Raw genomic sequence first — 110,105 nt, 5'->3', positions numbered from 1 at the left:
CGAAGTCGGCCCCGGCGACATCCTGGTGGGCAAGGTCACGCCCAAGGGCGAGACTCAGCTGACCCCGGAAGAGAAGCTGCTGCGGGCGATCTTCGGCGAGAAGGCCTCGGACGTGAAGGACACCTCGCTGCGCGCCCCGACCGGCATGCGCGGTACCGTCATCGACGTCCAGGTGTTTACCCGTGACGGCGTCGAGAAGGACTCGCGGGCGCTCTCCATCGAGCAGATGCAGCTCGACGAGGTGCGCAAGGATCTCCAGGAGACCTATCGCATCGCCGAGGATGCCACCTTCGAGCGTCTCAAGCGGACCCTCGACGGCCAGGTGGTCAACGGCGGTCCCAAGCTGAAGAAAGGCGATGCGCTCAGCGAGGAGTATCTCGATGAGCTGCCGCGTCAGCAGTGGTTCAAGCTGCGCCTGCAGGATGAGTCGCTCAACGAGCTGCTGGCCCAGGCCGATGAGCAGCTCGAGAATCGCCGCAAGGAGATGGATGAGCGTTTCGAGGACAAGAAGCGCAAGCTCACCCAGGGCGATGACCTGGCGCCGGGCGTACTCAAGATCGTCAAGGTCTACATGGCGGTCAAGCGTCGCATTCAGCCGGGCGACAAGATGGCCGGGCGTCACGGTAACAAGGGTGTCATCTCGGCGATCATGCCGATCGAAGACATGCCTTTCGACGCTGGCGGCGAGCCGGTGGACGTGGTCCTCAACCCGCTCGGCGTGCCGTCGCGCATGAACGTCGGGCAGGTCCTCGAGACCCACCTCGGCATGGCCGCACGGGGCCTGGGCATGAAGATCGAGCGCATGCTGCGCGAGGCCCGCGACCAGCAGGTCGGTGAGATCCGCGAGTTCCTCGGCAAGATCTACAACACCGCGGGCACTCGTCACGAGGATATCGACTCCTTGAGCGACGAGGAGGTCATTGCCCTGGCCAAGAACCTGCAGGGTGGCGTGCCCATGGCGACACCGGTCTTCGATGGCGCCAAGGAGCACGAGATCAAGCACCTGTTGAATCTCGCCGACCTGCCGGATTCCGGTCAGATGACGCTGTTCGACGGGCGTACCGGCGAATCCTTCGACCGGCCGGTGACGGTGGGCTACATGTACATGCTGAAGCTCAACCACCTGGTCGATGACAAGATGCACGCGCGCTCTACCGGCTCCTACTCGCTGGTCACTCAGCAGCCGCTGGGCGGCAAGGCGCAGTTCGGTGGTCAGCGCTTCGGCGAAATGGAGGTGTGGGCGCTGGAAGCCTACGGCGCGGCCTACACCCTTCAGGAAATGCTCACGGTCAAGTCCGACGACGTCGAAGGGCGGACCAAGATGTACAAGAGCATCGTCGACGGCGACCACACCATGCAGGCAGGCATGCCGGAGTCCTTCAATGTGCTGGTGAAGGAAATCCGCTCGCTGGGCATCGATATCGAGTTAGAGAGCTAGGAGCCCCTCAATGAAAGATTTGGTGAAAGTCCTCAAATCGCAGGCTCAGTCCGAAGAGTTTGACGCGATCAAGATCACGCTCGCGTCACCGGAAATGATCCGCTCCTGGTCCTACGGCGAAGTAAAGAAGCCCGAGACCATCAACTACCGCACCTTCAAGCCGGAGCGGGATGGCCTGTTCTGCGCCAAGATCTTCGGCCCGGTGAAGGATTACGAGTGCCTGTGCGGCAAGTACAAGCGCATGAAGCACCGCGGCATCATCTGTGAGAAGTGCGGCGTCGAGGTGACCAAGGCCGCCGTGCGCCGCGAGCGCATGGGCCATATCGAGCTGGCTAGCCCGGTGGCGCACATCTGGTTCCTCAAGTCGCTGCCGTCACGCATCGGCATGTTCCTCGACATGACCCTGCGCGATATCGAGCGGGTGCTCTACTTCGAGAGCTTCGTGGTCATCGACCCGGGCATGACCACGCTGGAGCGCGGTCAGCTGCTCAACGATGAGCAGTACTTCGAGGCCCTCGAAGAGTTCGGTGACGACTTCGACGCCCGCATGGGTGCCGAGGCGGTCCAGGCGCTGCTCAAGGATATCGACCTGGCCGAGGAGATCGATCGCCTGCGCGAGGAGATCCCCCAGACCAACTCCGAGACCAAGATCAAGAAGCTCTCCAAGCGGCTCAAGCTGCTGGAAGCCTTCTACAAGTCGGGCAATGCCCCGGCCTGGATGGTCATGGAAGTGCTGCCGGTGCTGCCCCCGGACTTGCGTCCGCTGGTGCCGCTGGACGGCGGCCGCTTCGCGACCTCGGATCTCAACGATCTGTATCGCCGGGTGATCAACCGCAACAACCGCCTCAAGCGGCTGCTCGATCTCAACGCGCCGGACATCATCGTGCGCAACGAGAAGCGCATGCTGCAGGAGTCGGTGGACGCGCTGCTCGACAACGGTCGTCGTGGCCGCGCCATCACTGGCTCCAACAAGCGCCCGTTGAAGTCGCTGGCCGACATGATCAAGGGCAAGCAGGGGCGCTTCCGTCAGAACCTGCTGGGCAAGCGTGTCGACTATTCCGGCCGCTCGGTGATCACCGTGGGTCCGACCCTGCGTCTGCACCAGTGCGGTCTGCCCAAGAAGATGGCGCTGGAGCTGTTCAAGCCGTTCATCTACTCCAAGCTGCAGTCGCTGGGCTACGCCTCGACGATCAAGGCGGCCAAGAAGATGGTCGAGCGCGAGCTGCCCGAGGTATGGGATATTCTCGCCGACGTCATCCGCGAGCACCCCGTGCTGCTCAACCGCGCTCCGACCCTGCACCGTCTCGGCATCCAGGCCTTCGAGCCGCTGCTGATCGAGGGCAAGGCGATTCAGCTGCACCCGCTGGTGTGTGCCGCCTACAACGCCGACTTCGACGGTGACCAGATGGCGGTCCACGTACCGCTGACGCTGGAAGCCCAGCTCGAAGCCCGTGCGCTGATGATGGCCACCAACAACGTGCTGTCGCCGGCCAACGGCGAGCCGATCATCGTGCCGTCCCAGGACGTGGTGCTGGGTCTCTATTACATGACCCGCGAGAAGATCAACGCCAAGGGCGAGGGGATGGTGTTCGCCAACCTCAAGGAAGTCGAGCGCGCCTTCGGTACCCAGAGCGTCTCCATGCACGCCCGTGTCAAGGTACGTCTGACCGAGCACCTGGCGGAAGAGGATGGCGGCGAGAAGATCAAGCAGACCTCGATCTTCGACACCACCGTGGGCCGTGCACTGCTGTTCCGCATCCTGCCCAAGGGGGCGCCCTTCGAGCTGGTCAACCAGCCGATGAAGAAGAAGGCGATCTCCAAGCTGATCAACGAGGTTTACCGGCGCGCCGGCCTCAAGGAAGCGGTGATCTTTGCCGACCAGCTGATGTACACCGGCTTCCGCATGGCAACCTGGTCAGGGGCGTCGATCGGCGTCAACGACTTCGTCATCCCCGATGCCAAGAAGGGCATCGTGGACGCCGCCGAGGACGAGGTGAAAGAGATCGAGGATCAGTTCTCCTCGGGCCTGGTCACGGCTGGCGAGAAGTACAACAAGGTCATCGATATCTGGTCCAAGGCCAACGACAAGGTGGCCAAGGCGATGATGGCGGTAATCTCCAAGGAGACCGTGGTTGACCGCGACGGCAACGAGGTAGAGCAGGACTCGTTCAATAGCGTGTTCATCATGGCCGACTCCGGGGCGCGCGGTAGCGCCGCTCAGATCCGTCAGTTGGCGGGGATGCGCGGCCTGATGGCCAAGCCCGATGGCTCGATCATCGAGACGCCAATCACCGCCAACTTCCGTGAGGGCCTGAACGTACTGCAGTACTTCATCTCTACCCACGGTGCCCGTAAGGGTCTGGCGGATACGGCACTCAAGACCGCCAACTCCGGTTATCTGACTCGTCGTCTGGTCGACGTGGCCCAGGATCTGGTGATCACCGAGACCGACTGTGGCACCGACCAGGGCCTGACCCTGCACCCGGTGATCGAGGGCGGTGACATCATCGTCTCGCTGGCACAGCGTGTTCTGGGTCGTGTGGTGGCGCAGGATGTCGTCGATCCAGCCACCAACGATGTGCTGATTGCGCGTGGCACGCTGCTCGACGAGAAGTGGTGCGCCGAGCTCGACACCATGGGCGTCGACGAGATCGTGGTGCGCTCGACCATCACCTGTGAGACGGCTCACGGCGTCTGTGCATCCTGCTACGGTCGCGATCTGGCGCGCGGTCATCAGGTCAATATCGGTGAGTCGGTGGGCGTTATCGCCGCTCAGTCGATCGGTGAGCCGGGTACCCAGCTGACCATGCGTACCTTCCACATCGGTGGTGCCGCCTCGCGGGCCTCGGCGGTGGACAGCGTGCAGGTCAAGCACGGTGGCCGCGTGCGTCTGCACAACATCAAGTCGGTGGAGCGCGCCGACGGCAAGCTGGTGGTGGTATCACGCTCCAGCGCCCTGGCCGTCGCCGACGACCACGGTCGTGAGCGCGAGTACTACAAGCTGCCCTACGGCGCCGAGCTGGCGGTCAAGGACGGCGATGCGGTAGACGCCGGCCAAGCGGTGGCCAAGTGGGATCCGCACACCCACCCGATCGTTGCCGAGGTCGAGGGCAAGGTGCAGTACATCGACATGGACGAAGGTATCTCCATCCACCGCAGCGTGGACGAGATGACCGGTCTGTCGTCGATCGAGGTGATCGAGTCGGCGGCACGTCCCGCCGCGGGGCGTGAGAAGCGTCCGATGATCATGCTCAGCGATGATGCCGGTCAGCATATCGCGCTGCCGGGCTCCAACACCCCCGTGCAGTACCTGCTGCCGGGCAAGGCGATCATCTCGGTAGAGAACGGTGCCAAGGTGGGCATCGGTGAAGTCGTCGCGCGTATCCCGGTGGAGGCGTCCGGCAACAAGGACATCACCGGTGGTCTGCCGCGGGTGGCCGACCTGTTCGAAGCACGCAAGCCGAAAGAGCCGGCGATCCTCGCCGAAATCAGTGGCGTGATCAGCTTCGGCAAGGAGACCAAGGGCAAGCGGCGTCTGGCGATCACCCCGGAATCCGGTGATCCGTTCGAGATGCTGATTCCCAAGTGGCGTCAGATCGCGGTGTTCGAGGGCGAGACCGTCGAGCGCGGCGAGGTGATCTCCGATGGTCCCAGCAGCCCCCACGACATCCTGCGTCTGCTGGGTGTGGCGGAGTTGGCCAAGTACATCACCGCCGAGGTGCAGGAGGTCTATCGCCTGCAGGGCGTGGGCATCAACGACAAGCACATCGAAGTGATCGTGCGTCAGATGCTGCGCAAGATCGAGATCACCGATGCCGGTGACTCCAGCTTCATCACCGGTGATCAGGTCGAGCTGGTGCGAGTGCTGGAGGAGAACGCGCGTCTGGTCGCGGAGGAGAAGTTCCCGGCCAAGTACGATCGTCTGCTGCTGGGTATCACCAAGGCCAGCCTGGCCACCGAATCGTTCATCTCCGCGGCCTCCTTCCAGGAGACCACGCGGGTGTTGACCGAGGCGGCGGTAACCGGCAAGCGAGACTACCTGCGCGGCCTCAAGGAAAACGTGGTGGTGGGACGCCTGATCCCGGCCGGTACCGGCCTCACCCACCACGCCGAGCGTAAGCGCAAGCGTGAAGACGTCGAGCGCACGCTCACACCGTCGGCCTTCGACGTCGAGCAGGAGCTGGGCGCTCAGCTTACGGCCCTCGATGCCGACGACGACGATATCTAGGCAGAATCTGCTGCCGCGGCGGCTGAACCGCCGCCGCGGCCGTCGAGCCCAGGCTTGACGGGCATTGCAGCAAAGCAGTAGAATGCGCAGCCTTCAATAGTGGGGTGGGTACGCCCGCACCCGCTAAAAAGGCTAAGGCAACCATTGGAGTCAGCAACAGACCATGGCAACTATCAATCAGCTCGTGCGCAAGCCGCGCAAGCGTCCTGTCGCCAAGAGCGACGTACCGGCGCTGCAGGCCTGCCCGCAAAAGCGCGGCGTTTGCACCCGCGTCTACACCACTACCCCGAAGAAGCCGAACTCGGCGCTGCGTAAGGTCTGCCGTGTGCGCCTGACCAACGGCTACGAAGTCTCTTCGTACATCGGTGGTGAAGGTCACAACCTGCAGGAGCACTCCGTGGTTCTGATTCGCGGCGGTCGCGTCAAGGATTTGCCGGGTGTGCGTTACCACACCGTACGCGGCGCGCTTGACACCTCCGGTGTTCAGAATCGTAAGCAGGGTCGTTCCAAGTACGGCACCAAGCGTCCCAAGTCCTGATTTCGGACGTATTTACTCACAGATTTGCAACGGTCAGATAAGAGTAAGGTCGGGCGGCCTCGCATGAGGCGAGTCCCGGGTTTACCTGAAGGACCCTTTACTGAGGGCTTATCATGCCTAGAAGAAGAGTTGCTGCTAAGCGCGATATCCTGCCGGATCCCAAGTTCGGAAGTGAGCGCCTGGCCAAGTTCATGAACCACCTGATGATCAGCGGCAAGAAGTCTGTTGCTGAGAAGATCGTCTATGGTGCGCTGGATATCGTTATCGAGCGTAGCAAGGAAGAGCCGCTGGAGATCTTCGACAAGGCGCTGGAAACTATCCAGCCGATGGTCGAGGTCAAGTCTCGTCGGGTCGGTGGTGCAACCTACCAGGTGCCCGTGGAAGTCCGTCCCTCTCGCCGTCAGGCTCTGGCCATGCGCTGGCTGGTAGACGCTGCTCGTAACCGTGGTGAAAAGACCATGGTGCAGCGTCTCGCCGGCGAAATGCTGGACGCCGCCGAAGGCAAGGGTGCGGCAGTCAAGAAGCGTGAAGACGTGCACCGCATGGCAGAAGCCAACAAGGCCTTCTCCCACTACCGGTTCTAAGCACGGCGCGTTCGCCGACTTCCATACACGAGGTGCTGCCCGATCGGGCAGCACGTCCAACCAATGGGGAATTCCATCGTGGCACGCAAGACTCCGCTCAAGCGTTACCGCAACATTGGTATCGTCGCCCACGTTGACGCCGGTAAGACCACCACCACCGAGCGTGTCCTGTTCTACACCGGCCTGTCGCACAAGGTCGGCGAGGTCCATGATGGCGCAGCCACCATGGACTGGATGGAGCAGGAGCAGGAGCGTGGTATCACTATCACCTCCGCAGCGACTACCTGCTTCTGGCAGGGCATGAACAAGCAGTTCGATGAGCACCGCATCAACATCATCGACACGCCGGGGCACGTTGACTTCACCATCGAAGTTGAGCGTTCGTTGCGTGTGCTCGATGGAGCGGTAGTGGTGCTGTGTGGCTCGTCCGGCGTCCAGCCGCAGACCGAGACCGTATGGCGCCAGGCCAACAAGTACGAAGTGCCGCGCATGGTGTTCGTCAACAAGATGGACCGCGCCGGCGCCGACTTCTTCATGGTCGTCGACCAGCTCAAGGAGCGGCTTGGCGCTAACGCCGTGCCGATCCAGATCAACTGGGGCACCGAGGAAAATTTCAAGGGCGTCATCGATCTGCTGCAGATGAAGGCGATCCTGTGGAATGAAGACGACCTGGGCATGAGCTATGACCTGGCCGACATTCCTGCCGAGCTCCAGGAAACTGCCGAGAAGTACCGCGAAGAGATGATCGAGGCCGCTGCCGAAGGCTCGGAAGAGCTGATGGACAAGTACCTCGAAGGCGGTGAGCTGTCCCTCGAAGAGATCAAGGCGGGGCTGCGCGCGCGCACCCTGGCCAATGAAATCGTGCTGGTCACCTGCGGCTCGGCGTTCAAGAACAAGGGCGTCCAGGCGGTGCTCGACGGCGTCATCGAGTTCATGCCGTCGCCCACCGAGGTCAAGGCCATCGAGGGCGAGCTGGACGACAAGGATGGCACCATCGCCACCCGTGAAGCCGACGACAGCGCACCCTTCTCGGCACTGGCGTTCAAGATCGCCACCGACCCGTTCGTCGGCACCCTGACCTTTATTCGCGTCTATTCGGGCGTATTGAAGTCGGGCGACAGCGTGTTCAACTCGGTCAAGAGCAAGAAGGAGCGCGTGGGTCGTATCGTGCAGATGCACTCCAACTCGCGCGAAGAGATCAAAGAGCTCTACGCTGGCGATATTGCTGCCTGTATCGGCCTCAAGGACGTCACCACCGGTGACACCCTGTGCGACCTGAACGACAAGATCGTGCTGGAGCGCATGGAGTTCCCGGATCCGGTGATCTCGGTGGCGGTGGAGCCGAAGTCCAAGGCCGACCAGGAAAAGATGGGCGTGGCGCTGGGCAAGCTGGCTCAGGAAGATCCGTCGTTCCGCGTCAAGACCGACGAAGAGACCGGTCAGACCATCATCTCCGGGATGGGTGAGCTGCACCTTGATATCATCGTTGACCGCATGCGTCGCGAGTTCAAGGTCGAAGCCAATATCGGCAAGCCCCAGGTCGCCTACCGCGAAACCATTCGCGGCAGCGTCGAGCAGGAAGGCAAGTTCGTGCGCCAGTCGGGCGGTCGTGGCCAGTTCGGCCATGTCTGGCTGCGCATCGAGCCGCTCACCGAAGCGGACAAGGAGGAGGACGAAGAACTGCACTTCAAGTTCACCTCCGAGATCGTCGGCGGCGCAGTGCCCAAGGAATACGTGGGTGCCGTCGAGAAAGGGGCCTATGAGCAGCTGCAAAACGGTGTCATCGCGGGCTACCCGATGATCGACGTCAAGGTCACGCTGTATGATGGTTCCTACCATGACGTGGACTCCAACGAGACTGCGTTCAAGATCGCCTCTTCGATGGCGGTCAAGGAAGGGGCCAGAAAGGCCAAGGCCGTGCTGCTGGAGCCGATGATGAAGGTCGAAGTCGTGACCCCCGAGGAGTTCATGGGTGACGTCATGGGCGACCTGAACCGTCGTCGCGGTCTGGTGCAGGGCATGGATGACACGTCTTCGGGCAAGGTCATCCGCGCAATGGTGCCGCTGGGCGAGATGTTCGGTTATGCAACCGACCTGCGTTCTCAGACCCAGGGCCGCGCAAGCTACTCCATGGAGTTTGCAAAGTACGACGAGGCGCCCTCCAGCGTCGTTGAAGCCGTCATCAACCAGAACGGTTAACCGTTAGCTAACGTAAAGAGGTTATAGCAGTGGCTAAGGAAAAATTTGAACGTTCCAAACCGCACGTCAACGTCGGCACCATCGGTCACGTCGACCACGGCAAGACCACGCTGACTGCGGCCCTGACCCGCGTTTCTGCCGAGGTGTTCGGCGGCGAATGGCGCCAGTTCGACAGCATCGATAATGCTCCGGAAGAGCGCGAGCGCGGCATCACCATCGCCACCGCTCACGTCGAGTATCAGTCCGAAGAGCGCCACTATGCGCACGTCGACTGCCCGGGGCACGCTGACTACGTCAAGAACATGATCACCGGTGCTGCCCAGATGGACGGCGCTATCCTGGTCTGTTCTGCTGCCGACGGCCCCATGCCGCAGACTCGCGAGCACATCCTGCTGTCGCGTCAGGTCGGCGTGCCGTACATCGTCGTGTTCCTGAACAAGGCCGATATGGTCGACGACGAAGAGCTGCTCGAGCTGGTCGAGATGGAAGTTCGTGAACTCCTGTCCGAGTACGACTTCCCGGGTGACGATACGCCGATCATCATCGGTTCTGCGCTGATGGCGCTGAACGGTGAAGACGACAACGGCATGGGTACTACTGCCGTCGCCAACCTGATCAAGGCCCTGGATGAGTACATCCCGGAGCCGGAGCGTGCCATCGATCAGCCGTTCCTGATGCCGATCGAAGATGTGTTCTCCATCTCCGGCCGCGGCACCGTGGTTACCGGTCGTATCGAGCGCGGTATCGTCAAGGCTGGCGAAGAGATCGAGATCGTCGGTATCAAGGACACCACCAAGACTGTCGTGACCGGTGTCGAGATGTTCCGCAAGCTGCTCGACGAAGGTCGTGCTGGTGAGAACGTCGGCGCCCTGCTGCGCGGCACCAAGCGTGACGACGTCGAGCGTGGTCAGGTACTGGCCAAGCCGGGCACCATCAACCCGCACACCGTCTTCGAAGCCGAAGTCTACGTGCTGTCCAAGGAAGAGGGTGGTCGTCACACGCCGTTCTTCAAGGGCTATCGTCCGCAGTTCTACTTCCGTACCACCGATGTAACCGGTACCTGTGAACTGCCGGAAGGTGTCGAGATGGTCATGCCGGGCGACAACGTCAAGATGGTTGTTACCCTGATCGCACCGATCGCCATGGAAGACGGCCTGCGCTTCGCGATCCGCGAAGGCGGCCGTACCGTTGGCGCCGGTGTTGTCGCCAAGATCATCCAGTAAGCCTTAGGCTCACCCGATGATCGAAGGGGGCTCCTGCGGGGGCCCCCTTTCTGCGCATGTTTTCGCCAGAGTGTTTGACTCCGGCGGTCGCCATGCCTATAATGCGCATCCTTTGAATGCGTGGGTAGACGGCTCGCGCCGTCGACATCCATTGGAGTTTAGGGCTAATGCAGAACCAAAAGATTCGCATTCGGTTGAAAGCGTTCGACCATCGCCTGATCGACCAGTCCGCCGCGGAGATCGTTGAAACCGCCAAGCGTACCGGTGCTCAGGTGCGCGGTCCGATCCCGCTGCCGACCAACCGTGAGCGCTATACCATCCTGATCTCGCCGCACGTCAACAAGGACGCGCGCGACCAGTATGAGATTCGCACTCACAAGCGTGTGCTCGACATTGTCGAACCCACCGAAAAGACCGTTGACGCACTGATGAAGCTCGACCTCGCCGCTGGCGTTGACGTGCAAATCAAACTCGACTGAGACCTCACTAGACACTCGCGGCCCAGCGCCCGGCATACGATACCGCCGAGCAGCAGCCGCCACGCCGGGATGGCGTCATACAACGTGCTAGTGGAATGCTCTGGAAAGGGCAGCCATAGCGGGTGATAGCCCCGTACACTATTAGGAGACTGAACATGACTATCGGTTTAGTCGGTAAGAAGTCCGGTATGACCCGGGTCTTCACCGAAGATGGCGCATCCGTGCCCGTGACCGTTATTGAGGTTGAGCCTAACCGTGTGACTCGCGTCAAGACTGTCGAAGCCGACGGTTACAGCGCAGTCCAGGTTACAACCGGTTCCCGCAAGGCCAAGCACCTGACCAAGGCGCAAGCTGGACAGTTTGCCAAGGCAGGCACCGAGGCCGGTCGTTCACTGATGGAATTTCGTCTCGCCGAAGGCGACGAAGCACCGGAAGTGGGTGGCGAACTCACCGTATCCCTCTTCGAAGCTGGTCAGATCATCGATGTGACCGGTACCTCCAAGGGCAAGGGCTTCCAGGGCGCCGTCAAGCGCTGGAACTTCCGCACCCAGGACATGACCCACGGCAACTCTCTGTCGCATCGCGCGCCGGGCTCCATCGGCATGTGCCAGACCCCGGGTCGCGTCTTCAAAGGCAAGAAGATGGCCGGTCAGATGGGCAATGTCCGCTGCACCGTGCAGAGCCTGGAAGTCGTCCGTGTCGACGCCGAACGCAACCTGCTGTTGATCAAGGGCGCTGTCCCTGGTGCACCGGGTAGCGACGTCGTTGTGCGCTCTTCCGTCAAAGCTCGCTGAGGGGGTTGGAACCGATGAATCTGAATCTAGCAGGTGCTAGCGCCGGCACTATCGAAGTGTCCGAAGCGACCTTTGGCAAAGAATTCAACGAAGCGCTGGTACATCAGGTCGTCACCGCCTATCTGGCCGGTGGTCGTCAGGGTACTCGCGGCCAGAAGAACCGTTCCGAAGTGCGTGGCGGCGGCAAGAAGCCGTGGCGCCAGAAGGGTACTGGTCGTGCCCGTGCCGGTACCATCCGCTCGCCGCTATGGCGTAGCGGCGGTGTGACCTTTGCAGCGCGTCCTCAGGACCACTCGCAGAAGGTCAACCGCAAGATGTACCGCGCGGCGATGCGCTCGATCCTTTCGGAACTGGTGCGTCAGGAGCGTCTGGTGGCGGTCGAAGAGATCACCGTCGACGCGCCCAAGACCAAGCAGCTGGTTGCCAAGCTCGGTGAGCTGGGGCTCGAGAAAGTGCTGATCGTTACCGAAGAACTCGACGAGAAGCTCTACCTGGCTGCCCGCAATATCCCTAACGTGGATGTCGTGGACGTTGCCGCCGCCGACCCGGTGAGCCTGGTCGCCTTCGACAAGGTGTTGGTCACCGTCTCTGCTCTGCGTAAATTCGAGGAGAAGCTGGCATGAACCAGGAACGTGTATTCAAGGTTCTGCTTGGTCCGCACATGACCGAGAAGGCCGCTTTCGCCGCTGAACGCAATCAGTATGTGTTCAAGGTGGCGGACGACGCGACCAAGCCGGAGATCAAGAAGGCCGTCCAGGCTCTGTTCGGCAAGAAGGTCGATCGCGTGCAGGTCCTGAACATGAAGGGCAAGACCAAGCGCACCGCAAATGGCATCGGTCAGCGCAAGGGTTACCGCAAAGCGTATGTGACCCTGGCCGCGGGCGAGACGCTCGAAGACTTCTCTGGCGCCGAATAAGGGCAGGAGTACGGATCATGGCAGTAGTCAAGACTAAACCCACTTCCGCCGGTCGTCGTCACGTCGTCAAGATCGTCAACGACGAGATCTACAAGGGCCGCGCTTACGCGCCGCTACTTGAGAAAAAGTCCAAGTCCGGTGGACGTAATAACAACGGTCGCATCACCACCCGTCACGTGGGCGGTGGCCACCGTCAGCACTATCGTCTGGTCGATTTCAAGCGCACCAAGGATGGCGTTCCTGCCGTCGTTGAGCGTATCGAATACGACCCGAACCGCAGTGCGCACATTGCACTGCTCAAGTACCTGGACGGCGAGCGCCGCTACGTCATCGCGCCCAAGGGCGTGAAGGCTGGCGATACCCTCGAGTCCGGCGTCAACGCAGCGATCAAGCGGGGTAATACCCTGCCGTTGCGTAACATCCCGGTGGGCTCCACCGTGCACTGCATCGAGCTGAAACCCGGCAAGGGCGCACAGATCGCACGCAGCGCCGGTACCAGTGCTCAGCTGGTCGCCCGCGAAGGCAACTACGCTTCGGTTCGTCTGCGCTCCGGCGAGATGCGCAAGATTCTGGCCGAGTGCCGTGCGACCTTGGGTGAAGTGAGCAACTCCGAGCACAGCCTGCGTCAACTTGGCAAGGCCGGTGCGAAGCGCTGGAGAGGTGTGCGTCCGACTGTTCGCGGCGTGGCCATGAACCCGGTGGATCACCCGCACGGTGGCGGTGAAGGCCGCACCAGCGGTGGTCGTCACCCGGTGACTCCGTGGGGCGTTCCCACGAAGGGCCACAAGACCCGTAAGAACAAGCGCACCGACAAGCTTATCGTTCGTCGCCGCAAGGCCAAGTAACACACATTAAGGGGTAACGGCTGTGCCACGTTCACTGAAGAAAGGTCCTTTTATCGACCTTCATCTGCTGAAGAAGGTTGAGGCTGCAGTGGAGAAGAGCGATCGCAAACCGATCAAGACCTGGTCGCGTCGCTCCATGATCCTGCCGAACATGGTGGGCCTCACCATTGCAGTCCATAACGGTCGCCAACACGTCCCGGTGCATGTCTCCGAGGAAATGGTTGGCCACAAGCTGGGCGAATTCGCTGCCACCCGCACTTATCGCGGTCATGCGGCGGACAAGAAAGCCAAACGGTAAGCCAGAGAGGATTGAGAGATGGAAGTCACAGCTAAGCTGCGTGGCGCTCGTTTATCCGCCCAGAAGGCCCGTTTGGTGGCTGACCAGGTGCGCGGTAAACCGGTCGCCGAAGCAATTGACCTGCTGACCTTCTCACCGAAGAAGGCTGCCAAGTTGGTCAAGAAAGTGCTTCAGTCCGCCATCGCGAATGCGGAAGAAAATAACGGCATGGACATCGACGAGCTGCGTGTCTCGACCATCTGCGTCGATGAGGGCATGACGCTCAAGCGTATCAAGCCGCGCGCCAAAGGCCGTGCGGATCGTATCTTGAAGCGCACCTGCCACATCACCGTCAAGGTAGCCGAGAAGTAGGAGTCGACCAGATGGGTCAGAAAGTAAATCCGACAGGTATTCGGCTGGGTATCGTCAAAGACCATACCTCGGTGTGGTACGCCGAGCGCGGTACTTATGCCGACAAGCTGAACAACGATCTCGAAGTGCGTCGCTTCCTCGAGGAGCGGCTGAAGAATGCGTCCGTGAGTCGCATCCACATCGAGCGTCCGGCGAACAATGCCCGCATCACCATTCACACCGCCCGTCCGGGCATCGTGATTGGCAAGAAGGGTGAAGACGTCGACCGTTTGCGTCGCGACGTCACCCAGATGATGGGCGTGCCGGTGCACGTTAACATCGAAGAGATCCGCAAGCCGGAGCTCGACGCCATGCTCGTCGCGCAGAACATTGCCGGCCAGCTCGAGCGTCGCGTGATGTTCCGTCGTGCCATGAAGCGTTCCGTTCAGAACGCCATGCGCCTGGGCGCCGGTGGTATCAAGGTGATGCTGTCAGGTCGCCTTGGTGGTGCGGAAATCGCGCGTACCGAATGGTACCGCGAAGGTCGCGTGCCGCTGCACACTCTGCGTGCGGACATCGACTACGCCGCCTATGAGGCCAAGACCACCTACGGCATCATCGGTGTCAAGGTCTGGGTCTTCAAGGGTGAAATCCTCGGGGGCATCGAAGAGGTTCGCGCCAAGGCTAAGCAGCCGACGAACGCGCCCTCCAAGAAGAAAGGTTCCAGGTAAGGGGAGAGCGAATCGATGTTACAACCCAAGCGTATGAAATTCCGCAAGATGCAGAAAGGCCGTAATCGTGGCCTGGCGCATCGCGGAAGCAAAGTGAGTTTCGGCGAGTATGGCCTCAAGGCCACCGGTCGCGGCCGCGTCACCGCCCGCCAGATCGAGGCAGGTCGTCGTGCCATCAGCCGTCATGTGAAGCGTGGTGGCAAGATCTGGATCCGGGTATTCCCGGACAAGCCGATCTCCAAGAAGCCCCTGGAAGTCCGTATGGGTAAGGGGAAGGGCTCGGTCGAGTATTGGGTCGCGCAGATCCAGCCAGGCCGCGTCCTGTACGAGATCGAGGGTGTTTCTGAAGAGCTGGCACGTGAGGCGTTCAGCCTGGCGGCTCAAAAGTTCCCGGTCTCCACCACCTTTGTGAAACGGACGGTGATGTGATGAAAGCCCAGGAAATTCGTGAAAAGTCAGTAGAAGAGCTTAACGAGCAGCTCTTTGAACTCCTCCGCGAGCAGTTCAACCTGCGCATGCAGAAGGCCACCGGCCAACTGAGCCAGACTCATCTGCTCAAGCAGGTCCGTCGGGATATTGCCCGCGTGAAGACTGTGCTCAACGAGAAGGCAGGTGACTGAGATGGCCGAAGAAAAGAAAGCCCGTACGCTCACCGGCAAGGTGGTGAGCGACAAGATGGACAAGTCCATCGTCGTGATGATCGAGCGCCGTGAGCGTCACCCGATCTACGGTAAGTACATGAAGCGCTCCACCAAGCTGCACGCCCATGACGAGGCGAATCAGGCCAAGGCCGGCGACACGGTTTCCATTCAGGAATCGCGTCCGCTGTCCAAGAAGAAGGCCTGGACGTTGGTCGAGGTGGTCGAGCAAGCCAAGGGCTAAGTTCGGCAAGCGCCTTCGAAACCAGTGCAGTCAGATTAGGTTTGGAGAAAACCGATGATTCAGACTCAGACAATGCTGGATGTCGCCGACAACAGCGGAGCGCGCCGGGTGCAATGCATCAAGGTGCTGGGCGGTTCACACCGTCGCTATGCCCGCGTTGGGGACATCATCAAGGTAACGGTGAAAGAAGCCATTCCGCGGGGTAAGGTCAAGAAGGGCCAGGTCCTCAAGGCAGTGGTCGTTCGCACCCGTAGTGGCGTCCGTCGTCCCGACGGTTCGCTGATCCGCTTCGATGGAAATGCGGCGGTTCTGTTGAACAACACCAACGAGCAGCCGATCGGCACCCGTATTTTTGGTCCGGTCACTCGTGAACTTCGCAACGAGAAGTTCATGAAGATCATTTCCTTGGCGCCTGAAGTGCTGTAAGGAGCGAGGCGGATATGCAAAAGATCAAACGTGATGATGAAGTCATCGTCATCGCCGGCAAGGATAAGGGCAAGCGCGGCACCGTCAAGCGGGTTCTCGAAAACCGCTTCGTGGTGTCCGGTGTGAATATGATCAAGCGTCACACCAAGCCCAATCCCATGGCGGGCAATCAGGGCGGTATCGTCGAGCGCGAGGCTCCGATTCACGCGTCCAACGTAGCCATCTTCAATTCGGAGACCGGTAAGGCGGATCGCGTCGGCTTCCAGGTGAAGGAAGACGGTACCAAGGTACGTATCTACAAGTCGACGCAGACGCAGATCGACGCCTAACGCGAGTCGGGTAGCAAAATGGCGAACTTGAAAGAACGTTATCAAAACGAGGTGGCAGCTCAACTCAAAGAGCAGTTCAGCTACGCCAACGTTATGCAGGTACCCCGGATCACCAAGGTGACCCTCAACATGGGTATCGGCGAAGCGACCAGTGATAAAAAGCTGATCGAAAATGCCGTCGGTGACCTGGAGAAGCTCTCCGGTCAGAAGCCGATGGTGACCAAGGCACGCAAGTCCATCGCGGGCTTCAAGGTGCGTGAAGGCTGGCCCATTGGTATCAAGGTCACACTGCGCAGTGCGCGCATGTGGGACTTCCTGGACCGCCTGGTGAATATCGCGATCCCCCGCGTACGTGACTTCCGTGGTCTCAACCCGAAGTCCTTCGACGGTCGTGGCAACTACTCGATGGGGGTGCGTGAGCAGATCATCTTCCCGGAGATCGAATATGATAAGATCGACCGGATCCGTGGTCTGGACGTCACCATCACCACCACTGCCAACACCGATGAAGAAGGTCGTGCGCTGCTGAGCGCGCTGAACTTCCCGTTCAAGAAATAAGGGTGGGATCATGGCAAAGAAAAGCATGGTAGAGCGTGAGCTCAAGCGTACCAAGCTGGTCGCGAAGTACGCTGCAAAGCGTACCGAGCTCAAGGCTATCATCAACGACGTGAACGCTTCAGACGAAGAGCGCTTCGACGCGCAGCTCAAGCTGCAGCAGCTGCCGCGCGACTCGAGCCCGGTACGTCAGCGTAACCGCTGCCGTATCACCGGCCGTCCGCACGGCTTCTACAACAAGTTCGGCCTCGGTCGCAACAAGCTGCGTGAAGCCGCCATGCGTGGCGACGTCCCTGGGCTCAAGAAGTCCAGCTGGTAACGGCCACGTAGATCATCAGGAGCGCAACGTAATGAGCATGCAAGATACGCTGGCGGATATGTTCACTCGTATCCGCAATGCGCAGATGGCCACCAAGGAGACGGTCACCATGCCGTCCTCCAAGCTGAAGGTCGAGGTGGCCCGCGTATTGAAGGAAGAGGGTTACATCCACGACATCGCCGTCGCAGAAGGTGCCAAGCCCGAGCTGACCCTGACTCTCAAGTATTTTGAGGGCAAGGCGGTTATCGAGCACATTCAGCGGGTGTCCAAGCCGTCTCTGCGCCAGTACAAGGGCAAGGACGGCCTGCCGAAAGTCGCTGATGGCCTGGGTATCGCGATCGTTTCCACCTCTAATGGCGTGATGACCGATCGTGCGGCTCGTCAGGCTGGTGTCGGTGGCGAAGTCATCTGCACCGTATTCTAGGAGTTTGGAATGTCCCGCGTAGCCAAATATCCGGTTAAATTGCCCAGCGGCGTCGAGGTCAAGCTCGATGGCGACCAGCTGTCCGTCAAGGGCTCTCAAGGCACACTCTCCATGACCGTTCATGGAGACGTGGCCCTCGGCCAGGAAGAGGGTCAGTTGACCTTCGCGCCGAGTGAGTCCGCCAAGAGCTGGGCAATGGCCGGCACTACCCGTGCACTGGTCCAGAACATGGTCACCGGTGTAAGCGAGGGCTTCACCAAGTCCCTCGAGATCAATGGCGTCGGCTATCGTGCCCAGGCAAGTGGCAAGACGCTCAACCTGACACTCGGCTTCTCCCACCCGGTCGAATACACGCTGCCGGAAGGTGTCTCTGCGGAAACCCCGAAGAACACCGTGATCGTGCTGAAGAGCGCGAGCAAGCAGCAGCTCGGCCAGGTTGCCGCGGAAATCCGCGCCTTCCGTCCGCCCGAACCCTACAAGGGCAAGGGTATCCGGTACGGCGACGAGCAGGTCCGCCGCAAAGAAGCCAAGAAGAAGTAAGGCAGGGTTATGAACGCGAAGAAAGAATCTCGTCTCCGTCGTGCCCGCCGCGCTCGCGCCAAGATCCGCGAGCTGGGCGTGTTCCGCCTGTGCGTAAACCGTACGCCTCGCCACATCTATGCGCAGATCATCTCGCCGGATGGTGGTAAGGTCCTGGCCAGTGCATCGACGCTGGACAAGGCCCTACGCGAGGGTGCGACAGGTAATTCAGACGCCGCCGCCAAGGTGGGTGCACTGATTGCCGAACGCGCCAAGGTAGCGGGCATCACTCAGGTTGCCTTCGACCGGGCTGGTTTCAAGTACCACGGTCGTGTCAAGGCCCTGGCCGACGCCGCTCGTGAAGGCGGCCTGGAATTCTAAAGGGTTTTACGATGGCGAAGAACGAACAGAACAACGGCGATCTGCAAGAGAAACTCGTGCAGGTCAACCGTGTCGCCAAGGTGGTCAAGGGTGGCCGTATCTTCGGTTTCACCGCATTGACTGTCGTTGGTGATGGCAATGGTCGTGTCGGCTTCGGTCGCGGCAAGGCGCGTGAAGTGCCTGTGGCGATCCAGAAGGCCATGGACCAGGCGCGCCGTAACATGATCAAGGTTAGCCTCAGCGGCCACACGCTGCAGTACCCGGTAAAGGCCCGTCACGGTGCCTCCAAGGTGTACATGCAGCCGGCCTCCGAGGGTACCGGGATCATCGCCGGTGGTGCCATGCGCTCCGTGCTCGAACTGGCTGGCGTCCATGACGTCCTGGCCAAGTGCTACGGATCCACCAACCCGGTGAACGTGGTGCGTGCGACCATCAATGGTCTCTCCTCCATGCAGTCTCCGGACGACATCGCCGCCAAGCGCGGCCTGTCTGTCGAAGCGATCACGGGGTAAGACACCATGGCAGCAACACTCAAGGTTACCCAGATCCGCAGTTCCATCGGCATACTGCCCAAGCACAAGGCTACGATGAAAGGTCTTGGGCTGCGCCGCATTGGTCACTCGGTCGAACTGGAAGACACCCCTGCCGTACGCGGCATGATCCACAAGGTTAATTACCTTGTGCGCGTTGAGGGAGAGTAATCCATGAAACTCAATAGCCTGAGCCCGGCACCGGGTTCCAAGCACGCCGAGAAGCGCGTCGGTCGTGGCATCGGCTCCGGCCTGGGCAAAACCGGTGGCCGCGGCCACAAGGGCCAGAAGTCGCGTAGCGGCGGCTCGGTCAAGCCCGGTTTCGAGGGCGGTCAGATGCCGCTGCAGCGTCGTCTGCCCAAGTTCGGCTTCACCTCCATGAAGTCGCTGGTTTCCGAGGAAGTGCGCCTGGCCGAGCTGGCCAAGGTTGCGGGTGATGAAGTCACCCTGCAGTCCCTCAAGGATGCCAACGTGCTCAAGGACGCCACGCTACACGCGAAGGTGATCCTCTCCGGCGAACTGAACAAGGCGGTCACCGTTCGCGGCATCAAGGTCACCAAGGGTGCCCGTGCTGCGATCGAAGCCGCCGGTGGCAAGGTAGAGGACTAAATGGCTAAGTCAGGAAAAATGCCGGCGACGGGCAGCGGTCTGAGTGAACTGTGGGCGCGTCTGCGCTTCGTGCTCCTCGCCATCGTGGTGTACCGGATCGGTGCCCACATCCCCGTGCCGGGTATCAATCCTGACCAGCTTGCTGCCTTGTTCAGGGAGCAGCAGGGCACCATCCTGGGCATGTTCAACATGTTCTCGGGTGGCGCCCTGGAGCGCATGAGTATCTTCGCCCTCGGCATCATGCCGTACATCTCGGCGTCGATCATCATGCAGCTGCTGACTGCGGTCTCGCCTCATCTTGAGCAGCTCAAGAAGGAAGGCGAGGCCGGCCGTCGCAAGATCAGCCAGTACACGCGCTACGGTACGGTGCTATTAGCCTTCATTCAGGCGGTCGGCATGTCCGTTGGCCTGGCGGGGCAAGGCATCGCCTACACCGCGGACTTCAGCTTCTATTTCACGGCCGTGACGACCTTTGTCGCCGGTGCCGTGTTCATGATGTGGCTGGGGGAGCAGATCACCGAGAAGGGCATCGGCAACGGCATTTCGCTGCTGATCTTTGCCGGGATCGTTGCAGGCCTGCCGGGCGCTGTGGGTCAAGCGTTCGAACTGGCACGCAACGAGGGTGCCTGGAACGTACTGCCCTTGCTGGCGCTGTCCGTACTGGGTATCGCTACTGTGGCGTTCGTGGTGTTCATCGAGCGCGGTCAGCGCCGCATCACGGTGAACTATCCGCGCCGCCAGGTAGGTAACAAGATGTATGCCGGTCAGAGCAGCTATCTGCCGCTGAAGGTCAACATGGCGGGCGTGATCCCGGCCATCTTCGCGTCCAGTATTCTGCTGTTCCCCGCCTCGCTCGGCCAGTGGGTCGGTGCCGGTGAGGGTATGGACTGGTTGCAGACGGCGTCGTTGGCTCTCGGGCCAGGACAGCCGCTGTATATCTTGCTTTTCGGCGCGGCGGTGATATTCTTCTGCTTCTTTTACACAGCGCTGGTCTTCAACCCCAAGGATGTCGCTGACAACCTCAAGAAGTCGGGGGCCTTCCTGCCGGGCATACGCCCTGGTGAGCAGACTGCTCGCTATGTCGACAAGGTCATGACGCGTCTGACCCTGTTCGGTGCCTTGTACATCACTGCGGTTTCCCTGATGCCCCAGTTCCTGATCGTGGCCTGGAACGTGCCGTTTTTCTTCGGCGGTACCTCGTTGCTGATCGTGGTCGTGGTCATCATGGACTTCATGGCCCAGGTGCAGTCGCACCTCATGTCGAACCAGTATGAGTCGGTGATGAAGAAGTCCAACCTGAAAGGCTACGGTAGCGGCGGCATCATGCGCTGAGGCGCGCCGTTGCGATTTGGAGAGAACGATGAAAGTTCGAGCTTCCGTAAAGAAAATGTGCCGTAACTGCAAGATCATTCGACGCAATGGCGCTGTACGCGTTATCTGCATCGAACCGCGGCATAAGCAGCGCCAGGGTTGATCCCTGAGCTGTGATTTAACCGGGTGCCGGCATGCCTCTTGCCCTCTGGGAGGGAAAGGGGTATGCTGTTGCGCCTTTTGTAGATGATTAATCGAGCAAGCCGCTCAAATTTCGGAGTAAGCTGATGGCCCGTATTGCAGGCGTCAATATCCCGGACAACAAGCATGCGGCGATCTCGCTGACCTATATCTTCGGGATTGGCCGCACTCGCGCACAGGCAGTCTGTGCAGCAGCCGGTATTGCGCCGACCACTAAGATCCAGGCCCTGTCCAATGAAGAACTGGACACCCTGCGTTCTGAAGTCGGCAAGTACACCGTAGAAGGTGACCTTCGTCGTGATGTGACGCTGAATATCAAGCGTCTCATGGACTTGGGTTGCTACCGTGGTCTGCGTCATCGTCGTGGTCTTCCGCTGCGTGGTCAGCGTACCAAGACCAATGCGCGTACCCGTAAGGGCCCGCGCAAGCCGATCCGCAAATAACACGCATGTTCTGGCGTTAAGACAGGAAGAAACATCAACATGGCTAACCCGCGTAGTAACCGTAAAAAGGTGAAAAAGCAGGTAGTGGATGCGGTTGCCCACATCCACGCCTCTTTTAACAACACGATCGTGACGATCACAGACCGCCAGGGCAACGCTCTGTCATGGGCGACTGCCGGTGGTTCGGGTTTTCGTGGTTCTCGCAAGAGCACCCCGTTCGCTGCTCAAGTGGCAAGCGAACGTGCAGCGACTGCTGCAGCCGAGTATGGTGTGAAAAACGTCGACGTGCTGGTCAAGGGCCCCGGTCCAGGCCGTGAATCCGCCGTGCGCGCGCTCAACGCCGCCGGCTTCCGCGTGCAAAGCATCACCGACGCGACGCCCGTTCCCCACAACGGCTGCCGTCCGCCGAAGAAACGCCGCGTTTAAGGAGACAGATTCATGGCTCGTTACATTGGACCGAAGTGCAAACTGTCTCGTCGTGAGGGCACCGACCTCTTTCTGAAGAGCGGTGTCACTCCCTTCGAGAAGAAGTGCAAATCCGAGCAGATCCCGGGTGTGCACGGCCAGCGCCGTCAGCGTCTTTCCGACTACGGCTTGCAGCTTCGTGAGAAGCAGAAAGTGCGTCGTATGTATGGCGTACTCGAAAAGCAGTTCCGCAACTACTACAAGGAAGCTGCCCGTATCAAGGGCGCGACCGGCGAAGTGTTGCTGCAGCTGCTCGAATCCCGACTGGACAATGTCGTCTACCGCATGGGCTTCGGCTCGACTCGCTCTGAAGCGCGTCAGCTGGTGAGTCACAAGGCGATCGCCGTCAATGGCAAGACCGTCAACGTGGCGTCCTACAAGGTCAAGCCGGGTGACGTGGTGTCCGTTCGCGAGAAGTCCAAGAACCAGGCACGCATCCAGTCCGCATTGGCGATCTCCGCCAACCGTGGCGATGTGGCTTGGATCGACGTCGACTCCAAGAAGATGGAAGGCACTTTCAAGGCTCTGCCTGAACGTGGCGACTTGTCTGCCGACATCAACGAAAACCTGATCGTCGAGCTGTACTCGAAGTAATCACCCGCTGGGTGATGCCGGGTCCGCAAGGGCCCGGCGTAGAGTACCGAGTATCCGTTTGGCAGCCTGAAAGGTGTTCATATGCAGCGTTCAGTGACAGAGTTTCTCCGTCCTCGCGATATCAAGGTCGAAGAGATCAGCGCGCACCACGCGAAGATCGTGCTCGAACCGTTCGAGCGCGGCTTCGGTCACACCCTGGGGAATGCTCTGCGTCGCATCCTGCTCTCGTCCATGCCCGGCTGTGCCGTGGTGGAAGCCGAGATTGCTGGCGTCGACCATGAGTACAGTGCGATCGAGGGGGTCCAGGAAGACGTCATCGAAATCCTTCTGAACCTCAAGGACGTGGCGATCAAGATGCATAGCCGCGACGAGGCGGTGCTCTCGCTGAACAAGCAGGGCCCGACCGTCGTGACCGCAGGTGACATCGCCATCGACCACGACGTCGAGATCGTCAATCCCGAGCACGTCATCGCCCACGTCAACGAGGGCGCCGAGCTGCAGATGCAGCTCAAGATCGCTCGCGGCCGTGGCTATGAGCCGGCGGATACCCGCCTCGGTGCGGATGACGAATCACGGGCCATTGGTCGCCTGCAGCTGGATGCGACCTTCAGCCCCGTTCGCCGTGTTTCCTACGCCGTTGAAGCGGCGCGTGTCGAGCAGCGTACCGATCTCGACAAGCTGGTCATCGACCTGGAAACCGACGGCACCCTGGATCCGGAAGAGGCGATCCGTCGCAGCGCGACCATCCTGCAAGAGCAGTTGGGTGCGTTCGTCGACCTGGAAGCCGACAAGGAACAGGAAGTGGAGGAGGAAGAGGATCATATCGATCCCATCCTGCTGCGCCCCGTAGACGATCTCGAGTTGACCGTCCGCAGTGCCAACTGCCTGAAAGCCGAGAACATCTATTACATCGGCGATCTGATCCAGCGCACCGAGGTGGAGCTGTTGAAGACCCCGAATCTCGGCAAGAAGTCGTTGAATGAAATCAAGGACGTGTTGGCTGCGCGCGGTCTGTCCCTCGGCATGCGACTGGAGAATTGGCCTCCGGCAAGCCTGAAGGACGACAAGGCCTCAGCGTGAGCGTCGACTCGAGTCCCAGTTTGGTAAGGAATCACAACCATGCGTCATCGTAAGAGTGGTCGCCACTTAAACCGTACCAGCTCGCATCGTCATGCCATGTTCAAGAACATGTGCGTGTCGCTGGTCGAGCATGAAATGATCAAGACTACCCTGCCCAAGGCCAAGGAACTGCGTCGTCATATCGAGCCGCTGATCACCCTGGCCAAGCAGGACAGCGTCGCCAACCGTCGTCTGGCCTTCAGCCGCACCCGCTCCAAAGAAGCGGTCGGCAAGCTCTTCAATGAGCTGGGTCCGCGTTACGTCGAGCGTCCGGGCGGTTACGTCCGTATTCTCAAGTGCGGCTTCCGCACCGGCGACAACGCGCCCATGGCCTATGTCGAACTGGTCGACCGTCCGATCGCCGAAGAGGCTGCTGCCGAGGAGTGATCCCCGGCGTTGCTTTCGGTAGGACAAACAAAACCGGCTCCTTTCGAGGAGCCGGTTTTTTTAGTGCTCATTGCCAGTGATCGCCTTTTCATCGCGGCTTCCCGTCGACAGCTCTTCGCGGGGGCGCTGTGAACCCGTCCATGGGCGCTACCGATTCCCTGCTTCGCTCTCGCATCCTGCTCCGCTTGCAGGTCCGGTGCTGGCCATCCATGGCCAGCCCGTTCGGAGCAGTGCTCCTTACCCCTGGAATCGAACCCCCGCTACGACCTGTCCCCGGCGCCGCTGCCATTGTGGTTGACTCACAAGTCTAGGCCGTCGCTTTCGACTCGGCCTTCAGGGTCTTGGCCCGGGCCAGCAGCGGCTTGAGGAAGTGGCCGGTGTGGGATGCGGCTATCTTGGCGACCTGCTCGGGGGTGCCTTCGGCGATGATATGGCCGCCGCCGGAGCCGCCCTCGGGGCCGAGGTCGATGACCCAGTCAGCGGTCTTGATCACATCCAGGTTGTGCTCGATGACCACGATGGTGTTGCCGTGGTCGCGCAGGCGGTGGAGCACGGTGAGCAGCTGTCGGATATCCTCGAAGTGCAGACCGGTGGTGGGCTCGTCGAGGATATAGAGGGTCTGACCGGTGTCGCGCTTGGCCAGCTCGCGGGCCAGCTTGACGCGCTGCGCCTCGCCGCCGGAGAGGGTGGTGGCGCTCTGGCCCAGGCGGATATAGGAGAGCCCGACGTCGAGCAGGGTCTGCAGGCGGCGGGCAATCGCCGGCACCGGTGAGAAGAACTCCAGCGCCTCTTCCACGGTCATCTCGAGGACTTCGTGGATGCTCTTGCCTTTGTACTTAATCTCCAGCGTCTCGCGGTTGTAGCGGTTGCCCTTGCAGACGTCGCAGGGCACGTAGATATCGGGCAGGAAGTGCATCTCTACCTTGATCATGCCTTCGCCCTGGCACGCCTCGCAGCGCCCGCCCTTGACGTTGAAGCTGAAGCGGCCTGGCTTGTAGCCCCGCGAGCGGGCTTCCTGGGTGCCGGCAAACAGCTCGCGGATCGGCGTGAAGATGCCGGTGTAGGTGGCGGGGTTGGAGCGCGGCGTTCGGCCGATGGGGCTCTGGTCGATATCGATGACCTTGTCGAGCTGCTCGAGCCCTTCGATCTTGGCATGGGGCGCCGCTGTCAGGGTGGTGGCGCGGTTGAGCTCGCGGGCGGCGATCGGCATCAGGGTGCCGTTGATCAGTGTCGATTTGCCCGAACCGGACACGCCGGTCACGCAGATGAACAGCCCCAAGGGCAGCGTCAGGGTGACATCCTGCAGATTGTTGCCGCTGGCGCCGGTGAGGCGTAGCTGTTTCTCGGGGTTGCCGGGAATGCGCCACGGTGGCACCTCGATGCGCCGCGTGCCGGCCAGGTATTGCCCCGTCAGCGACGCCTTGCTTTCGATGATCTGTTGCGGGGTGCCTTGGGCGACGATCTGGCCGCCATGGACGCCGGCGCCGGGGCCGATGTCGAGGACATGGTCGGCGGCGAGGATCGCTTCCTCGTCGTGTTCGACCACGATCACGGTATTGCCCAGGTCGCGGAGGTGGACCAGGGTCTTGAGCAGCCGGTCGTTGTCGCGCTGGTGAAGGCCGATTGAGGGCTCGTCGAGGATATACATCACCCCCACCAGACCGGCGCCGATCTGGCTGGCCAAGCGGATACGCTGGGCCTCGCCGCCGGAGAGCGTATCGGCGCTGCGCTCCAGGTTGAGGTAGTCGAGCCCGACATTGACCAGAAACTCCAGGCGCGCCTGGATCTCATGAATGATCTTGTCGGCGATCTCGCCCTTGCGGCCGGGCAGTGCCAGCTGCTGGAAATAGCGCAGCGCCTCACCGATCGGCATCCGCACCATCTCCGGTAGCGGGCGGTCGTCGATATAGACGTGGCGTGACTCCTGGCGCAGCCGCGTACCGTGGCAGCTGGGGCAGGGCTGTACGGCGAGGTATTTGGCGAGGTCCTCACGGACCATGTTGGATTCGGTTTCGCGGTAGCGGCGCTGCATATTGGGCAGCACGCCCTCGAAGGGGTGTTCACGGGTGACCTTGCGACCGCGATCATTGACGTAGCTGAAGGCGATGTCGTCATGGCCGCTGCCGTGGAGGATTACCTCCTGCTCGTGGCGGGCGAGATCCTGCCAGGGCGTTTCTAGAGCGAAGCGGTAGTGCTCCGCCACTGCCTGCAACTGATTGAAGTAGTAGACGCTGCGCCGGTCCCAGCCCTTGATCACCCCTTCGGCCAGGGAGAGTTCCGGATGACTGATCAGCTTGGCCTGATCGAAGAACTGCTGGACGCCGAGCCCATCGCAGGTCTGGCAGGCGCCGGCGGGGTTGTTGAAGGAGAACATCCGCGGCTCGAGTTCGGCGATGGAGTAGCCGCACACCGGGCAGGCGAAGCGCGCCGAGAAGTTGATGTCCTCATGCTCGCCGTCCATGAAGTGGATCACCGCCACGCCATCGGCCAGCCCCAGCGCGGTCTCGAAGGACTCGGCGAGGCGCTGCTGCAGGCCGTCACGTACCTTGATGCGATCGACCACCACGCTGATATCGTGTTTCTTGTTCTTGTCCAGCGGGGCGATATCGTCGAGCTCGAGAATCTGGCCATCGACCATGGCGCGTACAAAACCCTGGGCGCGCAGCTCGGCGAGTAGCTGCAGGTGTTCGCCCTTGCGGCCGCTGACCACCGGCGCCAGCAGCATCAGCTTGCTGCCCTCGGGCAGTGCGATGACCTGGTCGACCATCTGCGAGATGGTCTGGGCCTCGAGATCCTCACCATGCTCCGGGCAGCGCGGCGTACCGGCGCGGGCGAACAGCAGGCGGAGGTAGTCGTAGATCTCGGTAATGGTGCCGACAGTGGAGCGAGGGTTGTGGGAGGTGGATTTCTGTTCGATGGAGATCGCCGGGGACAGCCCCTCGATATGGTCGACGTCGGGTTTCTCCATCATCGACAGGAACTGGCGCGCATAGGTCGAGAGCGATTCGACGTAGCGGCGCTGGCCTTCGGCGTAGAGCGTATCGAAGGCCAGCGACGATTTGCCCGAGCCGGATAGCCCGGTGACCACGATCAGTTTGTCGCGGGGCAGCTCGACGTCGATCTGCTTGAGGTTGTGGGTGCGCGCACCCCTGACCAGAATCCTGTCCATTACCACCTCGTGCGCAACGCAAAAGCTCGATTATACGGCCCCGCCATGAGCTGCGGCAAAGCCGCATGATATAAAGCGGTAATGCGTGATGGATTCCCTGCACGGCGGTGAGTGGGTAGAATACTCGGTCCATCGCTATCGGGCGCGCGTCGCCCGTTCACATGAGTTCGACACGTTGCACTGCGCATGCTCTCTGGTCTGCTGTTAGCCACCGAACGCCGGGCCATCATTGGCCTGGCCAGCCTGTATGCCTCGCGCATGCTGGGGCTGTTCATGGTGTTGCCGGTACTGGCGCTGTACGCCGACGACCTGGCCGGCGCCACGCCGCTGCTGATCGGTCTGGCGCTGGGCGCCTACGGATTGACTCAGGCGATTCTGCAGATCCCTTTCGGGCTGCTCTCCGACCGCATCGGGCGCAAGACGGTGATCGCCGCGGGGCTGGTGCTGTTCATGCTCGGCAGCGTGGTCGCGGCGCTGGCCGACAGCATCGGCGGGGTGATTCTCGGCCGCTGCCTGCAGGGTAGCGGGGCGGTGGCGGCAGCGATCATGGCGCTGCTCGCCGACCAGACCCGGGAGCAGGTGCGCACTGCAGCGATGGCCACCATCGGCATGTCGATCGGGGTCGCCTTCGCCCTGGCAATGGTGATCGGTCCGTGGTTGGCCAGTGGTTTTGGCCTGGCCGGGGTGTTCTGGTTCACCGCGCTGCTGGCGGCGGTGAGCCTGCTGGTGCTGTGGCGGTTGGTGCCCCAGGCGCCGCGACGACTGCGTCACCGCGACGTGCTGCTCGACCGCGCCCAGCTCAAGGCCACGCTGGGGCGCAGCGACCTGGTCAGGCTGGATGTCTCGATCTTTGCCCTGCATTTGATTCTGATGGCGATCTTCGTCGCCGTGCCGTTTCGCCTGCTGGAGGTGGGTATCGCCATACCGCACCACGGCTGGGTCTATTTTGGCGTCATGGCGCTGGCCTTCGTGGTCATGGTGCCGCTGGTGATCTTCGCCGAGAAGCGTCAGCGCATGCGCGGGGTGTTCTTACTGGCGGTGGGCGGCATGGCGCTATGTTTACTGGGACTGGGCGCGCTGCCGGTGGGCCTGGTGTCACTAGGGCTGCTGCTGCTGGGTTTTTTCACTGCTTTCAATCTGCTCGAGGCGACGCTGCCCTCGATGCTCAGCAAGTTGGCACCGGCCGGGGCCAAGGGCACTGCCATGGGGGTCTATTCCACCAGCCAGTTCCTGGGCGCCTTTCTGGGCGGCGTACTGGGCGGTGGCTTGGCCCAACAGTGGGGCCTCGATGCGGTATTCTATGGCTGTGCGCTGGTCGGGCTGGGCTGGCTGGCGGCGATCTGGGGGATGCCGGCGCCGCGCCATCTGGCCAGTGAAGTGGTAGCGTTGGACGAGCAGGCGCATGGCGATGCCCTGGAGACGCTGATGGAGCGTTTTGCCGACGTGGCCGGGGTGGAGGACGTGCTGGTGGTGCCGGAAGAGCGGCTGGCCTATCTCAAGGTGGACCGCCAGCGGCTCGACAGCGATGCCCTGGCGCGTGTGGTGGGGATCAAGCGAAACCACTAGCCGTTGGCTGGTGGTCAATAAGTCACTGGGGCGTCCAGGCGTCGCCCGGCAATCAAGGAGTGAGACATGGCTCGTGGAGTTAACAAGGTTATCCTGATCGGTAACCTCGGTCAGGACCCGGAGGTGCGCTTCCTGCCTTCCGGCAACCCGGTGGCCAATCTGCGGATCGCCACCACCGACAGCTGGACCGATCGTCAGAGCGGTCAACGTCAGGAGCGCACCGAATGGCATACCGTGGTGCTCTTCAACAAGCTGGCCGAGATCGCCCAGCAGTACGTCAAGAAGGGCTCGCGGATCTACATCGAAGGCCGCCTGCAGACCCGCAAATGGCAAGGTCAGGACGGACAGGATCGCTATAGCACCGAGATCGTCTGCAACGACATGCAGATGCTCGACAGCCGCGCTGGCGGCCAGGGCGGCGACTTCCAGCAGCAGGGCAACATGCCGCAACAGGGCGGCTACGGCCAGCAAGGCGGCTATGGCCAGCAGGGCGGCAACGCCCCGCAGCCGCCGCCCCAGGGCGGCGGTCAGCCGCGCCCACAGCCGGCGCCGCAGCCCGCTCCCCAGCAGCCGCCGGCCCAGGGTGGGCAGCAGGGCGGTCAGCAGCAGGGCAATAACTATGGCGCGCCGGCGCCGGGCAGCTTCGACGATTTCGACGACGAAATTCCGTTCTGATCGTGAAGCTGCTGATACTCGATGCCGGCCACTGTCTGAGCCTGGCGCTAGCGCGTGAGGTCAATCGGCGCAGCGATACTCGACTGATGATCGAGGAGGGGCCAGTGATCAGCGCCGACGCTCTTGCCGAGCGGGCGCCGGACGCGCTGGTGATTCCGCCGCTGGCCAGGCCGATCAGCGCCGAGCCGGCGGCGGTGGTTGCCCACGCCGAGGCGGTTGAAGCGTGTCTGAAGGCCTGTCGGGCGACGCGCACGCCGCTGGTATGGTGTGTTTCCGACCAGCTCTATGAGGATGGTCATGATGCGCCGATCGATGAGCATGTGATTCCGGCACCGCGTGACGAAAGCCTGCGGCGGCTTATCCAGGTCGGTGACCGCATTCGCCAGCAGTATGCCGAGCACCTGATCGTGCGGCTGGGGCCGCTGTTCGCGCTGGACGGCGCCAGCGCCTGGCTCAGCGAGCTGATCGATAGCCTGCTGGCCGGCGATGAGGTGCGGGTAGCCGAGGATGTGATCTTCTGCCCGACCTCTGCGGATGCTGCGGCCATGGCCCTGCTCGGCATGCTGCACCAGCAGCACTGTGGCGCACAGGCCTGGGGGGCCTATCACCTGGCCGGCACTGAGCCGGTCAGCGGCTACACCTTCGCCTCGATGGTGCGCACCCAGCTGGCGACGCGCCTTGAAGGGTTGGGCGAGCAGGTCGAGCTGGGGCCGCTCAAGGCGCTCAGTCATCATCACGACCAGCCGCTGCGCCGAGTGCTCAACTGCCGACGGGTGCTGGAAGCCTTTGGCGTGCACCAGAAGCCCTGGCGCTTGGAGGTGGGGCGGATGCTCGATACCTGGTGCCATGGGCGCAACGGTGGAGCGGCACCATGAATCTGCTGCGCAGCCTGCTGTTCTATGTCGGCTATTTCCTGACCATGCTGGTATGCGGGGTGCTGTTCCTGCCGCTGGCGCCGCTGCTGCCGCTGGCCGGCCGCTACCGACTGCTCAATCTGTATAACCACGCCATTATCGCCTGGTTTCGGATCAGCTGTGGCGTACGCTACGACATCCGCGGCCTCGAAAACCTACCCGACGTGCCCTGTGTGATCCTCGCCAACCACCAGTGCGAGTGGGAGACGCTGTTCCTGCAGGTGCTCAAGGCCCCGGTATGCACGGTACTCAAGCGTGAGCTGCTGAATATCCCGATATTCGGCTGGGGACTGCGTCTGCTGCATCCCATTGCGCTGGATCGCTCCCGGCCGGCGAGGGCCATGCGGCAGGTGCTGACCCAGGGCAAGCAGCGCCTCGAAGCGGGACTGTCGGTGCTGATCTTTCCCGAGGGCACGCGGGTCGCGCCGGGCAATCGGCGGCGCTACAACAAGAGCGGCGTGGTGATCGCCTGTCGTGCCGGCATGCCGGTGTTGCCGGTGGCGCATAACGCCGGTGAGCGCTGGCCGGGGCGCCACTGGGTCAAGAACCCGGGACGCCTCTCGGTACGGGTCGGCGAGCCGATCGACACCCGTGAGCGCAGCCCCGAAGAGGTGCTGGCAGAGGTCGAGGCATGGATCGAGGGCCAGCTGACGGAGATTTCCGAGGTGCCCAGGCCTGCGGCGCCGGTTGGGCGCGGCGAGCCGCTGCCGGGTTGACGTTGCCGTAGGCTTGAACGATAACGGCGCCTATCGAGGCGCCGTTATCGTATGCATATGACGTGAGTCTGGCGGTCAGTCGCTGAATGTCTCCAGCACCAGGCAGGCATTGGTGCCGCCAAACCCGAAGCTGTTGGAGAGCACGCGGTTGACCTGGGTGTCATCGCGACGCTGGGTGACGATATCGAAGCCGGCGGCCTGCTCGTCGAGTTCATCGACGTTGGCGGAGGCGGCGATAAAGTCGTGCTCCATCATCAGCAGCGAGTAGATCGCCTCCTGCACGCCGGTGGCGCCCAGCGAGTGGCCGGTCAGCGACTTGGTGGAGCTCATCGCCGGGGTCTGGTTGCCGAACACTTCGCGTATCGCCTTGAGTTCGGCGACATCGCCCACCGGCGTCGAGGTGCCGTGGGTATTGATATAGTCGATGCTGCCATCGACAGTGGCCAGCGCCTGGCGCATGCAGCGTGCGGCCCCTTCGCCGGAGGGCGCTACCATGTCGTGGCCGTCTGACGTCGCACCGTAGCCGGTGACCTCGGCGTAGATCCTGGCGCCACGCGCCTTGGCGTGTTCGAGTTCCTCGAGCACCAGCATGCCGCCGCCGCCGGCGATGACGAAGCCGTCGCGGGCCTGATCGTAGGGTCGCGACGCCTTTTCCGGGGCGTCGTTGTAGTGGGTCGAGAGCGCGCCCATGGCGTCGAAGAGGCACGACAGGGTCCAGTGCTCCTCCTCACCGCCGCCGGCAAACACCACGTCCTGCTTGCCGAGCTGGATCTGCTCCACGGCGCTACCGATGCAGTGCGCCGAGGTGGCGCAGGCCGAGGAGATCGAGTAGTTGACCCCCTTGATCTTGAACGGCGTGGCCAGGCAGGCCGAAACGGTGCTACCCATGGTGCGGGTGACCCGATAGGGGCCCACTCGTCGCAGGCCCTTCTCGCGCATCACGTCGGCAGCCTCGACCTGGTTGGCGCTGGAAGCGCCACCCGAGCCGGCGATCAGGCCGGTTCGCTCGTGGGAGACCTGTTCAGGTGCCAGGCCGGCATCGTCGATGGCCTGGACCATGGAGACATAGGCGTAGGCCGCGGCATCGCCCATGAAACGACGCAGTTTGCGGTCAATCAGGGCGTCTAGGTCGATATCGACCACGCCGGCGACCTGGCTGCGAAAGCCACGTTCGGCGTATTCATCCTTGAAGCGAATACCCGAGCGCCCTGCCTTGAGCGCATCGAGGACCTGGTGCTGGTCATTGCCGAGGCAAGACACGATGCCGAGCCCAGTGACTACCACTCGTCGCATGGAAGCCTCCTGTCAGAAATTCGCGGTAGAGGTGAACAGGCCGACACGCAGGTCGTTGGCCTGATAGATATCGCGGCCATCGACGGTCACGGTGCCGTCGGCCATGCCCAGTATCAGGCGCCGGGTGATGATGCGCTTGATATTGATATGGTAGGTGACCTTCTTGGCCTCGGGCAGGATCTGGCCACTGAACTTGACGTCACCGCAGCCCAGCGCGCGGCCACGTCCGGGGTGGCCCAGCCAGCCGAGGTAGAAGCCGACCAGCTGCCACATGGCATCCAGGCCCAGGCAGCCTGGCATCACCGGGTCGCCGGGAAAATGGCAGTCGAAAAACCACAGGTCCGGGGTGATATCGAGCTCGGCGATCAGTTCGCCTTTACCGTGATCACCGCCTGCCTCGTTGATGCGCACGATGCGGTCGAGCATCAGCATGTTGGGGGCCGGCAGTTGGGCATTGCCAGGGCCGAACAGTTCGCCTCGGCTGCATGCCAGCAGCTCGTCACGGCAATAGGATTCTTGCTTGGTCACTGAGTCGTTCCGAGTGTCGAATATAGTGTGAACCGCGGCGCACGCGGACTGGCTGCATTCTACTGACAGCGGGCGGCGATTGCACGTGGCCGTCGGCGCTAGCGTTGGCAGGCATAATTTTGCATTGCCCTTCAGCCTGGGGCCATGATGCCGATAACTCAATGATGATGGCAAACCGCCAAGAGGCAGGGTAACGCATTGATTCCTGATTTCACGACATTGTGCCATGTGGCCGCGCTTCTCGCTTAGCCGGCCGCTGGTCTGGCTGGCATTGGCCGGACTAGCGGCGGTGAGCTGGTTGCCGGGCGTATGGCTGCGTCTGGCGGTGGTGGCCTTTATTGCTGTGGGGCTATATGACGCCTGGCGTCAGGTGCGCAACGAGCACCGTCGCGCGCGGCTCGCGGAGGCTGCGCTGATGCTCTCGGAGGATGGCGTGATGATCAGTGACGCGCGCAACCGCATCGTCGCCGTCAATCCCGCCTTCACCAAGATCACCGGCTACGCCATCGAGGACGTCGAGGGCCAGGACCCATCGATGCTCTCCGCCGGTCGTCACGACAAGGTGTTCTATGAGCGCTACTGGCAGTCGTTGACCACCACCGGGCGCTGGGAGGGTGAGATATGGAACCGGCGTAAGCACGGTGATGAGTACCCTGAGTGGCTGCGGGTCCAGGCCTGTCCGGATGCGCGCGGGCGCATCAGCCACTATGTCGGCATGTTTACCGATATCTCTCGCCACAAGGCCCGCGAGCAGGACCTGCGCCGGATCGGCTTCGAGGACCCGCTGACCGGTCTGCCCAACCGTCGTCGCCTGCACGACCTGATGACCTCTCGGCTACGCCACCTGCGTGCCGGCGAGGGCCTGGATATCGCGCTGATCGATATCGATGGCTTCAAGGCGGTCAACGATGCCATGGGCGTCGACCTCGGCGACCGGCTGCTGGCGCGCTTTGGCCAGCGCCTTGCCGGCCATGTGGCTGGAGGCGTGGTTGGGCGACTGGGTGGCGACGAGTTCATGGTGATCCGTACCACGACTTTCGACGATCACGACAAGTGGGTTGCCGGCTTGCGGTCTCATCTCAGCGAGCCGTTTGAACTCAATGGCCACAGCCTGCGGCTGGGTCTGACCATTGGCAGCTGCCGGGCGCCGGAGGATGGTCGCGATTCCGGCGTGCTGTTCCAGCGCCTGGAGTCGGCGCTATACAGCGCCAAGCGCCACGGTCGCAATCACGATCAACGCTTCCGTCCCTCGCTGGACGTGGCCGGCGATCGCCAGCTGGCGCTGGTCAACGATCTGCGCGCGGCGCTTGCCAGTGGCAGCCAGCTTGAACTGCACTATCAGACCCAGCATCGCCTCGACAGTGGCGAGATGGCAGGCATGGAGGCGCTGCTGCGCTGGCACCATCCGCAGCACGGCATGATCTCACCCGCTGACTTCATCCCGCTGGCCGAGCGCCACGGCATGATGAGCGCGCTGGGAAACTGGGTGGTGGAGCGCGCCGTGGCGCAGTTGGCCAGCTGGCGTGCGGCCGGCATGCCGGCGGTACCGCTGTGGATCAATATCTCGGCCATACAGCTGATCCAGGGTGACCTCGAGTCGCGGCTGGCCGCCTGCCTGTCGCAGCACCAGCTACCGGCTAGCCTGCTGGGGCTGGAGCTGACCGAGTCGGTGCTGCTCGATGATCGTGCTGGCGATATCTACCCGCGCATGGAAGCGCTGCGCGCGCTGGGCCATCAGATTGCCATCGACGATTTCGGTACTGGCTACTCGTCGCTGAGCTACCTCAAGCGCCTGCCGGTGGACAAGCTCAAGCTCGACCGCGCCTTCATCCGCGCGCTACCCGACGATCCGGCCGACGCCTCGATCGTCAGTGCCGTGCTGGCCATGGCTCGCGGCCTGGATCTCGTAGTCATCGCCGAGGGCGTAGAGACCGAAGCCCAGCGCCAGTTCCTGCTCCAGCACGGCTGCCCGTTGGTGCAGGGCTTCCTGTTCTCGCGACCACTGCCGGCGGAGGAGCTCGAACTGCATCAGCGGCGCGAACCTCTGTCTGCCTGAGCGCTGTGGCGTCCGATTCTCCGACACAGCCCCAGGCAGAGCAGTGCCCACACCAGACTCTCTGCCGGCAACAGCCACGGCGCCAGCTCGACCCCGGCCAGGTGTGCGCCAGCGAAGTACGACGATGGTCCACTGGTGGCACCGCCCAGTGCGGCCAGCCATGGGCGCTGCCACAGCCAGCGCAGTGAATGCAGCAGCAGGGTGGCGAACAGCGGCCACAGCAGCCACAGCCACAGCGGCATGACCCCCCACTGCTCAGCGCCGAAGTCGAAGCCGCCGGCCAAGCTCAGGCCACCGTCGACCAGCAGGCCGAGGGCGCCGAAGCAGACCAGCCAGCGCCACTCTCCCGGCCGCCCCAGGTAGCGCAGATGCACGCTGATCACGACAGCCGCGACCAGTGCACCGATCAGTGACCCGCCCAGCACGCAGGCGAACCAGCCGACTTGAAAAGCCGCCACGTTATACAGCGCGCGCCGCAGCTGCGGGTCCTGCAGATTCATACCGCGCCGGTCAGCGGCGCCGGGCGAGCGCCGGGCTTGGCCAGCAGCAGGTGGCAGGTGCCGATGGTGCGCTCCAGAAAGCCCCCTTCGCAGTAGCACAGGTAGTAGCGCCACATGCGGATAAAGCGTTCGTCGTAGCCCAGGCGGCGAATGGTGTCGAGGCTCTCCTCGAAGCGCTGGCGCCACTCGCGCAGGGTGCGCGCGTAGTGCAGGCCGATCTCATCCAGCGCCAGCACATTGAGGCTGGTGCGCCGGCTGAGGCTGGCAAGAATGGCGTGATGGGAGGGCAGGAAGCCGCCGGGGAAGATATAACGCTTGATGAAGTCCATCTCGCGCTTGGCCGCCTCGAAGCGCTGATCGCGGATAGTAATGGCCTGCAGCATGGCCTGACCGTCGTCGTTGAGCAGCCGGTCGAGGGTGGCCAGGTAGGTATCCAGGTACTGGTGGCCCACCGCCTCGATCATCTCCACCGAGATCAAGCGGTCATAGCGCCCCTCCAGCTCTCGATAGTCCTGCTGCAACAGGGTGATCTGCTCGCCGAGCCCCTCTGCCTCGATGCGCCGTGCGGTGTGAGCGTACTGCTCGGCGGAGATGGTCGTGGTAGTCACTCGGCAGCCGCGGGTCTTGGCGGCGTGGATCGCCAGGCCGCCCCAGCCAGTGCCGATCTCCAGCAGATGGTGGTGGGGGCGCACATCTAGCTTGTCGAGCATCACGTCGAGCTTGTGGGTCGAGGCCTGCTCCAGGCTGGCGTCGGCGTCCGGGAAGAGCGCGCTGGAATACATCCAGTGCTCGCGGTCGAGAAAGGTCTCGAACAGGTCGTTACCGAGGTCGTAGTGGGCCGAGATATTGCGCCTCGAGCCGTGCAGGGTGTTGCGTTGCAAGCCATAGAGCGCGCTCAGCAGCCAGCGGCCGAGCCGCGCGCTGCCGTTCTCGACCTCGCCGTTGACGCGCTCCAGGTTGGCGGCAAACAGCCGCGTCAGGGCGACCAGATCGTCGCAGTCCCAGTCGCCGTCCATGTAGGCCTCGGCGGCACCCACCGTGCCGCCCAACGCCAGCCGCTTCCAGGCATCATGGCGCTGCACGCGAATGGTGGCCTTGAGCGGCCCCCCGCGACCCAGGCGCCGGCAGTGGTCGCCCTCGATCAAGGTGACCTGGCCGCCCTCCAGGGCGTCCAGCTGGGCCAGCAGGCGCGGTTTGATGAGACGTGTCAGACGGCTACCGTGGCGCGGCAGGTCCGGAGAGGTGGCAGAGCGTGTCGTACTCACGACGGTGTCTCCTCGCGATGGGGGTGGTCATGAACGGGGACGCCCTTGGCCCACAGCCTCAGCGCCTCGAAATGGATGCCGGCCAGGGTCTTGAGACTCATCCACGGTTGGCGAGCCAGGCTGGCCAGCAGCACGCCGCGGGTGGCCGGGCGTGCCTCCAGGGTCAAGGTGGCGTCGAAGTGGCAGCAGTCGTCCTTCCAGTTCTCCATGTGCATCAGCAGCTGCTCTCCCGGGGCGTTGAAGCGCCAGCGATAGGTCATGTCCATGGGGTTGAAGGGCGATACATGCATCGACTTTTCGAACTCGGCGGCGTGGCTGTGGCGCGACGGATCAACCGCGCAGGCGTAGCGGCTGCGTTCGCCCCAGGGGGTGTTGCTGACTTCGCCGAGCATCGCGCGCAGGGCGCCATCACGGTCGTAGGCGTAGTAGAGCGAGATCGGGTTGAAGCCCATGCCGAGGGTGCGCAGCTGGGTCAGCACGCAGATACGGCCGTCTGGGGCACTGCCCAGCTGGCGGGTCAGTTCTTCGCGGACGGCATCGGCCAGCGGTCGGTCGTGAGGCGTCAGATAGTCCTCGCGGCGGAAACGCGCCAGCGCCGGACCACGGGCGCTGAATCCCGGCACGCCATCGAATAGCGTCGGCAGCTCGTCGAGGTCGAGCCAGGCCATCCACAGCTGATAGGTGAAGGCGTGATGGCGCGGCGTGAAGCGTCGATGACGCAGCTGGCCGCGGTAGATCCGTGAGCGCGGCAGGTTCATGCGCTCTGCTCCACGGCTGGCGCGGCGGCCGGCGCGGCGTCGCTGTCCAGCGCCTTGGCCACGCGCAGCGCGCTCCATACGCCGTCTTCGTGGAAACCGCTGCGCCAGTAGGCCCCGCAGTAGTGGGTGCGGTGCGGGTTGCCGGAGATCTCGGCGTGGCGCGACTTGGCAGCCTCCCCGGCCAGGGTGAACTGGGGATGGGCGTAGTCGAAGCGCCCCAGCACTTTCTGCGGGTCGATGGCATCGCTGTCGTTAAGCGTCACGCAGAAGGTATGCGGAGCCTCGAGGCGCTGGAGGATATTCATGTCGTAGGTCACCGAGACCCGGGCGTCGGCGTCGCGGCCGTCGAGGCGGTAGTTCCAGCTGGCCCAGGCGCGCCGCCGACGCGGCAGCAGCCGGGTATCGGTATGCAGCACCACTTCGTTGGACTGGTAGGGCAGCGCGGCGAGAATCTCGCGCTCGGCATCACTCGGGTCGCTGAGCATGGCCAGTGCCTGATCGGCGTGGCAGGCCAGCACCACCTGGTCGAAGCGCTCCTCGCCATGGCGACTGGTGAGGGTGACGCCCTGGGCGTTGCGGCGAATCGCCTGCACCGGGCTGGCCAGCCGAATGTGCTCGCGGTAGGCCGCGGTAAGCGCCGGGATATAGGCGCGGGAGCCGCCCACCAGGGTGTACCACTGAGGGCGGTCGCTGACCGACAGCAAGCCGTGGTGGCGGAAGAAACCGACGAAGAACTGCAGCGGAAAGGCCATCAGGTCGCCGATGCTCGCCGACCAGATGGCGGCGCCCATGGGCAGCAGGTAGCGGGTGCGGAAGTCCTCGCCGTAGCCCCCGGCATCGAGATAGTCGCCCAGGGTCATGGCTGGATCGAGGCGGCCGGCGGCGAGATCGTCGCTGGCCTGACGATTGAAACGCAGGATATCGCGCAGCATGCGATGGAAGCGCGGGCTGAGCAGGTTGCGCCGCTGGGCGAACAGCGTCGACAGGGTATGGCCGTTGTATTCGAAATCGCGTCCCGTCTCATGCACCGAGAAGCTCATCTCGGTGGGCTGGCTGGCCACGCCAAGCTCGCTGAGCAGCTGTTGAAAATGCGGGTAGGTCCAGTCGTTGAAGACGATGAAGCCGGTGTCGATGGCGTAGTCGCGGCCGTCGAGGCTGACATCGATGGTGGCGGTATGGCCGCCGAGGCGGGTGTCGGCCTCGAACAGGGTGACCTCGTGGCGTGGCGCAAGATAGTGGCCCGCGGCCATGCCGCTGATGCCGCTGCCGACGACGGCGATACGCTGGCGCAGCGTCATGCGTCACCTCCGCTGGTCTGGCCGTCGGCCTGGGTGTCTTTGACCATGCGCAGGCCGAGACGCCGTCGTAGCCGCGGCGGCAGGATGCCCATCAACCTCACCAAGTTGGTGAAGCGGCGGGGGAAGTGGATGTCGAGTTGGCGCCGGTTGAGGCCGGCAACGATAGCCTCGGCGGCCTGTTCAGCGCTGATGCGCATCGGCATCGGAAAGTCGTTGCGCTCGGTGAGTGGTGTCTTGACGAAGCCGGGATGAATCACGCTGACGTCGATCCCCTCGGCATCGAGGTCGAGGCGCAGCGATTCGAGGAAGTAGCTGAGGGCCGCCTTGGAGGCGCCGTAGGCCTCGGCGCGCGGCAGCGGCACATAGGCCGAGGCGCTCGAGGTGGCGGCCAGCAGCGGGCGGATGCCATCGTGATCGCGGGCACGGCGCAGTAGTGGCAGTGCCGCTTCCATGGCGTAGAGGGCGCCGAAGAAATTGGGCGCAAAAACACGTTCAACCAGGTCGACATCGAAGTGGCGCGCATCGAGATATTCGCAGGTGCCGGCGTTGAGTATCACCACGTCGAGCCCCCCAAGCTGGGTCTCGAGGCGCTGGCCGGCGGCGCGCACGGCGCCGCGATCACTGACATCGAGAGGCACCACCAGTGCGTGCTCGAAGCCCGCCGCCATGGTGTTCAACTTGTCGACATTGCGCGCGCTCAGTGCCACGCGGTGGCCGTCGGCCAGCAGGCGCTCGGCGAGCGCCAGGCCGATGCCGGATGTCGCCCCAGTCAACCAGATGCGGCAGGGTTGCTGCAGTGTGGTCATGCTTCCTCCTGGCCAGCGATTCGACGGCGCCGGCCGTCCAGATCATATGCACTGCCAGGGCGTGATTGGGTACGCTGCCCGTGTCAGCGCCTAACCCACGCGGCGTTTGACCTGGCGAATCACGCTGCCGAGCAGCGGCAGTCGTTCGTAGAGCAGGTCGCCGGCATCGAAGTAGTCGCGATGCTGGCAGACCCGCTCGCCATGAGGTCCGTCGCTGGCGGCGAAGCGCAGCCGTGAGCAGCCCTCTACGTGGTAGTCCCGGCCGCCGGCGAGCCTGGGGTGACGCAGGGTCATGGTCCAGGTGACGAAGGCCGTGTCCTCCTGGCGCAGGCGCGTCCCGAACTCGAAATGACAGGTCTCGACGTTGGCATAGAGCTGGGCAAAATAGCCGACTAGGGCCTCGATACCCTCGATGCGGTGCAGGGGATCTTGGAATACCACGTCTCTAGTGTATACCTCTGGCAGCATATTTGTAGAGGTTTTGTCGAGCTTATTGTAGAAGTCGCAGAACGCCTCCAGGCTTGGGTCCCGGTGCATGCCGTATCTCCCTTCAGAGGGTGGCGGTGAAAGTTCAGTCTTTCAGGGCTTTGAACGCATCCAGCGCGCGCGCGCGGGCGGCCCTGTGGTCGACGATGGGAGGCGGATAATTGGCCTCGTCGAGGAGATCGCCGACGGGCGCGTGACGCTTCTTGGGCGGCATGTTGGACAACTCCGGTACAAACTCGGTAATGAAGCGTCCATCCGGATCGAAGCGCGTCGACTGGGTGGTGGGGTTGAAGATGCGAAAGTAGGGGGCGGCGTCGGTGCCGGTGGAGGCCGCCCACTGCCAGCCGCCGTTGTTGGCGGCGAACTCGCCGTCGACCAGATGGCGCAGAAAGAAGCGCTCACCGCGGCGCCAATCGATCAACAGGTGTTTGGTCAGGAACATCGCCGTGACCATGCGCAGGCGGTTATGCATCCAGCCGGTCTGCACCAGCTGGCGCATGGCGGCATCGACCAGCGGATAGCCGGTGCGTCCCTCGCACCAGGCGACGAAGCCGGTCTCGTCGTCTCGCCAGGCGAGCGCCTCGGTGTGCTGCTGAAAGGCACGATGTCGGCACACCCGCGGGAAGCCGGCCGCGATATGCTGATAGAACTCCCGCCAGATCAGCTCGCTGACCCAGGCCGTAAGGCCGGCATCACCGTCGGCCAACTGACCGCCGTTTTCACTCATTACCGCCTGCAGGCACTGGCGATGGGAGATCATGCCCAGTGCCAGGTAGGGCGATAGCTCGCTGGTGCCGCTGACGGCCGGGAAGTCGCGCTGGTCGCGGTAGTGCCTGCCCCGGTAGCGCAGGAAGCGCTCCAGGCGGTCCGCAGCGGGGCCCTGGCCGGCGGGCCAGAGGCGACCATCGACCGGGGTATCCTCTAGGCTGGGCAGTGACGGTAGCGGGTCGCTGTCCAGGGCCAGTCGTGGCTGTGGCGCGGGGGCCTCACGCAGCGCCAGGCGTGCGCCGTCGAGCTGACGGTGCCAGGCCTTGGCGAAGGGCGTGAACACGCTGTAATAGTCGCCCTGGCCAGTGAGCAGCTCGCCGGGCGTGAAAGTCACTGCATCGCGATGGGGATGCACCGCCAGGCCGGCGTCGGCAAAGGTGCTGGCCACCGCCGCATCGCGACGCTGCTCATCGAGGGGGTATTCGGCGTTGAAGTGCAGGGCGCCGGCGGCGTGCTCGCGGGCGATCGCCAGCAGGGCCTCGGGGGCGGCATCGAAACGGCCGATATCGCGATGCAACAGCGGGATATTGAGCCCGGCCAGATCATCGCGCAAGGCGGCCACGCCGCGGCCCCAGAAGTCGAGCTTGTTGGCACCATGGCCGTGCTGCTGCCACTGCTCGAGGCAGCGCAGGAACACGGCGATGACAGGGCCGCGGGCGGCGGCTTCACTAAGGGCGGTATGGTCGTGGGTGCGCAGATCGCTGCGAAACCACACCAGTTGAGCGTTCATGGCGGGCGTCCTTGTTCGGCAGGGCGGGCGCGCCGCGGGTCAGGCGCGCAGCAGCGGTGCCAGGCGCGTCATGGCCTGCAGCGGGTCGTCGCCGAGCACAGCGATCTGGCTGTCGGCGAGGTCGCTGGCACGAATCCGGGCGATGGGGCCGCACAGGCCCACCGGCACCTCCAACTGGTCTGCCAGGCGCGGCAGCTGGCGACGAATCAGATCGGCGCGTTCGGACTGGCCGCTGCACAGCAGGAGGGCGCCGGCGCGGAGGCGCTCGACGGCCAAGGGTAGCTCGTTAAGCGGCAGTTGGGCGTCGAACAGCTGGACGCGGTAGCCGGCCTGGCTGGCGGCCAGGGCCACCAGCAGGTCCCATAGGGTGCCGTGGTCGTCGGGCAGGCGGTTGATCAGCACCGTGGTGCCCTGACTGCTGAGATTGGCGTGGTAGAGCCGGGTGCCGATGCGGGTGCGCAGGAATGCCTCCAGCGTGCGCCGCTGCAGAGCAGCGCCGAGCTGGTCGTCCCAGTGCTCCTCGAGCGCCTCGACCACCGGCTTGAACAGCTCGCTGAGGCAGGTGCTGACCGGATAGAGCGCCATGCACTGGTTATAGAGCGTATCAAGGCGGGTCAGGTCGAGGCTCTCGACGGCGGCGATCAGCTGCTGGCGCTGGCTGGGCCAGTCGCCGGCGGCAGGCTCCGGGGCATCAACGGTGCGCGGCTGATCGAGCAGCTCACGTACCTGGCTGACCGGTACCCCGCGATTGAGCCACTGCAGGATGCTCTCGATGCGCTGGATATCATCGCGGGCGTACAGGCGGTGCCCTTTGGGCGTACGCTGAGGACAGATCAGCGCGTAGCGGCGCTCCCAGGCGCGCAGCGTGACCGAGTTCACGCCGGTCAGGCGTGAGACTTCGCGAATAGGGTAAAGCGGCGCATCGGCCGGGTGGGTCGCCTTGTCGCTCATGCGCTCTGCTGCCTCTCGTTCATAGTGGTGATCCATCACGGCGATCACCTTAACGTATCTTATGTACAGGATGGTGCAAAATATTGTACAGAGCAATGGCCCTGTATAAAGCAGGGCTATTCTAGCCTCAGCGCAGGTCGGCGGCGAGGCTTACTGCAGTAGTGTCAGCCGGTGACGGCTTGCTGGTCAGACCCGGGTTGGGTGAGCCAGTGCTGGGCGAGACGCCGGCCGGAGCACCAGGCGTCTTCTACCCGCGGCCCCAGCCAGCCGTCACCGCATAGCGCCAGGCCGTGAGCGCCGAGGCAGAAACCGGGCCCCGGCGCGGCGCTGAGCGGTTGGGCATAGCGCCAGCGGTGTGCTGCCAGCAGCCTTGGAGCAGCCGGCAGCGCGTTGGCGGGCAGTTGCTCCAGAAAAGCCATATAAAGGGCGTCGGCGACCTGTTCAGCGGGCTGTTCCAGCCACGCCTGGCTCCACTCGGCGGTGGCCAGCAGGGTGAGGCTCTCGCCCTGTTTATCGCGCCCCGGCTTAAGGTGGTTGCGTGACACGAAACGCAGCGGACCAGCATTGACGAAGGCTGCCTGCCAGTCGCGGGCGACCCCCGGCAGATCGGGTAGCGGCGCATCGAACAGCGCATAGCCAGCCCAGCAGGGCGACTGCTCTATGCCGCGGCACGCCTCGGCCAGGGTGTCGTCCTGAGTCGCCACCAGGGCCTCGGCCTGAGGTGCCGGTACGCTGATCGCCACGCGTCGGAAGGGGCCGTGGCGACGCTGCTGATCGTCTTCGAGAAACCAGCCGTCGAGCAGCCGCTCCAGGCCAAGGATACGCGCTCCGGCCGTGAGTGTGAGCCCCTCGGCGAGGTGGCGGGTCAGCGCACTCATGCGCGGCGTGGCGCAGTAGCGTGGATGGTCATCGCGGTGCGGCTGCCAGCCCTGGGCGTCAATGCGCCACAGCGAGGTGGGCCAGCGCTTCACCAGGCCGCGGTCGAGCCAGCCGGCAAGCTCGGCCTGAAAGGCCGGGTCGCGGGCGGTGAAGTACTGTGCGCCGAGGTCGACAATGGCGCCTGGCGCACGGCGACTGGAGAGTCGCCCGCCCGGACCGCGGCCCTTGTCGAACAGTGTGACTGCGTGGCCCGCGGCGCGCAGTGTGCGGGCACAGCTCAGGCCGGCGATACCGGCGCCGATCACCGCTATGCTTGAAGAGGGCGGGGGCATGGCGTTATCCATGTCGTTGAGAGAGTGTCCGCTAGATTATCAGGTATAGTACAAGCATTGTATAACTTGTGGTGAACCCATCACTGATTCGGAAACAGGAGCTTGGCCATGCGCATCTTGATCACCGGCGGCAGCGGTTTCGTGGGGCAGCGGCTGTGCCAGCGACTGGCCGAAGCCGGGCACGAGCTGATAGTGGTGTCCCGCGACCCCGCCGCTGCCCGCCAACGCTTGCCGGCGGGTACCGAGGTCATCGGCAATGTACTGGAAGCGCTGGAGTCGGCACCCGAGGCGCTGGTCAATCTGGCCGGCGAACCGATCGCCGCCAAGCGCTGGAGCGACGAGCAGAAGCGCCGGCTGATCGATTCACGGGTCGACGTCACCCAGGAGTTGGTGGTGCTGTGCGCGCAGCTGGCCGCTCGCGACCAGGCCCCGCGGGTGCTGGTGTCGGCGTCGGCGATGGGCTACTACGGCGCCCAGCCCAAGCAGGGCGAGCCCGGGCAGCAGCCGGTCACCGAGGAGACCGCCTTCAATGACGAGTTCGCACATCGGCTATGCGAACGCTGGGAGAGCGTGGCACGCGGGGCCGCGGAGCACGGCACCCGGGTGGCGCTGCTGCGCATCGGCCTGGTACTCGATCAGGGCGGCGGCAGCCTGCAGAAGATGCTGCCGCCGTTCAAGCTGGGCTTGGGCGGGCGCTTTGGCGATGGTCGCCACTTCATGCCTTGGGTGCATCGTGAGGATCTGGTACGCGCCATCGAGTTCCTGCTCGAGCACGATGAGCTGGAAGGGCCCTTTAACGGCTCGGCGCCGCATCCGGTGACCAACGCCGCCTTCAGCCGCACGCTGGCGCGCCAGCTGGGGCGGCCGGCGATCTTCCCGGTGCCGGCGGTGGTGCTCAAGACCGCCTTCGGCGAGATGTCCCGGCTACTGCTGACCGGCGCCGACATGCGACCGGCGCGCCTGGAGGCGGCCGGGTTCACCTTCCACTACCCGACCCTGGATAAAGCGCTGGCCGATATCCTCTCTTAGCCAGGCGTCGGCTCAGCGACTGTCGTTGTCCACGGTGACGATCACGCGCACCGCGTCGAGCCGCAGGCGGGTGCCCTCGATGGCGGCGTCGAGGGCGGTGCGCTCGTCGCGCAGCGCCTGCAACTCGTCGTCGCGTACCGCCGGATTGCGTTCGGCGAGGGCCTGCAGGCGCGTCAGCTCGGCATCGAGGGTCTCGCGCATGCGCGTCTGCGCCGCCTCGACGATACTCGGCAGCTCTCGCTCGGCTTCGGCCTCACCCTGGATCAGTAGCCCGCGCAGCTGATCGTGGCGGCTCTTGATCAAATCGCGGGCCACGGCTTTCTTGACCTTCTGCAGGTTCTTGGAGAGCCCGCTGAACGATACCTTGGCAGAGAGGTTGGCGCCGGACTCGTCGAGCAGCACGCGCACCGCGGTGGCCGGCAGGAAGCGGTTGAGGTGCAGCCGTCGGGGCGCCGGACAGTGGGTGCGGAAGACCAGCTCCGTCATCAGGCGGCCGGCCGGAATCGCCGGATGCTTGAGCAGCGCCAGCGCGGTATTGCCCATCTGGCCATCGAGGATGCGGCCCATCATCTCGCGCAGCAGCGGGTGCTCCCAGGAGAGTCGCTGGACGTCGTCCCGAGTCAGCGCCACCGTGCGCGAGAGGGTCGCCGAGAAGCCCTCCTCACCCTTTACCAGCCCCGGCAGGCCGTCGAGCATATGCTGGCTGGGCTGCAGATGCATGATACGACCGCCAAGCTCCTGGCTGTCGACGCCGAAGATATCCATCGCCTGATCGAGGTAGCGCGGTAGCGCCTTGTCGTGGTCGAGCTCGCGGATGGCATCGATCACCGCATTGGCGCGCGCCGGGCGGCTGGCGCCCCACTCCAGCAGGCGATTGCGGCCGGCGTCGCGTTCGGCGAGGCGCGCCTGGAACAGCGTGCGCGTCTCGTCGATGACCTCGGCGAGGCTCTCCTCGTCGAGCAGGGCGTCGGCCAGGGCATCGCCGAAGGCCTCGAACAGGTCGCTGCCGATACTGTGAGGCGCGCTGAAGGCATCCATGCCGTCGCGGTACCAGCGCAGCAGGCGTTCGCCCGGGCTGGTCTCGAACACCGGCACGTGGAGCTCAATGGCGTGGCGCTGGCCAATCCGGTCGAGGCGGCCGATACGCTGCTCGAGCTGGTCGGGGTGCAGCGGCAGGTCGAACATCACCAGATGGCGGCAGAACTGAAAGTTGCGCCCCTCCGAGCCGATCTCCGAACACACCAGCACCTGGCAGCCATCCTCCTCGTCGTCGGCGAAGGCCGCCGCGGCGCGATCACGCTCGATCAGCGACAGTCCCTCGTGGAACACCGGCGCGTGGATGCCGCCTAGTGCCAGCAGCGCCTTGGCCAGGTCGGTGGCGGTGTCGCGGTCGTGAGCGATCACCAGCACTTTGTCGCGGCCGACCTCGGTGAGCAGTTCGAGCAGCCAGGTGACGCGCGGGTCGATGCGCCACCACGGCTCCTCGTTGAGCGGGTCGTGGGGCAGGGCGCGGTACATGGCGTCGAGGTAGAGCACCACCTCGGGGTGGTCGAGCTCGGTCTCGATCAGCAGCTCGTCGAGATAGTCCTCGTCGCGCTCGAGGCGGCGCAGCACGCGGCGATAGGCCGGGGGCAGCGCCAGGGTAGAGACGTGCAGGTGGCGCGGCGGGAAGCCGCCGACGTGGCGCCGGCTGTTGCGGAACATCACTCGGCCGGTGCCATGGCGATCGAGCAGTTGCTCGCGCAGCTCGCGGTGTGCCACCTGGCGCTGCTCGTCGCTGCTTTCCGCGGAGCTCAGCACCGTCAACAGGGCCTGGCTATCGGCGTCGTCGGTTACCTCGGCGACGCAGGCGCGGTCGGCCTCGCTGGCGGAAGCGGGGTCGGCGAGTCGTTCAAGGGCATCCACCGCCTCGGCGACGCGGGTATAGCCCTGCTCCTCGGCCTTGAACTGCTCGAGGTCCTGATAGCGCTCGGGGTCGAGCAGGCGCAGGCGTGCGAAGTGGCTTTCCAGGCCCATCTGCTCCGGGGTGGCGGTAAGCAGCAGCACGCCCTCGGTGCGCGCCGCCAGCGCCTCGACGCAGGCATAGCCGGGGCCGATCTGGTCGGGCTGCCAGTCGAGGTGGTGGGCCTCGTCGACGATCAGCAGGTCCCAGTCGCAGGACTGTGCCTGGGTCTGGCGTTGCGGGTTGGCGAACAGCCACTGCTGGCTGGCCAGAATCAGCTGCGCCGACTCGAAGGGGTTGCCGTCGAGGTGGGCCAGGCTCTGATGTTCGTCGAGCAGCCGCACGTCGAGGGCGAAGCGGCGCAGCAGCTCGACCAGCCACTGGTGAGTGAGGCTGTCGGGGACCAGGATCAGCGCCCGCTCGGCGCGGCCGGTGAGCAGCAGGCGGTGCAGGATCAGCCCCGCCTCGATGGTCTTGCCGAGACCCACCTCGTCAGCCAGCATCACCCTGGGGGCATGGCGGCGGGCGACCTCATCAGCGATATACAGCTGATGAGGGATCAGATCGATCTTGGGGCCGGCCAGGCCCAGCGCTGGATTCTGCTCGATGCGCTGGTGGTGGTGCAGGGTGCGAAAGCGCAGGTCGAACCAGTCGTTGCGGTCGACCTGGCCGGTGAGCAGACGGTCGCGGGCCTGATCGAACTGCATGCTGTCGGCCAGCCGCGCCTCGGGCAGCTCGCGAAGGTTGCCTTGATCGTCCTCGCCGATATAGACCACCAGGCCGTCGAGCTCCTTGCTGTCGTCGACGGTCATCTGCCAGCCCTCGGCGGACTGCACGCGATCACCGGGGCCGAAGGCTACCCGGGTCAGCGGCGCCTGGCGTGCGCTATAGGTTCTGGTTTCCTGACTGGCGCTGAACAGTACGGTGACGGTGCGGAAATCGACGTTCAGGACAGTGCCCAGACCCAGCTCGGCTTCGCCGTCACTGATCCAGCGCTGACCGGGAGAAAATTCGCTCATGATGCCTCGGATGCTCAACGAAAACGCGCCCGGACGTCACGACGGCAGGTCGTGACGCTGGCGGGGCGCGGTATGGTAACGGAAACGGGCCCGGCACTTAAGCGCCGCACGCACGATCTTTTCGCGTCCCCCACTGGCGGATAGGTTAGTGGCGGTCCAGCCAGCCGTCGAGCTGGGCGCGGGAGAGCTCACCGATGTGCTGCTCGAGCACGCGGCCATCGGCATCAAACAGCAGGGTGGTGGGCAGCCCTGGCGATTCGGTGAGCACGGTCAACTCCTGATGCGGGTCGAGCAGCGGATAGCTGAGCACGAACTCCTGCTCGTCGAGATAGCGCATGGCCTGCATCAGGTCTTCGCCCTGGTTGGCGATCACCACGCTGACGCCGTCGCGCTGATCGGCCTCGACCAGTAGCGGCATCTCACGCAAGCATGGCGGACACCAGGTCGCCCACAGGTTGACGATCACCAGCTCGTCCTGGATCTCACTGAGGGTGACCGGCTCGCCGTCGAGGTTGTCCAGGGTCAGGTCGGGCAGTTCGCGCAGGGCGATTTCGCCGCCCAGCGGCGAGACGGTCACCACCGCAAGCCACAGCGCCGAACTGCCGATCACCAGCGCCATGCCGCCAAGCATCTTGATCAGGTGTTCGCGCAGCGCCCAGGCGGTCCAGATCAGCGCCGCCAGCAGCCCCCACAGGCCGTGGAAGCCGGGTTGCCAGAACTTGACGATGTCCAGCGGCGCCGCGGCGTAGGCCTCGGGGTGAGTAAGCACGTGCCCGAGCCGCGCGCCGATCAGCCACACGATCACCAGGGTGTTGAACCAGCGGGCATGGGTGCCCTTGGGCAGGCCGAGCAGCATCAGGCTCGCCAACAGCAGGATCAGCCCCGCGCCGAAGGCGTAGAGGCGGGGCAGGGAAAGCAGTACTGGGCCAATGGCGATGGCATCCATCCGGCGGGCTCCAACAGGTCAGGACAGCGGCAGGGGGCAGCGACGATGTGCGGCCACTGTTACACTAGGGCCGCGCAGCATCGTGCGCTAGAAGCGTACTGTTGCATCGCTCGACTGTCACCCCCGGAGCTGCACATGGCCAAGCCTGCCTTCGATATCTTGCGCGCCCTGGCGATCGCCAGCCAGGCGCTCGGCTTTATCGTCATCATCACCCTGGAGACGCTGCTGGGCGACACCGCGCGGCCCTGGCAGGGCCTGACCCTGGCACTGATGGTGGCGGTGGCGCTGGGCATTGCGCTGGCGCGACTCTACCGGCGCAACAAGCGACGCAAGCAGCACATGGCGCAGCAGCATGACGAGTGATTGAGGGTGACTGATCGCACCAGCCGCGGCGTTCGCCTGCTACTGCCGCTATTGATCGTCTGCCTGCTGATCGCGGGCTGCGCACCGACACCGGTAGCGCGCAGCCACTCCTGGAGCCTGCCGCTGCACGAGGCCGAGGCGACCACCCTGGGTGGCTGGGTCGCCGACCGCCACGCCGCACAGCAGGTACCCGAGCGCAGCGGTTTCCGGCTGCTGGTCGACGGCGATGAGGCCTTCGCGCTGCGCGCCGCCCTGCTGGCGCGCAGCGAGCGTACCCTCGACGTGCAGACCTATATCGCCGACGACGGCCTCACGTCGCGGGTACTGCTGGTACGCATGCTGGATGCCGCCGAACGCGGGGTCAGGGTGCGGCTGCTGCTCGACGACCTGGCCAGTATCAACAATGAAGCCCTGCTGGCCGCTATCGACAGCCACCCCCAGGTGGAGGTGCGGCTGTTCAATCCGCTGCTGCGGGGGCGCGGCACGCTGCTGAGTCGCGGGGTGATGATGGGTGCCGACCTGCGGCGTCAGCATCGCCGCATGCACAACAAGCTGTGGCTGAGCGACGGTGCGGTGGCGATTACTGGCGGGCGCAATCTCGGCGACGAATACTTCAATGCCGATGAGCAGCGCAATTTCGCCGACCTCGACCTGCTCGCGGTGGGGCCGGTGGCGCGGGATCTGTCGCGCAGCTTCGATGAGTACTGGCGCCATCACCTGGCGCTGCCGCTGGCACGTTTTCGCCAGGCCGAGCCCGGCGCCTGGCGCGAGCTGCGCGACGACCTGGCGACATGGCTCGTGGCGCAGCGTCATGACTCGCCCTACCTGGTGGCGCTGCGTGAACGCTTTGCCGATATGTCTCCTGAGGCGCTGCTGCTGCCCCTCACCTGGGCGCCGGGGGAGGCGCTGTGGGATCCTCCCGCCAAGCTGGCGGGCCGCGGTCGTCCGGCGCTGGACGAAACGCTCTCCGGCGACCTTGTCGAGGTCATCGAGGCGCTCGACCAGCGGCTGCTGATCATCTCGGCCTACTTTATTCCCACACCCCAGGGCGCCGCCCAGCTGCAGCGTCTGGCACGCGACGGTGTCGAGGTGGCGGTGATCACCAACTCGCTGGAGGCCACCGATGTGCCGCCGGTGCACGGCGCCTACTCCGGCTATCGACCTGGCCTGCTGGCCAGCGGAGTGCGGCTCTACGAGCTGCGCGCCGATAATCAGGAAGACGCCAGCCTGGGGGTGCCGGGGGCGTCGTCATCCAGTCTGCATATCAAGGCGCTGGGCTTCGATGACGACCGCTTGTTCGTGGGAAGCTATAACGTCGACCCGCGCTCGATCTGGTGGAACAGCGAGGTGGGGGTGCTGGTGAACAGCGAGGCACTCAATCGCGAGCTGTGGGCGTTGGCCGAATTGGGCATGAGTCCGGCGCTGAGCTATCGCGTGCGGCTTGATCGGGAGGGCGATCTCGAATGGCACACCGACAACGCCGACCGCGCCGAGGTGCTGCGCCGCGAGCCGGGTGGCTGGCTGCGCCACCTGGGCGCTTGGGGCAGTCGGGTGCTACGTCTCGAGGACTGGCTCTAGGGCGCTGCTTGCCCGGCGGCTGCTGGCATTCTTAGGAGGACCGCTTGCGACTCGATTACCGCGGTGCGCTACCCGAACCCGTCGGCTACCTGCTGCTGCCGGATTTCTCGATGATGGCCTTCTTCGCTGCGGTTGAGCCGCTGCGCATCGCCAATCGTATCGCCGGCCGGCCGCTGTTCGACTGGACGCTGATCAGCGTGGATGGCCAGCCGGTCACTGCCTCCAACGGCATGACCCTGCTCGTCGATCGGGCCATGGGGGAGGTCCACGACCTGCCATCGCTGGCGGTATGCAGCGGCTTTGCGCCAGAGCAGCACCTCAACCGTCCGCTACTGGCCTGGTTGAATCATCTCGACCAGGCTGGCTGTACGCTGGGTGGGCTCGACACGGGCTGCTTCGTGCTGGCGGCGGCGGGGCTGCTCAGCGGCGAGCGGGTGACGCTGCACTGGGAGAGCCTGCCGGCGTTTCGCGAGCGGTTCCCCACCATCGCCACCTCCGACGAGCTGTTCGAACTGGGCCAGCGCTGTTTCTCCTGTGCCGGCGGGGCTGCGGCCATGGACATGGCGCTGGAGGTGATCTCGCGGCGCCACGGCACCAAGTTGGCGATCGACGTCTCCGAACAGCTGATTCATGAACGCATGCGTACACGGGATGACCAGCAGCGCATGTCGCTGGTACAGCGTCTGGGCTCCCATCATCCTCGCCTGGTCGGTGCGGTGGCGCTGATGGAGCAGCACCTGGAGGCCCCGCTGTCGCTGGCCGAGGTAGCCCGTCGCAGCGGTGTCTCACCGCGCCAGCTGCAGCGCCTCTTCGAACAGCAGCTCGGGGCCACCCCCCGCCAGTGGTATCTGCAACTGCGCCTGGCACGCGCCCGGCGGCTGCTCAGCGAGACCGACCTGGACGTGCTCTCGGTGGGGCTGGCCTGTGGCTTCACCTCCGGCTCCAGCTTCGCCCGCGCTTTTCGCACATGCTATGGCGTATCACCGCGGGAGGTGCGGCACAGAGCCTAGTCTTGTTCAGCGCATGGGGAGCCAGCGGCGCCGGGTCGGGCGCATACCGGGGAAGTTCAGCTCCACCATGCGCAGCACGAGGGTCAGCACGATGGTGGTGGCCAGGTAGATGCCGGCGATCAGCAGCAGCGGCTCGTAGACCAGGAAGGTCTCGTCGCGAATGATATTGGCCGCCTGCAGCAGGTCCATCAGGGCGATGGTGGAGACCAGCGGCACCGATTTGAGTAGCAGGATCATCTCACCGGTCAGGGTCGGCAGGCAGAGCTGGATGGCCCGTGGCAGCCACAGCCGATAGAGCACCTGGAAGCGGGAGAGGCCGAAGGCGCGTCCGGCCTCAAGCTCGCCGCGGGGCACGCTCTGCATGGCGCCACGGATCACCTCGCCGGAGTAGGCGCCGACGCTGAGGATGAAGGTCAGGGCGCCGAAGAAGAAGGGATCGCGCAGCAGCGGCCAGATGAGGCTATCGCGGATGCCCGGGACTCCCTCCAGCAATCGGCCCACCCCATAGTAGAAGAAGAACAGTTGCACCAGCAGTGGGGTGCCGCGAATCACGGTGGTAAAGGCCCAGGCCAGCCAGGCCAGGGGGCGAGGGCCGCGCAGTCTGGCCAGGGCCACTCCCACTGCGAGGATCAAACCGCACACCGACGAGACCAGCAGCAGCCACAGGGTATTGACGAAGCCCTCCCACAGATAGGCCTGGTAGAAGGGATCGCTCAGCCAGGAAAAGTCCATCTCAGGCCTCCGTGGGTTGGCCGCGGCGCACATGGCGCTCGAGGCGGGCGAACAGCGCCGTGGAGGTCAGGGTCATCAGCAGGTAGATGACGCCGGCGGCGGCATAGAAGAGGAAGTAGGCGCGGCTGCTGGCGGCGGCCTGCTGGATGGTGAAGAACAGCTCATTGAAGCCGATCACGCTGATCAGGGCGGTGTCCTTGATCAGGATCAGCCACAGGTTGGACATGCCCGGCAGGGCGTTGGGCAGCATCCCTGGTAGAACGATGCGGTGAAAGCGCGTCCAGCGCGAGAAGCCGTAGGCATCTGCGGCCTCCAATTGGCCGTGAGGGATGGCCAGGATGGCGCCGCGAAACACCTCGGTCATGTAGGCGCCCTGGACGAAAGCCAGCACGCCCACGGCGGTGGCGAAGCCGGTGATCTGAACGGCGCCGGCTATGCCGAGCTTGGCCAACAGGGCGTCCAGGGCCTGGGCGCCGGCATAGTAGAGCAGGATGATCAGCAGCAGCTCGGGCACGGCACGGATCAGTGTTGAGTAGGCGGTGGCCAGGCCGCGCAGGGGCGCCCACGGACTGAGCTTGGCGCCGGCGCCAAGCAGCCCCAGCAGCAGGCCAATGGCGTAGGCCAGCACGGCGATCTGCAGCGTGGTAAGGGCCCCGGCCAGGATAGGACCGGCCCAGTCGCCAAGCCCCTCCGGTGTCATCGCAGTCATGGTTGAGCCTTTCCTTGGTCACGCAACGAAGTGCCCCGGCGCCGCTGGCGCCGGAGGTATGGCAGCCGTCGAGGGCTCAGTCGTAGACGCAGACGTCGGTGCTCAGGTACTGCTCGGAAAGCTCGCCACAGGTGCCGTCCTCGATGACCGCGGCGATGCCCGCGTTGAGCGCTTCGCGCAGATCGTCGTCCTCCTGACGCAGGCCGATGCCGATGCCCTCGCCGTAGGCCTCGTGGTGGGGGGCAGTGGCCTTGACCTCGAAGTTTGCCGCCTCGTCCCGGTCGAGAAACTGCAGCATGGCGATCTCGTCGGCGAGGACCAGGTCCAGGCGACCGGCCAGCAGGTCATTATTGACCTGTTCCGCCTGATCATAGAGGCGGATATCCACGCCGCTGTCGCGCAGCTCGCGGCGGGCATAGGCGGCGTTGGTGGTGGCGCTCTGCACCCCCATCACCAGGCCATCCAGGTCGTCGGGGATGTCCAGCGTCAGGTCGCTGGCGGCGACATAGGCGCCGGGGGTGAAGTAGTAGGGGCGGGTGAAATCGATGACCCGCTGGCGCTGCTCGGTGATCGACATGGAATTCATGATCATGTCGATGCGCCCGGCATTGAGGGAGGGAATGATACCGCTCCAGCCGGTGGGGGAGATCTCGCAGTCGCGGCCCATGGCGTCGCAGATGGCATGGGCCAGTTCCACCTCGAAGCCGGTCCAGTCGCCGCTGGCGGCCTTGTAGGTGAAGGGCGGGTAGGGCTCGCCGGAGATGCCGACCTTGAGGGGGGAGTCGGCCTGGGCGTTGAGGCCGAGGCTCATGGCGGCAGCGGCGGTAGCGATCATCAGGGGCAATTTCATGGTCTTCTCCTGTCGTTATGGTTGGTGGAGCGTTCAGGCAGCGGGCGCCACAAAGTGGCGGCAGCGGGGATCCTCGAAGACGTCTTGCGGGGTGCCGGAGGCGGCGATGCGGCCCTGGTCGAGATAGACCAACTGGTCGGAGACCTCCCGGGCGAAGTGCATCTCGTGGGTGACCAGCAGCATGGTGCGGCCTTCGTCAGCGAGGCCGCGGATCACCCCCAGCACCTCGTTGACCCGCTCCGGGTCCAGCGCCGAGGTGGGTTCGTCGAAGAGCAGCAGGCGCGGTTCCATGGCCAGAGCCCTGGCGATGGCCACCCGCTGCTGCTGGCCGCCGGAGAGGAAGGCGGGGTAGGCGTCGCGCTTGTCGGCCAGGCCGACCCGTTCTAGGTAGTGCTCGCCGAGGGCAGTGGCGCGTCTGCGAGAGAGCCCCTTGACCCGCATGGGGGCCTCGATGACGTTGCCCAGCACGCTGAGGTGGGGCCAGAGGTTGAACTGCTGGAAGACCATGGCCACCTTGGCGCGCAGCCGCTGCAGCTGGCGTCGATCCAGGCCGGTGATGTCGCCCTGGGGATTGCGGGCGAAGCGAATCGCCTCATCCGCAATCGCCAGGTCGCCGCGGTCGGGGCGTTCCAACAGGTTCATGCAACGCAGCAGGGTGCTCTTGCCGGAGCCGCTGGCGCCGATGATCGAGGTGACGGTGCCTTCGGGGACGCTCAGGGAGACGCCCTTGAGCACCTCCAGATCGCCATAGCGCTTGATCAGATGGTCGGCCACCACCGCATCGGCGGTGGCGGCCCGGGGACGGAGGGGACGCTCGAGTGATGATGTCATAGGCAATCGGCCTCCGGGGCCGGGGTCGGTGACAGGGCGCGCTGCGCACAGGCCGCCAGGCGGCGACTGGCGGTGGCGAGACGCTCGACCTCCACGGTCAGGCTCAGGCGCACGAAGCCCGCTGCCGAGGGGCCGAAGGCTTCGCCGGAGAGCACCGAGATGCCCTCCTCGTCGAGCAGGCGGTCGGCGAAGGCCTGGGAGGAGAGGCCGGTGGCACGAATATCCACCATCAGGAACATCCCCGCCGGCGGGCGGATCGCCGTCACCGCCGGGCTCTCGGCCAGCACCGCGCAGACGGCATCGCGGCGCCCCCGGTAGACATCGCGCATTGCCTGCAGCTCGGCGGGCGGCGTGGTCAGGGCGTCGCAGGCGGCGTCCTGGATAAAGTCGGGGCAGCCGTAGAGCATGCACAGCGCCAGGTGGGTCAGGTGCTGGATCAGCGCCTCGGGCCCCACTACCCAGCCCAGCCGCCAACCGGTCATGGCGTGGGACTTGGAGAGGCTGCTGATCACCACGCAGCGCTCGGCCATCTCCGGCAGGCTCGCGGGGCAGAGGTGCTCGCCCTCGAAGATCAGCTCGGCATAGACCTCGTCGGAGATCAGCCACAGGTCGTGGTGCCGGCACAGCGCGGCGATCGCCGCCCAGGTCTCGGCGTCGATCAGCTGGCCGGTGGGGTTATGGGGGCTGTTGAGCAGGATGGCTCGGGTGCGCGGGGTGATGGCCGCCGCCAGGGCCGCTGGGTCGAGGCGGAAGTCCGCTTCTCCGCTCAGCGGCACCTGCACCAGCTCGGCGCCGGTGGCGCGCAACACCGCCTCGTAGGTGACATAGCTGGGCTCGGGCACCAGCACCTCGTCGCCGGGATCGAGCAGGCACTGGGCGGCGGCGTAGAGACCACACTGGGCGCCGGCCATGACGATGACGTTGTCCGGGCCTGCGGCGATGCCCCGGCGACGGTAGTCATCGGCGATGGCCTGGCGCAGCGCCAGCTTGCCCTGCACGTCCGGGTAGTGGGTGGCGCCGCCGCGCAGGCTGGCCACGGCGCTCTCGACGATCGGTGCCGGGGTGGCGAAATCCGGGTCGCCCACCGAGAGCAAGGTGATCTCCTCGCCGGCGGCCTGGCGGGCCAGGGCGCGGTAGTGGATATCCCAGGCCGCGGCCCCTTCGCCGGCGATGCGGTCGGTCAGTCGGGAATAATGCATAGAGGGTCTCGCTGTCAGAAACGCTGGGGCCGGTGTCACGTCGGCTCGGGATGCCTCATTGCAGGCTATCGCGCACCGCCGCCAGACCGGGCTCGCCGTCGCGCGTGGTGACACCCTCCAGGAAGGTTTCGATCCGCTCGGGGTTGGCCAGCAGCCAGTCCCGGGCGACATCTTCCAGGTCGCGCTCTTCGAGGCTGTAGTGAAGGATGAACTCGCTCTGCTGGTCGGCGGTAAAGGTGAACTGATCGAGCAGCCGGGTCATGTTGGGATTGGCCTCGCTGTAGTGGCGCGAGACGATGGTCTTGACGTCACTGCTGCCGCCGTCTTCGCCATAGACAGCGGCGGGGTCATCGAGAATGTGCATGTCGTATTCGGGCACCATCCAGTGAGGTGTCCAGCCGTAGAACACGATCCAGCGCTGCTCGCGGACGGCGGCTTCCACTTCGCTCAGCATGCCGGGCGTGGAGGACTCGAGGATGTTCCAGTCGCCGAGCCCGTAGGTGTCATCTTCGGCGGCCTGGCGGATCATATCGCTGACCGTGGAGCCGCTCTCGATGGAGTAGAAGGTGGTGTCCAGACGCTCGCGGAACTCGGGGTCGCTGAGCTGCTCGGCGCTGGTCAAGCCGGCCTCATAGACATAGCCGGGCACCGCGAAGCCCATGCGCGCCCCGGTGACGTTATTGCCGAGATCGACGATGGCATCGTTGGCCATGGCGCTGTCGTAGCTCTCCTGCTGGGCGGGCAGCCAGCCCGCCAGGAAGGCGTCGCTGTCATCGGTCTGCATAGTCTGGTAGCCCACGGTGGAGCTCACCGCCTGTCGGGAGGTGCGGTAGCCGAGCGGTGCCACCAGCTGAGTGAGGATCTCCGACTTGACCTCGACCCCCGGCCAGGGCGGCACTATCAGGCGAAGCTCCTCGCTGGCGTCCTGGTTGGCGAGCGCGGTCAGCGGCAGTAGACCCATAAGGGAGAGGCTGGTGAGGAGAGTCATCTTGCGCATGTCAGCGGTCCTTGTTGTCGATTATCGTTGGGAGGGTGAAGGGGTTGCCATCCAGGCTGCGGCGTCGACCTCGATCAGCAGCGGCGACGTTGCCTCGCCGAGCCGGCCCAGGGCCTCGCCCAAGGCGTCCGGGGCCCCTACCCGTTGGTAGCGGCAGGCATAGGCGCTGGCCAGGTCGGCGAAGTCCGGCGGGACCAGGTCGACGCCGAGCTGAGGCACCTGGTGGATGGCCATGTAGCGGCGAATTTCGTCATAGCCATGGTTGTTCCAGATCACCACCGCGACCGCACGGCCCAGGTCGCGGGCGGTCGCCAGCTCGCCGAGTACGAACTGCAGGCCGCCATCACCCACCAGTGCCACCACCGGCTGCTGAGGGCAGGCCAGGGCGGCGCCGAGCGCCGCCGGCAGGCCGTAGCCGAGGGTGCCGTAGCCGGTGGCGGCGTTGAACCAGCGGCGTGGCGCCGGCAGCGAAGCGAGGACGTTGCCGGCATAGACGGGCCCGGTGGAGTCGCCCACGAGAACTGCCTCGGGCAGCGTCGCCCGTAGCGTGGCATAGAGCGGCACATAAGGGGCGAGCTGCGGATCCTCGCTGAGTGCCAGCTCGTGGCGTACCGCCGCGGCGCGGCCGTCATCGGCGCGCGGTGGCAGGGCCTTGGCGAGGTCGTGCATCACCTGGCCCACGTCGGCCAGCAGGGCCAGGTCGGCGGCCTGATTCCGCGCCAGCTGCTGGGGATCGATATCTACCCGGATCAGCCGTCCGTCGATGCCAAAACCGCCATCGAACACCAGGTCGTAGTCGGTCTCGCCGAGCTCGGTGCCCAGCGCCAGCACCACGTCGGCATCGGCGGCCAGGCGGCGCACGGCGTGCAGGCTGGCGGTGGCGCCGAGGTCCTGCGGATGATCCTGACCCAGTACTCCCTTGGCGTTGATGGTGGTCAGCGCCGGGGCCTGGAAGCGTTCGATCAAAGCGCGGGCCGACTGCGGGGCGCTAGCGCAGCCGCCGCCGAGCAGCAGCAGCGGGCGCTCCGCTCCGGCCAGCCAGTCAGCGGCCTGGGCGATGGCCGCCGCCGGGGCTGCTGGCGGGCAGACCTGCAGCGGGCGTGGCGGCAGGGCCTCCACGGGCGCAGCCAGCAGGTCCAGCGGGATCTCGATATGCACCGGCCCTGGCCGAGCCCCATGAAAGATCGCGAAGGCGCGCGCCAGCACTTCCGGCAGTGCCACCGGGTCGAGCAGGGTATGGCTGAACACGCTGACGCCGGCCAGGGTCTGCTGTTGACTGGGCAGCTCGTGCAGCCGTCCCTGGCCGCGGCCCAGGGTGTCGCGGCGGTTGACGCTGGAGATCACCAGCATCGGCACCGAGTCGGCCAGGGCCTGCCCCATGGCCGTGGCGATATTGGTCATTCCTGGGCCGCTGATGATAAAGCAGGCGGCGGGTTTGCCGCTGGCCCGTGCATAGCCGTCGGCCATGAAGCCGGCGCCCTGCTCGTGGCGTGGGGTGACGTGGCGGATGGCGCTGTCGCCCAGGCTGCGGTAGAGCTCGATGGTATGCACGCCGGGAATGCCAAAGGCAGTGTCCACGCCGTAGGCGTCCAGCAGTCCCAGCAGGTAGTTGGCACAGGTCTGAGGCATGTCAGTCTTGCTCCACCCGATGTTCAGGCAGTGGCTCGGGCAGTCCGCCGCGGGGTGTGCGACCCAGTACCCGTTCCACCATCGGCAGGAAGTGCTCCAGGGGCAGGGTATCGTAGTCGGGGTCGAAGCTGGCCTGGTCCCAGTCGTCACAGAAGCGCACGGTACGCGCATAGGCCGGGTGGTCGCGATACTGCTCGCGGGCGTGGCGATCCTGGCCGAAAAAGTGGCGATAGTGGTAGCCCTGGAAGAGTTCGTGGTGGCGAATCATCCAGGTATTGAGGGGGTCGATGAAGGGCTCGAGGATGGCCGCGGCGACCTCGGCGTGGTTGGCCGGGGCCAGGTCGTCACCGATATCGTGGAGCAGGGCGCAGACCACCATCTCGTCATCCGCGCCGTCGCGCAGAGCCCGGGTGGCGGTCTGCAGACAGTGCTGGTAGCGATCCACCGGGTAGCCATGGGTGTCGCCGGCCAGGTTGAGCAGGTGGGCCAGCACCCGACGTGGGGCATCCTCGACATAGTCGCGGAAGCGGGCGTCGATCAGCGCCCAGTCGTCACGTTGGGCCTCGCCGAAGTGGCGAAAATGCGCTTGATTCATGCGGGCTCTCCTCGGGCGTTAATCTCGGCCTGGCGGCGTAGTACCCGCCGGCGGCTGGCGGTGCTGTCGCGGTCGACGTAGCCCTGGCGCATGTGGCGCACGCCGCCGGCCAGCTGATAGGCGCGGCGCCCGTGGAACAGCCGGTAGTTGTCGATGATCAGCATCTGGCCTGGATCGAGCTTGAGGTGCAGCGTCAGCTCCTCGCCGGTGATCAGCTCATGAAAGGCGCGGCGGGCGGTGAAGTAGGCATCTAGCGCGTCGGGGGCCAGCGCCGGCACCCGCTCGGTGCGGTTGGAGTAGCGCACCCGTACCGGCTCGCCGCCGCTATCCAGCTCGATCAGCGGTCCCTCGCTCTCGAGGTGAGTGGTGTCGTCCTGGTAGCGAAAGCTGGGGCGCACCCGGGTCAGGCAGTCGAAGGCCTTGGGGTCGCGCTCGCGCAGCCTGCGCGCCGCCATATAGCCGTCCACCAGGGTACTGTCGCCGCCCTCGGCGGCGTTGGTAAGGCAGTGCAGCCAGATGTAGCCGGGAATGGGATCCCGGTAGGGATTGTCGGTATGCGGCTCCAGGCCGCGCTGGGTCATGGTCAGGTCGTAGGCATTGGCCACCGACTTGACGTCGGCAATGCCGCCCCAGTTGGTGTGCCGCAGCGGGCCGATGCGATCAATCAGCGGGCGCATGCCGTCCTCTTCGGCGGGAACGCCGGAGACCAGCACGAACCCGTCGCGATGCAGCGCTTCCAGCAGCGCCAGCAGGGCGCCGTCGTCTTCCAGCGCCGCTGCGAAATCGGCCCGCGGGCTGGGTGCGCCGGTGGCGTCCCACAGGCGACGGGAGGGATCGCTGGCCTCCTCGAGCAGTTCGCGTAGCGGGAAGTCGCAGCGGTGACCGTCGCTGAAGTGCAGTGCCAGGGCGCCATCGTGGGCGGCGGCGGACTCGAGTCGCAGGTCCAGGGGCAGCTCAGCGGCTTCGATCAGGCGCTGGCCAGTGCGCGGGTCCAGGGTCTGCGGGTCGGGGCTGCGCTCACGCAGCCATAGGGCGGTGAACTCTTGCGATTGGTCCCGGTAGTCGAGTACCAAGCGTTGGCCTCCGGCCTGGAGCCTGACGTGAGTCATGACGGTGTCTCCACAAGATGCGGTCGCTGGCGTTGAGGGTGCCTCTTACCTTATCCGTAGATTCGTCGGCCAACTTGATAAAATTAGCCGCATGCTTGATCTTATTGGCCATGATGGAAACCTACCCCGATAAGTGGCCCTATCCGCGCCCCGACTCACCCCCGCTGCTGACCCCCGATGAGGCCGAGCACACCATGGACGTGTGGCTGGTGCCCAAATTCTCGATGCTGACGCTGTTTTGTCTGCTGGAACCGCTGCGGGTGGCCAATCGTTTCGGACGTAACCTCTTCGCCTGGCGGCTGCGCTCCGCCACCGGTCAGGCGGTGGTCGCCAGCAACGGGGTGCGTATCGACGTGGATGGACCGCTGGAGACGCTGGCCGACGATGCCGGACTGATGGTGGTTTCATCCTATGAGGCGGAGCTGACGGTGGGGGCGGTGGAGCGCGCGGTGCTGCGGCGTATCGCCGCCCATGGCGGCTGGCTGGGCGGACTGGATACGGCGCCCTTCATTCTTGCCCGAGCGGGGGTGTTGGAAGGCTATCGCGTGGCCCTGCACTGGGAGAGCGTGCCGGCCTTTCGCCAGGAGTTTCCCCACCTGGCGATCAGCCAGGCCCGCTACGAGTTCGGCAGCGAGCGCCTGACCGGTTCCGGAGGCTCCGCCGGGATCGACATGATGCTGGACTGGGTCGAGCAGGCCTACGGCCCGGCCCTGGCCAATGCGGTGGGTCGCCAGCTGGTCCATCGGCGGGCCAGCGGCGAGGCCTCCCTGGCCCAGCGTCACCTCTATGAGCAGCTGCCGCGCAGTGTGGTGCGGGCCCTGGCGGTGATGGAGGCCAATCTGGCCCAGGCGTTGCCGATTCCTGAGGTATGTCGCCTGGTGGGTCAGTCTCAGCGCCAGCTGACGCGGCTGTTTATCGCCCACTTCGGCGAGAGCCCCAAGCAGTGCTACCTGGGCCTGCGCCTCGATCAGGCGCGGCGTATCCTCGCCGATAGCCGCTGCCGGGTCACCGAGGCGGCCCTGGCCGCCGGCTTCACCCAGCCGGCCCACTTTTCGCGGGCCTATCGGCAGCGCTTCAATGAGGCGCCGAGCACCACCGCCGAGCGCGGCTCGCTTTAGGGCTCCTGCCCCACCTTGAGCCGCCGCTGGCGCCGGGCGCGCTGCATCATGCGATAGCGTGAGCGGATCTCGTCGCGCTCCATGTAGCAGCCCTGCAGCCAGCGGTGGCCGCTGGTGCCCTCGAAGGCGTCGCGGGCATGCAGCAGCCGGCGATTGTCGAAGATCACCAGGTCACCGGGCGCGTAGGTGAAGCGAATGGCGAAGCCCGGTTCGCGCAGCATCGCCTGCAGCGTCATCAGTGCCTCGTAGGCAGATTCCACCGCCTCGAAGGGCGCTTGCAGTGGGCCACGCAGAAAATCGGCGATACGTACCTCGAGCAGCTCGCCGCGGGTATCGAGGCGGATCATCGGCGAGTACCAGACGTAGTCGCTGGTTTTGGCGGTATTGGCGTAGCACCAGTGCACCCGGGTCAGGATGGCAAAGGCCTCGGGATCGCGCTGACGCAGCGCCTCGGCGACAGCGAAGCCGTCGAGCATTACCGCCTGGCCGCCCTCCACGCCGTTCTCCAGGCAGTGCAGCAGCTGCAACCCCGGGTGATATTCGCGGGTCGGCAGGTCGGTGTGCGGCGGCAGGGCGATGGAGGTATAGGCGTTGGAGTCCGGGTTTGGCTTGGCCTTGACGTCAAACAGCAGGCCGAAGTTGGTGGGCCGGACTGGACCGATGCGCCGGGCGATGGCCTCCAGCGAGCCTGGCTCGGTGGGCAGGCCGCGCAGGCGCACCAGCCCCTTGCTCAGCACGCTCTCCAGCGCCGGCGCGAGAATCGCCTCCTCGGTCTCGCTGGCCGGCTCAGCATCGAGCAGGCCGCTGGCATCGAGGCTGTCTGGGCCTGTGCTGGGCCCGCCGTGCCAGAGCCTGACTGGCACCAGCGGCGCCTCGGGATCGTCGGCATTGTCGTAGTCGTGGGCGCGCAGCCAGCCGGGGTGGAAGCGCAGTTTGCGCCCCTCGGGGGCAAAGCTGATGCAGAGGGCGCCAGCGTCATCGATCTCGGCGGCGGCAATGTCCGGCCAGGCGGGCAGAGCGGATAGGTCGAGAATGCGCTCCCGGGTGGCGGGGTTAACGGTGCTCTCGTCGGCGGCGTTCTCGCGCAGCCAGATGCCGTGATAGCGGCTCTGACGGCCGTCGCTCCAGCCCAGAGTCACGACTCGTGCGTCGTGTTCGACCGAGAGTATGTCTGCCTCGATGGGCCAGGCGTCGTAATCCGGGGTCAGCGGCAGAGTCGGGGGCGAAAACGCGTTCATGGTGGCCTCTCCTGGGTGAGTCGAGGGGCTTAGGTTGCCTGCTGCGACGTAGAGAAATGCGGCACCATTCGACGCTGACTATGCACCATTCGACAGCCAGGCGCGGTTCTGTTGTCGGCGCAGCTGGCTTGGCGTGACGGCGTGGCGCTGACGGAAGGCGCGAGTAAAGCTGGAGGCGGAGGCGAACCCGCAGGCCAGGGCGATATCCAGCACCCGGTGGGAGGTCTCTAGCAGCAGGCCGTGGGCGTGGTCGAGGCGCAGCCCCAGATAGTGGTCCCGGGGAGAGCGTTCCAGATAGCGCAGGAAGAGGCGCTCCAGGCCGCGCCAGGAGAGCGACAGTCGCTCGGCGAGATCGGCGATCGCCAGGGGCGACTCGAGGTTGGCCTCCATCAGGCCGATGGCACGGCGCAGCTCGATGGGCAGATGGGGCGGCGCGTCGGGGCGCTGGCGGCTGGCGGGAAGGCGGCCCCGGGCATGCACCAGCTGGGCATTGACCCTGGTCGCCAGGGCCTCGCCGTGGCGGCGGCGGACCAGGTCCAGGGCCATGTCGATGGCAGCGCTGCCGCCGGCGCAGGAGAAGCCCTGAGGCTCCACTTCGTAGAGGGACTCCACGGCGTCGATCTGGGGAAAGCGGCGGCGGAAATCGGGCAGGCTCTCCCAGTGCAGGGTGACGGTCTGGTCGTCCAGCAACCCCGCCGCGGCGAGCGCCACGCAGCCGGTATCCATGCCGCCCAGCACGCAGCCCCGGGCCGCCCTCTCGCGCAGTGAGTCGAGCAGCGCTGGAGTCAGGGCCGCGTCGGGCGCGAAGCTGGCGCAGACCGCCAGGCTGGGAAACGCCGGCGCCCGCTCCAGCGCCATGTCGACGCCCAGGAGCATGCCGTTGCTGGCCGCCACCGGCGCCCCGTCGAGGCTGATCACGTGCCAGCGGAACAGCTCGCGCCCGGCCATGCGATTGGCGATACGCAGCGGCTCGATAGCGGAGAACAGCGCCACCATGGCGAAGCGTGGCAGCAGCAGGATACCGATGGGTTCGGGCTCAGGGCCTGAATAATGGAGTCGCATGATGGGTCACTATTGGCGCGCGCTGGGCGGCCGTTACCAGGGCGCGCAGCTCATGGCCATGTGAGAAAGACGTATAGCGTGGTGATGGTGTCGTGTTGCGTCAAGTTCGTTCTCCTAAACCGGGCAGACTGATAGTACATCATCAAATAAGAGGCAGAGTCCCATGTTCGCTAATGCTGCTCTATCGTCGCGCGCACTGCGCGGTATCGCCGTGCTTGCTCCGCTACTGTTCGCCGCTCAGGCGCAGGCCGATCTCGACGAGGTACGCTTCGGTGTGCCGCCGTGGCCAGGGGTCACCGTCAAGTCGGAGGTGGCGGCCCAGCTGATGCAGGCGATGGGCTACGACACGCGTCAGAGGGAGCTGGCGGTCAGCGTGATTCTCGAAGGGTTGGCCAATGACGACCTGGATGTCTACCTGGGCGGCTGGTATCCGGTACAGGTTGATATGGTCGAACCGCTGGTCGATGCCGGCAAGCTCGAGAAGTTGGTCTCGAATATCGAGGGCGCCAATTCGGGGTTAGTGGTGCCGCGCTACGTGCATGAGGCCGGGGTTGACTCGGTCGCCGACCTGGCGGCACACAGGGAGCGCTTTGGCGGCAATATCCTGGGGATCGAGGCCGGTAGTGGCGTCAACAACGCCATACTGGCGGCGATTGATCAGGATCTGGCAGGGCTGGGCGACTGGAACCTGCGCGAAAGCTCCACCGCGGCGATGCTGGCACAGGCCGGTCAGATGATGGACAACCAGGAGTGGGTAACCTTCGTCGGCTGGGAGCCCCACTGGATGAATGTCAGCTTCGATCTGGTCTATCTGGAGGATGCCGACGACGCCGGCATTGCGGCCATCGAGAGTACGGTGTGGACTATCGTGCCGACTAGTCTGGCCACCGAGGATCCCCAGCTGCACCGCTTTCTGTCGCAGTTTGTGGTGGATATCGAGGTCCAGAATGATTGGGTGCATGGCTACAGCTATGAGGACCATCCCGCCGACGAGGTGGCCCGTGAGTGGATTGGCGCAAACCTCGATATCGTCGCCGAGTGGTTGGATGGCGTCGAGGCACGCGACGGGGAGCCGGCCATCGAGACGGTCAGCGCCGCCTACCCATAATACCCTCGCCACCGCTGCGGCGGTTTAGAGACGAGCCTTCAGCGCCTGGCAGAAGTCCTGCCAGGCGCTGTGCATTGTGGGCAGTAGCGCGTGGGCATGCAGGGCGGCGTGGACCATGCCCGGGGCGCAGCGATAGACGACCTCTGCTCCGGCGTTGCGCCAAGCGTCGACGGCGGCTTCCAGTGGCGCGGTAAGGGGGTCGTGTTCCACCGTCAGCACGTGTAGATGGCGGCTCGGCGGTTCCATTTCGGCGATCATTGGCAGAGCTGCTGGGCAGAGGCGGCGAATCGAGAGGACGTCGTTGCGACTGAGCAGCGGGGCATCGGGGCCCAGCGTCGAGCCATCGAGGCCGCCCAACGGCGGATAGATCAACCCCAGCGGCGGTGTCGGGGCCGGCAGCTCCCTGGCCAGGTCGAGCACCAGCCGCCCGCCGGCGCTGTCGCCCACCAGCGCCAGCGGGGCGATGGCCTCTGCCACTGCACGGCAGTCGGCGAGCATGGTGGCATAGCCCACCTCTGGAGCCAGGCGGTAGTCGACGCTCACTACCTCACGGTTGAGCTGAACGGCGAGGCTCGCCGCCACGCCGTGATGGCTCCTCGGTGAGCCCAGCGTGAAGCCACCACCATGCACGAAAAGCACTCGCCCAGCGTTAGCCGCTGCCGGTATCAAGCGGCGTACCGCCACGCCGGCCAGGCGCTCGTCTGCCACTTCCAGGCCCGCTGGGTCGGGCGGTGAAAAATCGGCGCAGAGTGCGTCGTAGCGGGCTCTCGCCGCCGCTGGCGCCAGCCCTTCGAGCTCGGCCAGGCCGGCGGCGAAGCGTTGGATAAAGGTCTCGATATCCATTCGCTTAGCGCCGGATAGCGATGCTGCGCCCGGCGAGTGTCGGCCAGGCATCTGGTTCGGCCTGGGGCAGGGCGGCAACGACGTCGGCGACCGGCGCCGGGAAGGCGTCGGGGCGGCCGCTCTGCTGGTTGATGCCCATCAGCATCTGCTCGCTAGAGGCTAGCAGGCTGCGCTCCTCGTCGAGCAGTTCGAAGAGGACATGCAGCCGCTTGGCGTCGTGATCCAGCAGGGTCAGCGTCACTTGCAGTGGCTGGCCCTCATGGGCCCCACGGCGGTAGCAGAGGTGGGTCTCCAGGGTGTAGATGGTATAGCCGTGGCGGGCGCGTCCTGCGGCATCCAGGCCGATATGCGCCATCAACGCCTCCACCGCCAGGGAGAAGACCCTGGCGTATTCGGCGTCGTTCATATGACCGTTGTAATCGACCCACGCCGGGGCCACCCGGGTCTCGAGGATCATCATCAGATGCGCCCCTCCAGGCCTTCCGCTTCGGGCCAGTACTTGTGCACCAGGCCGAGCAGTTCCACCAGGAAGTCATCGCGGCGGCGGTCGAGCTCAGCCACCGGGCGGCCGGCGGCCTGGTGCTCGCAGCCTTCGACCACCTTGTCGATCAGCTCGTCGGTGAGCTCGGGAGCCTCGAGCTTGGTCCAGGGCAGCTTCAGGGCGGGGCCGAACTGCTCCAGCATATGGCGCATGCCCGGCTCACCGCCGGCCAGATGGAAGGTCAGGAAGGTGCCCATCAGCGACCAGCGCAGGCCGCAGCCGTAGACCACCGCGGCGTCGATCTCTTCGGTAGTGGCCACGCCGTCGTTGACCAGGTGCAGCGCCTCCCGCCATAGCGCCTCCATCAGGCGGTCGGCGATATGCCCCTCGATCTCGCGACGCACCACCAGCGGGCGCATCTCGAGCGCCTGATAGAGCGACGTGGCGAGCCGGGTCTGCTCGGCGGCAGTGGCCTCGCCCCCCACCAGCTCGACCAGCGGCAGCAGGTAGACCGGGTTGAAGGGGTGGGCGACGATCACCCGCCCCGGCGCCCGGCTGCAGTCGCGCTGCAGGTCGCTGGGCTTGAAGCCGGAGGTGGAGGAACCGATGATCACCTCCGCGTCGGCGGCGGCGTCCAGGGCGGCGAGGATCTCGCGCTTGAGCGCCAGGCGCTCGGGCACGTTCTCCTGGATCAGGTCGGCGCCGACAACGGCCTCCTCGGGGCTAGCCACGAAGCGGAGTCGTGCGGGGCTGGCGCCCTCGGCCAGGCCCAGGCGTTCAAGCGATGGCCAGGCGTTGTCGACGAAGGCGCGGCTGCGCTCGGGGGCGTCCGGCGCCGGGTCGAAGGCCACGACGTCCCAGCCTTGGGCCAGAGCCCGGGCGATCCAGCCGTTGCCGATCACCCCGGTGCCGATCACGGCGAGACGACGACTCATACCGCACCTCCTGCGATCTGACCACTGTGCGGATCGCGCAGCTTGAGATGGGTGCGGGTCTCGGCCGGGGTCATGACCCGGGCGCCGAGGTTATCGATCAGGCTGGCGGCTTTCTCCACCAACTGGCCGTTGCTGGCCAGTACGCCCTTCTTGAGATAGAGATTGTCCTCCAGTCCGACCCGGGCATGGCCGCCGAGCAGCACCGCCTGGGCGACCATGGGCATCTGCTGACGACCGATACCGAAGGCCGCCCAGTGGGCGTTGTGGGGCAGCTTGTTGCGCATGGTCAGCATGGTCTCGGTGTCTGCTTCGGCGCCCCAGGGAATGCCCAGACAGAGCTGGTAGAGGGGATCGCCGTCGATCAGGCCCTCCTGCTGCAGCTGGCGGGCGAACCATACATGGCCCAGATCGAAGCACTCCAGCTCCGGTTTTACCCCGGCGGCCTGCACCAGGCGGGCGTGCTCACGCAGCCAGTCGGCGGGATTCACGTAGACCATGTCGCCGAAGTTGAGGCTGCCGCAGTCGAGGGTGCAGAGCTCCGGCAGCAACTCGCTCACCGGTTCGTGGCGCTGTGCCGGGGTCTGGATATCGGTGCCCGGGCCGCCGCGGGTGGGGTCCTGGGCATCGGGAAACCAGTCGCCGCCGCCGCCGGCGGTGATATTCATGACGATATCCACGTCCGCCTCGCGGACCCGCTCCATCACCTCGCGGAAATGGTCCACGGAGTGGCTGATACCCCCTGTCGCGGGGTCGCGCACATGGATATGCGCGATGCTGGCGCCGGCTTGGGCGGCGGCGATGCAGTCGTCGGCAATCTGCCGGGGGGTGACCGGCACCCTGTCGCTCTTGGCGGTGGTGTCGCCGGCGCCGGTGACGGCGCAGGTCAGAATGACGTTGCGATTCATGGTGGGGCTCCTCCCGCGAGTGAATGCGATGTGGGGAGTGTCGCCCTGACGCGCTGGATCGACGCTACATGATGCGTCGCTTGATTGGCGTATTACGCCATATCCGGCGATCTCGCCTGGCGTTTCGGACCGGCCAAGGGGGATTCAACTTTGGTCTAGAGATGGCGCCGTGCAAGCTTGGTGACAGTTTCGTCGGATAGCGTGCATTTCCACATAGGCACTTGCCTGTGACAATAAATCCTTACAAGAGGGGAAACGCCATGCTCAATATTATCAACAAGAGTGCGCTGCTGGTGGGGGCTGCCGCCATGCTGTCTACGCTCGCGCTGCCGGTGGTGGCAGAAGAGTTTCCCGATCGGCCGGTCAATATGGTGGTCGGTTTCGGTACCGGGGGCAGCGCTGACCGCATGACCCGGACCATGTCGAGCTTTGTCGCCGAGGAGCTCGGAGTGCCGGTGCAGGTCACCAATCGCCCCGGGGCAGGCACCCAGGTATCGGCCAACTACATCCTCAATATGCCGGATGACGGCTATACGCTGTACGCCTCGACGTTTGCTCCCTACCTGACCAACACCATCCTGAGCGGCGGTGCCGACTACAGCGTCGATGACTTCTCCTATCTCAATTTCCAGTGGTTCGACCTCGACCTGATCGCGGCCAACAAGGACAGCGGTTTTGAGGACCTGCCGACGCTGCTGGAAGCCATTCGCGACAACCCCGGCGAGGTGCGTGGTTCGGTGGTGCAGGGCTCTGCCGGTCACCTGATGGTGCGCCTGCTGCTCGATGAGGCCGGCATCCCCCAGGACAACCTCAACCTGGTGACCTACAACAGCGGCGGTGAGGCGCGCTCGGCGGTCGCCGGCCAGCAGGTCGATTTCGTGTCGATCAGCGCCCAGGGCAGCGAAGGCATCCGCGAATTCCTGACGCCGTTGGCGATCGTCAACGACGAGCGTATCGACCAGTGGGATGCTCCGCCCATCAATGAGGCGCTCGCCGACATGGACCTGGAGGTGCCGGTGCTGCAGGGCTCCATGCGCGGTTTCGCGGTGACTAGCGAGTTCGAGCGTCAGCATCCCGAGCGCTTCGAGATCCTGGCCGACGCGATCCAGAACGCCTTGGCGCGCAAGGAGGTCCAGGATCAGCTCGAGAGCCAGGATATCGGCGGCGTTTGGGTCGGTCCCGAGCGTGCCAATGAGCTGATGCGCGAGAACTACGAGACCTTCGAGAAGTACGCCCACCTGCTCAACTGATGCTATCCGTTGCCGCCGCCTCATGCTCCGCATGGGGCGGCTGGGAGTGATGTCATGACCACCCGTGATCGCGACTATGGGGACCTGCTGGTCCTCATGGCCCTGGCTGGCTTTACGCTCTGGTATCTGTTCGATGCCATTCGCGTCTCGTCCGCCGTCCAGAACCTGCTGCTGATTCTCCCCCTGGCCCTGATCGTGCTGACCATCGTGCTGCTGGAGCTGGTAGTGCGGCTGCGCAAGGGCACGCTGCTGGCGCGTCCCGAAGATGAACCGCTGCGCCAGACCCTGCCGGTGGTAGGGCTCTTCGCCGCCTATGTGATCTCGCTGGAAACGCTCGGTTTTGACGTGGCCACGGTGCTCTTCATTGCCGCCTTCCTGGTGCTGAAAGGCGAGCGCAACTGGCTGCTACTCGGCGGCTACAGCCTGGCCTTCGGCTTTGGCGTGGCGTTCTTCTTCGCGCTGATGCTGCCCTATCCCATGCATATGCTGATCCTCCAGGGCTAACGGGGTAACACCATGATCGATTTCACGGCCGTCGAGCAGGGCCTGAATCTGCTGTTTTCCGACTTTAGCCCCTGGCTGGTAGTGGTGCCGGGGATCATTATCGGCCTGATCTTCGGCGCCACGCCGGGGCTGCAGATCTCCATGGCCATGGCGATCTTCCTGCCCATGACGCTGTACATGGATTTCGTCCAGGCGATGCTGTTTCTGACCGCGATCTTTACCGGCGGCTCTTTCGGCAGCGGTATTCCGGCGATCCTGATGAATATCCCCGGCACCTCGTCGGCGATCGCCACTGCCTTCGATGGTTACCCGATGGCCCGCCAGGGGCGCCATAACCAGGCCCTGGGTATCGCGCTGGCCTCGTCGGTGATCGGCGTGCTGATGGGCTATCTGATTCTGTTCGTGATGATCCAGCCGCTCTCGCTGATGGTGCTGAAACTGGGGCCGGCGGAGATGTTCGCGGTGATCCTGTGGGGCATGACGCTGATCGCCAGCCTCAAGGGCGAGCAGGTACTCAAGGGGTTGATCGCAGGTTTCGTCGGCCTGCTGGTAGGCACCATCGGCTTCAACGAGCTGGGCATGGCGCGCGGCACCATGGGCCAGACCTATCTGCTCGACGGGGTGCCGGTGATCCCGGCGATGATGGGCATGTTCGCCGCTTCCGAGCTGTTCAAGCTGGCCAACAAGGGCTTTATCGTCGAGTCCGAAGCGTCGCGCAAGGTGCGTATCGGCGAAATCTTCGAAGGCTTTGGCATGGCCCTCCGCTATCCGTGGGTGATGATCCGCGGCGGCCTGATCGGGGTCTTTGTCGGCGCCGTGCCGGGGGTGGGGTCGTCGGTGTCGAACCTGCTCTCCTACGTCGAGACCCAGCGCCGCGATGCCGACCCCGCCTCCTTCGGCAAGGGCAATCCCAAGGGGGTGGTGGCGTCCGAATCGGCCAACAGCACCTCGGAAGCGGGGTCGATGGCGACGCTGCTGGCCCTGGGCATTCCCGGGGGCGGTGCCACGGCGGTGATGCTGGCCGCCTTCGCCATGCACAATATCACCGGCGGCCCGCAGTTCATTCGTCAGCAGACCGATGTGGTCTACGCCATCATCTTCGCCAATTTCGCCCAGGTGTTCCTGCTGGTGGTGGTCGGGCTGCTGTTCATCCCGCTGCTGGCCAATATCATCAAGGTGCCGATGCGCTATCTGATTCCGTCGGTGCTGGTGCTGGCGGTGATGGGCTCCTTCGGCCTCACCGGCAATATGACCGGGCCGGCGACGGTGCTGATCTTCGCCGTGGTGGGCTGGCTGTTCCGCCACTACGGTTACTCGGTGCCGGCGGCGGTGATCGGCATGCTGCTGGGGGCGATGGCCGAGAAATCGCTGCTGCACTCCCACCAGATCAGCGGCGGTGATATCACCTACCTGTTCGAACGGCCGGTGGCGATGGGCATCGTGGTACTGATGCTGGTGTCGCTGTTCGGGCGGCCGTTGATGGCACGACTGGGCCGCAAGCGGCTAGCATCGACCGATGCATCGAGCTAAGTCGGTACGGCCGTTGACCGGGCGAACCCTGGCCCTGGGCGCCCTGGGCGGCGCTATCGCCACTCTGCTGGCGCTGCCGCTGGCATGGATGCTGGGGGCGCTGTTCATGGTGCTGGCGGTGTCGCTGCTGGGCGTCACCACAGCGGTAGACAAGCGGCTACACTGCCTGGCCATCGCCACGCTGGGGGTATTTATCGGGCAGCGCGTGGATGCCGGCGAATTGGCGCAGTTGGCGGCATGGTATCCCAGCGTGATCGCCATGCTGCTCTATATGGCGCTGCTGCTGGTCGGCGGCGGAGCGCTCTTCATGCGCGGCGGTGTCGCGCCGCTCAACGCGCTGTTCTGCGCCTTCCCGGGCAGCATGAATACGGCGCTGGTGCTGGCCGAGCGTGCCGGCGGTGATGTGCGTTGGATCGCCATTTCCCACTCCATGCGCCTGGCGGTGGTGGTGTCGTCCGCCGCGCTGATGGCGGCGCTGCTGGTCGATGAAGTTGCCATGGCGGATGACGCTGGGCTTCTCACCGTCGATCTACTCTGGTGGCTGCTGGCGCCGGCAAGCTGGTGGCTGGGGCGCCGCCTGCGGCTGCCGTTGGCCGAGTTTCTCGGTCCGCTAGTGGTGAGTGCGCTGCTCACCAGTCTGGGCGTGCCACTGACACTGCCCAGCGTCTGCCTACTGCCGACCTTTCTGATTCTCGGCAGCTCCATCGGCTCGCGCTTCTCGTCCACCTCCTTGCGGCGCGTGGTGAAGGTGGGCCGTGTGGGGCTGCTGTTTGCGCTGTTTGCCGTGGCCCTGGCGGCAGGGGTGGCGCTGCTGGTGGCGTTCATCACCGAGCTTGGCTTCGTCGCGGTGCTGCTCGCGCTACTGCCCGGTGGGGTGGGCGAGATGGCGGTGATCGCCGTGGCCGTCGACGTCGACCCGGTCTATGTGGTGTCGCACCATGTGCTGCGCCTGCTGCTGCTTATCGCGCTGACGCCGTTGATGCTGCGCTGGGTGCGGGCGCGCTATGGGGAAGCAGCACCGGGAAGCTGACGCTGGCCTCGAGGCCGCCCTCCTGGCGGTTGCGCAGGATCAACTCGGCGCCATGGGCCTGGGCGATCTGCTCGGCGATGGCCAGCCCCAGGCCACTGCCCTGGACACGCGTATCGGCACGGTAGAAGCGTTCGGTGAGGCGTGCCAGGCGCGCCTCGTCGACGCCCACCCCAGCATCGCGCACGGCCAGCAGGCAGCGGCCGTCGCGACACTCGACGCTGACCTGGATGCTGCCGCGATAAGGCTGCTCGCCGCCGGCATGGAGGCTGGCGTTGTCGATCAGGTTCTGCACCATCCAGCGCAGCATGATGGGGTCGCCGAGCAGCGCGGGCGTGCGCTCATCGGCTTCCAGGGCCAGCTCCTGGCTGCGCTGATAGATGCTCGTCGCTGCCTGGGCGCAGGCGTCGCGGCAGATCTCCACCAGATCGACCCGCTTGAGGTTGGCGCTGTCGACCAGCTCATGGCGCGTCTTGGCGTATCTGAGCAGCTGCTCGACGGTATGACCGGCGTGTTCGGCGATGCGCTTGATCTCGTCGAGATTGGCGCGGGTCTCGGGCTCGCTGCTGCGCGCCAGGGTCAGTTCGCTCAGGGCACGAATCTCCGAGACCGGCGTACGCAGTTGATGCGAGACGTCGGCATTGAGCTGCTGGGTGTTCTGGATGCTCAGGCGCATGCGCTCCATCAGCTGATTGATGCTTTGAATCAGCGGCGCCACTTCCCGCGGCACCTCGCCAACCAGCGGCTCCAGGTCATGCTGTGAACGGCGGTGCAGGGAGCGGCGGATGGCATTCAGCGGTGCCAGGCCCTTGTGGATGGCCAGCAGGGCGATGGAGATGGCGAGCAGTCCGCCGACCGCCATCAGGCCGCTAAGGGTGAGCATAAAGTCACTGACCAGGGCCTGGCGCGCTTCGGTGGACTCGGCGACGATCACCTCGATCTCGCGAGACTGGTTGGCGCGGGTCAGTGGGAAGGTCAGGGCGACGGCGCGCAGTGAATTACCGGCATAGTCGACGTCGTAGAACAGCGGCTGCTCGGAGACCTCAGGCGGCCCTTCGAGGCCGGCAAAGCCGACCAGCATGCCGCCGTCGACCTCCTGGATGCGATAGAAGATCTTGCCATCGCCACGACTGCCCAGGGTGCTGATGCTGAAATAGTGCATATTGACGCGCAGCTCGCCATCCACCGAGTGGATGCGCCGTTCGACCCGCTCGGCGGCGTTGAGCAGCATGTCATCGAAGGTCTCGTTGATCTGTCGCGACAGCAGGTAGTAGCTGGAGAGCAGCGCCAGCATGGCCAGACCAGTGAAGGGCAGACCGATCCAGATCAGCAGGCGGGACCGAATCGAACGCATCAGCCGCCATCCTGGGGGTCGAGCAGGTAGCCCAGGCCGCGCACCGTCTTGAGGCCGACGTCGACGCCAAGTTTCTTGCGCAGGCGCGACACGTAGGTCTCCACCGCCGTGTGGCTGACCGGTTCGTCGGTGGTGGAAAGACGGTCGGCGATCTGCCCCTTGCTGACCAGGCGCCCTTGATTGATCAGCAGGTACTCCATCACCTCCAGCTCACGGCGGTGCAGCGCGACCGTCTCGCCGTCGAGGCGCAGCTCCATGGCATCCGGGTGGAATTCCAGGCGACCGCTGCGCAGGGTGTCGCCGCCGAACTGTTTGGCGCGGCGCACCAGCGCCTTGGCCCTGGCGGCCACCTCGTCGAGGGAGAAGGGTTTGCAGAGGTAGTCGTCGGCGCCCTCTTCGAGCCCCAGGATGCGCTGGTCGAGGGCATCCCGCGCCGAAATGATCAGTACGGGGATGGTGTCCTGACGCTGGCGCAGCCGCCGCAGCAGGCTGATACCGTCGAGCTCCGGCAGCCCCAGGTCGAGGACCAGCAGATCGAAAGCGCCCACCTCCAGGCAGTGCTCGGCGCTGCGGCCGTCGCGGCTCACCTCGGCCTTGAAGCCGGTGTCTTCGAGTGCCGCCGAGATGGAGCGCGCCAGATTGTCGTTATCCTCCACCACCAACACTTTCATCGCTCCATCCCCGGCCACGCTGCGAGTTCAGCATTCTATCATTGACCGCGGGGCCGACGGCTAACCGAAAGGGCAATTGTCGGGCGCTGGCAAGCCGTTAGGCTGGAGTGGGCCTGCGGCATCGACGCCGCTCGATACAGCAACGAAGAATGGTGCGCCAATGCGGGATGATCTGACAGCGTTCGACTACATCGTGGTGGGCGCCGGTACCGCCGGCTGCCTGCTGGCCAATCGCCTGAGCGCCGATCCGACCAACCGGGTGCTGCTGATCGAGGCGGGCGGGCGCGATAACTACCACTGGATCCATATCCCGGTGGGTTATCTCTACTGCATCAACAACCCGCGGACCGACTGGATGTTTCGCACCGAGCCCGATCCGGGGCTCAACGGCCGTTCGCTGATCTACCCGCGTGGCAAGACGCTGGGCGGCTGCTCGAGCATCAACGGCATGTTGTATATCCGCGGCCAGGCGCGGGACTACGACGGCTGGGCCGACGCCGTGGGCGACGACGCCTGGCGCTGGGAGCACTGTCTGCCCGACTTCATCAAACATGAGGACCACTGTCGGCTGGATCAGGGCGGCGACGCCGATGCCGCTCACCGCGATTTTCATGGCCACGGCGGGGAGTGGCGGGTCGAGAAGCAGCGGCTGAGCTGGGAGGTGCTGGATGATTTCGCCGAAGCGGCGGTCGAGGCGGGCATACCACGCACCGACGATTTCAACCGTGGCGACAACGAGGGCGTCGACTACTTCGAGGTCAACCAGCGCGGCGGCTGGCGCTGGAACGCCTCCAAGGCCTTCCTGCGCGGCGTCGCGAAGCGCGACAACCTGACCCTCTGGCACTCGGCCCAGGTGCTGCGGCTGCTGTTCGAGGAGGGCAGTGGGGGAGCGCCACGTGCCAGCGGCGTCGAACTCCAGCGCAACGGTAGCCTCAGCCGGGTGAAGGCCACCCGCGAAGTGATACTGGCCAGCGGGGCCATCGGCTCGCCGCAGCTGCTGCAGCTCTCCGGTATCGGGCCCGCTGACCTGCTCACCGAGCACGACATTCCGCTTGTGCGCGAGCTGCCGGGGGTGGGGGAGAACCTGCAGGATCATCTGCAGATCCGTTCGGTCTATCGGGTCAGCGGTGCCAAGACCCTCAACACCCTGGCGGCCTCCTGGCTGGGCAAGGCCAAGATCGGCCTGGAGTACCTGCTGCACCGTACCGGGCCGATGAGCATGGCGCCGTCGCAGCTATGCGCCTTCACCCGCAGCAGCGACGACTACCCGCATCCCAATCTCGAGTATCACGTCCAGCCGCTCAGCCTGGAGGCCTTCGGCCAGCCGCTGCACGACTTCCCGGCGATCACCGCCAGCGTCTGCAACCTCAACCCCGCCAGTCGCGGCACGGTGCGCATCAAGAGCGCCGACCCGCGTCAGGCGCCGGCGATCTCGCCCAACTACCTGAGCGCCGAGGAGGATCGCAAGGTGGCGGCGGACTCGCTGCGGGTCACCCGGCGCATCGCCGAGCAGCCGGCCTTTGCCAAGTATCGGCCGGAGGAGGTCAAGCCCGGCGTCGAGTACCAGAGCGACGAGGACCTGGCACGCCTGGCGGGGGACATCGGCACCACCATCTTCCATCCGGTGGGCACGGCGAAAATGGGCCGCGCCGAGGATCCCATGGCGGTGGTCGATGCGCACCTGCGGGTGCATGGGGTAGACGGGCTGCGCGTGGTGGACGCCAGCGTGATGCCGACCATCACCAGCGGCAATACCAATTCACCGACGCTGATGATCGCCGAGAAGGCGGCACGCTGGATCTTGGCCGGGGAGTGATCAGCAAGCTCAGCTCAGTTCGATCAGCCGCCGCGCGAAACTCAGCAAGTCGTCGCTATGTTTGGTGATGATGGCGACAACGATGGGAATCTGTACCTTCTGGTAATCGTGCACCGAGATGTTACGAAAGCCGGTCATGCGTTTCAGCACGTCGGCAAGCGGCGCTTCAAGCAACTGGGCAGCGACCAGCAGATCGAACACCTCGCGGGCGCTCTGCGGTGCTCCCAAGGCCTGGCGACGAACCAGGTGGGAGCCACCGTCGATGGCTGCCTCGCAGGCGCGCTGCAAGTTGAGAATGGCGGCATCCTGGCGGGTAAAGTCCTGCGCAAACCCATCGCCTGCGGCAGCATACTCCTGCTGGGCGCGAGCCACGCAGCGTTCGATCGTGGCTGCCTTGTTGAGCAGCACGTCATCGGTCATAGACGCGGCCTCGCTGGCGAATGTCGGAGAGGATGCCGCTGCGCATGATCTGCAGATCCCAATACTGACTGAGAGAGGTGACCTCGAATTCATCAGCGGCTTGATCGCGCTGCCATAGGCGTGTGCCATGGTTGATGACCTGATGCTGCATCACGGTGCTGGCGTTGCGTAGATCCACCAGATCGACATCCCGGCCCAGCATGCCGGCGAGTTCGTCACCGAGGTGCCAGAGCGCTTCAGCGTCCGCCGGACTGGGTAGCAGGATGGCAAGATCGATGTCGCTGTCCTGCTGGGCCTGACCGCTGGCCTGACTGCCGAACAGGTAGACGGCCTGCAGCGAGGGTAGCGCTTGGCGCAGCAGGTCGAGCAATGTCTGGTGTTGAGCAACCGTCAGCATGTAGTCGCTCCGGAAGCGGCGTGGAGTTGCCAGATTAGCACAACGAAAACGCCCCGCGAGTGAATCGCAGGGCGTTGGGAATTTCTGGTCGGAGCGACAGGATTCGAACCTACGACCTCTGCCTCCCGAAGGCAGCGCTCTACCAAGCTGAGCTACGCTCCGACGCTGTTGGGCTTGCGCCTCAACGGTGGGGAAGTATACGGATTTCGTGCCGTGATGCAAGTGCCGGGGCGGCTCAGGTAGTGCGCTCCACGGCGAGTCGCGCGAGCTCTGCCATGCTGTCGCGATAGCGGCTTGCCGGCAGATATTCGAGCTGTGCGAGGGCCTTGGCGGACATCTCTTCGGCGCGCTGACGGGTGTAGGTCAAAGCGCCGGTCTGGTCGATGATCGCCAGTACCTCATCGAGTTGCTCGAGGCCGCCCTGGCGGATCGCCTGGCGGATCAGCTTGGCCTGCTCCGGAGTCCCTTCACGCATGGCATAGATCAGCGGCAGGGTCGGCTTGCCTTCGGCGAGGTCGTCGCCAACGTTCTTGCCCATCGCCGCGGCGTCGCCCTGGTAGTCGAGCAGATCGTCGACCAGTTGGAAGGCCAGGCCCAGGTAGCGGCCGTAGTGCTGCAGGGCAGCCTCCTGCTCGGGGCTAGCCGCGGCGAGGATCGCACCGCTGTGGCTGGCGGCCTCGAACAGCATCGCGGTCTTGCCCTGGATGGTATCGAAGTAGGCGGCTTCGTCGACGTCGGGGTTGCCGACGTTGGTCAGCTGCAGCACCTCGCCCTCGGCGATGGTGCAGGTCGCTGCCGAGAGCACTTCCATGATCCGCATCGAGCCGACCTCGACCATCATCTGGAAGGAGCGCGAATAGAGGAAGTCGCCGACCAGTACCGAGGGCGCATTGCCCCAGGCGTCGTTGGCGGTGGCCTTGCCGCGACGCATGTGCGACTCGTCGACCACGTCGTCGTGAAGCAGCGTCGAGGTGTGCATGAACTCGATCAGCGTGGCCAGGGTAATGTGCTGGTCGCCACGGTAGTCGAGGCTGCGGGCGGCGAGCAGCACCAGCAGCGGACGCAGCCGCTTGCCGCCGCTTTCGACGATATAGGCGGCAATCGACTCGACCAGCGGCACCCGCGAGGAGAGCTTGGCCAGAATGGTGCGATCAACGGCGGCGAAATCCTCTGCCACCGCCGCATGAAGGGGCGATGCTGTCGGCTGCATGGGCGCGCTGCTTGTAGGAGGTGGGGCCTGTCGCCCGGGGCGGGCCGACCTTGGATTGGGGGTTATGCTATGGGCGGCTCATGGGGGCGTCAAGCGAGGATGGTCGCGGGCATGGGCCTTGTGTCAAGCTGGGAGGGCGGCTATAATCCGCGACCCGACTCATCATGCTCCCTGTCAGATGGCTGCCAAAAGGGGCGCCACTCGCCGCAGGCCGATGAAGAGCACAACCCCGATGAGTGTTTGGAGAGTCTAGACATGTATGCAGTTATCAAGAGCGGTGGCAAGCAGTACCGCGTTCAGGAAGGCCAGACCCTGAAACTCGAGAAGCTGGAAATTGCCACCGGCGAAACGCTGGAATTTGACCAGGTGCTGCTGGTCGGTAGCGACGAAGAAACCAAGGTCGGCGCGCCGCTGGTCGAGGGTGCCAAGGTGTCTGCAGAGGTCGTGTCCCACGGCCGTGGCGACAAGGTGACCATCATCAAGTTCCGCCGTCGCAAGCACCACATGAAGCGTCAGGGCCACCGTCAGTGGTTTACTGAAGTCAAGATCACCGGGATCTCCGCATAAGCGGACATACCCCCTGATAGAGCGAGGTATTTGCAATGGCTCATAAGAAGGCAGCCGGCTCCACGCGCAACGGCCGCGATTCCGAATCCAAACGCCTTGGCGTCAAGCTGTACGGTGGCCAGGTAGTAACCGCTGGCAACATCATCGTGCGCCAGCGTGGCACCAAGTTCCACGCCGGTACCGGCGTCGGCCTCGGCCGTGATCACACCCTGTTCGCCCTGAGCGACGGCGTGATCAAGTTCGAGACCAAGGGTCCGAAAAACCGCAAGTTCGTCAGCGTCGTCTCTGCCTGAGAGCGCTGCGAACCTGTTGTGAAAGGCCCCGCCATGGCGGGGCCTTTTGCGTATCATGACGGCCATGTCCGTCAGGAGAGTGAAACATGCAGTTCGTCGACGAAGCCTCGATCATCGCCGAAGCCGGTAATGGCGGCAATGGCTGCCTGAGCTTCCGCCGTGAGAAGTACGTGCCCAAGGGCGGGCCGGACGGCGGCGATGGCGGCCACGGCGGCAGCGTCTACCTGATCGGTGACGATTCGCTGAATACCTTGATCGATTTCAAGTACCAGCGCTTCTACAAGGCCGAGAACGGCCAGGGTGGCATGGGCCGTCAGATGAGCGGCAAGGCCGGCGAGGATCTGCACGTCAAGGTGCCGGTGGGGACCACGGTGATCGACGAGGACACCCTCGAGGTGATCGCCGACGTCACCGAGATCGGTCAGGTGGTGCTGGTCGCCCAGGGCGGCCGTCGCGGGTTGGGCAATATTCACTTCAAGTCGTCGACCAACCGCGCGCCGCGCCGCACTACCCCGGGGACCGAGGGTGAGCGCCGCAACCTGCGGATGGAGATGAAAGTGATGGCCGACGTCGGTCTGCTGGGCATGCCCAATGCCGGCAAGTCGACGCTGATCCGCGCCGTCTCCGCGGCCAAGCCCAAGGTCGCCAACTACCCCTTCACGACCCTGGTGCCCAACCTCGGGGTGGTCAAGCTCGGCATGCACGAGCACTTTGTGATGGCCGATGTGCCGGGCCTGATCGAGGGCGCCTCAGACGGCGCCGGGCTGGGGCTGCGCTTCCTCAAGCATTTGACCCGTACCCGGCTTCTGTTCCATGTGATCGACGTGGCACCGTTCGACGAGTCGGACCCGGTGGAGGCCGCCGAAGCGATCGTGCATGAGCTCGAGCAGTTCTCGCCAGCGCTGGCCGAGCGGCCGCGCTGGCTGGTGCTCAACAAGTTCGATCTGCTGCCCGAAGAGGAGCGCGAGGCTGCCGCCGAGGCGATCATCGAGCGTCTCGCCTGGGACGGACCGGTGTATCGTATCTCGGCGATCTCCAGCGACGGCACCGAGGCGCTGGTGCAGGCCGCGCACCGCTGGCTGACCGAACAGCGCCGCCTCGAGAACGAGGATGAGGCCGCCGCCGAGCGTGAGCGCGAGATGCGCGCGCGCATGGAGGCCGAGTCGGTGGCACGCACCGAGGCGCGGCTGGGCCGCAAGCGCAAGCGGGTCGATGAGGACGATGACGACTTCGACGACGATGACTACGACGTCGAGGTCGAATACGCTCCTTAGAGGCAACGACTGCCGCGCTTTTCATAGCGGCGCCAGTAGCAGGTCTGACAGCGTGGAGAATCAGGTGGAAGCGAATCAACAGGCGCCCGGCAGAGAGGCGCTGAGCGGCGCCCGCCGGGTGGTGGTCAAGATCGGCAGCGCCCTGTTGACCAACGACGGGCGCGGCCTCGACGAGCCGGCCATCGGCGGCTGGGTCGACCAGATCGCTGAGCTGCACCGCCGCGGCATCGAGGTGGTGCTGGTGTCGTCCGGCGCGGTGGCGGCGGGCATGGTGCGCCTCGGCTGGCAGGTGCGTCCGTCTGCGGTGCATGAGCTGCAGGCCGCCGCTGCGGTGGGCCAGAACGGCCTCACCGAGTGCTACGAGGGCCATTTCGCCCGCCACGGTCTGCTCACCGCGCAGATTCTGCTGACCCATGACGACCTCTCCAACCGCAAGCGCTATCTGAATGCGCGCTCGGCGCTGCGCACCCTGGTCGATCTGCGGGTGGTGCCGGTGGTCAACGAGAACGACACCGTTGTCACCGACGAGATTCGCTTCGGTGACAACGACACCCTGGGCGCATTGGTCGCCAATCTGCTGGAAGCGGATGCGCTGGTGATCCTCACCGACCAGGAGGGGCTGTTCGACGCCGATCCGCGCCACGATCCCGGCGCCCAACTGATCCACGAAGGGCGTGCCGGCGACCCGGCGCTGGCGGCGATGGCCGGCGACGGCGGTGCGCTGGGGCGTGGCGGCATGACCACCAAGGTGCTGGCGGCCAAGCTGGCGGCGCGCTCCGGGGCGGTCACGGCGATTGCCAGCGGCCGCCAGCCGGGTGTGCTGACGCGACTGATCGAGGGCGAGCGGCTGGGCACGCTACTGCGCCCCGAGCAGGCGCCGCTCGCCGCGCGCAAGCGCTGGCTGGCCGGGCAGCTGCAGGTGCGCGGTAGCCTGACCCTGGATGCCGGTGCCGTGCAGGTGCTGCGCGGGCGGGGCTCGAGTCTGCTGCCGGTGGGGGTCACCGCGGTCAGCGGCGATTTCGTGCGCGGTGACATGGTGGTATGCGTCGACGAGCAGGGCGAACGGGTCGCCAAGGGGCTGGTCAACTACGGTGCCGAGGACGCGGCGCGGCTGCTCGGCAAGCCGAGCCATCAGATCGAGGCGCTGCTCGGCTATATGGAGGCCCCGGAGCTGATTCACCGCGACAACCTGGTGGTGCTGTGACGCCCGCCCCATGCGGGTTTCACAGTAGCAAGCGCGCCCACAGCGTGATAGGATATGCCATCCTCTCAGACACGGCCCGGTGGTTGAGTGCAACCCAGTACGGCCAAACCGGTTGGGAGTGGTAGCATAATCCCAGCTTGGTCAACTAGTTACCGAAGTCGGTAAAATAATTCTCCAAGGAGACAGTTAGTGGCTAACAGCAAGCAAGCCCGTAAGCGCGCCCGTCAGGCCGAGAATCGTCGCGTTCTCAAGGCCAGCCAGCGCAGCATGGTCCGCACCTACATCAAGCGCGTGATCAAGGCCATCAACGGCGGTGAACACGCCCAGGCAATGGACGCCTTCAAGCAGGCCCAGCCGGTGATCGACCGCATCGCCGACAAGGACGTGCTGTCCAAGAAGAAGGCCGCTCGCCTCAAGAGCCGCTTGAACAAGCGAATTAAGGCGCTGGCTGCGTAAGCCGGACGCTTTCTGCAAAAAAACCGGCTGCGGCCGGTTTTTTTGTGCCCAATTTGCCTATTCAGCACTGGAAGTGACGCCTCGACGTGGCCAACGACGACCCTGCATCGCACAACGAGCCCCCCGATCCCGCCGCGGCCGGCCGGCCGCCGGTGCGCGCCGGGCTGATGCGCTCGGGGCTGATCGTCAGCGCCATGACCATGCTGTCGCGGGTCATGGGGCTGGCCCGGGACGTGGTGGTGGCGGCGCTGTTCGGCGCCGGCAACGGCGCCGATGCCTTTTTCGTGGCCTTCAAGATCCCCAATTTCATGCGCCGGCTGTTTGCCGAAGGGGCGTTCAACCAGGCCTTTATCCCGGTGCTGTCGGAGTACGCCACCCGCAAGACGCGGGAGGAGGTGCGCGAGCTGCTCGATGCGGTGGCCGGCAGTCTGGCGGTGATCCTGCTGCTGATCACCGCGCTGGCGATGTTTGCCGCACCCTGGCTGGTGTGGGTGTTTGCTCCAGGGTTCGGTCGCGATCCCGACAAGCTGGCGCTGACCGCCGATATGCTGCGCCTCACCTTCCCCTACCTGCTGCTGATCTCGCTGACGGCGTTTTCCGGCAGCGTGCTGAATACCTGGAACCGCTTCGCGATCCCGGCCTTCACACCGGTGCTGCTCAACCTGTCGCTAATCGGCGCGGCGGTGCTGCTGACGCCGCTGATGAGCGAGCCGGCGATGGCGCTGGCCTGGGGGGTGTTGATCGCCGGCATGGCGCAGCTGGCCTTCCAGGTGCCGTTCCTGGTGCGCCTGGGGCTGATGCCGCGGCCCTGGCCCAACTTCGCCCACAGCGGCGTCAAGCGCATCCTGCTGCTGATGGCGCCGGCGCTGTTCGGGGTCTCGGTGTCGCAGATCAACCTGCTGCTGGATACCGTGCTGGCCTCGCTGCTGACCCCGGGCAGCGTCTCCTGGCTCTACTACTCCGACCGCCTGGTGGAGCTGCCGCTGGGGGTGTTCGGCATCGCCATCGGCACGGTGATTCTGCCGGCGCTCTCCAAGCGTCATGCCGAGCAGTCGCCGCAGCACTTCGCCAGGATGCTCGACTGGGCGATCCGCGCGGTGCTGCTGCTGGGGCTGCCGGCGGCGCTGGCGCTGGTGCTGCTAGCCGAGCCGCTGTTGATCTCGCTGTTTCACTATGGCGCCATGACCGAACACGATATCCGTATGGCGGCGATGAGCCTGCGCGCCTACTCGCTGGGGCTGATCGCCTTCATGCTGATCAAGGTGCTGGCGCCGGGGTTCTTCGCCCGTCAGAACACCAAGACCCCGGTCAAGGTGGGGATCATCGCCATGGTCGCCAACATGGTCTTCAACCTGATCCTGATCTGGCCGCTGGCACACGCCGGCCTGGCGCTGGCCACGGCGCTGTCGGCCTTTATGAACGCCGGGCTACTCGGCTATCTGCTGTACCGCGAAGGGGTGCTGACCTTCCAGCCCGGCTGGGGGCGCTTTGCGCTGCAGCTGGGCGGCGGCTGCGCGCTGATGGGCGCGCTGCTGTGGGGGCTGGCGCCGGATTGGCAGGCCTGGCTGGGCTGGGGCGTGTGGACACGGGTCGGCTGGCTGGCGACCCTGGTAGTGGCCGGCGCCGGGGTCTATTTCGGCTGGCTGCTGGCGCTGGGCATGCGCCCAAGCCAGTTTAAGCTGAATGGCTAAGCAACCGACGCCATAGGCGAGGGACGCCGTCGGCAGGTCGAAGAGGAGGTTCTACGCCATGGGTGAGGAGCACTGCTCCGAACGGGCTGGCCATGGATGGCCAGCACCGGCCCTGCAAGCGGAGCAGGATGCGAGAGCGCAGCAGGGCGTAGGTAGCGCCCAGGGATGGGTTCACAGCGCCTCCTCGTAGGCCTGCCGACGGATCAGTCCCGAGCTATATAGGGGGCTATATCGGGAGCTAGCGGCCGGCGCCATAGGCGCCCGTCAAGCAGACCGCTATAATCGTGGGTTTTATTCGCTGAGGTTATCGGCACGGAGTACGCGAGCAACGCATGCAACTGATTCGAGGATTGCACAACCTACGCGACGAGCATCGCGGCTGCGTGGCCACCATCGGCAATTTCGATGGGGTACACCGCGGCCATCAGGCGATTCTCGAGCAGTGCCGCGAGCGCGCTCGGGCGCTGGGCGTGCCGGTCACCGTGGTGGTCTTCGAACCACAGCCGCGGGAGTACTTTGCCGGCGACCAGGCCCCGCCGCGGCTGACCCGGCTGCGCGACAAGGTGGCGCTGCTCGACGAGCATGGGGCCGACTACGTGCTGTGCCTGCCGTTCAACGACGCGCTACGCAGCCTCACCGCGCAGCAGTTCATCGACCGCGTGCTGCTCGACGGCCTCGATGTGAAGCACCTGGTGGTGGGTGATGACTTCCGCTTCGGCTGCGATCGTAGCGGCGATTTTGCGCTACTCGCCGAGGTCGGCGAGCAGCACGGGGTGGGCGTCGAGCACACCCGCACCTTCGTGCTCGACGACGAACGGGTCTCGAGTACCCGGGTGCGCACCCTGCTGGCCAGCGGCAACTTCGCCCAGGCCGAACGCATGCTGGGGCGCCCCTATGCGCTGGGCGGCCGGGTGGTGCGGGACCAGCAGCTGGGGCGCACCATCGGCGTGCCCACCGCCAACCTGCCGCTGCTGCGCCTGCCGCTGGCCCTGCGCGGGGTCTATGCGGTGGCCGTCTCGCTGCCCGACGGGCGCTGCCTGCCCGGGGTGGCTAACGTCGGCTGGCGACCCACCGTGGGCAGCGAGCGAGCGGTACTCGAGGTGCATCTGTTCGACTTCGACGGCGACCTCTATGGCGCGCGGCTAACGGTGTTTCCCTGCGCCCGGCTGCGCGGTGAGATCCGCTTCGACGGCCTCGAGCCGCTCAAGGCGCAGATCGCCACCGATCAGGCTCAAGCGCGGCGCTATTTTGCCCGCCATGCCGACGGGCTAAACAACACGCTTCCTCTAGCATCGGCGCCGCTGGCGCGCGAGGCTGCGACTTCCGAATCCTCGGCCGGCCACACGGCTGCCGGGCGCGACGCTGACGGACACTCATGAGCGACTACAAGCACACCCTGAACCTGCCTGAAACCGATTTCCCGATGCGCGGCATGCTGCCCAAGCGCGAGCCCGACCGGGTCGCACAGTGGCAGCAGCTCGACATCAACCAGCGCCTGCGCGACGAGCGCCGCGGCCGCGAGAGCTTCGTGCTCCACGATGGCCCTCCCTACGCCAACGGCAGCATCCATATCGGCCACGCGGTCAACAAGATCCTCAAGGACATCATCGTCAAGTCGAAGAGCCTGGCCGGTTTCGATGCGCCCTATGTGCCGGGCTGGGACTGTCACGGCCTGCCCATCGAGCACAAGGTCGAGACCACCCACGGCAAGCACCTCGACCCCGAGAAGGCTCGGGGGCTGTGCCGCGAGTATGCCGGCGAGCAGATCCACGGGCAGATGAGCGACTTTATCCGGCTGGGGGTGATCGGCGACTGGCACAAGCCTTACCGGACCATGGACTTCGCCAACGAAGCCGGTGAGATCCGCGCCCTGGCCGAGATGGTCAAGGGTGGCTATGTGTTTAAGGGCCTCAAGCCGGTCAACTGGTGCTTCGACTGCGGCTCGGCGCTGGCCGAGGCCGAGGTCGAGTATCAGGACAAGAAGTCCGACGCCATCGACGTGGCTTTTCCCTGCGCCGATGACGACAAGCTGGCCGCCGCCTTTGGCCTGGGCCAGCTGACCAAGCCGGCGGCGGTGGTGATCTGGACCACCACCCCCTGGACCATCCCCGCCAACCAGGCGCTCAACGTGCATCCCGAGTTCGACTATGCACTGGTCGATACCGGCAGCCGGCTGCTGGTGCTGGCCGCCGACCTGGTCGAGAGCTGCCTGGAGCGCTTCGGCCTCAGCGGCGAGGTGATCGCCACCGCCAAGGGCGCGTCGCTGGACCTGATCGACTTCCGCCACCCTTTCTATGATCGCCTGTCGCCGGTCTATCTGGCCGATTACGTAGAGTCCGAGGTGGGTAGCACCGGTATCGTGCACTCGGCGCCCTCCTATGGCGTGGATGACTTCAATACCTGCCGCGCCCACGGCATGAGCTTCGATGAGATGCTCAACCCGGTGCAGGGCAACGGCGTCTACGCCGACGACCTGCCCTATTTTGGCGGCCAGATGATCTGGAAAGCCAACCCGCAGATCGTCGAGAAGCTCGGCGAAGTGGGCGCGCTGATGGCCCACAAGACCATCACCCACAGCTATATGCACTGCTGGCGCCACAAGACCCCAGTGATCTACCGCGCCACGGCGCAGTGGTTCGTGGGCATGGATCTCGAGGACCGTGACGGCAAGACCCTGCGCCAGCGCGCTCTGGAGGGCATCGAGGCGACCCAGTTCACCCCCGCCTGGGGCAAGGCGCGGCTGCATTCGATGATCGCCAACCGGCCGGACTGGTGTATCTCACGCCAGCGCAACTGGGGCGTGCCGATCCCATTCTTCCTGCACAAGGCCAGCGGCGAGCTGCATCCGCGCACCGTCGAGCTGATGGAGGAGGTCGCACAACGGGTCGAGAAGGAGGGCATCGACGCCTGGTTCCGCCTCGACCCCGCCGAGCTGCTTGGCGACGAAGCCGCCGACTACGACAAGGTCACCGATACTCTCGACGTGTGGTTCGACTCCGGCACCACCCACTGGCACGTGCTGCGTGACTCCCATCAGCTCGGCCACGCTGAGGGGCCCCGCGCCGACCTCTACCTCGAGGGCTCCGACCAGCACCGCGGCTGGTTCCACTCGTCGCTGCTGACCGGCTGCGCCATCGACGGCCATCCGCCGTATCGCGGCCTGCTGACCCACGGTTTCACCGTCGACGCCCAGGGCCGCAAGATGTCCAAGTCGGTGGGCAACGTGGTTGCGCCCCAGGAGGTGATGGACAAGCTTGGCGCCGATATCCTGCGGCTGTGGGTGGCCTCCACCGACTACTCCGGCGAAATGGCGGTCTCCGACGAGATTCTCAAGCGCACCGCCGATGTCTACCGGCGCATTCGCAACACCGCGCGCTTTCTGCTCGCCAACCTCAACGGCTTCGATCCCGCGCGCGATGCGGTGGCCTTCGACGACATGCTGGCGCTGGATCAGTGGGTGGTCGACCGGGCCGCTCAGTTGCAGTCGCGCATCGAAACCGCCTATGCCGAGTACCGCTTCCTCGACGTCTACCAGCAGGTGCACACCTTCTGTTCCCGCGAACTGGGCGGTTTCTATCTCGACGTGATCAAGGATCGCCAGTACACCACCCAGGCCGACTCGCTGGCGCGGCGCAGCTGCCAGACTGCGCTCTATCACGCCGTCGAGGCGCTGGCACGCTGGGTGGCGCCGATCCTGTCGTTCACCGCCGAGGAGATCTACGAGCATATCCCCGGCCCGCGCGCCGATAGCGTGCTGCTCGAGGAGTACTACACTGGGCTTGCCACCCTGGCCGACGATGCCACGCTGGGTCGCGAGGTCTGGGAACAGATCCTCGAGGTCAAGCAGGCGGTCAACAAGTGCCTGGAGGATGCCCGCAACGCCAAGCAGATCAAGAGCGGCTTGGCCGCCGAGGTGACGCTATACGTCGACGACGGTCTGCGTCAGACGCTGGCCAAGCTGGGTGACGAGCTGCGCTTCGTGCTGCTGACCAGCGACGTCCACCTGGCGGCGCTGGCCGACGGCGGCGACGCCGAGCCCACCGAGCTTGAAAACCTCAAGGTAGCGGTGGCCGCCAGCGAGCATAATAAGTGCGACCGCTGCTGGCACCACCGCGAGGACGTGGGCAGCCATCCCGAACATCCTGAGCTGTGCGGGCGCTGTATCAGCAATCTGCCTGATGGCCCGGGTGAAACCCGGCGCTATGCCTAAGTGATGCCTGAGACCGACGATGTCCGAGACTGCCGAGATGACTGACAAGGCTCCCGCTCCTCCGATGCATAAACCGCTGCGCTGGCTGTGGCTGGCCGCGGCGGTGATTGTGCTCGACCTGGCGACCAAATACGCGGCCAGCGCCTGGCTGAGCTATGCCCGCCCGGTTGAGGTGCTGCCGTTCTTCAACCTGACGCTGCTGCATAACACCGGCGCGGCGTTCAGCTTCCTGGCGGGCCATCCGGGCTGGCAGCGCTGGTTCTTCGCGGTGATCGCCATCGGTGCCAGCATCGGCCTGACGATCTGGCTGCGCCGTCTCAAGGCCCACGAGGTGCTGCTGGCACCATCGCTGGCGCTGATCATCGGCGGTGCACTGGGCAACCTCTACGATCGCCTGGTGCACGGCTATGTGGTGGATTTTCTCTCCTTCCACGCTGCCGGCTGGTACTTCCCGGCCTTCAACGTCGCCGATATCGGCATTACCCTTGGTGCTGCGGGCCTGATCATCGAGTCGTTCCGCGACGCCCGGCGCTGAACCCCACGGTGGTCGGCGCGTCCAACCCACTCATGGCCGCGCCCCGCCAACGGCAAGAGAGACATAGATGAGCGATCAACCCTCTACCGTCCATCGCGTCGGTGATGATATGGAAGTGACCCTGCACTTCACCCTCAAGCTCGAGGACGGCACCGTGGTCGACTCGACCCGCGACAAGCAGCCGGCTACCTTTCAGGTCGGCGATGGCAACCTGCCGCCCGGCTTCGAGGCGCCCCTGCAGGGGCTCGCCGAAGGCGATACCGGCAGCTATCAGATCGGTCCGGAGCATGCCTTCGGCCAGCACAATCCGCAGAACGTCCAGCTGCTCAAGCGCGACGACTTCGAGGATGTCGAGCCCGAGGTGGGCACGGTGATGTCGTTTGCCGACGCGGCCGGCGGCGAGCTGCCCGGCGTGATCGCCAGCCTCGACGGCGAGCAGGTGGAAGTCGACTTCAATCATCCGCTGGCGGGGCGTACCCTGACCTTCGAGGTCGAGGTGATCAAGGTTCGCCCGGCCACCACCCATTGATGCCCACGGCAAGAGAGAACGCCATGCACATCAAGCTGGCCAACCCCCGCGGCTTCTGCGCCGGCGTCGACCGCGCCATTGATATCGTCAATCGTGCCCTCGACGTGTTCGGCCCGCCGATCTATGTACGCCACGAGGTGGTCCATAACCGCTTCGTGGTGGACACCCTGCGTAAGCGCGGCGCGGTCTTCGTCGAGGAACTGCATGAGGTGCCCGACGACGTGATCGTGATCTTCTCGGCCCATGGGGTTTCGCGTGCGGTACAGGAAGAGGCTGACCGTCGCGGCCTCAAGGTCTTTGACGCCACCTGCCCGCTGGTGACCAAGGTCCACCTGGAGGTACTGCGCTACGCCAAGCGTGGCCAGGAGTGCGTGCTGATCGGCCACGCTGGGCACCCCGAGGTGGAGGGCACCATGGGCCGCTACGACCCCTCTCAAGGCGGCGCCATCTACCTGGTGGAAGACGAGGCCGACGCTGCCGCGCTCAAGGTCAAGGATCCCAGCCGGCTGGCCTTCGTGACCCAGACGACGCTCTCCATGGACGACACCGCCAAGGTGATCGACGCCCTGCGTGCGACCTTCCCCGAGATCGAAGGGCCGCGCAAGGACGATATCTGCTACGCCACCCAGAACCGTCAGGACGCGGTACGTGTCCTGGCCGCCGAATGCGACCTGGTGCTGGTGGTAGGCAGCCCCAACAGCTCCAACTCTAACCGCCTGCGCGAACTCTCCGAGCGGGTCGGCACACCGGCGTATCTGGTCGACAATGCCAGTCAGATCGATCCTGCCTGGCTTGATGGCGTCACCGCCATTGGTCTAACGGCTGGCGCCAGCGCACCGGAGGTGCTTGTCAACGGCGTTATCGAGCGGCTGCAGGGCCTTGGCGCCACGGCGCCTGAAGAGCTCGACGGCCGCGAGGAGACGATTACCTTCTCCATGCCACGCGAGTTGAGAGAGCGTGTTATCGTTAGTGAATGAGTGCTAGCCCGGCATGGGCTACTCTGACGAGAGAGACTGGTAAGGAAACCGGGCGCTACGCCCGGTTTTTTGCGCCTGGACACTACCAGAGCTGGTACTTATGACGCATATTGAAACGGAAGGTAACCTGAACATGCAGGGTAACCATAAGCGGGGGACACCGCAGTGAGCGCAGGGCAGGCGACCAGCATCGCCTCCCATCGTCAGGGAGGCTTCACCTTGATCGAGCTGATGATCGCCGTGGCGATCATCGCCATCCTGGCGTCGATTGCCTACCCCAGCTATCAGCGCTATGTGCAGCAGTCGCGGGTAACAGATGGGCAAGTAGGACTGATGCAGGCGGCTTCTGAAATGGAACGCTGTTACACAGTATCGAGTACTTACCCAGCTGATGATTGTTTGGTAACGACCTCATCACCGGACGGAGTATATCCAACAATCAGCCTTGAAAACTCTGGTTCGACTTTTCGCTTGGAGGCAACAGGAGGAACGAGGGTGACGAGTGGCTGCGAGACTCTTTGGATTGAGAGTACAGGAGAGCGTGGTCCCGATGCTTGTTGGTAAGCGAAGAAGCCAGCGTGGCTTCACGTTGATAGAACTTCTTATCACCATGGCAGTGGCAATAATATTGGCCACTATCGCTGTGCCTAGCTTTCTTGGCATGATGGCAAATAATCGTTTGGCGAGCGACTATAATGAAATTCTCTCGGGAGTGAATTTTGCAAGGAGTGAGGCGATAAAGCGCCGTGAGGACGTTGCTTTTACCGTTGAGGAGGGGGCGCCGTGGGAGTACAAGGTTACCTTAGAGAGTGATGAAGATATTCGAATTCGAAGCTCTCGCGATGCACGCATGACAGTTACCTCGAGTGGGGATGTCACCTTCAATAGCTTGGGACGGGTTGCATCAGGATCAAATTGTGAAGGCGGCTGCTTGATAGATATAAACCATGATGTGGCCGGTTGCCGAGCGGTATCAATTAGCCGTTTTGGCCGTGTAGGTCGAGCTGATTGTGCCGAGTCGGCTGAGGTGTCGACGCCATGAATAGCGCAGCGTCCAAAGGGTTCACGTTAATCGAGGCGTTGGTTGCTCTGCTGGTGCTCTCTATCGGCATGCTCGGCGTGGCGGCAATGCAGCTTAATGCGCTTCAGGGGGCGCATGCCGCCTACCAACGCTCCATAGCATCGCTTGCTGCACAAGATGCTCAAGAGAGACTGTGGGCTGAAATGGCACGACAGGGAGGGTTGGCCTGTCCTGACGAGGGTGTTGTTAATGGCACCGGTGAAGGATGGGATGCACAATGGTCGCCGTTTCTTCCCGGACTTGGCAGTTCTCCCGTAGGGCCTCCCGATGAGTGTGAGTTTATAATCTCTATAACTTGGGATGAGAAAAGGTTTGAAGAAGGGGGCGGGGAATCTTTCTCCTACATTGTCAGGCTGCCCGGGGAGGTCTCACCATGAAGCGTAACAGAGGCTTCTCCCTTGTGGAGCTGATGGTCGCCATGGTAATCGGGCTAATTATCGTGTTAGGTGCTGGGCAGCTGTTCTTGACGGTGTTTCAGACTAATCGGCAAGTAGAGCTCTTGAGCGAAAAGCAGGCAGCAGTGAATTTTGCCGTCGAATCTATATTAAGGGATGTTCGCCGAGCCAGAAACTGGGATCCGAGTGACTGTTGTGATGACGATGAACAGCTCGTACTTGAGGTGCCTAATCGTGGGGATATGCCAAGCTGTTATGAAGATTACGTTGAGAAAACATATAGACTCTCTGATAGGGTGGCAGTAGTAGGTGGAGAGAATGTACGCTTTCTTGAGTTAGAAACGTCATGCCTAGACGATAACGATGTTTTAGTAGGCTCTCCCGTGTTGGCGGAGTTAGTGGGAGGCTTCGTTGAGGGTGGTTTCTCTGTTGAAGCGCTGAGTGATTATGGGGCTATAGTCGGCTTGATATTACGGATGTCAGACGGTGGCAGCGAAAGCTTGGACTTTTATGCTATAAACCGTACTGCAGCACTGAATACTGAAGCCCCTGAGCCAGAATAAGCTGGTTATTATGTGGAGAGAGGCATGAAAAAACAGAAAGGCGCTGCACTGATAGTGGTCCTGTCGCTGCTGGTGGTAGCATTGATGGTGGGACTATCAAGCATGCAGTCTTCACATATTGATGAGCGGCTGGCGGGAAATTATAGAGCTCAGTCTCTGGCGCAAATGGGGGCCGAGAAAGCTGCCGCTGTTGGGTGGGGAAATTTTAATAATAACGATTCTTGGGAAAAGCTCTCGGACTTAACTTCTTCTGATCTTGCCAGTTTATCATGGGCAGAGCTGGAAGGAGATGATGACCTGTGTGAATCGCCGGTCAGTTGTTACTACCGATATGTCGAAGATGGCAATGGAAAATATATTGTGTCGATAGGTCGTGTTGGTGATGATGCTTCCTTGAGTGAGTCTATATTTATTAAAGTTGACGTTGGAGGACCTTCACCTTTGTTTAATAGCCCCATTGTTGGTTGTGAAGGTGTTGTAATGGCTGGTGGCTCTACTATTGGAAGCTATGATTCTAGGGAAGGTCCGTGGGATGGGACAGTAGGAGGGTTCTCTGCTACTGATGCACCTCTTGTCAGTACTCTGAATGGTGGCGACTCTAATATAGTCCTTGGCGATAATGAAAAAATCCATGGCTCTATATCTTCTTATGGGGGTGTTTCGTTGGATGGGTCATCGACTGTGCATGGTAACATTACGGCAAATAAGTTAATAAGCTTTCCTGCCAATAGCGTAGTAATGGGTGGTGTTGAAACACTTGGAGATATAGGATTTTCCGGAAGCGGAAGAGTTGAGTCGAGCCTGAAGTCTGGTGGTGATATCGTTTTTGGTAATTGGTCATCTTATGTGGGTGAGGCTATATATGCTGGTGGTGAAGTTGTAACAAATACCAGCAGGAATGACCCTTCAGAACATCTCCCTGTTGAAAATAGAGGAAATTATTTCCCCGGGAATAGCGGAAATCCTGTTGGCGTCGCACAGCAATCTTGCGATAATGCAACCTTTGGCGAGAGGAATCTTGTTGATGAGCGAGATAATTTAAAATCTGTCGTTACATCGATAGACAACGATCCAGATATTGCCAATAATGACTTGGCTATTGGCCCGTGGCCTAATGAGAATTGGGAGCTTAATAGTGAGGGGTTGAGAAGGTTCGATAAAAGCTGGAATATAAATGACTGGGTATCGCATGGTCAAACCCAAGCAGTAGAGAATGCTCTTGGTAGAGACGGTGAGGTGAGCGTTATGAGAGTGGGGGATCTTAGTATTAGTCAAAGTGGGAGGCTGAGAGTTTCAGGTGATGTTTTGTTGGTTGTTGAGGGTGATTTTAATATTTCTGGCGGTGGTCAAGGGCTGATAATTGATCCTGGCAGCAGTCTTACGGTGGTTGTGGAGGGGATGACTCAGTTTGGTAGCGCAGCGCGCATGGATAGTGTTAATTCTATAAATAGCAACGGGGATCCATCCTTTTCTTTGTTCTCAACCTATGGCGAAGGTGGTACTGGGGTAGAGTTTAACGGAGGAGGGCGTGTTGTTGCTAATGTTTACGCCCCGTTTTCGGGTGTTTCAGTTAATTCTGGAGCTGATTTCTATGGCTCTGTGAGAGGTAAAACGGTGACTGTAGATGGTGACGGGTTAATAGCTTACGATGAAGCGCTTCAAGACTCAGAATACGCTTCAGGTGGTGAAGGGAATGGTAAAGGCATAATTGAATACTGGAGATGAGCACTGGGCGCTAAGGTTGGGTAGTCACATGTTCCGCATGCAATTACTTGCGTGTATCTTTTAGCCCCCTAACGCCGTGTTTTCTATACTTTACTGCCGCCAGTACTACTAAACGTTACCGTCCTCATTGGCAATACGTAGATCTTTTTCGGTGTCCTCCAGCTCATTTTCTGCGCGAAATCGAACTTCTTTCGTCGCTATAGCATCCATGCGAACATTCCTGCTAATAGTAGAGATGTCCTCACTGCTTGTTAGTGATTGGGAGGTACCCATTGTATTGGGTTCGGCAACAAGGCGGCCATCATAATGCCAGCTTCGTTGGGGGACCCATGAGACGTTCCAAATGCGTTCCTGCCACATGGCTACGTTGTCATCGTGAAGTAGTGTTAGACTCTCAATAGGTACCGCAGCGGCGATTAAGGTGGTATCAATAACGATGCCAGAATCGGACATGCATATATTTCCGCGGTATTGGCCGGCCTGTAACGCGTCCGCTATCTGGCGGCGTGGCTGGCCTGATTTCGGTGAGCCTTGGCCACATAAGTGCAGTACATCATTGTCTATCTGTTTGATTACCCATACTTTTATATACGGTCTGCTAAATAGCCTCCTTAACATCAGAAAGTCCTCATGAAATAAGGGTGTTTGTCCTAGATAATATAGACTAGCATCCCGGTCGCCCAGATACGACTCGCACCCTGCCGGTATTATTCACAACGACTCTTGCGCCTGTATCCAGTCGCCCACAAAGCCTAAAAGTGCCGTTATGCCCCCCCGAGCGGCCCAGCGCTTGATAGCGCACGGGTCTGTCGTCGTTACGATAGGTCAGCGATGGCAGCTTGCTCTCCCCAAAGGTGCGCAGCAGCTCATCCCCCGGCTCGCCCAGGCCCTCGAAGATGGCGAGAGTGGCCAGCCAGGCGTCCCCCCCTGCATTGTTGTCAATCTGACACTGGGCCATATCGATCGTCGGGCACAGCGTCACCTGAGTCCGTCGAGTAATAGCGGCGTTGCGGGTCATGGCCAGCGCTGATTTGAGTCTCATCACCTCCGCCGCCACCTGGTTGCGGGCGGTAAATTGCTGATAGCTGGGAATGGCCCAGGTGGCCATGATCACGGCGACGGCGATCACCACCAGCAACTCGATCAAGGTAAATCCCTGCTGTTGCGGCGTATCGGTGCGTCGCGTTGCCGCAGGCATGGCGGTGGGTGCGTGATAGTCTTGTTGGCTCGGTGGGCGCATGGGGCCTCCCTGGCAGGCGTGGTCCATCCCTGGTAGCGCTTCTGTCACCCTAGCCCAAGCCTATGTAAGCCATATCGGATTCTGCTGTGAGTGATTTCCTAGTCGTAGGCGGTGGCGTCATTGGCATGATGACGACGCTGCAGTTGGCCGACGCTGGCCACGAAGTGACCCTGCTCGAGCGCGGTGAGTGCGGCCGTGAGTCTTCCTGGGCCGGCGGCGGTATCGTCTCGCCGCTCTACCCCTGGCGCTATTCGGCGCCGATCTCGCGGCTCTCGACCTGGTCGGAGGGGTACTATCCAGAGCTGTCACTACGTCTGCTGGAAGAGACCGGCATTGACCCGGAGTATCGCCAGAAGGGCCTGCTCTATCTGCGCGTCGACGATGAGTCGCGCGCCTTGGGGTGGGCGCGCGAGGCGGGCAAGCCGCTGGAGCGGGTCGACGCCGATTTTCTTTACGCCAAGGAGCCGGCAGCGCTGCGCGGCTGCGATGGTGCGCTATGGATGCCGACCCTGGGCAGCATCCGCAACCCGCGGCTGGTCAAGGCGCTGCGTGCGCGTCTGGCGGCGATGCCTAAGGTGCACATACGCGAGGGCGTCGAGGTGACCGGGCTGCAGCGCCAAGGGCCCCGTGTTGTCGCGGTGGAGGCTGGTGTCGAGCGATTCGGCGCGGGAGACGTGGTGGTGTGCGGTGGGGCCTGGGCCGCAGAGCTGCTCGCCTCGGTGGAGGTCACGCTGCCGGTACGCCCGGTCAAGGGGCAGATGATTCTGTTCAAGGCACCGCCGGGACTGGTGCGGCGGGTGGTGCTGATGGATGGCCGCTACGTGATTCCGCGTCGTGACGGTCGCGTGCTAGCCGGCTCGACGCTGGAGGAGGCCGGTTTCGACAAGGGCATTGACGACATCGCCAAACAATCGCTGTGGGATAGCGCCACGCGTATTATTCCGGCGCTGGCCGAATGCGAGGTGGAGCACCACTGGGCGGGGCTTAGACCGGGCTCGCCCAATGGCACCCCCTTTATCGGGGCAGTGCCGGGACTCAGAAACGTGCACGTCAATGCCGGCCACTACCGCAATGGCCTGGTGCTGGCACCGGCCTCGACGCGGCTGCTGGTGGATCAACTGCTAGGGCGCGAACCGATCCTCGATCCTGCCCCGTATCGGCTGGCAGGGCGCCTGGACGCCACCCCCTGAGGGGGCGCTATCCTGAAGCTCGGCGCTACTGGTCGTCGCTCTTCTGCTCCTCGAGATACTTGTCGCGGTGGGCGCTGGAGCAGAACCATTCGCCGCGCTCACGCAGGGCGTCGGTTTCCGGCAGGTGCACTTTGCAGTAGGTGCAGCGCACGATCTGGTTGGCGTCGCTGTCGTCGGTATCGTGGTCCAGCAGTTCCTCGCGGTCGAGTTTCCACTCGCGATACATGCGGTACAGCTTTAGGCCGGCGAAGAACAGCACGGCGAAGATGATCAGACGAATGATCAACAGGTTCATCCTTTTATGACTCCTTGCGGGAGGCGGGCAGTCACCGCGGACTTTGCCAGCAGTGCGGCCATGCGGGACAATGGGCTAACCATGAGTTTCGAGAGATTTTCACGCCCATGCAAGACCTGACGCTGGTGATGGCCCAACTCGACCCGCTGGTCGGTGATATTCCCGGCAATACCGAGCGCGCTATCGAGTCGGTGCGCGAGGCGCGTATCGAGCATGGCGCCGATATTGTCGTAATGCCGGAGCTGTTCCTGACCGGCTATCCCCCAGAAGATCTGCTGCTGCGCCCTTCCATGGAGACGCGCCTGCGCGAGGCGCGTGCCCGAATGGCCGAGAAGATGTCCCGCGAGGTGCTGGTGATCGTCGGTTACCCCGGCATGCGCGAGGGACAGCGCTACAATCTCGCTGGCCTGCTCTACCAGGGCGAGTGGGTGGCCGAGTACGCCAAGCAGGCGCTGCCCAACTACCAGGTCTTCGACGAGCAGCGTTATTTCACTCCCGGCAGTGTGCCACTGGTGTTCGAGCACAAAGGCGCCAAGCTCGGCATCCTGATCTGCGAGGATATGTGGCAGGAGGCGCCGGCGCGCAGGGCCGCGCAGGCCGGTGCAGAGATACTGATCACCCTCAATGCCTCGCCGTACCATCAGGACAAGCCCTCCGAGCGCCGGGGGCTGTTCGCCGAGCGTGCCGCCGAAGTGGGGCTGCCGCTGGTCTACGTCAACCAGATCGGCGGCCAGGACGAGCTGGTATTCGACGGCGGTTCGGCCTGCGTCGATGCTCAGGGCAAGCTGCAGGTGCAGGCGCCGCACTGGCAGGTGGGACTGATGCCGGTGCAGCTGGTCAAGGAGTCGACCGGCTGGGTGCCTCGCGGCGGAGAGATCGAGCCCGAGGTCGAGGCGGAAGAGAGCCTCTACTGTGCGCTGGTGACCGGCGTTCGCGACTACGTCAACAAGAGCGGTTTCAAGGGCGTGGTGCTGGGGCTGTCGGGTGGCATCGATTCGGCGCTGTCGCTGGCCATTGCGGTGGATGCCCTGGGCCCGGAGCGCGTGCATGCAGTGATGATGCCGTATCACTACACCGCTGAGATCTCCCAGCAGGACGCTGCCGAACAGGCCCGCCTGCTCGGCGTCAACTACGAGGTGATGCCGATTGCGCCGATGGTCGAGGCGTTCAGCGAGACCCTGGCCGAGAGCTTCGCCGGCACCGAGCGTGACACCACCGAGGAGAACCTGCAGTCGCGGGTGCGCGGCGTGCTGCTGATGGCGATCTCCAACAAGAAGGGCCTGATGGTGCTGACCACCGGCAACAAGAGCGAGATGGCGGTGGGCTATGCAACCCTGTATGGCGACATGGTCGGCGGCTACAACGCCTTGAAGGACGTCTACAAGACTTGGGTCTATCGCCTGGCCCGCTGGCGCAACACCCAGGAGCCGGCGATCCCCGAGCGGGTCATCACCCGTCCGCCCTCCGCCGAACTGGCCCCGGATCAGCAGGACAGCGACTCGCTACCCGACTACGACACCCTGGACGCGATTTTGGCGCGCTACATCGAGGGTGACATGAGCGCGGAAGCGATCATCGAGGCCGGCTTCACTCGCGAGGATGTCTACCGCGTGGTGCAGCTGGTCGACCGCTGCGAGTACAAGCGCCGCCAGGCACCGGTGGGTGTGCGCGTGACGCCGCGCGGATTTGGCCGCGACCGCCGCTATCCGATCGTCAACGGCTGGCAGCCGGGGGAGTAGCCCTTCGGACAGCGCCGAGCCATCAGCGCCCAGCAGATAAGCTACGGGCAGCCGGTGTCGCAATTAAAACAGCAAAACCCCGTGGATGATGAATCCACGGGGTTTTGCGTATTGCAGCCACTATTGATGGCGGCACCATTCTGCTTGGCGCGACTTACGCCGAAATCGAGTCGGCGTCCACATGCAGCGGGCGGAAGGTGCGCCCGCTCAGGCGCTCGTGGCGCGGGTCGTTCTCGATCAGCACGGTCAGCACCTCGCGGGCGCGGTCACGCATGCCGAGGCCCAGATAGCCCTCGACCATCACCGCCAGCGCATCACGGTTGGCGGTGGACTCCGGGTAGTTCTCGACCACCCAGCGGCCGCGCTGAACGGCGGCCAGGTAGGCGCCCTTACGCAGGTAGAAATCGGCGACGTGGAGCTCCTGGGAGGCCAGCACGTTGCGCAGATAGATAATGCGCTGTCGGGCGTCAGGGGCGTACTCGCTCTCCGGGTAGCGCTGAATCAGCTCGCTGAAGTCGCTATAGGCATCCCGGGAGGCACCGAGGTCGCGGCGCGACAGGTCGACCAGGCGTAGCCGCTCGAGGCTGAAGCGGCCGGCCTGATAGGCCGACAGGCCACGCATATAGTAGGCGTAGTCGACCTGGGGGTGGTCCGGCTGCAGGCGGATAAAGCGTCCCGCTGCGGCGCGTGCCGCCTCCCAGTTGTTGGTCTCGTAGTAGGCGTAGATCAACTCGAGCTGGGCCTGCTCGGCGTAGTCGCCGAACGGGAAGCGGGTATCCACCGCCTCGAGCTCCTCCACGGCAGTGGAGTAGCGTCCTGCTTCCAGCGACGAGCGGGCCTGCTGGTAGAGTTCCTGTTCCGACACCTGGGGCAGGTCGTCGTCGGAATCGTCGTCACTGCCACCACCGAACAGGGCACAGCCGCTGAGCAGGGTCACGGCGAGGGCGAAGGCACCGAACCGGGTGCCGGTAAGCATAACGCGCATCTTGATCCTCGTATCAAACAACCCGGGTGGCCATGCTAGAATCGTTCGCAATCTGCCACAATCGGCCCACTATAACGCACCCGTTTGCAAAACACACAGGCCCCGCCGTTACATCATGTCCGAGACCCTACACCGTGACGCCCGCGTCCCCGACGCCATGGCCGGCCAGCGCCTCGACCAGGCGGCCGCCGAGCTGTTTGATGACTTTTCCCGTGAACGCCTCAAGGGCTGGATCCAGGCGGGCGCGCTTACCGTCGATGGTGGCCTGGCGCGGCCCAAGCACAAGTTGCACGGCGGTGAACAGTTGGTGCTTACCGCGGTGATCGAGGATGACACCCGCTTCGAGCCCCAGGCCATGGCGCTGGATATCGTCTTTGAGGATGCCGACGTGCTGGTGGTCAACAAGCCGGCGGGGCTGGTCGTACACCCGGCCGCGGGAAATCCGGACGGCACCCTGCTCAACGCCGTGCTCTATCATCACCCGGCGGCAGCGAGCATTCCGCGTGCGGGTATCGTGCACCGTCTCGACAAGGACACCACCGGGCTGATGGTGGTGGCCAAGACGCTGGCCGCTCAGGCGGCGCTGGTGGAGCAGCTCCAGGCGCGCAGTATGTCCCGCGAGTACGACGCCATCGTCACCGGGGTGATGACCTCCGGCGGCACCGTGGATGCGCCCATCGGTCGCCACCCCAAGGACCGCAAGCGTCAGGCGGTGACCGGGGGCGGCAAGCCAGCGGTGACACACTACCGGGTGACCGAGCGTTTTCGCCACCATACCCACGTGCGCTGCAAGCTCGAGACCGGTCGAACGCATCAGATCCGCGTGCATCTGGCCCACAAGCGCTTCCCGCTGATCGGCGATGCGCTCTACGGCGGGCGCCTCAAGCTGCCGCCGGGCGCCGATGAGGCACTCAAGGAGTTGCTGCGCGGCTTTCCGCGCCAGGCGCTACACGCTCGCAAGCTGGCCTTCAGGCATCCGGCCAGTGGGGCACGGGTCGAGTACCGTGCCGAGCTGCCCGATGACATGCTGATGCTGCTCGACTACCTGCGTCACGACCATGCCACCATGCGCTGAGGAGTTCGCGATGCATGACGCCGCCGACGACCTTCACCCTCACCCGACGCTGATCCTGCCCGACTGGCCAGCGCCAACCCGGGTCGGGGCCTTCGTCACTACCCGCGAAACCGGTCCCAGCCAGGGGCCTTTCGCGGCGTTCAATACCGCGCTTCACGTCGGCGATGATCCGGCGATGGTCGAGCGCTGCCGCGATCTGCTGCGCGCCCAGCTCGACGATGACCGCCCGCTGCTGTGGCTCGACCAGGTGCACGGTGCGGCGGTCCAGCAGGCCTATGCGACGGACCTGCCGCAGGCTGATGCGTCGGTGGCCGACGACAAGCGCTACGCCTGCGTGATCCAGACCGCCGACTGCCTGCCGGTGTTCTTCTGCGACCGCCTGGGCACCAAGGTCGGACTGGCCCATGCCGGATGGCGCAGTCTCGCCGGGGGCGTGCTCGAGGCCACCGTGGCGGCACTCGATATCGACCCCGACGAGCTGCTGGTGTGGCTCGGCCCAGCGATTTCCAACGCCCAGTTCGAGGTCGGTCCGGAGGTGTTCGATGCCTTCGCAGCGGTGCAGCCGGAGGCCGCTTCGGCCTTCGAGCCCAGCCCCTATCGGCTCGGCCACTACATGGCCGATATCTATAAGCTTGCGCGGTTGCGCCTCGAGCGCCTCGGGGTTCATCAGATCAGCGGCGGACACTTCTGCACCGCCTGCGAACCGCGCTTTTATTCCCACCGCCGCGACGACGGCCAGACCGGCCGCATGGCCAGCGTGATCTGGCTGCGCTGATGGCAATACCCCGCCACTCGCCTTGATCCACATCAAGGCGACGTGAGCTTTCCACGTCGCCGACTTGAAAGCGGCCTCTGCTGACTCCATTGATCATGTCAAGACGTTATTGACTGGGCCAAGCGGTGCGTCCGAACGCACCGCCACCCCAATGGAGGAAGATACGATGCGACCCGATAAATTCACCGGCAAGCTGCAGAGCGCTGTGGCCGATGCCCAATCGCTGGCGGTGGGCCGCGGCCACAACCAGCTCGATCCCGGCCATCTGCTGCTGGCGCTATTAGACGCCCGCGACAGCGGCATCAAGGGACTGGTGCAGCAGGCCGGCGGCGATAGCGGCCGTCTGCGTGCTGGGCTGGTACAGCATGTCGATGACCTGCCCAAGGTCGGCCAGTTCGATGGCGAAGTTCAGCCGTCGCGGGATTTCGTACGGCTATTCAATCTCGCCGACCGTGAAGCGCAGAAGCGTGGTGACCAGTTCGTGGCCAGCGAGCTGGTGCTGTTGGCGGCGCTGGAGATGGGTGGCGCGCTGGCCAAGACGCTGACCCAGGCCGGCCTGACCCGCAAGGCGGTGGAAGCCGCCATCGACAGCCTGCGCGGCGGCCAGCGCGTCGATGACGCCAACGCCGAGGACAATCGCGAGGCGCTCAACAAGTACACCCTCGACCTGACCGCACGGGCCGCCGAGGGCAAGCTCGACCCGGTGATCGGTCGCGACGATGAAATCCGCCGTACCATCCAGGTGCTGCAGCGGCGCACCAAGAATAACCCGGTGCTGATTGGCGAGCCGGGGGTGGGCAAGACAGCCATCGTCGAGGGACTGGCCAATCGTATCGTCGACGGCGAAGTACCCGAAGGCCTCAAGGACAAGCGGGTGCTGTCGCTGGATATGGGCTCGCTGCTGGCCGGGGCCAAGTTCCGCGGCGAGTTCGAAGAGCGCTTGAAAGCGGTGCTCAACGAGTTGGCTCAGGAAGAGGGGCGGGTGATCCTGTTCATTGACGAGCTGCACACCATGGTCGGCGCCGGCAAGGCCGAGGGCGCCATGGACGCCGGCAATATGCTCAAGCCGGCGCTGGCCCGCGGTGAGCTGCACTGCGTGGGTGCTACCACCCTCGACGAGTACCGCAAGTACATCGAGAAGGATGCTGCCCTCGAGCGGCGCTTCCAGAAAGTGCTGGTCGACGAGCCCTCCGAAGAGGACACCATCGCCATCCTGCGTGGCCTCAAGGAGCGTTACGAGGTGCACCACCGCCTCAATATCACCGACTCGGCGATCATCGCCGCGGCGCGGCTCTCGGCGCGCTATATCACCGACCGTCAGCTGCCCGACAAGGCCATCGACCTGATCGACGAGGCGTCGTCGCGGATTCGCATGGAGCTCGACTCCAAGCCCGAGGAGATGGACCGCCTCGACCGCCGGCTGATTCAGCTCAAGATGGAGCGCGAACACCTCAAGAAGGAGACCGACGAGGCGTCCAAGAAGCGTCTCGAGACCCTCGAAGCGCAGATCGATGAGCTGGCGCGGGAGTACGCCGACCTGGAAGAGGTGTGGAAGTCCGAGAAGGCCAGCATCGAGGGCGCGGCGCAGTACAAGGACGCCCTGGACAAGGCGCGGGTCGAGCTCGATGCCGCCAAGCGTCAGGGCGACCTGGGCAAGATGTCCGAGCTGCAGTACGGGGTGATTCCCGATCTCGAACGCAAGATTGCCGAGAGCGAAGCGGGCGGGGCGGATACCTCGACTCACCAACTGCTGCGCTCCAACGTCACCGAGGAGGAGGTCGCCGAGGTGGTGTCGCGCTGGACCGGCATCCCGGTGGCCAAGATGCTCGAGGGTGAGCGCGACAAGCTGCTGCGCATGGAAGAGGCGCTGCACCAGCGGGTGATCGGCCAGGATGAGGCGGTCACCGCGGTGGCCAACGCCGTACGCCGTTCGCGGGCCGGGCTGGCCGACCCCAACCGACCCAACGGCTCCTTCCTGTTCCTCGGCCCCACCGGGGTCGGCAAGACCGAACTGTGCAAGTCGCTGGCCAATTTCCTGTTCGACACCGAAGAGGCGATGGTGCGCATCGACATGTCGGAGTTTATGGAGAAACACTCGGTGGCGCGCTTGATCGGCGCCCCTCCCGGCTATGTCGGCTACGAAGAGGGCGGCTACCTGACCGAGGCGGTGCGTCGCAAGCCCTATTCGGTGCTGCTGCTCGACGAGGTGGAGAAGGCCCACGCCGATGTGTTCAACATCCTGCTGCAGGTGCTCGAGGATGGCCGCCTCACCGATGGCCAGGGGCGCACCGTGGACTTTCGCAACACCGTGATCGTGATGACCTCCAACATGGGCTCGGACATCATCCAGCGCATGGGCGCCAGTGAAGACGACAGCGAGCAGGGCTATGCGCATATGAAGGAGATGGTGATGGCGGTGGTCGCCGACCACTTCCGCCCCGAGCTGATCAACCGCATCGACGAGGTGGTGGTGTTCCATGCCCTTGGCCAGGAGCAGATCCAGGCCATCGCCGGCATCCAGCTCGAGCGGCTGCGCGGCCGACTCGCCGAGCACGAGCTAGGGCTCGAGGTCAGCGACGATGCCATGGCCCAGCTGGCAGTGGTGGGTTTCGATCCGGTCTACGGGGCGCGGCCGCTCAAGCGCGCGATTCAGAGCCGGCTCGAGAATCCGCTGGCCCAGGACCTGCTCAGCGGCAGGTTCGTGCCCGGCGACGTGATCAAGGTCAGCGCCGTCGACGGCCAGCTACACTTCAGTAAATAAGGCGTCTGCCGATAATTGATTAACACGGTCGCGTCCGACCTCGTTCACCCGTCTCGCTGGTCGAGACGGGTTTTTTAATGTCCGCGCCTTGCCGTTTTATCGACCTTGGGCTACCAGAGGCGGTTTCCCGGTTGACAGCGCTGCGGGGCTATTGGACTCTTGCGGTTCCTGATTGCGGGCGCGGACCATACGGGCAACCCCCACTCACCGCGCGAAGGGTAGGCCGAATGGCCTCTACCCGCCGAAGGATTTCCGGCCCGAGCTAACCGCTCGGTCTGGCCAACGCCCCCGACACGGCAAACCGCCGTGAAAAGGAACCGCCGATGCATGTTGCATGCGTTGGTGTTCCTGAATGAGAGTGCAGGCCCCAACAGGGCTCATTAGCCAGGGTTTGGCATCAGGTGCCGGCACTGCCGGCAGCGACGTACCGTCGCACTCGACCCCATGACCCGCACTGGGACATGGATCGCACTCGAGACCTCCAGGGGAGAAATACACGTGGAACTGCTTTCCGGCGCCGACATGATCGCCCGCTTCCTGCAGGATGAGGGCGTTGAATATATCTATGGTTACCCCGGTGGCGCAGCGCTGCATATCTACGATGCGCTGTTCCGCCAGGACAAGGTCAAGCACATCCTGGTTCGCCATGAGCAGGCGGCGACCCACGCCGCCGACGGTTATGCCCGGGCCTCCGGCAAGCCCGGCACCGTGCTGGTGACCTCAGGTCCCGGCGCGACCAATGCTGTGACCGGTATCGCCACCGCCTACATGGACTCGATTCCCATGGTGGTGCTGTGCGGTCAGGTGATGAGCCACCTGATCGGCGATGACGCCTTCCAGGAAACCGACATCATCGGCGTGACCCGCCCGATCGTGAAACATAGCTTCTCGATCAAGCACCCGTCCGAGATTCCGGAAGTCCTCAAGAAGGCCTACTATTTGGCCGCTACTGGCCGGCCCGGCCCGGTGGTGGTGGATATTCCCAAGGACATGACCGCGCCCACCGAGCGCTATGAGTACGTCTACCCGAAAAAGGTCAAGATGCGCTCCTACAACCCGGTGACCCGCGGCCATACCGGTCAGATCAAGAAAGCCGTGGAGCTGATGCTCAAGGCCAAGCGGCCGGTGTTCTACACCGGCGGCGGGGTGATAACCGGCCGCGCCTGCGAGGGATTGACCGATCTGGTCAAGCAGCTCGGTTTCCCGATCACCACCACCCTGATGGGCATCGGCGCCTACCCGCAGAGCGATGCTCAGTGCCTCGGCTGGCTGGGCATGCACGGCTCCTATGAGTCGAACATGGCCATGCACCATGCCGACCTGGTGATCGCCATCGGCGCGCGCTTCGATGACCGGGTCACCAACAACACCTCCAAGTTCTGCCCCACCGCCAAGATCGTGCATGTCGACATCGACCCCAGCTCGGTATCCAAGACGGTGCGTGCCGATGTGCCCATCGTCGGGCCGGCGGCCAGCGTGATCAACGAGATGATCAGCCTGGTTCAGGGCAAGGAGATCGCCCATCCCGATGCTCTCGGCGAGTGGTGGCAGAAGATCGATAGCTGGCGCGATGAACGCCGCGGCAAGCTCTATGAGCCCTCCGAGCCCGGCGAGGCGCTCAAGCCGCAGGAGGTCATCGAGGCGGTGTGCAAGATCACCCGCGGCGAGGCCTTCGTGACCACCGACGTCGGCCAGCATCAGATGTTTGCCGCCCAGTACTACCACTTCGACAAACCCAACCGGTTCATCACCTCGGGTGGGCTCGGCACCATGGGCTTCGGTTTTCCGGCGGCCATGGGCATCAAGAAGAGCTACCCGCAGGACGATGTGGTCTGCATCACCGGGGAGGGCAGCTTCCAGATGATGATGCAGGAGCTGTCGACCTGTAAGCAGTACGGGATTGGCGTCAAGATCGTCAATCTCAACAACGGCTCACTCGGCATGGTGCGCCAGTGGCAGGACCTCAACTACAAGTCGCGCCATGCGCACTCCTACATGGAGTCGCTGCCCGACTTCCAGAAGCTGATCGAAGCCTATGGTTTCACCGCCATCAAGGTAGAGCGTCACGAGGATCTCGAACCCGCTCTCGAGCGGGCCTTCGCCGACAACAACGAGCTGGTGTTCCTCGACATTTATGTCGACCCGCGCGAGCACGTTTATCCGATGCAGGTGCCCTTGGGCGCCATGCGTGACATGCTGCTTTCGAAGACGGAGCGGACCTGATGCGCCATATCATTTCGATCCTGATGGAAAACGAGCCCGGCGCGCTGTCCCGCGTGGTGGGGCTGTTCGCCCAGCGTAACTACAACATCGAGACGCTCAACGTGGCGCCTACCGAAGACCCGACCCTGTCGCGGTTGACGGTGACGACAGTTGGAGATGACCGAGTGATCGAGCAGATCACCAAGCACCTCAACAAGCTGATCGACGTGGTCAAGCTGGTCGATCTGACCGAGGGCAACCACATCGAGCGTGAGCTGATGATGGTCAAGGTCAAGGCGCTGGGCGCAGCGCGGGACGAGGTCAAGCGCACCGCCGACATCTTCCGCGCGCAGATCGTCGACGTGACGCCGAGTCTCTACACCGTGCAGATCACCGGTGACGCCGGCAAGCTGGATGCCTTCCTGCAGGCCATGGCGCCGGTGGGTATTCTCGAGGTGGCGCGCACCGGGGTGTCGGGGATAGCCCGTGGCGATAAGGTGCTCAGCCTTTAACCCAACCTCTGCCAGCCTATCAAGCCGCCCTCCGGGGCGGCTTTTTCGTAGGCCCTCTCTACACCTCCGCCCAAAGCGCGCGGATGAGTGGGCTCTTGAGGCGGCGCTTGGCGACGCACAGGCCAACGTCGTAGTGGGGCAGCTCGGGCTTGACCGGCAGGACCGTGACCCGGTCGTGGAGCGGGCTGTTATCGAGCACGATCTTGGGCACCACGCCGACGCCGAACCCCAGCCCGACCATGCTGACGATGGCCTCGTTACCGGCGACCTGGGCATAAATCTGCGGCGTGACGCCGAGCGCCTTGAACCAGGTGTCGCAGTGCTCGCGGGCCAGCCCCGACTCGGAGAGGATCATCGGGACCCCTGCCCATTGGGCGGCACTCGGCGTCTGCGGTGCACTGGGCATCCAACTGGTGTCTTCACGGGGGGCGATAAACACCAGCGGCGAGGTGGTCATCGGCTTGAAAGCCAGGCCCTCGGGCAGGGTGCGCGGCCGCGGTGTGATCGCCATGTCCTCCTCGCCGGCCAGCACCCGTCCGACCGACTCGGCGGGGTCGCCGGTGTGCAACTTGAGTTCGATGCGTGGATGACGCAGGCGGAACTCGCTGAGCAGCGCGTAGAGGAAGCTGTAGCTGGCGGTCACCGAGCAGTAGATGCTGATCTCGCCGGCCAGTTCGCGGGATTCGCTCATCAGCGAGTGGCGTATTGCTTCCCACTGTTCCAGCGCATCGCGGGCATAGTGCTGAAACAGCTGTCCCTGCCGGGTCAACGCGACGTGGCGGTTGTCGCGTTCGAACAGCGGCGCGCCGAGGTTCTCCTCGAGCTGCTGGATCGAGCGCGACAGGGTCGACGGGCTGATATGGCAGGCATCGCTGGCGCGACCGAAGTGGAGCATGTCGGCCAGGGCCAGGAAGTGCTTGAGCGGGCGCAAGTCCATATGAGCATTTCACTTATTGCAATGTGGTATTGCAAATATAGCGTTTTACGCAACGCCGTGCCTGGCTTATGGTGTCGTCATCGTTTCGACGACTCCCAGCGCCGCGCTAGACGGCGCAGGTGGCCATCAACGCTGAATTCCATATCTGCAATATCTCAGGAGAAGCCCAATGCGCGTCTATTACGATAAGGACTGCGACCTGTCCCTCATCCAGGGCAAGAAGGTCACCATCGTCGGTTACGGTTCTCAGGGCCACGCCCACGCCAACAACCTCAAGGAGTCGGGTGTCGACGTTACCGTGGCGCTGCGTGCCGGGTCGTCCTCTGCGGCCAAGGCCGAGGCCGCTGGCCTCAAGGTCGCCTCCGTGCCGGAAGCCTGCAAGACCGCCGACGTGGTGATGATGCTGGCCCCGGACGAAAACCAGAAGGCGATCTACGAGCAGGAGATCGCGCCCAACCTCAAGGATGGCGCGACCCTGGCCTTTGCCCACGGTTTCAACATCCACTACAACCAGATCGAACCGCGCAAGGACCTGGACGTGATCATGATCGCGCCCAAGGCCCCGGGCCACACCGTGCGCTCCGAGTTCGTCAAGGGCGGTGGTATTCCCGATCTGATCGCTATCCACCAGGATGCCTCGGGGACTGCCAAGGAGCTCGCGCTCTCCTACGCCGCCGGCGTGGGCGGCGGCCGCAGCGGTATCATCGAGACCACCTTCAAGGACGAGACCGAGACCGATCTGTTCGGTGAGCAGGCGGTGCTGTGCGGCGGCGCAGTCGAGCTGGTCAAGGCCGGCTTCGAGACCCTCACCGAGGCCGGTTACGCCCCGGAGATGGCCTACTTCGAGTGTCTCCACGAGCTCAAGCTGATCGTCGACCTGATGTACGAGGGCGGCATCGCCAACATGAACTACTCGATCTCCAATAATGCCGAGTATGGCGAGTATGTGACCGGCCCCGAGATCATCAACGACGAATCCCGTGCTGCCATGCGCAACGCTCTGAAGCGTATCCAGACCGGTGAATACGCCAAGATGTTCATCAACGAGGGCAACAGCAACTACCCGTCGATGACCGCGCGGCGTCGCCTCAACGCCGAGCACGAGATCGAGCAGGTCGGTGCCAAGCTGCGCTCCATGATGCCGTGGATCGCCGCCAACCAACTGGTCGACAAGTCGAAGAACTGATCGAACCGGAGGTTGATGCTGACAAGGGCGCGGATCTCCGCGCCCTTGTCGTTGCTGGGGCCTTGTTCCTGGCGATGCCCCCCCGTCGCTATCGTAATTCAGGCCAGAGTGTAGAATGGCAAAGGCGCCACGGCGCTTTTATGGGCAATGGAAAGAGACTTATGAGTCAAGAGCCGAGCACGCCAAAGCACGATCCAGCCGAACACGCAGCCTCATCGCGGGCCGACGAGGACATCGCCTCGGCCTTCGTGCGCGAGACCGAAGTCATCGAGGAAGCGGTGGAGGATGGGAAGAAGGTACGCCGGCGTGGCATCTATCTGCTGCCCAACCTGTTTACCACCTCGGCACTGTTTTCGGGGTTCTTTGCCGTAGTGGCCGGTATCAACGGCGACTTTACCGCCGCTGCGGTGGCGATCTTCATCGCCATGGTGCTCGACGGCCTCGATGGTCGGGTGGCACGCATGACCAATACCCAGAGTGCCTTCGGCGCCGAATACGACAGCCTCTCCGACATGGTGTCGTTCGGCGTGGCTCCGGCGCTGGTCGCCTTTACCTGGATTCTCCAGGATATCGGCAAGACCGGCTGGGTGGTGGCCTTCCTTTACGTGGCCTGCGCCGCTCTGCGCCTGGCGCGCTTCAACGTGCAGATCGGCAGCACCGACAAGAAGTGGTTTATCGGCTTGCCGAGCCCATCGGCGGCAGCCTTCGTGGCGGCCAGCGTCTGGACCTTCCACAGCTTCGATGCCGACGCCGTGGGGTTCAAGCTGCTGATGCTAGTGGTAGTGGCGGCCGCTGGGGTGCTGATGGTCAGCAATATTCGCTATCACAGCTTCAAGGATATCGATTTCAAGAAACCGGTGCCGTTCGTGGTGCTGCTGGCCGTCGTGCTTGGCTTTGTCATGATCTCGGTACAGCCGTCGGTAATGCTGCTGCTGCTGTTCGGCGCCTATGTGGTCTCGGGGCCGGCCCTGGCAGTCATGCGCAAGATGAGGGGCACGCCTGACGCCTGAGCCCCTTCGGTTCTGCCTGCAACGCCCGCCCTGCGCGGGCGTTGCTGTTTTCGGGCGGTTTATCCACACCCTCTGCTGGCGGGCGGCTGTGGAAGGTTTTGGCTGGCGCACTCTCCTTGCCTTGAACTTTTTCTCTGCTGGGGTCTTGCGGGGCCGGGGTGAAACCCTTAAAGTACGCATCCGCTGCTGCCGACGGGCATACGTTGGTAGCGGTGAAGAGAGATGCAAGCATTTGGTTTTGTTGGGTTTTTCTTGTCGATTCGATAGGAAAAGCGATTGACAGGGCCGCCGGAAACGGTAGAATGCACCTCGCTCGAACGGCGCGTCGCAAGACGCACGAGCGTGGCTCTAGGGAATCGGCGTAATCGGTTCTGCAGTGAGCGCCACGGCTTGACAAACTGCGCCGTTTCAGTAGAATACGCCTTCCTCGCCGGGCGCTGGCCGACACTCAGGGGTTAACCTTGAGGTCACGGCAACAGCGAGACGCTCCCACCCCTAGCCGGG

At 64.2% G+C, this 110,105-nt stretch carries 114 protein-coding genes and 1 tRNA gene (1 of these 115 cut by a window edge); 75 read left to right on the top strand and 40 right to left on the bottom strand.

Going from position 1 to position 110,105, the window contains the following annotated elements:
- The 34 genes from rpoB to rplQ all read left to right on the top strand — a co-directional run.
- A protein-coding gene (rpoB, locus tag IEI94_RS19435) for a DNA-directed RNA polymerase subunit beta (RefSeq protein WP_191168876.1) crosses the window boundary here: on the top strand, positions 1-1,438 show its end. The gene continues 2,639 nt to the left of window position 1, outside the view; 1,438 of the gene's 4,077 nt are visible here — the last part of the coding sequence; its start codon lies off the left edge, out of view; it ends in the stop codon at positions 1,436-1,438.
- A 10-nt stretch (positions 1,439-1,448) separates the two neighbouring features.
- Complete coding sequence (gene rpoC / locus IEI94_RS19430; protein WP_191168875.1) at positions 1,449-5,666, top strand: DNA-directed RNA polymerase subunit beta'; 4,218 nt, start codon at positions 1,449-1,451, stop codon at positions 5,664-5,666.
- A 163-nt stretch (positions 5,667-5,829) separates the two neighbouring features.
- On the top strand, positions 5,830-6,204 hold the full coding sequence (rpsL, locus tag IEI94_RS19425) for a 30S ribosomal protein S12 (RefSeq protein ID WP_089659626.1): 375 nt from the start codon (positions 5,830-5,832) through the stop codon (positions 6,202-6,204).
- Between the two features lie 113 nt (positions 6,205-6,317).
- Positions 6,318-6,788 carry a 30S ribosomal protein S7 gene (gene rpsG / locus IEI94_RS19420; RefSeq protein WP_191168874.1) on the top strand — a complete coding sequence of 157 codons (471 nt, stop codon included), beginning with the start codon at positions 6,318-6,320 and terminating at the stop codon, positions 6,786-6,788.
- A gap of 78 nt (positions 6,789-6,866) precedes the next feature.
- The gene (fusA, locus tag IEI94_RS19415; protein ID WP_191168873.1) at positions 6,867-8,987 is read left to right on the top strand and encodes an elongation factor G; all 2,121 of its coding nucleotides are present in this window, start codon (positions 6,867-6,869) and stop codon (positions 8,985-8,987) included.
- A 29-nt stretch (positions 8,988-9,016) separates the two neighbouring features.
- Entirely contained in the window at positions 9,017-10,210 is a 1,194-nt protein-coding gene (tuf, locus tag IEI94_RS19410; RefSeq protein ID WP_191168872.1) for an elongation factor Tu, read from the top strand.
- Positions 10,211-10,377: 167 nt separating this feature from the next.
- A complete protein-coding gene (gene rpsJ / locus IEI94_RS19405; protein ID WP_016419080.1) occupies positions 10,378-10,689 on the top strand; it encodes a 30S ribosomal protein S10 in 312 nt (103 codons plus the stop codon).
- A gap of 155 nt (positions 10,690-10,844) precedes the next feature.
- Positions 10,845-11,483 carry a 50S ribosomal protein L3 gene (rplC, locus tag IEI94_RS19400; RefSeq protein ID WP_191168871.1) on the top strand — a complete coding sequence of 213 codons (639 nt, stop codon included), beginning with the start codon at positions 10,845-10,847 and terminating at the stop codon, positions 11,481-11,483.
- A 14-nt stretch (positions 11,484-11,497) separates the two neighbouring features.
- A complete protein-coding gene (rplD, locus tag IEI94_RS19395) occupies positions 11,498-12,106 on the top strand; it encodes a 50S ribosomal protein L4 (protein WP_191168870.1) in 609 nt (202 codons plus the stop codon).
- Complete coding sequence (gene rplW / locus IEI94_RS19390) at positions 12,103-12,399, top strand: 50S ribosomal protein L23 (RefSeq protein WP_191168869.1); 297 nt, start codon at positions 12,103-12,105, stop codon at positions 12,397-12,399. The genes rplD and rplW overlap by 4 nt, the downstream gene beginning before the upstream one ends.
- 17 nt (positions 12,400-12,416) lie before the next feature.
- Positions 12,417-13,244: a 50S ribosomal protein L2 gene (gene rplB / locus IEI94_RS19385; protein ID WP_191168868.1), complete on the top strand. Its 828-nt coding sequence runs from the start codon at positions 12,417-12,419 to the stop codon at positions 13,242-13,244.
- Between the two features lie 22 nt (positions 13,245-13,266).
- Positions 13,267-13,542: a 30S ribosomal protein S19 gene (rpsS, locus tag IEI94_RS19380; RefSeq protein ID WP_008959165.1), complete on the top strand. Its 276-nt coding sequence runs from the start codon at positions 13,267-13,269 to the stop codon at positions 13,540-13,542.
- 18 nt (positions 13,543-13,560) lie between these two features.
- On the top strand, positions 13,561-13,893 hold the full coding sequence (gene rplV, locus IEI94_RS19375; RefSeq protein WP_018917732.1) for a 50S ribosomal protein L22: 333 nt from the start codon (positions 13,561-13,563) through the stop codon (positions 13,891-13,893).
- Positions 13,894-13,904: 11 nt separating this feature from the next.
- Positions 13,905-14,603 carry a 30S ribosomal protein S3 gene (rpsC, locus tag IEI94_RS19370; RefSeq protein ID WP_191168867.1) on the top strand — a complete coding sequence of 233 codons (699 nt, stop codon included), beginning with the start codon at positions 13,905-13,907 and terminating at the stop codon, positions 14,601-14,603.
- 15 nt (positions 14,604-14,618) lie between these two features.
- Positions 14,619-15,032 carry a 50S ribosomal protein L16 gene (gene rplP, locus IEI94_RS19365; RefSeq protein ID WP_076749606.1) on the top strand — a complete coding sequence of 138 codons (414 nt, stop codon included), beginning with the start codon at positions 14,619-14,621 and terminating at the stop codon, positions 15,030-15,032.
- Complete coding sequence (gene rpmC / locus IEI94_RS19360) at positions 15,032-15,223, top strand: 50S ribosomal protein L29 (protein WP_076749605.1); 192 nt, start codon at positions 15,032-15,034, stop codon at positions 15,221-15,223. The genes rplP and rpmC overlap by 1 nt, the downstream gene beginning before the upstream one ends.
- Before the next feature lies 1 nt (position 15,224).
- Positions 15,225-15,485: a 30S ribosomal protein S17 gene (gene rpsQ, locus IEI94_RS19355; protein ID WP_089659633.1), complete on the top strand. Its 261-nt coding sequence runs from the start codon at positions 15,225-15,227 to the stop codon at positions 15,483-15,485.
- A 54-nt stretch (positions 15,486-15,539) separates the two neighbouring features.
- Positions 15,540-15,911 carry a 50S ribosomal protein L14 gene (gene rplN, locus IEI94_RS19350; protein ID WP_008959163.1) on the top strand — a complete coding sequence of 124 codons (372 nt, stop codon included), beginning with the start codon at positions 15,540-15,542 and terminating at the stop codon, positions 15,909-15,911.
- Positions 15,912-15,925: 14 nt separating this feature from the next.
- A complete protein-coding gene (gene rplX, locus IEI94_RS19345; protein WP_009723895.1) occupies positions 15,926-16,240 on the top strand; it encodes a 50S ribosomal protein L24 in 315 nt (104 codons plus the stop codon).
- Between the two features lie 18 nt (positions 16,241-16,258).
- Positions 16,259-16,798, top strand: a complete 540-nt coding sequence (gene rplE / locus IEI94_RS19340) for a 50S ribosomal protein L5 (RefSeq protein ID WP_095623209.1) — start codon at positions 16,259-16,261, stop codon at positions 16,796-16,798.
- A 10-nt stretch (positions 16,799-16,808) separates the two neighbouring features.
- A complete protein-coding gene (gene rpsN / locus IEI94_RS19335; RefSeq protein ID WP_191168866.1) occupies positions 16,809-17,114 on the top strand; it encodes a 30S ribosomal protein S14 in 306 nt (101 codons plus the stop codon).
- 31 nt (positions 17,115-17,145) lie between these two features.
- Positions 17,146-17,538, top strand: coding sequence for a 30S ribosomal protein S8 (gene rpsH / locus IEI94_RS19330; RefSeq protein ID WP_191168865.1), 393 nt, complete (start codon positions 17,146-17,148; stop codon positions 17,536-17,538).
- Between the two features lie 9 nt (positions 17,539-17,547).
- Positions 17,548-18,078, top strand: a complete 531-nt coding sequence (rplF, locus tag IEI94_RS19325; protein ID WP_191168864.1) for a 50S ribosomal protein L6 — start codon at positions 17,548-17,550, stop codon at positions 18,076-18,078.
- A gap of 9 nt (positions 18,079-18,087) precedes the next feature.
- On the top strand, positions 18,088-18,438 hold the full coding sequence (gene rplR, locus IEI94_RS19320) for a 50S ribosomal protein L18 (RefSeq protein ID WP_191168863.1): 351 nt from the start codon (positions 18,088-18,090) through the stop codon (positions 18,436-18,438).
- An 11-nt stretch (positions 18,439-18,449) separates the two neighbouring features.
- Positions 18,450-18,950 carry a 30S ribosomal protein S5 gene (rpsE, locus tag IEI94_RS19315; RefSeq protein WP_191168862.1) on the top strand — a complete coding sequence of 167 codons (501 nt, stop codon included), beginning with the start codon at positions 18,450-18,452 and terminating at the stop codon, positions 18,948-18,950.
- 6 nt (positions 18,951-18,956) lie between these two features.
- Complete coding sequence (gene rpmD, locus IEI94_RS19310) at positions 18,957-19,139, top strand: 50S ribosomal protein L30 (RefSeq protein WP_076749592.1); 183 nt, start codon at positions 18,957-18,959, stop codon at positions 19,137-19,139.
- 3 nt (positions 19,140-19,142) lie between these two features.
- On the top strand, positions 19,143-19,577 hold the full coding sequence (rplO, locus tag IEI94_RS19305; protein WP_191168861.1) for a 50S ribosomal protein L15: 435 nt from the start codon (positions 19,143-19,145) through the stop codon (positions 19,575-19,577).
- Positions 19,578-20,909, top strand: a complete 1,332-nt coding sequence (gene secY, locus IEI94_RS19300; RefSeq protein ID WP_191168860.1) for a preprotein translocase subunit SecY — start codon at positions 19,578-19,580, stop codon at positions 20,907-20,909. It begins immediately after the preceding gene.
- Positions 20,910-20,937: 28 nt separating this feature from the next.
- Positions 20,938-21,051 (top strand): 50S ribosomal protein L36, encoded by a 114-nt coding sequence (rpmJ, locus tag IEI94_RS19295; protein ID WP_009099023.1) that lies wholly within the window; start codon positions 20,938-20,940, stop codon positions 21,049-21,051.
- A gap of 124 nt (positions 21,052-21,175) precedes the next feature.
- Positions 21,176-21,532 (top strand): 30S ribosomal protein S13, encoded by a 357-nt coding sequence (gene rpsM / locus IEI94_RS19290; RefSeq protein ID WP_076749588.1) that lies wholly within the window; start codon positions 21,176-21,178, stop codon positions 21,530-21,532.
- 39 nt (positions 21,533-21,571) lie between these two features.
- Complete coding sequence (gene rpsK, locus IEI94_RS19285) at positions 21,572-21,958, top strand: 30S ribosomal protein S11 (protein WP_011505752.1); 387 nt, start codon at positions 21,572-21,574, stop codon at positions 21,956-21,958.
- A 12-nt stretch (positions 21,959-21,970) separates the two neighbouring features.
- The gene (rpsD, locus tag IEI94_RS19280; protein WP_191168859.1) at positions 21,971-22,591 is read left to right on the top strand and encodes a 30S ribosomal protein S4; all 621 of its coding nucleotides are present in this window, start codon (positions 21,971-21,973) and stop codon (positions 22,589-22,591) included.
- A gap of 81 nt (positions 22,592-22,672) precedes the next feature.
- Positions 22,673-23,671, top strand: a complete 999-nt coding sequence (locus tag IEI94_RS19275; RefSeq protein ID WP_191168858.1) for a DNA-directed RNA polymerase subunit alpha — start codon at positions 22,673-22,675, stop codon at positions 23,669-23,671.
- Positions 23,672-23,710: 39 nt separating this feature from the next.
- A complete protein-coding gene (gene rplQ, locus IEI94_RS19270; protein ID WP_191168857.1) occupies positions 23,711-24,097 on the top strand; it encodes a 50S ribosomal protein L17 in 387 nt (128 codons plus the stop codon).
- A 307-nt stretch (positions 24,098-24,404) separates the two neighbouring features.
- Here the strand turns inward: rplQ and uvrA are convergent, their stop codons facing one another.
- Positions 24,405-27,266, bottom strand: a complete 2,862-nt coding sequence (gene uvrA, locus IEI94_RS19265) for an excinuclease ABC subunit UvrA (RefSeq protein WP_191168856.1) — start codon at positions 27,264-27,266, stop codon at positions 24,405-24,407.
- A gap of 180 nt (positions 27,267-27,446) precedes the next feature.
- On the opposite strand from uvrA, the gene IEI94_RS19260 reads away from it, so the two are divergent.
- The 4 genes from IEI94_RS19260 to IEI94_RS19245 all read left to right on the top strand — a co-directional run bounded on the left by IEI94_RS19260 (position 27,447) and on the right by IEI94_RS19245 (position 31,137).
- Positions 27,447-28,832 (top strand): MFS transporter, encoded by a 1,386-nt coding sequence (locus tag IEI94_RS19260; protein WP_191169675.1) that lies wholly within the window; start codon positions 27,447-27,449, stop codon positions 28,830-28,832.
- Between the two features lie 66 nt (positions 28,833-28,898).
- Positions 28,899-29,507 carry a single-stranded DNA-binding protein gene (gene ssb, locus IEI94_RS19255; RefSeq protein ID WP_191168855.1) on the top strand — a complete coding sequence of 203 codons (609 nt, stop codon included), beginning with the start codon at positions 28,899-28,901 and terminating at the stop codon, positions 29,505-29,507.
- A gap of 2 nt (positions 29,508-29,509) precedes the next feature.
- Positions 29,510-30,382, top strand: a complete 873-nt coding sequence (locus IEI94_RS19250) for a sugar nucleotide-binding protein (RefSeq protein WP_191168854.1) — start codon at positions 29,510-29,512, stop codon at positions 30,380-30,382.
- Positions 30,379-31,137, top strand: a complete 759-nt coding sequence (locus IEI94_RS19245) for a lysophospholipid acyltransferase family protein (RefSeq protein ID WP_191168853.1) — start codon at positions 30,379-30,381, stop codon at positions 31,135-31,137. The genes IEI94_RS19250 and IEI94_RS19245 overlap by 4 nt, the downstream gene beginning before the upstream one ends.
- A 75-nt stretch (positions 31,138-31,212) precedes the next feature.
- On the opposite strand, the gene fabB is transcribed toward IEI94_RS19245, so the two are convergent.
- Both fabB and fabA read right to left on the bottom strand, forming a co-directional pair.
- The gene (gene fabB, locus IEI94_RS19240) at positions 31,213-32,430 is read right to left on the bottom strand and encodes a beta-ketoacyl-ACP synthase I (protein ID WP_191168852.1); all 1,218 of its coding nucleotides are present in this window, start codon (positions 32,428-32,430) and stop codon (positions 31,213-31,215) included.
- A 12-nt stretch (positions 32,431-32,442) separates the two neighbouring features.
- The gene (gene fabA, locus IEI94_RS19235) at positions 32,443-32,958 is read right to left on the bottom strand and encodes a 3-hydroxyacyl-[acyl-carrier-protein] dehydratase FabA (RefSeq protein ID WP_191168851.1); all 516 of its coding nucleotides are present in this window, start codon (positions 32,956-32,958) and stop codon (positions 32,443-32,445) included.
- 226 nt (positions 32,959-33,184) lie between these two features.
- Between fabA and IEI94_RS19230 the strand changes: the two genes are divergently transcribed.
- Positions 33,185-35,014 carry a putative bifunctional diguanylate cyclase/phosphodiesterase gene (locus tag IEI94_RS19230; RefSeq protein ID WP_191168850.1) on the top strand — a complete coding sequence of 610 codons (1,830 nt, stop codon included), beginning with the start codon at positions 33,185-33,187 and terminating at the stop codon, positions 35,012-35,014.
- Here the strand turns inward: IEI94_RS19230 and IEI94_RS19225 are convergent.
- From IEI94_RS19225 to IEI94_RS19185, 9 genes are all read right to left on the bottom strand, one after another.
- Positions 34,987-35,514, bottom strand: coding sequence for a DUF2878 domain-containing protein (locus IEI94_RS19225; RefSeq protein WP_191168849.1), 528 nt, complete (start codon positions 35,512-35,514; stop codon positions 34,987-34,989). The genes IEI94_RS19230 and IEI94_RS19225 overlap by 28 nt on opposite strands.
- Positions 35,511-36,779: a class I SAM-dependent methyltransferase gene (locus IEI94_RS19220; protein ID WP_191168848.1), complete on the bottom strand. Its 1,269-nt coding sequence runs from the start codon at positions 36,777-36,779 to the stop codon at positions 35,511-35,513. The genes IEI94_RS19225 and IEI94_RS19220 overlap by 4 nt, the downstream gene beginning before the upstream one ends.
- Positions 36,776-37,537, bottom strand: a complete 762-nt coding sequence (locus tag IEI94_RS19215) for a DUF1365 domain-containing protein (protein ID WP_191168847.1) — start codon at positions 37,535-37,537, stop codon at positions 36,776-36,778. The genes IEI94_RS19220 and IEI94_RS19215 overlap by 4 nt, the downstream gene beginning before the upstream one ends.
- Positions 37,534-38,835 (bottom strand): NAD(P)/FAD-dependent oxidoreductase, encoded by a 1,302-nt coding sequence (locus IEI94_RS19210; RefSeq protein WP_191168846.1) that lies wholly within the window; start codon positions 38,833-38,835, stop codon positions 37,534-37,536. The genes IEI94_RS19215 and IEI94_RS19210 overlap by 4 nt, the downstream gene beginning before the upstream one ends.
- Entirely contained in the window at positions 38,832-39,641 is an 810-nt protein-coding gene (locus IEI94_RS19205) for an SDR family NAD(P)-dependent oxidoreductase (protein WP_191168845.1), read from the bottom strand. The genes IEI94_RS19210 and IEI94_RS19205 overlap by 4 nt, the downstream gene beginning before the upstream one ends.
- A gap of 90 nt (positions 39,642-39,731) precedes the next feature.
- Positions 39,732-40,178, bottom strand: a complete 447-nt coding sequence (locus IEI94_RS19200) for a nuclear transport factor 2 family protein (RefSeq protein ID WP_191168844.1) — start codon at positions 40,176-40,178, stop codon at positions 39,732-39,734.
- 34 nt (positions 40,179-40,212) lie between these two features.
- On the bottom strand, positions 40,213-41,625 hold the full coding sequence (gene phrB, locus IEI94_RS19195) for a deoxyribodipyrimidine photo-lyase (protein WP_191168843.1): 1,413 nt from the start codon (positions 41,623-41,625) through the stop codon (positions 40,213-40,215).
- Positions 41,626-41,664: 39 nt separating this feature from the next.
- Positions 41,665-42,576, bottom strand: coding sequence for a MerR family transcriptional regulator (locus tag IEI94_RS19190; protein ID WP_191169674.1), 912 nt, complete (start codon positions 42,574-42,576; stop codon positions 41,665-41,667).
- A 164-nt stretch (positions 42,577-42,740) separates the two neighbouring features.
- Positions 42,741-43,787: an NAD(P)/FAD-dependent oxidoreductase gene (locus IEI94_RS19185; RefSeq protein ID WP_224750204.1), complete on the bottom strand. Its 1,047-nt coding sequence runs from the start codon at positions 43,785-43,787 to the stop codon at positions 42,741-42,743.
- Between the two features lie 108 nt (positions 43,788-43,895).
- Here IEI94_RS19185 and IEI94_RS19180 point away from each other — a divergent pair, with 108 nt between their 5' ends.
- Positions 43,896-44,816 carry a TIGR01777 family oxidoreductase gene (locus IEI94_RS19180; RefSeq protein ID WP_191168841.1) on the top strand — a complete coding sequence of 307 codons (921 nt, stop codon included), beginning with the start codon at positions 43,896-43,898 and terminating at the stop codon, positions 44,814-44,816.
- Positions 44,817-44,828: 12 nt separating this feature from the next.
- On the opposite strand, the gene rapA is transcribed toward IEI94_RS19180, so the two are convergent.
- Together rapA and IEI94_RS19170 are read right to left on the bottom strand one after the other, a co-directional pair.
- Positions 44,829-47,777 carry an RNA polymerase-associated protein RapA gene (gene rapA, locus IEI94_RS19175; protein WP_191168840.1) on the bottom strand — a complete coding sequence of 983 codons (2,949 nt, stop codon included), beginning with the start codon at positions 47,775-47,777 and terminating at the stop codon, positions 44,829-44,831.
- 145 nt (positions 47,778-47,922) lie between these two features.
- A complete protein-coding gene (locus IEI94_RS19170; RefSeq protein WP_191168839.1) occupies positions 47,923-48,723 on the bottom strand; it encodes a TlpA disulfide reductase family protein in 801 nt (266 codons plus the stop codon).
- Positions 48,724-48,858: 135 nt separating this feature from the next.
- Between IEI94_RS19170 and IEI94_RS19165 the strand changes: the two genes are divergently transcribed.
- The 3 genes from IEI94_RS19165 to IEI94_RS19155 are packed head-to-tail and all read left to right on the top strand — an operon-like array spanning position 48,859 to position 51,674.
- Positions 48,859-49,086, top strand: a complete 228-nt coding sequence (locus IEI94_RS19165) for a hypothetical protein (protein ID WP_191168838.1) — start codon at positions 48,859-48,861, stop codon at positions 49,084-49,086.
- 6 nt (positions 49,087-49,092) lie between these two features.
- A complete protein-coding gene (locus tag IEI94_RS19160; RefSeq protein ID WP_318153424.1) occupies positions 49,093-50,664 on the top strand; it encodes a phospholipase D family protein in 1,572 nt (523 codons plus the stop codon).
- 44 nt (positions 50,665-50,708) lie between these two features.
- Positions 50,709-51,674: a GlxA family transcriptional regulator gene (locus tag IEI94_RS19155; RefSeq protein ID WP_191168837.1), complete on the top strand. Its 966-nt coding sequence runs from the start codon at positions 50,709-50,711 to the stop codon at positions 51,672-51,674.
- Between the two features lie 6 nt (positions 51,675-51,680).
- On the opposite strand, the gene IEI94_RS19150 is transcribed toward IEI94_RS19155, so the two are convergent.
- From IEI94_RS19150 to IEI94_RS19110, 9 genes are all read right to left on the bottom strand, one after another.
- The gene (locus IEI94_RS19150) at positions 51,681-52,406 is read right to left on the bottom strand and encodes an ABC transporter permease (protein ID WP_191168836.1); all 726 of its coding nucleotides are present in this window, start codon (positions 52,404-52,406) and stop codon (positions 51,681-51,683) included.
- Between the two features lies 1 nt (position 52,407).
- Positions 52,408-53,115 carry an ABC transporter permease gene (locus tag IEI94_RS19145; protein WP_191168835.1) on the bottom strand — a complete coding sequence of 236 codons (708 nt, stop codon included), beginning with the start codon at positions 53,113-53,115 and terminating at the stop codon, positions 52,408-52,410.
- Between the two features lie 76 nt (positions 53,116-53,191).
- Complete coding sequence (locus IEI94_RS19140; protein WP_191168834.1) at positions 53,192-53,965, bottom strand: transporter substrate-binding domain-containing protein; 774 nt, start codon at positions 53,963-53,965, stop codon at positions 53,192-53,194.
- Positions 53,966-53,998: 33 nt separating this feature from the next.
- The gene (locus tag IEI94_RS19135) at positions 53,999-54,796 is read right to left on the bottom strand and encodes an amino acid ABC transporter ATP-binding protein (RefSeq protein WP_224750203.1); all 798 of its coding nucleotides are present in this window, start codon (positions 54,794-54,796) and stop codon (positions 53,999-54,001) included.
- On the bottom strand, positions 54,793-55,995 hold the full coding sequence (locus IEI94_RS19130; RefSeq protein WP_191168833.1) for a pyridoxal phosphate-dependent aminotransferase: 1,203 nt from the start codon (positions 55,993-55,995) through the stop codon (positions 54,793-54,795). Before IEI94_RS19130 ends, IEI94_RS19135 begins: the two co-directional genes overlap by 4 nt.
- 55 nt (positions 55,996-56,050) lie before the next feature.
- Positions 56,051-56,992, bottom strand: a complete 942-nt coding sequence (locus tag IEI94_RS19125) for an ABC transporter substrate-binding protein (protein WP_191168832.1) — start codon at positions 56,990-56,992, stop codon at positions 56,051-56,053.
- A gap of 21 nt (positions 56,993-57,013) precedes the next feature.
- Positions 57,014-58,621: a 5-guanidino-2-oxopentanoate decarboxylase gene (locus IEI94_RS19120; RefSeq protein ID WP_191168831.1), complete on the bottom strand. Its 1,608-nt coding sequence runs from the start codon at positions 58,619-58,621 to the stop codon at positions 57,014-57,016.
- A gap of 1 nt (position 58,622) precedes the next feature.
- Complete coding sequence (locus tag IEI94_RS19115) at positions 58,623-59,216, bottom strand: HD domain-containing protein (protein ID WP_191168830.1); 594 nt, start codon at positions 59,214-59,216, stop codon at positions 58,623-58,625.
- Positions 59,213-60,325 (bottom strand): TauD/TfdA family dioxygenase, encoded by a 1,113-nt coding sequence (locus IEI94_RS19110; RefSeq protein WP_191168829.1) that lies wholly within the window; start codon positions 60,323-60,325, stop codon positions 59,213-59,215. Before IEI94_RS19110 ends, IEI94_RS19115 begins: the two co-directional genes overlap by 4 nt.
- Before the next feature lie 110 nt (positions 60,326-60,435).
- Here IEI94_RS19110 and IEI94_RS19105 point away from each other — a divergent pair, with 110 nt between their 5' ends.
- Positions 60,436-61,443, top strand: a complete 1,008-nt coding sequence (locus IEI94_RS19105) for a GlxA family transcriptional regulator (protein ID WP_191168828.1) — start codon at positions 60,436-60,438, stop codon at positions 61,441-61,443.
- Here IEI94_RS19105 and IEI94_RS19100 read toward each other — a convergent pair.
- Both IEI94_RS19100 and IEI94_RS19095 read right to left on the bottom strand, forming a co-directional pair.
- Entirely contained in the window at positions 61,440-62,681 is a 1,242-nt protein-coding gene (locus IEI94_RS19100; protein ID WP_191168827.1) for a TauD/TfdA family dioxygenase, read from the bottom strand. The two genes, IEI94_RS19105 and IEI94_RS19100, sit on opposite strands and share 4 nt — an antisense overlap.
- A 78-nt stretch (positions 62,682-62,759) precedes the next feature.
- Positions 62,760-63,743 (bottom strand): GlxA family transcriptional regulator, encoded by a 984-nt coding sequence (locus tag IEI94_RS19095; RefSeq protein WP_191168826.1) that lies wholly within the window; start codon positions 63,741-63,743, stop codon positions 62,760-62,762.
- 163 nt (positions 63,744-63,906) lie between these two features.
- On the opposite strand from IEI94_RS19095, the gene IEI94_RS19090 reads away from it, so the two are divergent.
- Complete coding sequence (locus tag IEI94_RS19090; RefSeq protein WP_191168825.1) at positions 63,907-64,851, top strand: ABC transporter substrate-binding protein; 945 nt, start codon at positions 63,907-63,909, stop codon at positions 64,849-64,851.
- 24 nt (positions 64,852-64,875) lie between these two features.
- Here the strand turns inward: IEI94_RS19090 and IEI94_RS19085 are convergent, their stop codons facing one another.
- The 4 genes from IEI94_RS19085 to IEI94_RS19070 are packed head-to-tail and all read right to left on the bottom strand — an operon-like array spanning position 64,876 to position 68,015.
- Entirely contained in the window at positions 64,876-65,694 is an 819-nt protein-coding gene (locus IEI94_RS19085) for an alpha/beta hydrolase fold domain-containing protein (RefSeq protein WP_191168824.1), read from the bottom strand.
- Between the two features lie 4 nt (positions 65,695-65,698).
- Positions 65,699-66,154, bottom strand: coding sequence for a thioesterase family protein (locus IEI94_RS19080; protein WP_191168823.1), 456 nt, complete (start codon positions 66,152-66,154; stop codon positions 65,699-65,701).
- Positions 66,154-67,110, bottom strand: coding sequence for an L-carnitine dehydrogenase (locus tag IEI94_RS19075; protein WP_191168822.1), 957 nt, complete (start codon positions 67,108-67,110; stop codon positions 66,154-66,156). The genes IEI94_RS19080 and IEI94_RS19075 overlap by 1 nt, the downstream gene beginning before the upstream one ends.
- On the bottom strand, positions 67,107-68,015 hold the full coding sequence (locus IEI94_RS19070) for a 3-keto-5-aminohexanoate cleavage protein (RefSeq protein ID WP_191168821.1): 909 nt from the start codon (positions 68,013-68,015) through the stop codon (positions 67,107-67,109). The genes IEI94_RS19075 and IEI94_RS19070 overlap by 4 nt, the downstream gene beginning before the upstream one ends.
- 260 nt (positions 68,016-68,275) lie before the next feature.
- Between IEI94_RS19070 and IEI94_RS19065 the strand changes: the two genes are divergently transcribed.
- The 4 genes from IEI94_RS19065 to IEI94_RS19050 are packed head-to-tail and all read left to right on the top strand — an operon-like array spanning position 68,276 to position 72,329.
- Entirely contained in the window at positions 68,276-69,265 is a 990-nt protein-coding gene (locus IEI94_RS19065; protein WP_191168820.1) for a Bug family tripartite tricarboxylate transporter substrate binding protein, read from the top strand.
- A 54-nt stretch (positions 69,266-69,319) separates the two neighbouring features.
- On the top strand, positions 69,320-69,769 hold the full coding sequence (locus IEI94_RS19060) for a tripartite tricarboxylate transporter TctB family protein (RefSeq protein ID WP_191168819.1): 450 nt from the start codon (positions 69,320-69,322) through the stop codon (positions 69,767-69,769).
- Between the two features lie 12 nt (positions 69,770-69,781).
- A complete protein-coding gene (locus IEI94_RS19055; protein ID WP_191168818.1) occupies positions 69,782-71,299 on the top strand; it encodes a tripartite tricarboxylate transporter permease in 1,518 nt (505 codons plus the stop codon).
- Positions 71,286-72,329 carry an AbrB family transcriptional regulator gene (locus tag IEI94_RS19050; protein WP_191168817.1) on the top strand — a complete coding sequence of 348 codons (1,044 nt, stop codon included), beginning with the start codon at positions 71,286-71,288 and terminating at the stop codon, positions 72,327-72,329. The genes IEI94_RS19055 and IEI94_RS19050 overlap by 14 nt, the downstream gene beginning before the upstream one ends.
- Here the strand turns inward: IEI94_RS19050 and IEI94_RS19045 are convergent.
- Together IEI94_RS19045 and IEI94_RS19040 are read right to left on the bottom strand one after the other, a co-directional pair.
- Positions 72,259-73,680 (bottom strand): sensor histidine kinase, encoded by a 1,422-nt coding sequence (locus IEI94_RS19045; protein ID WP_191168816.1) that lies wholly within the window; start codon positions 73,678-73,680, stop codon positions 72,259-72,261. The two genes, IEI94_RS19050 and IEI94_RS19045, sit on opposite strands and share 71 nt — an antisense overlap.
- Positions 73,680-74,351, bottom strand: coding sequence for a response regulator transcription factor (locus IEI94_RS19040; RefSeq protein ID WP_191168815.1), 672 nt, complete (start codon positions 74,349-74,351; stop codon positions 73,680-73,682). The genes IEI94_RS19045 and IEI94_RS19040 overlap by 1 nt, the downstream gene beginning before the upstream one ends.
- A 160-nt stretch (positions 74,352-74,511) precedes the next feature.
- Between IEI94_RS19040 and IEI94_RS19035 the strand changes: the two genes are divergently transcribed.
- On the top strand, positions 74,512-76,167 hold the full coding sequence (locus IEI94_RS19035) for a GMC family oxidoreductase (RefSeq protein WP_191168814.1): 1,656 nt from the start codon (positions 74,512-74,514) through the stop codon (positions 76,165-76,167).
- Positions 76,168-76,176: 9 nt separating this feature from the next.
- Here the strand turns inward: IEI94_RS19035 and hepT are convergent, their stop codons facing one another.
- The 4 genes from hepT to ispB form a co-directional block, all read right to left on the bottom strand.
- Positions 76,177-76,587 carry a type VII toxin-antitoxin system HepT family RNase toxin gene (gene hepT / locus IEI94_RS19030; protein WP_191168813.1) on the bottom strand — a complete coding sequence of 137 codons (411 nt, stop codon included), beginning with the start codon at positions 76,585-76,587 and terminating at the stop codon, positions 76,177-76,179.
- Positions 76,577-76,984 (bottom strand): type VII toxin-antitoxin system MntA family adenylyltransferase antitoxin, encoded by a 408-nt coding sequence (mntA, locus tag IEI94_RS19025; protein ID WP_191168812.1) that lies wholly within the window; start codon positions 76,982-76,984, stop codon positions 76,577-76,579. Before mntA ends, hepT begins: the two co-directional genes overlap by 11 nt.
- An 85-nt stretch (positions 76,985-77,069) precedes the next feature.
- Positions 77,070-77,146, bottom strand: a tRNA-Pro gene (locus IEI94_RS19020).
- A 73-nt stretch (positions 77,147-77,219) separates the two neighbouring features.
- A complete protein-coding gene (gene ispB / locus IEI94_RS19015) occupies positions 77,220-78,194 on the bottom strand; it encodes an octaprenyl diphosphate synthase (protein WP_191168811.1) in 975 nt (324 codons plus the stop codon).
- A gap of 255 nt (positions 78,195-78,449) precedes the next feature.
- On the opposite strand from ispB, the gene rplU reads away from it, so the two are divergent.
- From rplU to IEI94_RS18935, 16 genes are all read left to right on the top strand, one after another.
- A complete protein-coding gene (gene rplU, locus IEI94_RS19010; RefSeq protein WP_191168810.1) occupies positions 78,450-78,761 on the top strand; it encodes a 50S ribosomal protein L21 in 312 nt (103 codons plus the stop codon).
- A gap of 35 nt (positions 78,762-78,796) precedes the next feature.
- Positions 78,797-79,054: a 50S ribosomal protein L27 gene (gene rpmA, locus IEI94_RS19005; RefSeq protein WP_089659709.1), complete on the top strand. Its 258-nt coding sequence runs from the start codon at positions 78,797-78,799 to the stop codon at positions 79,052-79,054.
- 86 nt (positions 79,055-79,140) lie between these two features.
- Entirely contained in the window at positions 79,141-80,328 is a 1,188-nt protein-coding gene (cgtA, locus tag IEI94_RS19000; RefSeq protein WP_191168809.1) for an Obg family GTPase CgtA, read from the top strand.
- A 64-nt stretch (positions 80,329-80,392) separates the two neighbouring features.
- A complete protein-coding gene (gene proB, locus IEI94_RS18995) occupies positions 80,393-81,532 on the top strand; it encodes a glutamate 5-kinase (RefSeq protein ID WP_318153423.1) in 1,140 nt (379 codons plus the stop codon).
- A gap of 189 nt (positions 81,533-81,721) precedes the next feature.
- Complete coding sequence (rpsT, locus tag IEI94_RS18990) at positions 81,722-81,988, top strand: 30S ribosomal protein S20 (RefSeq protein WP_191168807.1); 267 nt, start codon at positions 81,722-81,724, stop codon at positions 81,986-81,988.
- Positions 81,989-82,155: 167 nt separating this feature from the next.
- A complete protein-coding gene (gene murJ, locus IEI94_RS18985; protein ID WP_191169671.1) occupies positions 82,156-83,679 on the top strand; it encodes a murein biosynthesis integral membrane protein MurJ in 1,524 nt (507 codons plus the stop codon).
- Positions 83,680-84,011: 332 nt separating this feature from the next.
- Entirely contained in the window at positions 84,012-85,058 is a 1,047-nt protein-coding gene (gene ribF / locus IEI94_RS18980; protein WP_191168806.1) for a bifunctional riboflavin kinase/FAD synthetase, read from the top strand.
- On the top strand, positions 85,055-87,889 hold the full coding sequence (ileS, locus tag IEI94_RS18975; protein WP_191168805.1) for an isoleucine--tRNA ligase: 2,835 nt from the start codon (positions 85,055-85,057) through the stop codon (positions 87,887-87,889). The genes ribF and ileS overlap by 4 nt, the downstream gene beginning before the upstream one ends.
- Positions 87,890-87,908: 19 nt before the next feature.
- Positions 87,909-88,424 carry a signal peptidase II gene (lspA, locus tag IEI94_RS18970; RefSeq protein ID WP_224750202.1) on the top strand — a complete coding sequence of 172 codons (516 nt, stop codon included), beginning with the start codon at positions 87,909-87,911 and terminating at the stop codon, positions 88,422-88,424.
- A 67-nt stretch (positions 88,425-88,491) separates the two neighbouring features.
- Positions 88,492-88,953 carry an FKBP-type peptidyl-prolyl cis-trans isomerase gene (gene fkpB / locus IEI94_RS18965; RefSeq protein WP_191168804.1) on the top strand — a complete coding sequence of 154 codons (462 nt, stop codon included), beginning with the start codon at positions 88,492-88,494 and terminating at the stop codon, positions 88,951-88,953.
- 23 nt (positions 88,954-88,976) lie between these two features.
- On the top strand, positions 88,977-89,930 hold the full coding sequence (gene ispH / locus IEI94_RS18960; RefSeq protein WP_191168803.1) for a 4-hydroxy-3-methylbut-2-enyl diphosphate reductase: 954 nt from the start codon (positions 88,977-88,979) through the stop codon (positions 89,928-89,930).
- A gap of 165 nt (positions 89,931-90,095) precedes the next feature.
- Positions 90,096-90,494 carry a type IV pilin protein gene (locus tag IEI94_RS18955; RefSeq protein WP_318153422.1) on the top strand — a complete coding sequence of 133 codons (399 nt, stop codon included), beginning with the start codon at positions 90,096-90,098 and terminating at the stop codon, positions 90,492-90,494.
- Complete coding sequence (locus IEI94_RS18950) at positions 90,481-90,972, top strand: GspH/FimT family pseudopilin (RefSeq protein ID WP_191168802.1); 492 nt, start codon at positions 90,481-90,483, stop codon at positions 90,970-90,972. The genes IEI94_RS18955 and IEI94_RS18950 overlap by 14 nt, the downstream gene beginning before the upstream one ends.
- Positions 90,969-91,388, top strand: a complete 420-nt coding sequence (gene pilV, locus IEI94_RS18945) for a type IV pilus modification protein PilV (RefSeq protein WP_191168801.1) — start codon at positions 90,969-90,971, stop codon at positions 91,386-91,388. The genes IEI94_RS18950 and pilV overlap by 4 nt, the downstream gene beginning before the upstream one ends.
- Positions 91,385-91,969, top strand: coding sequence for a PilW family protein (locus tag IEI94_RS18940; RefSeq protein ID WP_191168800.1), 585 nt, complete (start codon positions 91,385-91,387; stop codon positions 91,967-91,969). Before pilV ends, IEI94_RS18940 begins: the two co-directional genes overlap by 4 nt.
- A 24-nt stretch (positions 91,970-91,993) precedes the next feature.
- A complete protein-coding gene (locus tag IEI94_RS18935; protein WP_191168799.1) occupies positions 91,994-93,694 on the top strand; it encodes a PilX N-terminal domain-containing pilus assembly protein in 1,701 nt (566 codons plus the stop codon).
- 108 nt (positions 93,695-93,802) lie between these two features.
- Here IEI94_RS18935 and IEI94_RS18930 read toward each other — a convergent pair whose 3' ends face one another.
- Positions 93,803-94,147, bottom strand: a complete 345-nt coding sequence (locus IEI94_RS18930; protein ID WP_191168798.1) for a hypothetical protein — start codon at positions 94,145-94,147, stop codon at positions 93,803-93,805.
- A gap of 211 nt (positions 94,148-94,358) precedes the next feature.
- Positions 94,359-94,934: a GspH/FimT family pseudopilin gene (locus tag IEI94_RS18925; protein ID WP_191168797.1), complete on the bottom strand. Its 576-nt coding sequence runs from the start codon at positions 94,932-94,934 to the stop codon at positions 94,359-94,361.
- An 86-nt stretch (positions 94,935-95,020) separates the two neighbouring features.
- On the opposite strand from IEI94_RS18925, the gene thiO reads away from it, so the two are divergent.
- Positions 95,021-96,124 (top strand): glycine oxidase ThiO, encoded by a 1,104-nt coding sequence (gene thiO, locus IEI94_RS18920; RefSeq protein ID WP_191168796.1) that lies wholly within the window; start codon positions 95,021-95,023, stop codon positions 96,122-96,124.
- 25 nt (positions 96,125-96,149) lie between these two features.
- Here the strand turns inward: thiO and IEI94_RS18915 are convergent, their stop codons facing one another.
- Entirely contained in the window at positions 96,150-96,419 is a 270-nt protein-coding gene (locus IEI94_RS18915; protein WP_191168795.1) for a PP0621 family protein, read from the bottom strand.
- Between the two features lie 107 nt (positions 96,420-96,526).
- On the opposite strand from IEI94_RS18915, the gene IEI94_RS18910 reads away from it, so the two are divergent.
- Complete coding sequence (locus IEI94_RS18910; RefSeq protein ID WP_191168794.1) at positions 96,527-98,158, top strand: NAD+ synthase; 1,632 nt, start codon at positions 96,527-96,529, stop codon at positions 98,156-98,158.
- 154 nt (positions 98,159-98,312) lie between these two features.
- Here the strand turns inward: IEI94_RS18910 and IEI94_RS18905 are convergent, their stop codons facing one another.
- Positions 98,313-99,143 (bottom strand): outer membrane protein assembly factor BamD, encoded by an 831-nt coding sequence (locus IEI94_RS18905; protein WP_191168793.1) that lies wholly within the window; start codon positions 99,141-99,143, stop codon positions 98,313-98,315.
- 115 nt (positions 99,144-99,258) lie between these two features.
- Between IEI94_RS18905 and rluD the strand changes: the two genes are divergently transcribed.
- The 5 genes from rluD to ilvN all read left to right on the top strand — a co-directional run bounded on the left by rluD (position 99,259) and on the right by ilvN (position 106,468).
- Positions 99,259-100,218, top strand: coding sequence for a 23S rRNA pseudouridine(1911/1915/1917) synthase RluD (gene rluD / locus IEI94_RS18900; protein WP_191168792.1), 960 nt, complete (start codon positions 99,259-99,261; stop codon positions 100,216-100,218).
- Between the two features lie 10 nt (positions 100,219-100,228).
- Entirely contained in the window at positions 100,229-100,993 is a 765-nt protein-coding gene (gene pgeF / locus IEI94_RS18895; protein ID WP_191168791.1) for a peptidoglycan editing factor PgeF, read from the top strand.
- A gap of 166 nt (positions 100,994-101,159) precedes the next feature.
- Complete coding sequence (clpB, locus tag IEI94_RS18890) at positions 101,160-103,754, top strand: ATP-dependent chaperone ClpB (RefSeq protein ID WP_191168790.1); 2,595 nt, start codon at positions 101,160-101,162, stop codon at positions 103,752-103,754.
- A 498-nt stretch (positions 103,755-104,252) separates the two neighbouring features.
- The gene (locus IEI94_RS18885) at positions 104,253-105,977 is read left to right on the top strand and encodes an acetolactate synthase 3 large subunit (protein WP_191168789.1); all 1,725 of its coding nucleotides are present in this window, start codon (positions 104,253-104,255) and stop codon (positions 105,975-105,977) included.
- Positions 105,977-106,468 carry an acetolactate synthase small subunit gene (gene ilvN / locus IEI94_RS18880; protein WP_089659748.1) on the top strand — a complete coding sequence of 164 codons (492 nt, stop codon included), beginning with the start codon at positions 105,977-105,979 and terminating at the stop codon, positions 106,466-106,468. The genes IEI94_RS18885 and ilvN overlap by 1 nt, the downstream gene beginning before the upstream one ends.
- Positions 106,469-106,526: 58 nt before the next feature.
- Here the strand turns inward: ilvN and ilvY are convergent, their stop codons facing one another.
- A complete protein-coding gene (gene ilvY, locus IEI94_RS18875) occupies positions 106,527-107,405 on the bottom strand; it encodes an HTH-type transcriptional activator IlvY (RefSeq protein ID WP_191168788.1) in 879 nt (292 codons plus the stop codon).
- A gap of 169 nt (positions 107,406-107,574) precedes the next feature.
- On the opposite strand from ilvY, the gene ilvC reads away from it, so the two are divergent.
- Together ilvC and pssA are read left to right on the top strand one after the other, a co-directional pair.
- Positions 107,575-108,591, top strand: a complete 1,017-nt coding sequence (gene ilvC / locus IEI94_RS18870) for a ketol-acid reductoisomerase (protein ID WP_191168787.1) — start codon at positions 107,575-107,577, stop codon at positions 108,589-108,591.
- A 161-nt stretch (positions 108,592-108,752) separates the two neighbouring features.
- The gene (gene pssA / locus IEI94_RS18865) at positions 108,753-109,601 is read left to right on the top strand and encodes a CDP-diacylglycerol--serine O-phosphatidyltransferase (protein ID WP_191168786.1); all 849 of its coding nucleotides are present in this window, start codon (positions 108,753-108,755) and stop codon (positions 109,599-109,601) included.
- Positions 109,602-110,105: the final 504 nt, after the last annotated feature.

Origin of the sequence: Halomonas sp. ML-15, assembly GCF_014779595.1 — a bacterium.
In the GTDB taxonomy this organism is placed as follows: Bacteria; Pseudomonadota; Gammaproteobacteria; order Pseudomonadales; family Halomonadaceae; genus Franzmannia.
The sequence above is the reverse complement of the archived record's forward strand: the minus strand, read 5'-3'. Positions and strand labels throughout refer to the sequence as shown.

What these genes read in the sequence shown, in the direction of transcription:
- rpoC (WP_191168875.1), top strand. Translation starts at nt 1,449, where the DNA reads ATGAAAGATTTGGTGAAAGTCCTCAAATCGCAGGCTCAGTCCGAAGAG.
- rpsL (WP_089659626.1), top strand. Translation starts at nt 5,830, where the DNA reads ATGGCAACTATCAATCAGCTCGTGCGCAAGCCGCGCAAGCGTCCTGTC.
- rpsG (WP_191168874.1), top strand. Translation starts at nt 6,318, where the DNA reads ATGCCTAGAAGAAGAGTTGCTGCTAAGCGCGATATCCTGCCGGATCCC.
- rpsJ (WP_016419080.1), top strand. Translation starts at nt 10,378, where the DNA reads ATGCAGAACCAAAAGATTCGCATTCGGTTGAAAGCGTTCGACCATCGC.
- rplC (WP_191168871.1), top strand. Translation starts at nt 10,845, where the DNA reads ATGACTATCGGTTTAGTCGGTAAGAAGTCCGGTATGACCCGGGTCTTC.
- rplD (WP_191168870.1), top strand. Translation starts at nt 11,498, where the DNA reads ATGAATCTGAATCTAGCAGGTGCTAGCGCCGGCACTATCGAAGTGTCC.
- rplW (WP_191168869.1), top strand. Translation starts at nt 12,103, where the DNA reads ATGAACCAGGAACGTGTATTCAAGGTTCTGCTTGGTCCGCACATGACC.
- rplB (WP_191168868.1), top strand. Translation starts at nt 12,417, where the DNA reads ATGGCAGTAGTCAAGACTAAACCCACTTCCGCCGGTCGTCGTCACGTC.
- rplV (WP_018917732.1), top strand. Translation starts at nt 13,561, where the DNA reads ATGGAAGTCACAGCTAAGCTGCGTGGCGCTCGTTTATCCGCCCAGAAG.
- rpsC (WP_191168867.1), top strand. Translation starts at nt 13,905, where the DNA reads ATGGGTCAGAAAGTAAATCCGACAGGTATTCGGCTGGGTATCGTCAAA.
- rplP (WP_076749606.1), top strand. Translation starts at nt 14,619, where the DNA reads ATGTTACAACCCAAGCGTATGAAATTCCGCAAGATGCAGAAAGGCCGT.
- rpmC (WP_076749605.1), top strand. Translation starts at nt 15,032, where the DNA reads ATGAAAGCCCAGGAAATTCGTGAAAAGTCAGTAGAAGAGCTTAACGAG.
- rpsQ (WP_089659633.1), top strand. Translation starts at nt 15,225, where the DNA reads ATGGCCGAAGAAAAGAAAGCCCGTACGCTCACCGGCAAGGTGGTGAGC.
- rplN (WP_008959163.1), top strand. Translation starts at nt 15,540, where the DNA reads ATGATTCAGACTCAGACAATGCTGGATGTCGCCGACAACAGCGGAGCG.
- rplX (WP_009723895.1), top strand. Translation starts at nt 15,926, where the DNA reads ATGCAAAAGATCAAACGTGATGATGAAGTCATCGTCATCGCCGGCAAG.
- rplE (WP_095623209.1), top strand. Translation starts at nt 16,259, where the DNA reads ATGGCGAACTTGAAAGAACGTTATCAAAACGAGGTGGCAGCTCAACTC.
- rpsN (WP_191168866.1), top strand. Translation starts at nt 16,809, where the DNA reads ATGGCAAAGAAAAGCATGGTAGAGCGTGAGCTCAAGCGTACCAAGCTG.
- rpsH (WP_191168865.1), top strand. Translation starts at nt 17,146, where the DNA reads ATGAGCATGCAAGATACGCTGGCGGATATGTTCACTCGTATCCGCAAT.
- rplF (WP_191168864.1), top strand. Translation starts at nt 17,548, where the DNA reads ATGTCCCGCGTAGCCAAATATCCGGTTAAATTGCCCAGCGGCGTCGAG.
- rplR (WP_191168863.1), top strand. Translation starts at nt 18,088, where the DNA reads ATGAACGCGAAGAAAGAATCTCGTCTCCGTCGTGCCCGCCGCGCTCGC.
- rpsE (WP_191168862.1), top strand. Translation starts at nt 18,450, where the DNA reads ATGGCGAAGAACGAACAGAACAACGGCGATCTGCAAGAGAAACTCGTG.
- rpmD (WP_076749592.1), top strand. Translation starts at nt 18,957, where the DNA reads ATGGCAGCAACACTCAAGGTTACCCAGATCCGCAGTTCCATCGGCATA.
- rplO (WP_191168861.1), top strand. Translation starts at nt 19,143, where the DNA reads ATGAAACTCAATAGCCTGAGCCCGGCACCGGGTTCCAAGCACGCCGAG.
- secY (WP_191168860.1), top strand. Translation starts at nt 19,578, where the DNA reads ATGGCTAAGTCAGGAAAAATGCCGGCGACGGGCAGCGGTCTGAGTGAA.
- rpmJ (WP_009099023.1), top strand. Translation starts at nt 20,938, where the DNA reads ATGAAAGTTCGAGCTTCCGTAAAGAAAATGTGCCGTAACTGCAAGATC.
- rpsM (WP_076749588.1), top strand. Translation starts at nt 21,176, where the DNA reads ATGGCCCGTATTGCAGGCGTCAATATCCCGGACAACAAGCATGCGGCG.
- rpsK (WP_011505752.1), top strand. Translation starts at nt 21,572, where the DNA reads ATGGCTAACCCGCGTAGTAACCGTAAAAAGGTGAAAAAGCAGGTAGTG.
- rpsD (WP_191168859.1), top strand. Translation starts at nt 21,971, where the DNA reads ATGGCTCGTTACATTGGACCGAAGTGCAAACTGTCTCGTCGTGAGGGC.
- IEI94_RS19275 (WP_191168858.1), top strand. Translation starts at nt 22,673, where the DNA reads ATGCAGCGTTCAGTGACAGAGTTTCTCCGTCCTCGCGATATCAAGGTC.
- rplQ (WP_191168857.1), top strand. Translation starts at nt 23,711, where the DNA reads ATGCGTCATCGTAAGAGTGGTCGCCACTTAAACCGTACCAGCTCGCAT.
- uvrA (WP_191168856.1), bottom strand. Translation starts at nt 27,266, where the DNA reads ATGGACAGGATTCTGGTCAGGGGTGCGCGCACCCACAACCTCAAGCAG.
- ssb (WP_191168855.1), top strand. Translation starts at nt 28,899, where the DNA reads ATGGCTCGTGGAGTTAACAAGGTTATCCTGATCGGTAACCTCGGTCAG.
- IEI94_RS19245 (WP_191168853.1), top strand. Translation starts at nt 30,379, where the DNA reads ATGAATCTGCTGCGCAGCCTGCTGTTCTATGTCGGCTATTTCCTGACC.
- fabB (WP_191168852.1), bottom strand. Translation starts at nt 32,430, where the DNA reads ATGCGACGAGTGGTAGTCACTGGGCTCGGCATCGTGTCTTGCCTCGGC.
- IEI94_RS19230 (WP_191168850.1), top strand. Translation starts at nt 33,185, where the DNA reads ATGTGGCCGCGCTTCTCGCTTAGCCGGCCGCTGGTCTGGCTGGCATTG.
- IEI94_RS19225 (WP_191168849.1), bottom strand. Translation starts at nt 35,514, where the DNA reads ATGAATCTGCAGGACCCGCAGCTGCGGCGCGCGCTGTATAACGTGGCG.
- IEI94_RS19215 (WP_191168847.1), bottom strand. Translation starts at nt 37,537, where the DNA reads ATGAACCTGCCGCGCTCACGGATCTACCGCGGCCAGCTGCGTCATCGA.
- IEI94_RS19210 (WP_191168846.1), bottom strand. Translation starts at nt 38,835, where the DNA reads ATGACGCTGCGCCAGCGTATCGCCGTCGTCGGCAGCGGCATCAGCGGC.
- IEI94_RS19205 (WP_191168845.1), bottom strand. Translation starts at nt 39,641, where the DNA reads ATGACCACACTGCAGCAACCCTGCCGCATCTGGTTGACTGGGGCGACA.
- IEI94_RS19200 (WP_191168844.1), bottom strand. Translation starts at nt 40,178, where the DNA reads ATGCACCGGGACCCAAGCCTGGAGGCGTTCTGCGACTTCTACAATAAG.
- phrB (WP_191168843.1), bottom strand. Translation starts at nt 41,625, where the DNA reads ATGAACGCTCAACTGGTGTGGTTTCGCAGCGATCTGCGCACCCACGAC.
- IEI94_RS19190 (WP_191169674.1), bottom strand. Translation starts at nt 42,576, where the DNA reads ATGAGCGACAAGGCGACCCACCCGGCCGATGCGCCGCTTTACCCTATT.
- IEI94_RS19185 (WP_224750204.1), bottom strand. Translation starts at nt 43,787, where the DNA reads ATGCCCCCGCCCTCTTCAAGCATAGCGGTGATCGGCGCCGGTATCGCC.
- IEI94_RS19180 (WP_191168841.1), top strand. Translation starts at nt 43,896, where the DNA reads ATGCGCATCTTGATCACCGGCGGCAGCGGTTTCGTGGGGCAGCGGCTG.
- rapA (WP_191168840.1), bottom strand. Translation starts at nt 47,777, where the DNA reads ATGAGCGAATTTTCTCCCGGTCAGCGCTGGATCAGTGACGGCGAAGCC.
- IEI94_RS19170 (WP_191168839.1), bottom strand. Translation starts at nt 48,723, where the DNA reads ATGGATGCCATCGCCATTGGCCCAGTACTGCTTTCCCTGCCCCGCCTC.
- IEI94_RS19165 (WP_191168838.1), top strand. Translation starts at nt 48,859, where the DNA reads ATGGCCAAGCCTGCCTTCGATATCTTGCGCGCCCTGGCGATCGCCAGC.
- IEI94_RS19150 (WP_191168836.1), bottom strand. Translation starts at nt 52,406, where the DNA reads ATGGACTTTTCCTGGCTGAGCGATCCCTTCTACCAGGCCTATCTGTGG.
- IEI94_RS19145 (WP_191168835.1), bottom strand. Translation starts at nt 53,115, where the DNA reads ATGACTGCGATGACACCGGAGGGGCTTGGCGACTGGGCCGGTCCTATC.
- IEI94_RS19140 (WP_191168834.1), bottom strand. Translation starts at nt 53,965, where the DNA reads ATGAAATTGCCCCTGATGATCGCTACCGCCGCTGCCGCCATGAGCCTC.
- IEI94_RS19135 (WP_224750203.1), bottom strand. Translation starts at nt 54,796, where the DNA reads ATGACATCATCACTCGAGCGTCCCCTCCGTCCCCGGGCCGCCACCGCC.
- IEI94_RS19130 (WP_191168833.1), bottom strand. Translation starts at nt 55,995, where the DNA reads ATGCATTATTCCCGACTGACCGACCGCATCGCCGGCGAAGGGGCCGCG.
- IEI94_RS19125 (WP_191168832.1), bottom strand. Translation starts at nt 56,992, where the DNA reads ATGCGCAAGATGACTCTCCTCACCAGCCTCTCCCTTATGGGTCTACTG.
- IEI94_RS19120 (WP_191168831.1), bottom strand. Translation starts at nt 58,621, where the DNA reads ATGCCTCAGACCTGTGCCAACTACCTGCTGGGACTGCTGGACGCCTAC.
- IEI94_RS19115 (WP_191168830.1), bottom strand. Translation starts at nt 59,216, where the DNA reads ATGAATCAAGCGCATTTTCGCCACTTCGGCGAGGCCCAACGTGACGAC.
- IEI94_RS19110 (WP_191168829.1), bottom strand. Translation starts at nt 60,325, where the DNA reads ATGACTCACGTCAGGCTCCAGGCCGGAGGCCAACGCTTGGTACTCGAC.
- IEI94_RS19105 (WP_191168828.1), top strand. Translation starts at nt 60,436, where the DNA reads ATGATGGAAACCTACCCCGATAAGTGGCCCTATCCGCGCCCCGACTCA.
- IEI94_RS19100 (WP_191168827.1), bottom strand. Translation starts at nt 62,681, where the DNA reads ATGAACGCGTTTTCGCCCCCGACTCTGCCGCTGACCCCGGATTACGAC.
- IEI94_RS19095 (WP_191168826.1), bottom strand. Translation starts at nt 63,743, where the DNA reads ATGCGACTCCATTATTCAGGCCCTGAGCCCGAACCCATCGGTATCCTG.
- IEI94_RS19090 (WP_191168825.1), top strand. Translation starts at nt 63,907, where the DNA reads ATGTTCGCTAATGCTGCTCTATCGTCGCGCGCACTGCGCGGTATCGCC.
- IEI94_RS19085 (WP_191168824.1), bottom strand. Translation starts at nt 65,694, where the DNA reads ATGGATATCGAGACCTTTATCCAACGCTTCGCCGCCGGCCTGGCCGAG.
- IEI94_RS19080 (WP_191168823.1), bottom strand. Translation starts at nt 66,154, where the DNA reads ATGATGATCCTCGAGACCCGGGTGGCCCCGGCGTGGGTCGATTACAAC.
- IEI94_RS19075 (WP_191168822.1), bottom strand. Translation starts at nt 67,110, where the DNA reads ATGAGTCGTCGTCTCGCCGTGATCGGCACCGGGGTGATCGGCAACGGC.
- IEI94_RS19070 (WP_191168821.1), bottom strand. Translation starts at nt 68,015, where the DNA reads ATGAATCGCAACGTCATTCTGACCTGCGCCGTCACCGGCGCCGGCGAC.
- IEI94_RS19065 (WP_191168820.1), top strand. Translation starts at nt 68,276, where the DNA reads ATGCTCAATATTATCAACAAGAGTGCGCTGCTGGTGGGGGCTGCCGCC.
- IEI94_RS19060 (WP_191168819.1), top strand. Translation starts at nt 69,320, where the DNA reads ATGACCACCCGTGATCGCGACTATGGGGACCTGCTGGTCCTCATGGCC.
- IEI94_RS19055 (WP_191168818.1), top strand. Translation starts at nt 69,782, where the DNA reads ATGATCGATTTCACGGCCGTCGAGCAGGGCCTGAATCTGCTGTTTTCC.
- IEI94_RS19050 (WP_191168817.1), top strand. Translation starts at nt 71,286, where the DNA reads ATGCATCGAGCTAAGTCGGTACGGCCGTTGACCGGGCGAACCCTGGCC.
- IEI94_RS19045 (WP_191168816.1), bottom strand. Translation starts at nt 73,680, where the DNA reads ATGCGTTCGATTCGGTCCCGCCTGCTGATCTGGATCGGTCTGCCCTTC.
- IEI94_RS19040 (WP_191168815.1), bottom strand. Translation starts at nt 74,351, where the DNA reads ATGAAAGTGTTGGTGGTGGAGGATAACGACAATCTGGCGCGCTCCATC.
- IEI94_RS19035 (WP_191168814.1), top strand. Translation starts at nt 74,512, where the DNA reads ATGCGGGATGATCTGACAGCGTTCGACTACATCGTGGTGGGCGCCGGT.
- hepT (WP_191168813.1), bottom strand. Translation starts at nt 76,587, where the DNA reads ATGACCGATGACGTGCTGCTCAACAAGGCAGCCACGATCGAACGCTGC.
- mntA (WP_191168812.1), bottom strand. Translation starts at nt 76,984, where the DNA reads ATGCTGACGGTTGCTCAACACCAGACATTGCTCGACCTGCTGCGCCAA.
- ispB (WP_191168811.1), bottom strand. Translation starts at nt 78,194, where the DNA reads ATGCAGCCGACAGCATCGCCCCTTCATGCGGCGGTGGCAGAGGATTTC.
- rplU (WP_191168810.1), top strand. Translation starts at nt 78,450, where the DNA reads ATGTATGCAGTTATCAAGAGCGGTGGCAAGCAGTACCGCGTTCAGGAA.
- rpmA (WP_089659709.1), top strand. Translation starts at nt 78,797, where the DNA reads ATGGCTCATAAGAAGGCAGCCGGCTCCACGCGCAACGGCCGCGATTCC.
- cgtA (WP_191168809.1), top strand. Translation starts at nt 79,141, where the DNA reads ATGCAGTTCGTCGACGAAGCCTCGATCATCGCCGAAGCCGGTAATGGC.
- murJ (WP_191169671.1), top strand. Translation starts at nt 82,156, where the DNA reads ATGCGCTCGGGGCTGATCGTCAGCGCCATGACCATGCTGTCGCGGGTC.
- ribF (WP_191168806.1), top strand. Translation starts at nt 84,012, where the DNA reads ATGCAACTGATTCGAGGATTGCACAACCTACGCGACGAGCATCGCGGC.
- ileS (WP_191168805.1), top strand. Translation starts at nt 85,055, where the DNA reads ATGAGCGACTACAAGCACACCCTGAACCTGCCTGAAACCGATTTCCCG.
- lspA (WP_224750202.1), top strand. Translation starts at nt 87,909, where the DNA reads ATGTCCGAGACTGCCGAGATGACTGACAAGGCTCCCGCTCCTCCGATG.
- fkpB (WP_191168804.1), top strand. Translation starts at nt 88,492, where the DNA reads ATGAGCGATCAACCCTCTACCGTCCATCGCGTCGGTGATGATATGGAA.
- ispH (WP_191168803.1), top strand. Translation starts at nt 88,977, where the DNA reads ATGCACATCAAGCTGGCCAACCCCCGCGGCTTCTGCGCCGGCGTCGAC.
- IEI94_RS18950 (WP_191168802.1), top strand. Translation starts at nt 90,481, where the DNA reads ATGCTTGTTGGTAAGCGAAGAAGCCAGCGTGGCTTCACGTTGATAGAA.
- pilV (WP_191168801.1), top strand. Translation starts at nt 90,969, where the DNA reads ATGAATAGCGCAGCGTCCAAAGGGTTCACGTTAATCGAGGCGTTGGTT.
- IEI94_RS18940 (WP_191168800.1), top strand. Translation starts at nt 91,385, where the DNA reads ATGAAGCGTAACAGAGGCTTCTCCCTTGTGGAGCTGATGGTCGCCATG.
- IEI94_RS18935 (WP_191168799.1), top strand. Translation starts at nt 91,994, where the DNA reads ATGAAAAAACAGAAAGGCGCTGCACTGATAGTGGTCCTGTCGCTGCTG.
- IEI94_RS18930 (WP_191168798.1), bottom strand. Translation starts at nt 94,147, where the DNA reads ATGTCCGATTCTGGCATCGTTATTGATACCACCTTAATCGCCGCTGCG.
- IEI94_RS18925 (WP_191168797.1), bottom strand. Translation starts at nt 94,934, where the DNA reads ATGCGCCCACCGAGCCAACAAGACTATCACGCACCCACCGCCATGCCT.
- IEI94_RS18915 (WP_191168795.1), bottom strand. Translation starts at nt 96,419, where the DNA reads ATGAACCTGTTGATCATTCGTCTGATCATCTTCGCCGTGCTGTTCTTC.
- IEI94_RS18910 (WP_191168794.1), top strand. Translation starts at nt 96,527, where the DNA reads ATGCAAGACCTGACGCTGGTGATGGCCCAACTCGACCCGCTGGTCGGT.
- IEI94_RS18905 (WP_191168793.1), bottom strand. Translation starts at nt 99,143, where the DNA reads ATGCGCGTTATGCTTACCGGCACCCGGTTCGGTGCCTTCGCCCTCGCC.
- rluD (WP_191168792.1), top strand. Translation starts at nt 99,259, where the DNA reads ATGTCCGAGACCCTACACCGTGACGCCCGCGTCCCCGACGCCATGGCC.
- pgeF (WP_191168791.1), top strand. Translation starts at nt 100,229, where the DNA reads ATGCATGACGCCGCCGACGACCTTCACCCTCACCCGACGCTGATCCTG.
- clpB (WP_191168790.1), top strand. Translation starts at nt 101,160, where the DNA reads ATGCGACCCGATAAATTCACCGGCAAGCTGCAGAGCGCTGTGGCCGAT.
- ilvN (WP_089659748.1), top strand. Translation starts at nt 105,977, where the DNA reads ATGCGCCATATCATTTCGATCCTGATGGAAAACGAGCCCGGCGCGCTG.
- ilvY (WP_191168788.1), bottom strand. Translation starts at nt 107,405, where the DNA reads ATGGACTTGCGCCCGCTCAAGCACTTCCTGGCCCTGGCCGACATGCTC.
- ilvC (WP_191168787.1), top strand. Translation starts at nt 107,575, where the DNA reads ATGCGCGTCTATTACGATAAGGACTGCGACCTGTCCCTCATCCAGGGC.
- pssA (WP_191168786.1), top strand. Translation starts at nt 108,753, where the DNA reads ATGAGTCAAGAGCCGAGCACGCCAAAGCACGATCCAGCCGAACACGCA.